The following is a 115,343-nucleotide window of genomic DNA, read 5'->3' as shown; positions in this document are numbered from 1 at the left end:
CTCTCTTCGCCGCGCTACGCCGTACCTGCCCCGAGAGACATCGCTTCGGGCGTGCCGCCGCCGCACCTGTCTCGAAGAGACAGCCTCAGGCCGGCAGCGGCCGGCGCAGCGCCCCCGTGTCGGGGTCGAGGTTGAACAGCTCCGCCAGCGCCTCGTACAGCTGCGGGTCCTGCTTGCGCAGGCGCAGCGGCTGCTCGAAGAACACCTCGACCGCCACCGCGAACAGCTCCGCCGAGTTGGTGCCCGCGTAGGCGCGCAGCGGCCCGCCCTTCCGCCGGCGCACCGCCTTCAGCCGCGTGCGGACCAGCTCCTCCCAGCCGGGCACGGCCGTCCACGCGAAGCGGTCCGGCGATCCGTCGGCCGCCCCGTCGGCCATGTCGAGCACGTGGGCCAGCTCGTGCAGCACCACGTTCTCGCCGTCGGGCTTGCGGAAGCCGAACCGGATCTGCTTGCGCGAGAACAGCACCGGCCCCTGCAGGTGGACCTGCCCTGCGATCCCGTGGTGATCGCCGGGCTCGCCGTCCTCGTTCCACTGCGTCGGGTGGACGACGATGTCGCGCACGTGCGGCCACTCCCAGTCGGGCCGACCGTGGCACAGCATCGCCGCCCCGGCCCCGATCATCACCTTGACCTCCTCCGGCACCTCCGCGCCCTGCGGCCCGTAGATCCGGTGCTCGCCGAGAAACACCGCCACGTCGCCCTCGAAGCGCTTCTGCGCCGGCGGCGTCAGCCGCCCGTAGAACGGCACCCGCTTGGCCAGCAGCTCGCGCCAGCTGTCCGGCACCGGCGCCAGCGCCAGGCGCTCGCGGCGGGCGATCGGTCGCAGCGCCGCGGTGCGATAGCCCAGCCCGACGAGCGGCCCTATCACCACCATCCACCACGGCGCCACTGCCAGCACCACCACCGACGTCACCACCGCGATCGCCACGGCGATCGCCGATTGCAGCCGCATCGCCGCCCGCGCCAGCACGACGACGGATCTACCGCGCCCCGCCGCGCTCGCCTACCCCGCCCGCGTCCCCGCGACCGGCCTCCGCGTCCCTGCCACCTGGCCCCCGCGTCCGAGCCGGGCTCGCTCCATCGTCGCGCCGCGTCCTGCGCCGCTCCGCGCCGGCGAGGCCCCGCCTCCGCTTCCGACCAGCTCCCGCGCCCGCGCGCCTCGCCTCCCCTCGCTCGCTCGATCGCTCGCCCCCGCGATCGAGGCCCGCGCCTACCCGCGCAGCGCCGCCTCGGCTACCCTGCCGTTGCGCGTGCCGATCGACGCCCTCGCCCTCCCGCTGCTGGTCGTCACCGCGATCGGCCTGTTCGGCTACGCCCTCTACTTGCGGCGGCTGGGCCTGCCTGACGCGCGCACCGGCTGGGCGATCGTCGCCTTCATCGTCCTCGCCGCCGCGCTCGCCTGGTGGCTCGCGCCGAGCAGCCCCGGCTTCGTCGCCTTCGGCCTCTACCTCCTCCTCGTCATCGCCCCCGTCTCGCTGCAGACGCGGCTGCACCGGGCGATCGGCGCCGGCGACGAGGAGCGGGCGCGGCGGCTCGCCTGGTTGCTCGCGCGGATCCACCCCACCCGGGCCGTGCGCGACGAGCTCGGCGCCTTGCCGATCATCCTCGCCTTGCGGGCCGGCGACGACGTCCCGCCCGCCGAGCTCGATCGCGTCTCGCACGGCCTGCCGCATGTGCGGCGCGCCTTCGACATCGTCCTCCTCCACAACCGCCGCGACGTCGAAGCAGTGAAGGCTGCCTTCGCCGATCCCGAGGAGCGGGCCGGCCTGTTCGCCCAGGGTCTCGGCGCGATCTACGTCCAGGCCGTCGCCTGCACCGACCCCGACGGCGACGCCCTGGCCGAGGCCCTCGCGCGGGCCCTCGCCGGCGATCCCACCTTCCAGCAGCCCGAGCGGGTCGCGCGTCTCATCATCCAGGCCCACGCGCTCGCCGGCGACGTCGCGCGCACCAGCGCCCTCGCCGACGGCCTCGGCATGTACCTCGCGCGCGGCGATCGCGAGCTGTGCATCGCCCTCGCCGAGTGGTGCGCCGGCCGACCCGACGCTGCGCGTCGCACCCTCGCACGCGCGCTCGAGCAGCACGGCGACCACCGGATCGCCCGCTCCACCCTCCTCTCGCTCGACGCCATGATCGTCCGGCGACCGCCGCGGCCCTCCACCACGCACACCCGCGCCCTCGACCACCGCCTGGCCGCCCTGCGCCGCGGCGCCCCGGCCCTGCGCGCCGTCTCCACCTTCCTCGGCCGCCACGCCGTGCGGCCGCGCCTCACCTGGGCCTGGATGGCCGTCCTCGTCGGCTTCTACGCCATCTTCGCCGCCGCCGGCGACCCCTACGACCCCGAGCACGCCTACGCCTGGGGCGCCCTGTTCACCGGCGACTTCGGCCCGTCCGAGGCGTGGCGGCTGGGCGCGCTCACCCTCCTGCACGTCGGCAGCCTGCACCTCATCCTCAACGTCCTGATGCTGTGGCGCTTCGGCACCTTCGTCGAGGTGCTCTACGGTCGGGCCCGCCTGGCCGCCATCTACGTCCTCAGCGCCGCGCTCAGCGGCCTCGCCGTCGTCTTCCTGCGCGACCCGGCCAGCCCCTTGCTCCTGATCGGCGCCTCCGGGGCGATCATGGCGCTGGGCGGGGCCGTGATCGCCGCCCTGCTGCTGCGGCGCGACCTCCGAGCACCCCGATCGGCCGCGCCGAGTTGGTCGCCCTCGTCATCCTGTTCGGCCTCCAGGTCGTGTTCGACAGCGTCACCCCCGAGGTCAGCGGCACCGCCCACCTCGCCGGGATCGTCGCCGGCACGCTCCTCGGGGCCCTGTTCCTGCCGCGGCGCTCGCGTGGATTCTCGGACATGCTCGAACAGACAGGGTGATTCAGACATGTCCTCGGCGACATGTCCCTGAAGCCACTCGACCGCGCGCGCGCGATCGCGCGTCGTCCGGCTGAGCGCGTGACTTCGACCGCGTGAGCTTGGCCGTACCCGTGCGAGCCCTGGGGGACGCACGAGCGCCGCCCGCCCCGCATCGGGTAAGCTGCCGCCGTTTATGGCCACCGAAGCGGTCACGGACAGCGGACCCGGCTCGAGCGAGCCGGACGCGAACGCCCTCCGCTTCGGCCGCTACGTCGTCCTCAGCCGCCTGGGCGAGGGCGCGATGGGCGTCGTCTACAGCGCCTACGACGAGATCCTCGACCGCCGCGTCGCCGTCAAGCTGGTGCGGCGGCGGCTCAGCGGCGACGTCCCCGGCCGCGCCCGCCTGCTGCGCGAGGCCCAGACGCTGGCCCAGCTGTCGCACCCCAACGTCATCCAGATCTACGACGTCGGCGAGTGGCAGAGCCAGATCTTCATCGCCCTCGAGTTCGTGCACGGCCGCACCCTCACCGCCTGGCTCGAAGAGCAGACGCGCTCGTGGTCCGAGATCGTCGAGATGTTCGTGCAGGCCGGGCGGGGCCTGGCCGCGGCCCACGGGGCTGGCATCATCCACCGCGACGTCAAGCCCGACAACTTCATGATCGGCAACGACGGCCGCGTCCGCGTCATGGACTTCGGCCTCGCCTTGCCGGTCGGCCTCGGCGGCGACGCCGAGACCGGCCCCGCCCTGTCGCAGTCGGGCCGATCGCTGCTGCGCATGACCGCCGCCGGCTCGCTGATCGGCACCCCGGCTTACATGGCGCCCGAGCAGTTCCTGCGCGAGCCGACCGACGCGCGCACCGATCAGTTCGGCTTCTGCACCGCCCTGTTCGAGGCGCTGTACGGCTACCGCCCGTTCCCCGGCAGCACGATCGAGGAGGTCAGCCGCAACGTCCTGCTCGGCGAGCGCGCCCCGGTCCCCGCGCGCACCCCGGTGCCGCCGTCGATCCAGCGCGCCGTGCTGCGCGGCCTCGAGAGCGATCCGAACCTCCGCTTCCCGACCATGCAGGACCTCCTGGTCGAGCTGGCGCCGACGCCCGAGCGCGGCCGCAAGCGCGTCCGCTGGGCCCTCGCCCTCGCCGGCATCGCCACCGCCTCGTTCGCCTTCGTCCAGGCCGGCGCCGGCGGCGCCTGTCGCGACGCCGCCGAGCACCTCGTCGGCGTGTGGGACGAAGCCCGCAGCGCCGCCGTCGAGCGGGCCATGCTCGCCACCGGCCTCGACTTCGCCGCCGACACCGTCGCCCGCACGCGGCAGGCCCTCGACGCCCACGCCGCCGAGTGGACCGACATGCACGTGCGCACCTGCGAGGCCCACCGCGCCGGCGAGCGCTCGAGCGCCGCGCTCGACCTGCAGATGCACTGCCTACAGCGCCGGCGGGCCGAGCTCGACGCCCTCGTCGACGTCCTCGCCGAGGGCGACCGCGGCACCGTGATGAACGCCGCGCAGGCGGTCGCCGGGCTGCACTCCGTCGCCTCGTGCGGCGACCCGGCGGCGTTGATGGACGAGCAGCGCCGCCTCGGTCTGCCGAGCGACCCGGCCGTGGCCGCCCGCGTGCAACTGCTCCAGCGCGACCTGGCCCAGGTCGAGGCGCTGTTCCTCGCCGGTCAGCTCGACCGCGCGGTCGCCCTCGTCCAGCGCACCATCCAGGCCGCCGAAGCGGCCGGCTACGCCCCCACCCTCGCCGAGGCGCTGTTCTGGCACGGCCGGCTGTTCGCCGAGACCGGCGAGCTCGAGCAGGCCGCCAGCTCGCTGTGGGACGCCTACCTCACCAGCATCCGCGCCGGCCACGACGCCGTCGAGCTGCGGGCCCTCGTCACCGACGTCCACGTGCAGGGCTACGGCCTCAACGACTACCCCGCCGCCGAGCGAGCCGCGGCGATCGCCGGGGCCTTGATCGCCCGCCGTCCGCCCGAGGTCGGCGTCGAGGCCGAGCTGCTCAACAACCTCGCCAACTCGCGCTCCGCCGAGGGCCGCCTGGTCGAGGCCGAGCACCTGTATCGCCGCGGCATCGAGCTGCGCCAGCGCACCGAGCCCGACAACCTGCTCGCGCTCGGCGTCACCCAGATCGGCCTCGGCGAGGCCTTGCGCCTCAGCGGCCGCGTCGAGGAGGCCGCCGACGTCCTGCACGAGGCCAGCGTCACGCTCGACCGCCACCTCGGCGCGCGTCACCCCTTCACGTGCATGGCTCGCGCCAACTTCGGGCTCGCGCGCCTCGAGCTCGGCCACCTCGACGCGGCCGCCAAGTTGATCGAGCCCTCGTTGCCGCAGCTCATCGCCGCCTTCGGCACCGACCGCCTCGACTTCGCCGAGTACTTCGCCGCCACCGGCGTGCTGCACCTCGGCCGCGGCGCGATCACCCGCGCCTTCGCCGACCTCGAGCGCGCCCACGAGCTCGCCGATCGCTCGCAGCAGCCCATCATCCGCGCCGTCACCCACTTCGCCCTCGCCCGCGCGCTGTGGGACCACGACCCGAGCCAGCGCGAGCGCGCCCTGGCCCTCGCCCGCCAGGCCGAGCGCGACGCCACCACCATGCGCAACGCCCGACGCCAGCGCGAGATCGCCGCCTGGCTGGCCACCCACGGCACCGAGGCGTAGCCCGGCGCGGCGAAGGACATGTCCTTCACGCCATGCCCTGAAAAACCTGTTCAATAGGACATGCCTCTTCAATCATGTCCTTTCAGTCCATCGCGCCGCGGCTCGACCCCGGCAGCGCGAGCCGCGACGGCCAGGACCTCGGCCCGAGAGCTCGCCCGACGGCACCCTCCCGAGGCGCAGTTTCTCCCTTCCTGCCCGATGGTACATGTCCATATGGACATGTCCATTCCATTCAGCCATCTCGTCCAGCCCGCGTTTCGGCCCGCCGTCTCAGCGCGGCGACAGCCCGGCCCGTTAGCCGCTCAGCGCGGCTGCTGCCCGGAGCTGCGAGCCCCTCAGCGCGGCTGCAGCCCGGCCCCGGTTTGCCGCGCGGCGCGGCGGCAGCCCGGCCCCGTTAGCCGCTCGGCCCGGCTGCAGCGGGGCGAAGGAGCCGCTCAGCACGGTGACGGCTGGCCTCGCGCCGCGCTCAGCGCGGCAGCAGCCCGGCGTCGCGGCTCGCCAGCGCGAACGCGCGTCGCACCTGCGCCTCGCCGGCCTCGCGGGCCGCGGCGCGCGTGCGCAGGCCGGCCAGGCTGTCGTCGTCGAGGCGGTCGAGCACCGCCCTCGCCAGCTGCGCCGCCAGCCCGTTCTGCGCCCGTCGCAGCAGCTCGCGGCACGCATCCGGCCGGTCGCGCAGCGCCAGCACCGCGCGCCACAGCCCGCGCTGGCGGGTCGTGCCCTGGCTGCCGTCGGCCTCCTCGCACAGCGCCTCCGCCGCGGAGGCCACCGAGCCCGCGTCGCTCCAGCTCCACGGCGCGCGCACCGGCCACTCGCGCGTCCCCTGCTCCGGCGGCGGCGGCTCGAGCTTGCGCGCCTCGCCGATCCTGCGCTCGAGCAGCGCCTGGAATTCGCCGAGGTCGCGCTGCGTCAGCATCGCCTGCAGCGACTCGATCACCGGCGCCATCCCGAACGGCGCCGGCTGCTCGCCGGCGAGGAACAGCGCCCGCTGCAGCGCCAGCTCGACGAACCCGTGGTCGATCAGGCGATCGAGCTCGTTCGGCAGCGGCAGCAGGCCCTCGGGCGTCTGCGCCACCCCGCGCGACTTCAGCCGCTCGGCCACCCCGCTGCCCTGCAGGTAGCGGCGGGCCCGCTGGCGCTCGACCGCCAGGAGCCCGTCGTCGCCGGCGTGCGCGGTGCGCTCGACCGCCAGCATCACCCGCATCAGCTCGTCCTCGGTGGCCGCGAACAGCGGCTCCAGCCCGGCCACGCGCCGCTGCCAGTACGTCTGACAGAAGCTGCGGCCGAAGTGCAGGAAGCGGCCGGCCAGCAGGCGCCCGAACGGCGGCAGCGGCTGGTCCGGCGGCAGACCGAGCTGCGCCAGCGCCTCGCGGTGGACCCGGGCCAGCAGCGCCGCCGCGCGGGTCCGCTGCTCGTGCGTCAGCCCGCTCGCCGTCTGGGCCCCGATCGCCCGCAGCACCCCGCCGAGCACCGCCTCGTCGATCGGGCTGACCACCGCCGTCACCGGATCCGGCGCCTCCGCCGGGTTCAGCGAGCCCGTCGCCGGGCGATCGATCGCCGCCAGCCGGGCCAGGCCCGCCAGATCGGGCGCCGCCGCCAGCTTGGGCGCCAGCGCGGCCGCCTCGGCCGGGCTGCCCGCCTGCAGCAGCGCGGCGCGCAGGGCCGCCGGACTCGCCTGCACTTCGGGACATGTCCAGACGAGCAGCACCGCGTCCTCGCCCGAGCCCGCCGCGGCGCCCGCCGCCAGCCCGGCGCAGTCGCCCTCGGCGCGCGCCGGCGTCGGCTCCCCGCCCGCGCTCGGCGCTCCCGAGCCGAGATCGGCCTTCACCCCCGGCAGCACCTCGACCGCCGGCGCCCCGCAGCCGAGCGCCAGCGCGACTGCCCCGAGGGACATGCCCCTTCGCACCTGCCCCAAAGCCAGCGCATGCCCCTGACGCCGGCCGCGCGCGGCGCCGGCGAGGCTGTCCCGAAGAACATGTGCGATCGGACCTGTCGCATCGGCCTCACTGATCGACCAATCGGCGGATGACCTCGCGGATGCGCGTCAGCCCGCCGGAGTTACGGCGCATGAACTCGACGCCGACGCCCCCCTCGGGGTGCCGGGTGTTGCGCACGATCGAGGTCAGCTCGAGCGGTCGGGCCCCGCCGGGGGTCGTGATCTCGATGATGATCTCCTCGCCGAGCGTGAGCCCCGCGTCGGTCAGGAGCAGCGCGCCGGCCTCGGAGATCTCCGAGATCGTCGCCGGCTCGAGGTCACTCGCGTCGCTGCGGCGCCACCGGATCTCGACCAGGACCGGCTGGCGCAGGTGGCGGCGCCGCGGCGCCATCGTCGCTCTCCCGAGGGCCACCTCCCGGAGGTACTGCAGCTTGCGCCACTCGCTCCCCGCGCAGCGGAGCACCCCCCGGCGCGGACGCGCAGGCGCGGGCGGGCCATGTGCCATTTCTTGCCGATCGCGCGGATCAGCATCTTCCCGTTCATTCCGGTGAAGAACACCTCCGCGAGCACCTCTTCGCCGGGCTCGAAGCGCTCGGTCGTGAAGACCTGAAGCGCCTGTTCGTCCCCGGCCGCGCGCAGCGCCGCCGCGAAGGCCTCTCCGGACGCGTAATGGCAGCGGATCCGTCGCACCGTGGCAACCTCGGGCGGGCGACACCATAGCAGTCCGGCGCGCGGCCTCGCAACCCTGCGCCGGCGCGAGGTACTCTGCGCGGGCTGCCCTGCCACCATGAGCGCCGCCGACAGCCGCCCACGCCCGCTCGTCCTGCTCCCGACCTACAACGAGCGGGACAACGTCGAGCCGATCACCGCGGCGATCCTCGCCGCGCTGCCGGACGCGCGCGTGCTCATCATCGACGACGGCAGCCCCGACGGCACCGGTGAGCTCGCCGACGGCCTCGCCGCGGCCGACGCCCGCGTCCACGTCCTCCACCGCGCCGCCAAGGAGGGCCTCGGTCGCGCGTACCTCGCGGGCATCGACTGGGCCCTGAAGCACCCGCACGAGTTCACCCACATCATCACCATGGACGCCGACTTCTCGCACGACCCGGCCTACCTCCCGGGTCTGCTCGCCGCCGTCGGCGAGGGCGGCGCCGACTTTGCGATCGGCTCGCGCTACGTGAGCGGCGGCGGCACCCGCGGATGGAGCCTCGGGCGGCGCCTGCTGTCGCGCGGCGGCGGCCTCTACGCCCGCGCGCTCCTCGGCCTCGGCCTGCGCGACCCGACGGCCGGCTTCGTCTGCTACGGCCGCGCGGCGCTGGTCGCCCTCGATCGCGCCGCCGTGGCCGCCAGCGGCTACGGCTTCCAGATCGAGATGAAGTACCGCCTCGTGCGCGCCGGCAGGCGCGCGCGAGCTGCCGATCGTGTTCCCCGACCGCGAGCGCGGCGCGTCGAAGATGACGCCCGCGATCGCCCTCGAGGCCGTCGGCCTGTGCCTCCGCCTCCGCTTTCTGGGCCGGTCCTGAAGGACATGCCCGTTTCACCCTGTCTCATCCACCCTGTCCCATCCGACATGTTCTGAGCTTTATGTCCGCATCCCGCGTCTACCTGTCCACCATCGGCCGCCCCCTCGACCCCGCCGAGGCGGCCGTGCCCGTGCTCGACCGCGGGTTTCTGTTCGGCGACGCCGTGTTCGAGACCCTGCGGACCGCCGCCGGCCGTCCGGTCGCGTGGGAGGCCCACACGACCCGCCTGCGCCGCAGCGCCGCCGGCATCGGCCTCGACCTCCCGTGGTCCGACGACGAGCTGCGCGCGTTCGTCGACCTCACCCACGGCGACACCGGCAACGCCGACAGCCTGGTGCGGATCGTCGTCACCCGCGGCGTCGCGCCGCTGATGCTCGACCCGCGCAAGGCGCTCACGCCGACCCTGGCGGTGCTGGCGATCCCGCTGGAGCTGCCCGACGAGGCCGGCTACGTCCGCGGCCTGCGGGCCCGGATCGTCGACGTCACGCGCGCCCCCGCCAGCGCGCTCGACCCGGCGTTCAAGACCTCGAACTACTTGCCGAACATCCAGGGGCTGCGCCAGGCGCTGGCCGCCGGCGACGACGAGGCGGTCCTCATCAACCCCGCCGGCCTCGTCGCCGAGGGCGCCACCAGCAACGTGTTCGCGGTCATCGGCGGCGTCCTGTTCACCCCGCCGATCTCCGACGGCATCCTGCCCGGCATCACCCGCGCCGCCGTGCTGAAGCTCGCCGGCGACCTGGCGGTCCCCGCCCACGAGTCGTCGCTCCACCCGTTCGACCTGCGCGCCGCCGAGGAGGTGTTCCTGACCTCCTCCGTGCGCGGCCCCGTCGCCGTCACCACCCTCGACGGTTTCCCGGTCGGCGACGGCGCCGAGGGCCCGCTGACGAACAAGCTGCGCAACGCCTACCAGGCCGCCCTGCCCGGCCTCTGAGCCGCCGCGGCGTAGACCTGTCCCCGGGGACATCCTCGCCCCCGGGGAGCCCCGGCCGCGCAGCCTCGCCCCCGGCGACGGCCGCGTCCCAGCCAGCGCTCGGTCGCGGGCCCGGTCCGCACGAGCATGGCCTTTCGGCCATGTCCCCGCGGCCATTACTCTTCGGGCATGTCCGTTTCGACCTGTCCCGTGCAGCGGTCGCGGGCGAGCACCTTCGGCTTCGCCGCCGGCGTCGCGGTGATCCGGGTCGTCGCGCCGCGGCGCGTCCGCAGCCAGCGGGAGTCGATCGCGCCGGTGCGGCCGTCCTCGGCGGTCACCCGGAGCGGGCCGCCGCGGCGGCGGGGTGACGCCGCGCACTCCCCGGGCACCAGCGCGGTGCCGCCGGCGCGGACCACCAGGGCCCGGTCGGGCTCGGCGCGCACGCAGATCCGCGGCGGATCGGCCGGGCGGCAGGCCCGCGCCTCGGTCCGCTCCCAGCCGGACCGGGCCGCGCACCCCAGCGTGAGGAGCGCCGCCGCCCACGCCAGCGCGCTGTGGCACACTCGACGGCGATGGCCCGCCGTCCTCGCCGCTCGTTCGCCCGCGGTCCCCAGCCGCTCGCCGACGCCGTGTGGAAGTTGGTCAAGACGATCGTCCCCGACCACATGGTCCGGCTCGTCCACGTGCGCGCCGCGTGGGAGCGGCTGAACATGCCCTGGCTGCGCGGGCGCGCCTACCCGCTCGCGGTCATGAAGGACGAGGTCATCGTCGTGGTCGAGGACAGTCAGTACCACCACGAACTGATGTACTCGCGGGACGACCTGCTCCACAAGCTCCAGCAGCTCGCTCCCGAGGCCCGCCTCGCCGGCCTGCGCTTCCGCCTCGGCGCCGTCCCCCCGCCCGCGCCGCGCACCCCCGCGCGGACCGCTGTCGCGCTGGGCCCGCCGACCATGACCGCCGAGCCCAGCGAGGCCACCAGCCGCGCCCTCTCCGACGTCGTCGATCCCGAGCTGCGCCAGGCCATCGCCGGCGCCCGCGTCCGGCTCGGCCGCCCCTGATCTCCGCGGCCTCCTCTGCTCGCTCTCCGCCGCCGCGCCTCCCGACCTGTCCCGAAGTTCATCCGCTCCCGCAGCCCCGACCTGTCCCGATGGTCAGCTCCTCGCGCATCACCGCCCTCGCCGGCCTCCTCGGCCTCGCCGCTTGCGGGGCCGACGAAGCAGCGCCCGCGCCTGCGCCCGTCGTCGCGCCCGCCGCTGCGCCGTCCGGCTCCGGGCTCGCCGGGCTGTTCGGACGCAAAGATCCGGAGTGGCGCTTCGAATTCAAGGATCCCAAGCCCGGCCCGCGCGCGCCCGTCACCGCGGCCATGCACGCCGAGGTCGGCCTCCACCGCGTCGGCGACGCCGAGGCCCTGGTCGCGCGCCTCGGCCTCACCTGCGGCGACACCTCGATCCGCGCCAGCATGGAGGGTCGCCGCAAGGCCGAGCGCAAGCGCATCGAAGAGGCCCGCGCCCGCGGCGAGGACGCCGTCACCGCCGCCTCGTGGCTCGATCGCAAGAGCAAGCGCGAGGCCAACCCGCAGGTCCGCTTCAGCTGCCCCAAGACCCGCAGCGTGCAACTCACCGATCGCCCGCGGCCGCCCTCCGAGGGCCGCCTGCTGTTCGTGTTCGACAGCGCCGAGCACCCGCTGCGCCACGTCTCGTACCAGCGCACCGCCAAGGACGCCGTCCCCGCGCTCGCCGACTACCAGGACGCGGTCGCCCACTACACCCGCGTCTACGGCCCGCCCACCAGAGTCCCCGCGCGCGCGCTGCCGCAGCCCGACGCGAACGGTGCGATCGACATCCCCGCCGCCACCAACTTCGAGACCGAGTGGGCCTTCTCCGACCTGCTGGTGAAGGTCAGCCTGCTGCGCTACGCCAGCCTTATCACCGTCGGCGAGCGCGTCGAGGTGCCGCCGGGGATCCGTCCTGACGCCCCGCGCCTCGGCAAGCCCGCGCCCGCAGACTCCCACCCGCCCACGACGCCCGCCGCGACTCCAGGCCCGCCGCAGCCCCTCGCCGCCGGCCAGTCCGCCGCGGCGGCCGGCCCGCCTGCCGCGAGCCCGCCGCCCGCCGCGCCGCCTCCCGCCAGCGCTGCAGGCCCCTCCGCCGCGCCCGCGCCCGCCGGCTAGAGCCGCCCCGCCTCCACTCCTTACTTTAATAAAGGCCGGCCGGCCGCGCGGGTCATTGCGCCGTGCGGGCCGGGCCGCCATCATGCGGCCCTCGTTCGCTCGTGGAGACCTTGCGGATCGCCATCAACGACTGGCTGACGGCCATCAACGCGGTGTTGTGGCACGACAGCGTGCTCTACATCGTGATGGCCACCGGCCTCCTCTTCACCGTGTGGAGCGGCTTCTGCCAGTACCACGCCCTCACCCACGGCGTGAAGATCATCCGCGGCGACTACGACAAGGCCGACTCGCCCGGGGCCATCAGTCACTTTCAGGCGCTGTCGGCCGCGCTGTCGGCCACCGTCGGGCTCGGCAACATCGGCGGCGTCGCCGTCGCCATCGCGCTCGGGGGCCCGGGCGCGGTGTTCTGGATGTGGATGGTCGGCCTCGCCGGCATGGCGCTCAAGACCACCGAGGTCACCCTGTCGATGCTGTACCGGCGCACCGACAAGCCGGACGAGCCGAGCGGCGGGCCGATGTGGGTCGCCGACGACGGCCTCGCCCGGCGCAGCCCCAGGCTGCAGCGCCTGGGTCGCGTCCTCGGCGTGCTGTTCTGCATCACCCTGCTCATCAGCACGATCACCGGCGGCAACATGTTCCAGGCGTGGAACGTCGGCGTCGTCACCGAGGAGAGCTTCGGCGTGCCGCAGCAGGTCGTCGGCCTCGTCCTCGCCGCGCTGGTCGGCGCCGTCATCCTCGGCGGGATCAAGCGGATCGGCGCCGTCGCCGGCGCGCTGGTCCCGGCGATGTGCTTCCTCTACCTGGCCTCCGCGCTGTACGTGCTCGCCGTCCACGTCGCCGACATCCCGGCGATGCTGCGGCTCATCGTCGCCTCGGCCTTCTCGCCGGCCGAGGCCGCCGGCGCCTTCGTCGGCGGCACCTCGGGCGCGGCCTTCGTGTGGGGCATGAAGCGGGCCCTGTTCTCGAGCGAGGCTGGCCAGGGCACCTCGCCGATCGCCCACAGCGCCGCCAAGACCGACGAGCCGGTGCGCGAGGGCGTGGTCGCCGGCCTCGAGCCGTTCATCGACACCCTCGTCGTCTGCACCCTCACCTCGCTGGTCGTGCTGGCCAGCGGCGCCTGGTGCCGCGACGGCGAGACCGCCCTGCGCGAGCCGCCGGCCGCGGTGCAGATCGAACCTGGCTGTTGGGACCTGTCCGATACGCCATTGCCCGAGAAACATGCGCAGGCGCTGGCGATCACCGGCACCCCGTGGCGGCCCGGGGACGCCGTGTTCATGCTCGCGCGCTACGGTGCGATCGATCCGTCGACCGGCGGCGACCTGCAGCGGCTCAACGGCGAGGTCGTCGACGCGGGAGATCGCCTCTATGTCGACTGGAAGCCGGTGGGGTCGCCGGACGCCCCGCTCGCCAGCGCGCCTGCGCTCGCGAGCCTCGACGTCTACAAGGACTACGTCGGCGCCGCGCTGACCAGCCACGCCTTCGATCGCGTGGCCCCCGGCCTCGGGAAGTGGCTGGTGGCGGTCGCCTCGTGGCTGTTCGCGGTGTCGACGATGATCTCGTACGCCTACTACGGCGAGCAGGGCATGGTCTACATGGCCGGGCGCCGCTCGATCGTCCCGTTCAAGATCGTCTATTGCCTGAGCATCCTGCTCGCCTGCGCAGGCTGGATCAGCACCGAGGCGGAGCTCGACAACTTGTCCTCGGTCGGCACCGGCGTGATGTTGTGGGTCAACATCCCGATCACGCTGCTGTTCGCGGGCGAGACGATGCGGGCCTACCGCGGCTACTTCGCGCGTGTACGCGCGGCACGGCGGCGCTGAGCGTCACAAGTGTCCGCGTCGCGCCGCGGCTCGTGACTCCACGCGCGTCGGCTCGTGAGGTCGACCTCGGATCGCCGCGACGGGGGTGCGAAGCGCCACGAATCGCCGCGCAGCGGGGCTTTGGCCCGCGGGCGCGTCCACGCGCATGCGCGCTGGCGCGGGGCGCAGCGGCCGGCGCGCCCCGCGAGATCGCGGCGTATGGCCGAAAGAACAGCCCGGCAGCGGCCTTGGCGGTCCTCGCCGAAGTGGGGCCTTGGCCGCAGTCCGACGGACGACAAAAGCCTGGACCGAGACCGACCCGCGGGCCTTTGTCGCAGCGTCGCCTCGCGATATAAAGGGCGAGCGAGACTGGAGCGCCGCGAATGACCGAGTCCCTGACGCGTTTTGAACTCCCCCAGAGCGCAATTCCGACACGTTGGTACAACATCCAGGCCGATCTTCCGCGCCCGCTCCCCGTGGTCCTGCATCCAGGCACCAAGAGCCCGGTCACCTCTGACGACCTGCTGCCGCTGTTCCCGCCCGAGATCATCAGCCAGGAGGTCTCGCGCGAGCGCTTCATCGACATCCCGGAGGAGGTCCGCGAGATCTACAAGCTGTGGCGGCCCACCCCGCTGATGCGGGCGCGGCGCCTGGAGAAGGCGCTCGGGACCACCGCGAAGATCTACTACAAGTACGAGGGCGTCTCGCCGAGCGGCAGCCACAAGCTCAACACCGCGATCCCGCAGGCGTTCTACAACAAGCAGGCCGGCGTCGCCGGCCTGACCACGGAGACAGGTGCGGGTCAGTGGGGCACGGCCCTGTCGCAGGCCTGCAACTTCTTCAACCTCGAGTGCCACGTCTTCATGGTGAAGGTCAGCTTCCACCAGAAGCCGTACCGGCGCGCGATCATCCAGAGCTTCGGGGCCAACGTCACCGCCAGCCCGAGCGACAGGACCGAGGCCGGGCGCTCGATCCTCGCCCAGGATCCGGACAGCACCGGCAGCCTCGGCATCGCCATCAGCGAGGCCGTCGAGATGGCGGCCAAGAGCGGCGGCAAGTACAAGTACGCGCTCGGCTCGGTGCTGAACCATGTGCTGATGCATCAGTCGATCATCGGCCAGGAGGCGATGCTGCAGCTCGACCGCGCCGGCGACAGCCCCGACATCATCGTCGGCTGCGTCGGCGGCGGCAGCAACTTCGCCGGCATCGCGGTGCCCTACCTGCGCGACAAGATCGTCCACGGCCGCAACGTGCGGGTCGTCGCGGTCGAGCCCGCGGCCTGCCCGACCCTCACCCGCGGCGTCTACGCCTACGACTACGGCGACACCGCCGGCATGGCGCCGATGGTCAAGATGCACACGCTCGGGGCCAAGTTCATCCCGCCGCCGGTGCACGCGGGCGGCCTGCGGTACCACGGCGTCGGCAGCGTCATCAGCGAGCTGCTCGACCAGAAGTTGATCGAGGCCTACTCGGTGCCGCAGCTCGAGGTGTTCAAGTCGGCGGTCACCTTCCTGCGCGCCGAGGGCATCGTCCCGGCGCCCGAGGCCGGCCACGCCGTGGCCCAGGTGATCCGCGAGGCCATCCGCGCCAAGGAAGAGGGCACCTCGCCGGTGATCCTGTTCAACCTCTGCGGCCACGGCCACTTCGACATGACGGCGTACGACGCCTACTTCCGCGGCGAGCTGACCGACTACGCCTACCCGCAGGCGGCGATCGAGGCGGCTCTGGCCGAGCTGCCCGACGTCAAGATCTGAGCGCGGTATCGTCCGCTGGAGACGTCGAGGCGACGCGGCGAGGGCCGCGCCGCCTCGAGTCGCGAGCGGTGCATGTAGGTCTCCGGCGTCGACGTCATCCGCGTGCAGATGCTGCGGTGACTCTTGTTTTTGCGCCCCGCTTCTCCGACCATGGCGAACACTGTGCAGGCCGACGACGCAGCCAGCACCGCGACCCCGGGTGACGCGGCCGGGCCCTCCGGGACCGGACCCGATCCATCGCCCCGTCCCGAACCGTTGACGCCGCTGCTGCTGTGCTCGGCGGCCTTCGCCGGCTCTGCGACCGCGGCCGCGTGCCGCTCGGCCGGCGAGCTGCGGCCGGTCGCGCCGCGCGAGCTCGGCACCGTGGTCGCCACGCGCCGAGCCAGTCGTCCGTGCGTCGTGCTGCTCGACGAGCACCTCCTCTGCGACGACGGCCGCGTCGAGCTGCAGCCCGTCGGTCCGACCCGCATCATCAGCCTCCTGCCCGGCACCAAGGCCGAGGTCCTGCAGCAGCGCTTCGGCGACGCGCTCTCCTCTATCCTGTCCCCGGAGCCAGGTGCGGCCGCGCTGCTCGTCGCCATCCGCACCGCCCTGCGCGACGCCGCGGCCGACGATCGTCTGCTCGGCCTCGAGGCCGAGCGCCGCCGCCTCGCCGGCGAGATCACCAAGCTCAACCGGATCGGCATCGCCCTGTCGACCGAGCGTGATCAGGAGCGGCTCCTCAACTTCATCCTCACCACCGCCCGCGACTTCACCTGCTCCGACGCCGGCTCGCTCTACATCGTCGAGAAGGACGCCAGCGGCACCAGGCGGCTGCGCTTCAACAACTCGCAGAACGACTCGCTGCCGCACCTCGAGCTGGTCAAGTTCACCATCCCGGTGTCGAAGAGCACCCTCGCCGGCTACGTCGCCGTCACCGGCGAGCCCGTCAACATCCCTGACGCCTACCTGCTCGATCCGAAGGCCGAGTACAGCTTCAACCCCGCCTTCGACCAGCGCACCGGCTACCGCACGCGCAGCATGCTCGTGCTGCCGATGAAGAACCAGGACGACCAGGTCATCGGCGTCCTCCAGCTCATCAACCGCAAGATCTCGCGCACCGCCACGCTGACGGCCGCCGACATCGACAACGTCGTCCTGCCCTACGACGACGCCGCGCTCGAGCTGACGCTCTCGCTGGCCAGCCAGACCGCGATCTCGCTGACGAACAACCAGCTCTACGAGGGCCTGCGCGAGAGCCTCGTCGAGCTCAAGCAGACCCAGGCGCAGCTCGTCCAGGGCGAGAAGCTCGCCAGCCTCGGCCAGTTGACCGCCGGCGTCGCCCACGAGATCAACAACCCGCTGGCGTTCAGCCGCAACAACACGCACCTCGCCCACGAGCGCGTCCTCAAGGTCGCGCGGCGGCTCGCGGTCCAGCGCTGGCTCGACGCCGGCGTCGGCGGCGACCCGCAGCCGCGCGTGGCCGCGGCCCGGGCGATCCTCGACAAGCTCAAGGACGACAAGGACATCGGGCCCGACGCCAAGGACGTGATCGCCGACCTCGGCAGCATGCCGGCGCCGAAGCAGCTCGAGCTGCTGAAGATGTTCTTCAGCTACGTCAGCCAGAGCCGCGAGCAGAAGGAAGGCTCGATCGAGGAGGTCCTCGCGCGCACGCAGAAGGTGCTCGAGGAGTGCTTCATCGGCCTCGATCGCATGGCGGAGATCGTGCTCGGTCTCCGCAACTTCGCCCGCCTCGACGAGGCGCAGTTCCAGAACGCCGACATCGACGAGGGGATCCGCCAGACGCTGATGATCCTCTCGAACAACGCGCGGGACAAGGGCGTGAAGTTGACGTCCGACCTCACGCTGACGCGGCCCTACGCCTGCTTCCCGCCAAGCTCAACCAGGTAGTACTGAACCTCGTGAACAACGCGATCGACGCCACCCCGCGCGGCGGCGAAGTTCACGTGGACACGCGGGTCAACGGACCCTGGGTCGAGATCGCGGTGAAGGACAACGGCGAAGGCATCTCGGACGCCAACATCTCGAAGATTTTCGATCCCTTCTTCACCACCAAGCCGGTCGGCAAGGGGACAGGATTGGGCCTGTCGATCAGCTACCGGATCGTGATGGAACACCAGGGGACGATCGCAGTGACGCGCAACGAAACGGCGGGGGTAACCTTCCTCATTCGGATCCCGACCGAGCCCAAGGACCCGGGCACGAGGACCGAAGGGGCCGCCAAGGCCGCGGAGAGCCCATGAGCAGAGCCAGACAGATCATCCCGTACAAGGCGAAGGTCGTCGAGCCGATCGCGCTGCTCCCTTATGAGGAGCGGGTCCGGCGGATCGAGGCGTGCGGCAACAACTTGTTCCGCCTCGCATCTCAAGACGTGTACATCGACCTCTTGACCGACTCGGGCACCGGAGCCCTGTCGGCCGCGCAGCTCGGCCGAATGATGATCGGCGACGAGGCCTACGCGGGGTCGCGCTCCTTCTTCGAGATGGAGCGGCAGATCCGCGAGACGATGGGGTACCGCTACACGATCCCGGTGCATCAGGGCCGCGCGGCCGAGCGTGTGCTCGACTTCGTGCTGATCAAGAAGCACATGATCGTGCCGGGCAACTCGCACTTCGACACGACCAAGGCGCACATCGAGTTCGCCGGCGGCCGCGCGATCGACTGCACGATCGACGCCGGGCGCAGCTCGACGGGCTACCACCCGTTCAAGGGCGACGTCGACCTGGCGAAGCTCGAGAGCGTCATCCGCGAGTACGGCCCGCGCCACGTCGCCTACATCCTGATGACGGTGACGTGCAACTCGGGCGGCGGTCAGCCGGTGTCGATGGAGAACATCCGCGAGGTGCGGCGGATCGCCGACCAGTACGGCCTCCTCGTCATCCTCGACGCCGCGCGCTTCGCCGAGAACGCGTGGTTCATCAAGCACCGCGAGCCCGGCTACGCGACCAAGACGATCCACGAGATCGTCGCGGAGATGTGCAGCTACACCGACGCGGCGATCATGAGCGCGAAGAAGGACGCGCTGGTGCCGATGGGCGGGTTCATCGCCGTGCGCGACGACCTGCTGTACGAGCGCCTCAAGGCCCCGACGATCCTGTTCGAGGGCTACTACACCTACGGCGGCATGTCCGGCGCCGACATGGAGGCGCTCGCGCAGGGCCTGCGCGACGTCACCGAGGAGCCGTACCTCACCTACCGCATCGGCCAGGTCAAGCGCTTCGGCGAGCTGCTGATCGCCGCCGGCATCCCGCTTGTCGAGCCGCTGGGCGGCCACGCGGTGTTCATCGACGCCCGGCGGTTCTTCGCCCACGTCCCCGAGGACGAGTTCCCGGCGCAGCTGCTCTGCGTCGAGCTCTACAAGGAGGGCGGTGTGCGCGCGGTGGAAGTCGGCAGCGTCCTCATCGGCCGCGACCCCGACACCGGCGAGAACATCCGCCCCAACCTGGACCTGTGCCGAATCACCATTCCGCGCCGCGTCTACACCATGGAGCACCTGGAGTACGTCGCCGACGTCGTGCGCACCGTGTTCGAGGAGAAGGGCCAGCGCATGCGCCACGGCCTTCGCTTCGAGGTCGAAGCCCCCGGAATTCGCCACTTTGCGTCCACTTTCCGCTACGTGCGCGGCGCGGACGGTGGTACAGGAGATTTACCGTGACCACTCACGCGCGAAAAGGCCCTAGCTGGCCTCACGGGCCGCTTCCCAGGCCCTCTGGGCTCCATGGCCCCACCGGCCCTGGCTCGCTCCACCGGCGCTCCAGCGAGCGGCTCCACGGAGCCCTTGCGAACCGGATGCGCCCCTGCCACCATGCGCGAACGGAGCAGACTCTCTCTCGCATCGAGGGTTCCCCGCGCTACGACCGGTTGCCCAGCGAGAAGCGAGGTATTGCATGAGTTGGAAGGAATTCCAGAAGACCGGCACGATCGGCCAAGAGGACAAGCAGGTCCTCTCGTTGCTCATCGTCGATGACGAGCGGGGCATCCTCAACACGCTGGAGGAGAGCTTCCGCGACATGTTCAAGGTCTACACCGCCAACTCGGGCACCGAGGCGCTGCAGATCTTCCGGGCCAACGAGATTCAGTTGGTGCTCAGCGACCAGCGCATGCCGGAGATGACGGGTGTCGAGCTGTTCGGCAAGCTCAAGGAGATCAACCCGACGCCGGTGCGCATCCTGATCACCGGCTACTCCGACATCAACGTGGTAATCCGCGGCCTCAACGAGGGTTTGATGTGGCAGTACGTCACGAAGCCCTGGGACACCGAGGATCTCAAGGCGCTGCTCGTCGGGCTGCGAAGCACTACCTCAAAGAGACGCAGCAGGACGCGCCGCCGCCGATCCGCGGGCTGAGCTTCTGAGGCGCCGAACTGGGCCTTACAGCCCGGTGCGGCGCGCCGTCAGGCGCGCTTGGACGAACGTCCGGATCGTGCAAAAAATGATAGATTGTCGCCCCGCGCCACGGCTACCATGACCTGGCCCCGACTGCACGGATCACGAAGGAACTCGAAATGAATCTCAAAGTCGTAAACCAACTGCTCGCTGAGGTCGAAGACGGTCTGATGGGCGGCCTGGCCGCCTCCGACGTCTTCAGCAAAACGTCCGGCATGTCGGTCGCCGGCGTTCGCAGCAGCCCCAAGGCGTGTGCGCTCTTCAACATCCTTTGTGAGCGCATCATGGAGACGATCAAGAAGTCGGGTCTGCCCGTCCCCGACTATCTGAACGAGACCATGCTCCGCCTCGGCGACGAGGGCATCGTCATGATCGTGGTGGTCGACCTCACCGACAAGTACCGCTGGGGTATGGCAGTGGACTGCAGCAAGGCGCAGCTCGGGATCCTGGTCAGCGTGGTGTTGCCGGACATCAAGCCGCGCCTGCGCGAAGCGCTGCGCTGACACGACGCGCGGGCCCAGGCCCCTCGATCCGCGGAGCGCAGATGCGCCGCGACCGCCCGGCGGTCGCGGCGCTTCGCTGGTCGTCGCCTCCGCACCGGCGCTGTCGCAGGTCCACGCACACATGTCCCATCGGACAGCTGTGCGACGCCCCGGGATGCGCGAACCCGTTGGCTTGACACTAGCGGGATGCGCCTTGAACCTTGAAGTCGATGGACGCTCGTAAACCGCGACTGCTCACTGGTGATAGGCCCACGGGGCCCTCCACCTCGGTCACCTCGTCGGCACCCTGCAGAGCCGGGTCAAGCTTCAGGACAGCCACGAGTGCTTCATCATCGTCGCCGACCTGCACTCGCTCACGACCCGCTCGCACCGCGACGAGATTGCCCGCCTGCCGGAGCACGTGCGCGACGTGGTGCTCGACATGCTGAGCGTGGGGGTCGACCCCTCGCGCTCGACGATCTACCTGCAGTCCGGCGTACCGGCGGTCTACGACATCGCCATCCTGCTGCAGATGCTCACCCCGGTGGCGCGGCTGTCGGGCATGCAGTCGATCCAGGACATGGCGGTCAACGCCGGCCTCGGCGAGGGCGACGTGCCCCTCGGCCTCCTCGGCTACCCCGTGCTCCAGGCCGCCGACATTCTCATGGCCAACGCCGAGCTGGTGCCGGTCGGGGCCGACAACGAGACCCACGTCACCCTCGCCCGCGACATCGCCGAGCACTTCAACGACGCCTACGGCCCCGTGTTCGCCGTGCCCCAGGCCACCGTCTCGGCCACCCCGTCGCTGCCGGGCGTCAACACCGTCGCCGGCGGTGCCGACCGCAAGATGTCGAAGTCGGCCGGCAACGCGATCTGGCTCAAGGACACGCCCGAGGAGGTCGCTCGCAAGGTCCGCACCCTGCCCGGCCCGGCCCCCGGCGAGTCGGCCGGCGCGCCGCTGTTCCTGTTCGCCGACGCGTTCCTGCGCGACGCCGACGAGCTCGCCAACCTCAAGGCCGAGTACGACCGCGGCGCCATCGGCTTCGCCGCCGTCCAGGACCGCGTCATCGAGGCGCTCGAGAAGATCCTCGTGCCGATCCGCGCCCGCCGGGCCGAGTTCGCGGCCGACAAGCACCGCACCGAGGAGATCATCGTCGACGGCACCATCACCGCCCGCAAGGTCGCCTACGAGACCCTCGGCAAGGTCCGCGACGCCATGGGCCTCGAGAACCTGTGGTCCGGCCTCGTGCACGCCACCCAGTCGCGCGCCGAGGAGCGCAAGAAGCCCTTCTACCACCAGAAGGGCTGAGCCCCCTCCCGCGCCCCCCGAAGCGACCGCTCCGCGCCCGCGCCGGAGCGGTCGTCTCGCGACCGGCGCTCGCGGCGGCTCACGTCGCCGCCTCGCCCGCTGCGCCATCGCCTCGCCAGCGCTCGCGTCGCGACCGGCGCTCGTGGCGGCCCGCCTCGCCCCTCGTCCCGCTGCGCCATCGCTCGCATCGCTACCCGCAAGCGCGGCGGCCCGCCTCGCCCGAGCGACTCGCTGCGCCGCCGCCTCGCTCAGGGATCGTCGCCTCGCTCAGGATCGTCGCCTCGCTCAGGGATCGTCGCCTCGCTCAGGATCGTCGCCTCGCCCTCCTGCTCGGCGTTCCGTCGCTACCCGCGATCGCCGCGGCCCACCTCACCCAGGCCTTCGCCCCTCTCTGTCCCGAGGGACAGCTGCACTCCCCGCCTCACCCGAGCCGCCCGGGCGCCGTCGGCCCGACCCACCTGTACCTGACCTTCGCGCCATGTCCTTCGGGCAAGCGAGCCGCCAGCGCCAGGCGGTGGCGCGGCGTCGGGTCGTCGAGGAAGAACTCCCAGCCCGCGCGCGGATCGCCGAGCGACGCGTCGATCGCCAGGTCGATCGCCTGCCGGCCGCGCGACAGGTCGTAGGCGAACGCGTCGAGCGGGATCGCCAGGCCCATCCCGCGGGCCTTGATGTACGCCTCCTTGAGCGTCCACAGGTCGAAGAAGCGGGCCCGTCTCGCGTCCTCCGGCAGCGCCATCAAGGCGGCCACCTCGGCCTTCGCGAAGAAGTGTTCGGCCACCTCCTCCGGCCGCGAGCGCCGATCGGCGTCCTCGACGTCGACCCCGATCTCGCCGGCGCGAGTCACCGCCAGCGCCGCCAGCCCGTCGGTGTGCGACAGGTTGAACTCGAGCCCGGCGGCCTGGACCAGCGCCGGCCGGCCGTACTGGTTGGCGACGAAGCGCAGCTCGGTCGCCGCGATCCCGCTGTAGCTCGCCAGGATCTGGCGGACCAGCACCCGCGCGACCGCGAACTGCCGGCGGTTGCGCTCGAACACGAAGCGATCCTGGCGCGCCTGCTCCTCCGCGTTCAGGAGCTCACGCGCCGCCGCCAGCCAGTCGGCGTCGACCTGCGTCTCGGCCGCGCACAACCACACGTGGACCTCGCCCGCTGCCAGGCTCTGCCGCTCCGTCACCCCTGCAACGTGACGCGCGCCGGGCCCGCGTCAGCCGGCGGCGCAGTTGCGGCCACTGACGAACCGCGCCACGATGCGCCCGCGCATGCGACCCGAACCGAAGCTCGGCGTGCTCCTCATCAACCTCGGCACGCCCGACGCCCCGCGCGCCCCCGCGGTGCGCCGCTACCTGCGCGAGTTCCTGTCCGACCCGCGCGTCCTCGACATCGGCGCCGTCGGTCGCTGGTTGCTGCTCAACCTCGTCATCCTCCCCTTCCGTCCCGCGCGCTCGGCCGCCGCCTACCGCACCGTCTGGGGCCCCGGCGGCTCGCCCCTCCTCCACCACTCCCAGCGGCTCACCGAGGCCCTGCGGCTCGCCATGCCCGACGTCGAGATCGAGCTCGCCATGCGCTACGGCGAGCCCTCGCTGCAGCGCGGCCTCGACGTCCTGCGCGCCCGCGGCTGCGACCGCATCGTCGCCGTCCCGCTCTACCCGCAGTACGCCAGCAGCTCCACCGGCTCGACCGTCGAGGCCCTCTACCGCGCCGCCGGCGAGCCGTGGAACACCCCCTTCCTCACCATCGTCCCGCCGTTCTACGACCATCCGGCCTTCATCGACGCCCTCGCGCGCGTCGGCGCACCTGTCCTCGAGGACTTCCGGCCCGACCACGTCATGTTCAGCTTCCACGGCCTGCCCGAGCGCCAGGTCAAGAAGAGCGACCCGAGCGGCGCGCATTGCCTCGCGCGCCCCGGCTGCTGCGACACCATCGGCGTCAACAACCGCAACTGCTACCGCGCCCACTGCGTCGCCACTGCCGGCGCCCTGCGCGACCGCCTCGGCCTCGCCCGCGACGCCACCACGATCGCCTTCCAGTCGCGCCTCGGCCGGACCCCGTGGATCAAACCCTTCACCGACGTCGAGCTGGTCGAGCTGGCCCGCCGCGGCGTCCGCCGCCTGGCCGTGTTCTGCCCGGCGTTCGTGGCCGACTGCCTCGAGACGCTCGAGGAGATCGGGATCCGCGCCGCCGAGTCGTTCAAGGCCGCGGGCGGCGAGGACCTGCGCCTCGTCCCCTGCCTCAACGACCACCCGGTGTGGGTCACCGCGCTCGCCACCATCATCCGCGAGTCCGCCCCTCACCCGCGCGCCCTGCCGGTCCTCACCGACCGGCCCCCGGCCGCGCCGCTGTCGGCCTGAGCCTGTCCCTTCGAGCATAGCCGAAGGGACATGTCCTCTCAGACATGCCCGACCCAGGTCGGCGCCGAGCGAGGTCGCAGAAGCCGCGGCCGAGTTCGTCGCCCGCCACCGACACACTCACATCCGCGTGCCGCGGCGCGGCAGTTCACCGCAGGTCGGCGCACACGTCCGCGTGCCGCGACGCGGAAGTTCATTAGGTCGGCGCCCGCCACAGTCACGAGCTCGCGGCCGCAACTCGCGGCTCACAGCCCGAGCAGGTCGGCGTACGCCACCGGCACCACGCTCGCGTCCGCCAACCCCAGCGTCGCCTGCAACACCGCCACCCGCGCATGAGCCTCGGCGTCGGTCTCCCCGGGCAGCATCACCGCCTCGAACTCGACGAACGACCCCAGCCCCTCGACCTCGTCGAGGTGGATCCGCACGTTGCGCCACATCCACAGCTCGCGCCGCTTCACCACCGCGCCGCGGATCCCGAGCGCCGCGCCCAGAGCCGCCACCAGCGCCTGCGGCTCGATCACCGGCACCACGTGGTACCGGCTCTCGCGCGCCCCGCCCGTGTCCGAGCGCTCGTACGGGATCAGCTCCGCGCCCGACCTGTCCTCCGTCTCCTGTCCCTCGCGCCATGTCCGTTCGCGCAGCTTCAAGCGGCCGGTGCGGGCGTGGAAGAACGTGTCGCGCTGATGCTCGACGCGGACGAAGCGGGCCCCGTGGCGCTCGGCGGCCGCGCGGGCCGCGGCGAGGTCGGGGCAGCGGGCCTTGAGCTCGATGTTGCGGGCCGCGCTCACGCCGTCACCGCCTCTGCCTGCTTGCTGCCGGCCATCGCCAGGACGCGCTCGAAGTGCCGCGGCTCGACCGCCTGGACGCTGAGCCGCTGGCCCTTCTGCACCAGCAACATCGTCTTGAGCGCCCTCTCGGCCTTGATCGCGTGCAGCGTCACCATCGCCGGCCACTTCTCGACGAACTCGACGTCGACGAGGATCCAGCGCGGCGCCTCGCGCGTCGACTTGGGGTCGTAGTACTCGCTCTTCTCGTCGAACTGGGTCGCGTCGGGGTACGGCGCGCTGCACACTCGCGCCAGCCCGACCGCGCCGGCGGGGTCGACGCTCGAGTGGTAGAAGATCACCAGGTCGCCGATCTTCATGTCGTCGCGCATCGAGTTGCGGGCGGTGTAGTTGCGCACGCCCTCCCACGCGGTCTTGCCGAGGCGCTGCAGGTCGTCGATCGAGAACACGTCCGGCTCGCTCTTCATCAGCCAGTAGCGGATCTTCGCGGACTTCTTGGTCATGCCGTTTGCAGCCTGGACTTCGCAGAGCGCGCCCGAGTTTGCAAGCGGCCCCGACGCAAGCGATTAAACAGCCTCGGCCCGTCACGCGACGCCCGAGCCGCGCACCTCGTCCCGGCTTCCCCCCTTGGCAGCCCCGCAGGCCTGTGCCAGCGTCCGTGGGCCGTGCCTCCCCCCGGCCCTCGTCCGCCTGCTCGGCGCCCCGCTGCTCGACTCGCCGTGGGTGCAGCGCCTCGGTCGGGTCAGCTTCCTCGGCACCCTCGACTGGCACCCGCGCAGCCACGACCCCGCGACGCGCCTCGACCACTCGCTCGGCGTCGCCGCGCTCGGCCACCGCTTCGGCGCCGCCCTCGACCTCGCCGAAGGCGACCTGCGCCACTTCGTCGCCGCCTGCCTCCTGCACGACATCGGCCACTTCCCCCTGTCGCACGCGGCCGAGCCGGGCTTCGAGCGCGCCCTCGGCGTCGCCCACCACGGCGTCAGCGAGTGGATCGTCCTCGGCAACGGCGCGATCCCCGAGCCCCTCTCGCTGCGCCCCGTGCTGCAGCAAGTCGACCTCGATCCGGAGCGCGTGTGGGCGATCATCGGCGGCGCCGGCGACGGCCGCGCCCTCGACCTCTCGGCCCTCCTGCTCGCCCCGATCAACCTCGACACCCTCGACGGCATCGTCCGCACCGCCCGCACCTTCGGCCGCGCCGGCGTGCGCCTGCCGCGGGCCGTGTTCGTCCGCCGCGGCCGCGAGCTGCTCATCGACCCCGACGCCCTGCCCGTCATCGACCGCTTCTGGGCCCTCAAGGACCGGATCTACAGCGAGGTCATCAACCTGCCGTCGAACATCGTGTGCGAGGCCGAGCTGTCGCGCGCCGTCGCCGACGCCTTCGACCAGCGGGTGTTCGCCCGCTTCGCCGAGTTCGACGACGCCGCCCTGCGCGGCCTCGCCGACGCCCACGCGCGCCGCAGTGGCCTGTCCGAAGGGCAAGACGAGCGCTTCCAGAGCACCCGCGTCCCGCCGACCGGCGAGGGCGACGTGGTCCCGCGCGTCCACAAGCGCTACTTCGTCGACCCCTCGGTCGCGCCCGGTCCGCACGGCCTGCCCCGCCCGCAGTGGTCGCGCCGCTACCGCCACAGCCGCCAGCTCGCGTTCGTCAGCCCGCGCCACGCCGCCGCCCAGCTGTCGCTGCCGATCGCCGTCGACGACCATGTCCATGAGGACATGTCCCGCTGGACAGTCATGCCGGGCGCCGAGGGGCCGGAGATCCGACATGCCCCGCGCCGCGCTCCTGTCTGCCAGGACATGTCCACCCGGACAGGCGACAGGTGTCCCCGGAGAGCGGCGCGCGGCCAGCTCCCCCCGGCGGTCCCGCAGCGCGGCGAGGAGCCGGCGCGTCGGAGGTCCCCTCCCTGTCCACATGTCCCTCACGACATGTCCCTCACGACGGTCGCGCCGCGGATCCGACGCCGGTCCCCCCACGCCCGCCCCGCCCGCTCGGCGGCGGCGAGGAGGCCCTGACGTGCGCGGCCCGGTCGACTACGCGCCGCTGTTGGCCGAGCTCGGGCTCACCGCCGCCGACGCGGTCCACGTGCTCGCCGCCGCGGCCGGCTCGCACGCCCGCCTCGCCGAGCTGCGGCGCGCCCTCGCCGGCGCCGTCCCGCCCGGCTGCGCCGCCTTCGCGCTCGGCTCGCTCGGCCGGCACGAGTCGAGCGCGCTCAGCGACCTCGACCTCGCCGTCGTCTACCGCCGCGGCGCCCTCGACCCGGCCGACGCTCACGGCGCGCGCGAGGCCGTCGCGGCGGCCCTGCGCGCGCGCGGCCTCGACGTCGCCGACAAGACCTTCCACAGCGCCGTCGCCCTCGACGATCTGCTCGGCGACATCGGCGGCCGCGACGACACCAACGATCACCTCACCTACCGCGCCCTCCTGCTCACCGAGGGCGCCTGGCTGGCCAACGCCGCCGACGCCGCCGCCATCGTCGAGCAGGTGTTCGGCGCCTACACGGCCGGCGCGATCACCCGCGGCCGCTACCTCACCTCGCTTAGCAACGACCTCCACCGCTACTACCGCACGATCTGCGTCGACTACCGCTTCAAGGTCGAGAACGCCGGCAAGCACTGGGCCGTCCGCTACTTCAAGCTCCGCCACTCGCGCAAGCTGTGGCACCTCGCCAACCTCGCGGTGTTCTGCCGCGCCGCCCTGCTCCCCGACGAGGCCCGCGACGGCTGGCTCGCCGAGCAGCTGCCGCGCCCGCCGCTCCTGCGCGTCGCCGACGCCCTGCGCCCGCTCGGCGGCCTCCACCTGTGCGCCGGCCTCGTCACCGCCTACGACGCCTTCCTCGCCGCCCTCGCCGAGCCCGACACCCGCCGCGCCCTCGACGTCCTCGCCTACGACGTCCGCGAGGCCTCGCCGGTGTTCCGCCGCCTGCGCGCCGGCGCCGAGCGCTTCGACGAGGCCGCCACCGCCGTCGTCGGCCACCTGTGGCAGCGCTCCCCCGACCACCTCGTCCGTTACGGCCTGCTCTGAAGGACAGGTCTCGAAGTCCATGTCCTGCACCTCGCGCCGCGCTCCCCGACCACCTCGTCCGCCACCGCATGCTCTGAAGTACAGGTCTCGAAGCACATGTCCTGAAGGACATGTAAAACCCACCGCTCGCTCATGCCCGCGCCGATGACCTCGCCCGACCTGCCGCTCGTCGCCTTCGACCTGATCGGCGTGCTCGCCGAGCCCTCGTGGCGGGAGATCGACGGCGCCCCCGACCGCGAGCGCTGGCATCGACTGCGGGTCGGCGCCATCGACGAGCACGAGTTCTGGGACGCCGACGCCGCCGCCGCCTATCGCGCCTGCCTGCGCTTGCGGACAGATCGGCTCGCGCTCGTCTCGCGCCTGCGCGCGCGGGGCCACCGGATCGCCCTCGCCACCAACTTCGCCCGCGCCTGGCTGGCCCTCGTCCGCGAGCAGCTCGGCCCGGCGGGCCTCGTCGACCACTGGCTCTGCAGCGGCGAGCTCGGGGTCGCCAAGCCCGACTCCCGGTTCTGGTCGCACCTCCGCGGCCTCGCGCCGGCCGTCGTCGTCGTCGACGATCAGCTCGACAACGTGGTGGCCGCGCGGGCGGCCGGTCTCACCGGCGTGTGGGCCCTCCCGGGCGCCGATCTGGAGGCCCGGCTCGTCGCCGCCCTCGCTGGGGCCCCGGGGCCGCACCCATGACGGTTGACGACACCCCCGCCCCCGTCGATCCTCCCCCCATGCACCGATCGCCCGGCTGGCTGCGCAACCTCCTCGGCCTCTCCATCGGCGCCTTTCTGAGCGTCACCTGCGGTCCCCCGGGCCCGCCCGGAGGCGACTGCCGCTACGACCCCAACTGCCCCGGCGGCGTCGGTGCCTTCTGCGACGACGACGACGAGTGCAGCTCCGGCCACTGCTGCGACAAGAAGGAGTGCGACGGCGGCATGTGCACCTTCGAGTGCGACGCCGACGCCGAGTGCCCCCCCGGCCTGCTGTGCGAGCACAACCGCTGCTTCTACGCCTGCAGCACCGCCGCCGAGTGCGCCCCCGGCCAGAAGTGCAAGCACCGCGTGTGCGAGTGGGACTAGCCGCTCAGGTCATGTCCTGAAGGACATCCCCGCATACCCGTAAGGACATGTCCTTGGCGGATCACGACTCGGCTTCCGACCGCGACCTTTGGCTCCTCAAGCAGAGCTGAGGACCTCGGTCGCTCGTCTCAGCCAATTCCTCAATGACACCGCATCCTGAGGGATGTCGGCTAACTCCGCAGCTTGGATGTTCGACCAGCGCGGGCGTGCTCTTCAGCGGGAGCTTGAGACGGCGAAAGCCGGTCTCGAGCCCGTCCCGGCCCATCTCTTCCGATCGTCGCTCGCCGCCGAGAGCGAGGATCCAGGCCTCGATCATCCGGACAGCTAGACCTCCGACGACCAGCGGTCCCTGCGGAAACTCGTCGTTCGCTCGAGCGATCCCTCGTTCGATCGAGTCCCGGCGCCGGCGGTGTTGCGGCCCGTCGCCGTCGCAATCGCGCGTGAACACCACCACGTCCGCGCCTCGCTCTCGCGCGCGCAACGCCAACCCGAGCACGTTGCGCTCCTCGGCGTCCGCGTGTCCACCCGCGCGAAACTTACGGATCGAGCTCCAAACCACCGCATCGACGACGATCCAGCCGTCGGGTCGAACGCGTCGCAGGAGCGCCTCGAGCACGCCCATGTCTGGCGGCGTTCGGCGATACGGTGGCTGATCGCACCAGCCCCCGAGCTCGTTCGGTCCTTCACCGCCGAGCACGATGCGCATCATGTCGCGACCTGCGCCGCGTTCAGCAGCGGGCCCTCGTCGTCGCCATTGGCGTAGCTCAGCCACAGCTCGCCGAGCGCGTAGATCTTGGAGCGCTCGGCGAAGTTGGGCGTGTCCTCCAGGCGGCGCACCATGGTCCCCTTGACCCCATCGCGCGTAACGACGCTGACTTCGTCGCCCTGCATCTCGTTGATCACCAGCGGGCTGTGCGTCGTGAGCACCACCTGCGTGGTGGCCGAAATCTCCCGCAAGATCCGCATCACATCAGCGATACGCGCCGGATGCAGCCCGTTCTCCGGCTCTTCGACCAGGAGCAGAGCCACCGGATCGAGGTGCTGCAGGGCCGCGAACGCGAGATAGAAGAGGAGGCCCTCGCTGAGGAACGCCGCGGGCACCCGCTCGCCGGAGACGAGCTCCACCTCGATCGCCTTGGTGCTCTTCGAGATAACTTTCAGCCGCACGGCCTTGATCGTCGGGAACAACCGACGCACGCCCTCGACGATCCGCAAGAACGCGTCGTCGCCGCGATTGAGGATCGCATCGTAAATGGCCGGAAGCCCGCGCCCGTATTCGTCGACGAGTTCGCGCCCACCGCCCTCGGGGATGAGCTCGCTCGGCTCGCGCAGCGAACTCGGGTTGAAATGCACGAGTCGCGCGCCCGCGTCGAGCAACGGCAAGGCTTGGGGCGGCCACGACAGTTTCGAGCCCGGATTCGAGGACGACTCGGAGATCCACGGTCGCTTCTCGGGGGGTCCTAACGTCGTCCCGCCCGACTCGGCCAGGTGGATTTCGTCGACGATCGACAGGTTGCAGGAAACCGACGCTTGGCCGTACGCGAACGAGAGGTGCATCGCCGAGCCAGGAGCGAGCGGTCCGGGATCGAACGGTTGAAGGCCAGCGGGCGTGCGTACGAATGGAGACTGAAGCAGCCGCAACCCCGTCCGCAGCGCCCTGAGAAGCGTGCTCTTCCCGCTGTCGTTCGGGCCGATGAACGCGTGCAACGGCGTCAACACCGCCTTCACGTCCTTGAGACACCCGAACTTCTGCACCGAAACGGAGCGGATGAACCACGCGGGTGACTGCATTCTGCCGGGGAATGTACTCCAGGGCCGCAGGTCCGTCACGCGCTCCGGAGCAGCAGAGGCGACCGTCCGGCTGCCCTGCCTCGAAATGCGCGATCAACGCCAGGCATTGGCTGACCGCTTGAACATGTCCTCGCGGCCAGCCCCGCTCACGGCTCGCCGTGGTCGCAGCGCGCGTGCTTCGGCGGCGCCGCCGTGCTCGCCTGGCCCTCCGCCGCCAGCCAGTAGAGCGGCTGCGGCACGTAGCCGAGCCCGCCGAGCTCGCGCATCGTCCCCGTCTCGAACACCCGGCCGCCGACGATCACGTGCGTCACCGAGTCGGTGTTGCGGATCTCCGCCAGCGGGTCCTTGGCCAGCACTGCAAGGTCGGCCAGCTTGCCCGGCTCGATCGAGCCGATGTCGGCGTCGAGGCCGAGGTAGCGCGCGCCGTTCAGGGTGCCCGCGCGCAGAGCCTCGTGCGGCGTCATCCCGCCCTGGGCCAGCATCCACAGCTCCCAGTGGGCCGCCAGGCCCTCGCGCTGGCCGTGCGCGCCGAGGTTCACCCCGACCCCGGCGTCGAGCAGCTTCTTGGCCGTCTGCGCCGCGCGGAAGTGGTTCCAGTCGCCCTCCGACGCCGTCACCCGGCGGTAGGCCGTGCCGGCGAACGCGTGCTGCGGCACGAAGCGGGTCAGCGCCGCGTTCTTCCACACGTCGGTCGTCGCGTACCAGTAGTTCTCGCCGCCGAGCCCGCCGTAGGCCACCCCGAGCGTCGGCGTGTAGCCGACCTTCGTGCCGCCCCACAGCTGCAGCGCGTCGGCGTACAGCGTCGCCACCGGCACCGCGTGTTCGACCCCCGTGTGGCCGTCGGCCACCATCGTCATGTTGTGGTGGTAGAGCGCCCCGCCCTCCGGCACCACCATCATCTCGAGCTCGCGCGCCGCCGCCAGCACTTGCTGCCGCTGCTCGCGACGCGGCTGGTTGTAGCTCTTGACCGAGAACGCCCCGACCGCCTTCATCCGCCGCAGGTGCGAGCGGGCGTCGTCGAGCGAGTCGATCTGCGCCTTGAACGGCGCCAGCGCCCCGTAGAGGATCGTGCCGGTCGAGAACAGCCGCGGCGCCGCCACCAGGCCCGCCTTCTGCAGCTCGCTGGCGGCGAAGATCGTCGCGGTGTCGTTGCTCGGGTCGTGCAGCGTCGTCACCCCGAACGCCAGCGCCGACAGGTGGTGCCAGTTCTGCTCCGGCACGATGCCCTGCTCGCCGGCCGACCCGTGCGCGTGCACGTCGACGAGCCCCGGGATCACCGTCGCCCCCTTGAGGTCGATCGTGCGCGCGCCGGCCGGGATCGCCACCTGTCCTTCGGGACCGATCGCCTGGATCCGGTCGTCCTGGATCACGATCGTCGCCCGCTCGATCACCTCCTCGCCCTTCATCGTGATCGCCTTGGCCCCGACCAGCGCCACCACGCCCTTCGGCCGCGCCGTCGCCTGCGTGAACCCGATCTCGAGCCCCGGCGCGTCGGGCAGCGGCCCCTCGGGCAGCTTGCCCGCTTCAGGCCCGGAGGGCCGTGAAGCATCTTCGCGCACGAACGCGAACACCTCGTCGAGCGCGCGCGTGTAAAGCTGCGGCCCCAGCGACCAGTGCAGGCGCTTGCTGTCGCCCGACCAGTGCAGCTCGTTGCCCGCGTCCTTCGACACCTTGTACGACGGCACCGCGTCCATCTTGGGCGCGAGCTCGATCGCCCGCCCGGTCGCCGGGAACGGCGCCACGTGGGCCTGGAAGCCCTCCTGCCAGGCCACCCACTGGCCGTCGGGCGACACCTTGAACGCGGTCGCCAGCTCGCTGCTGGCGTGGTGATACGGCTCGCTGCCGTCGAGCGCCACGCTCCACAGCTGGACCTTGTCGTCCTTCTCGAGCGCGTAGAACACCCGGTCGCTGGCCGCCCCGAAGTGCGGCTGCTCGCCCTCGCGGACGATCCGCTGCGGCGTCCCCCCGCGCACCGGCACCGCGTACAGCCCCAGCTCGGCCGACCACGCCGGCGAGCGCGTCCACCCGCCCGCGACCTTGCGGTAGACCACCGTCTGCCCGTCGGGCGACACCGCCGGCTCGACGTAGTGCCCCGGCTCGGTCGTCAGCACCCGGCTCTTGCCGCCCTTGGCCGGCATCACGCGGACGCTGCCGAAGCCCTGGTCGTCCCACGTCGCGTAGACGATCGACTTGCCGTCGCGCGTGAAGCTCGGATAGAGCTCGACGTGCTCGTCCTGGGTCGTCAGCCGCTTGGGCTGTCCGTTCGGCAATGTCCTCACGTACAGCTTGCCCAGCGCCTGGTAGACCACCGACTTGCCGTCCGGGCTGACCGTCGGCCAGCGCAGCATCTTCACCGCGAACTCCGGCGGCGCCACCTTGACCGGGTAGCGGATCGCCGGCTGGATCTTGCGCGTCGACTTCACGTGGAAGGCGATGTCGCTGACCTTGCCGCTGGCGACGTCGACGCGGTGCAGCTTGCCCGCGCTCCAGTACACGATCGCGCGGTCGTCGGGCGTGAACGCGATCGCCGGGTAGACCCCGTGGATCGCCCACGTCTCCTGGTTGTCGCGCTCGAGCCCGCGGACCACCAGCCGCTCCTGCCCGCTCTTCACGTCGCGCACGTACAGCGCGGTCGAGCCCGCGTGCTGCGGCGTCGCCCCGACGCGGCGGATGAACGCCAGCGACTTGCCGTCGTGCGACGGCGTCGGGCGGGCCGCGCCACCTGTCCCTCCGACCAGGTCCTCGATGCGCCCGGTGGCCCGCTCGAGCCGGCGGATCGTGTAGATGCCGGCGTACGGGTCCTTGTTGTACTCGAAGTACGAGCCCGGCGTGGTGTCCTGGCTGAAGTACACGTACTTGCCGTCGGGCGAGAACGCCGGCTCGTTCACGTCCTTCTGGTCGTTGGGCTTCTCGGTCATCGCCAGGCCCTTGCCGCCCGACACGTGGTACAGCCAGATCTCGCCGGAGCCGAGGCTGCGGTGCTTGGTGAAGTGCTTGCGCACCGCGATGAAGTTGCCGTCGGGCGACCAGACCGGCGAGTTCACCAGCCGGAAGTCCTCCTTCGTCACCTGCCGCGCCTCGCCGCCGCCGCGCGGGATGACCCACACGTTGTCGCCGCCGCCGCGATCGCTGGTGAACGCGATCCACTTGCCGTCGGGGCTGTAGCGCGGCTGCATGTCCCACGCCAGGCCCGACGTCAGCGCCCGCGCCTCGCCGCCCGCGATCGGCAGCGCGTACAGGTCACCGAGCAGGTCGAACACGATCTCGGTCCCGTCGGGGCTGACGTCGAGGCTCATCCACGTGCCCTCGGTGACGTCGATCGCGACCTCGGCCTCCTCGCCCGGCGGATCGTTCACGTCCCACTTCGGCGCCTCCTCCTTGCCGTCGACGACCTTGCCTGTCGTCGGCGGCGGCGGCGGTGCCCCCGGCTGATGCGCCGGCGGCGGCGTGGGAGCCGCCGTGCGAGGTGCAGCCGGTGGCTGCGACGGAGGCCGCGAGGGCGGGAGAGAGCCGTTGTGAGGAGCCGAACGACGCGCGAGCGGGGCATGCGAGAGGCGCGGATGATACCCCTCGCCCCCCTCGCCCGTCACGCCCGACGCAGCCGGCCGCTGCGTGACCGCACCCGGTGACTCACGCCGCGCGAGCCGCCGCCCGCCTCACTCGCCGCCGCGGCGCTCGCCGGCGGCACCTGTCTCTTGCGACAGCTCCGCCAGCGACTCGCCCCGAGGCCCGGTCTCCCGCGCCGCCTCGCCGTCCCGCCTCACGTTTGAGCCCCGCGACCTCTCACCGGCGTCCGCGACCTCGGCCTGCTCGGCCCCCTGCTCAGCGCTCGAACCGCCACCTGTCTTTCGCACCACCGCGCTCGTCACTCGTGCAGCATCCTGAGCCTCACCAGTCACTCGCGCCATCTCACTCGCGCCCGCCGCCTCACCTCGCCCGGCCTGCTCCGCGTCCTGCGACTCACCTGTCTCTTGCGCCATCGCAACCGCGCCCGCCGACTCGGCTCGCCCGACCTCTTCGACGAGCGCCATCCCGCGCGGACCGGACGGCTCGCTTCGCCCGGCCCCAAGTTCGCCGATCGGGCCACCACCTGTCCCTCGCGCCATCTCGCCAGCCGCAGCCCTCCGCGCCCCCTCACCTGTCTCTCGGGCCATCCCGACCACGGGCTCGCGCGCAGCCGGAGCCTCCCCGCCCCGGCTCGCGTCTCGCCGCCGACGCCGACGCCGCGTCCCTCCTCGACGCGCTTGCCCTTTTCTTCGCCTGTCTCTCGGGCCATCCGCCACATCACCGGCGGCGGCGCCTTGCGCGGCGGAGGCCCGCCGTCGGCGCGACCTGCCAGGTCTTCGTCGAGCGCCCACACCCCGACCCGCCACGGCTGCCCCACCGCGGCCGCCAGCCGGCGCATGAACTCCGCGCGCTCGATCGGCGTCGCCCCGAAGCGGTGCAGGTGGGCCGTCTCGACCTGGCAGTCGATCAGCGAGAACTCCCACCGCTTCAGCTGCTCGGCCAGCGCCACGAACGCGATCTTCGACGCGTCGTCGGCCCGCGCGAACATGCTCTCGCCGCAGAACACCGACCCCAGCGCCAGCCCGTACAGCCCGCCGACCAGGCGGTCGCCGTCCCACGCCTCGACGCTGTGCGCCAGGCCGCGGCGGTGCAGGTCCGTAAACGCCGCGCGGATCCCCGGCGTGATCCACGTGCGGTCCTGGCCCGGGCGCGGCGTCTCGGCGCACGCCGCGATGACTGCCTCGAAGGACAGGTCGAGCGAGATCCGGTACGGCCGGCGGCGGATCGCCTTCGCCAGCGAGCGAGGCACCGCGATCTCGCCCGGCACCAGCACCGCCCGCGGCGCCGGCGACCACCACAGCAGCGGCTCGTCCTCGCTGTTCCACGGGAAGATCCCGTGCGCGTAGGCCAGCAGCAGCCGCTCCGGACGCAGATCGCCGCCGAGCGCGAGCAGCCCGTCCGGCTCCGCCTGGCTCGGATCGGGGAACACCAGCTCGTCCGTCAGCGCGAACACCGGCATGGCCATGGCCTACCACGGCGGCCGGCTCGCCGCGTATCCTGTCGTGCCATGAAGGTCGTCTTCTGCCACGGCCTCGAGGGCAGCCCCCAGGGGCGCAAGGCCCAGGCGCTGCGCGCCGCCGGGCTCGACCTCGTGGCGCCCGACTTCACCGGCATGAACCTCGCAGCGCGGGTCGCCGCCCTCGTGCCCGAGCTCGCCGCCCACGACGGCTGCGTCCTCGTCGGCTCGAGCTACGGCGGAATCACCGCCCTGTGCGGCGCGATCCTCCACCACCGCGCCGGCGGACGCGTCCGCGGCCTCGTCCTCGCCGCCCCGGCCCTCATCCTGAGCGAGCCCCCCGCCGACGTCCTCGAGCTCGCGCCGCCGTGCCCGACGCACGTCATTCACGGCCGCCACGACGAGCTCATCCCCGTCGCCGCGATCGAGGCCTGGGCCGCCGCCTATCCGGCCGTCCGCCTCGAGGTCGTCGACGACGCCCACGTCCTCGCCCGCTCGCTCGACCGGATCGTCGCCGCCGCCGTCGAGTTCGCGCGCGAATGACGTGACCGAAAGGACATGCCACAACAGGCATGTCCTTTCGCACATGTCTTTATAAACATGTCTCATGGCGCGACGCGGCCCTGCGCCTGCCGAGGCGCCCTCGCGGCGTCCAGCTGCGCGCCTTGCCGGCGTGGACAGGTCCTGCAGGTGTCGAGAAGCTCGTCCCGCCTGGCCCGCGCAGTCGCTGCAGCCGCTCGCTCGCCGCGATACGCCCGCCCGGCCTCTACTCCCTCGCTTGCGCCGCCGGCACCCCGGGAGCCGCCTCGTCGCGCTTCGCCTGGGGCGACCACTGCAGCGCCAGCAGCATGGTGAAGAACGCCACCACGTACGCCAGGACCACCGGCCAGCCCTCCTTCAGGTAGCGCAACGTGTGCCGCGCCTCCGGAAAGTCCTTCGAGATGGCGACCCCAGCCGACGAGCCGAACCAGATCATCGACCCGCCGAACCCGACGCTGAACGCCACCAGTCCCCAGTCGTAGCCGCTCTGCTCGAGCGCCAGCTTGGTCAGCGGGATGTTGTCGAACACCGCGGACACGAAGCCGAGCCCGAGCGCCGTCGACCACGACGCCGGGGAGCGCGCGCACCGGCATCAGCGACGCGCACCACACCAGCGACAGCAGGAACAGCGCCCCCTTGGCCGCGCCGGGCAGCTCGTCCCAGGCCGGCCGCCGCAGCAGCGCTCCGATGAGGATCGCCGCCCACACCCCGTACCACGGGCCGCCGGCGAAGAAGCCCGCCCACGGCCCCGTGAACAAAAAGTTCGCCCCGATCGCGCCCGCCAGGATCAGCACCACGATCATCACCTGCACCCGATCGATCGGCTTCGTCTCGCCGGTCGCCGGCGCGATCGCCTGCACGCGCGACTGCTGCACCGCCCCGAACACCCCGCAGATCAGGAGCGCCACCGCGCTGGCGACGATCGCCCGCAGCACCGCCAGCGGCGACACCCCGTCGAGCCACATCATCGTCGTCGTCGTGTCGCCGAGCACGCTCCACGCCCCGCCCGCGTTGCTCGCGGCCACCAGCGCCGCCACGTAGCCGACCGTCACCCGCTCGCGGAACGCCGAGCGAGCCATCACCCCGCCGATCATCGCCGCCGCGATGTTGTCGAGGAACGACGAGATGACCCACACCAGCGCCAGCAGCGTGAAGGCGCCGAGGATCGGGCGCCGCGGCAGGAGCCGCGACAGGTTGTCGGGCACGCCCGAGTGCTCGAAGAACTTGGCCAGCAGCGAGAAGCCGAGGAGCAGCCCGCCGAGGTTCAGCAGCGTGTGCTCGCCCTCGTGGAGCAGGTGGCCCCACAGCCCCGGGTGCGCCTGCTCGGCCGGCCACGCGAACCCAGGGGCGAACACCGCCGTGTAGACCGTGATCACGAGCGCCCCGCCGAGCGCCACCTGCAGCGTGTGGCCGTGGAACAGCGCCACGCCGAGGAGGACCAGCACGAACAGCACGAACGCGAACGGCACCGCCCCGAGCACGACGAGCCCGTCGGCCACCTGGCTGCCGAGCGCGCCGAGCACCACCGCCGCGACCACCGCCGCGGCGAACACGAAGCCCTTCGCGCGCCCTTCGGCTTCCGGGACGTCGGGGTCGCGCGCGTCCTCGCGGGTCTCGATGTGCGGAGGTCGGACCTCGTCCATGTCGGGCTCCTCGTCGCGCCGCGAGCCGGCTCGACCCCGGAGTTAGGGCCCACAACTCCCTCGCCGGCAACGACTCCCGCGGAGCGACGGCCCTGCGACGCTCGAGCGACGAACCTCGCGAGCCCTTCAGGCCGCGGCTCGTGCAGGCGCGCCGTCCGCCGTTGACGCCAGCGAGCCCATGAGGAGAACCCTCGCGGTCACCACCTCGTCGACGCCTCTGGGCCCCGACGCCTCACCACGCACGCGAATCACTGGCACATCGCTGCTCGCCGCGACCTCGTCGCCGCGTCCGCGCCGACGCCTCACCACCGCACGCCGATCACTCGCGCATCTCCGATCGCAACCTCGTCGCCGCTTTCGCGACGACCGCTCTCACTCGCCGAGGACGATCCCCCGCTGCAGCAGCGCGCTGGCGCGTTCGATCGCCTCGTGGCCGCCGGCCAGCGTCAGCGTGTCGCCCGCCTGCAGCCGCTCGTGGGCCTCGGGCAGCACCACGCCCGCCGACGCGCGGTTGATCGACAGCACCGACGCCCCGGTGCGCGCGCGCAGATTGAGCTCCGCGAGCGTCTGCCCGATCGCCGGGCTCGTCGCGCTCAGCGTCACCGGCGTCATGTCCGGGAAGCCCGGCAGCATCGGCGCCACCTCGACCAGCGATTGATGCGCGGCCGGACCGCTGGCGCCGCCCTGACCCTGGCGGGCCAGCACCTCGACGATCAGCTCGGTGCCTGCGCGCACGTGGCCGTCGAGGTTGCCGATGCTGCGCCACACGTTGTAGCCGAGCGCCGCCACCAACAGCGCGAACACGGCGAAGCCCGAGCTCAGCGGCAGGAACGGCTGCAGCACCGCCACCAGCGGCAGGCCGATCACCAGCGACAGCGCCAGCTCGATCGCCACCGTGAACGCGCGCCGCGGCGCCGAGCCGAGGTCGAGCTTGCCGTCTTCGCGGGTCGGCAGCACCACCGCAGCCAGCGCGCGGGCCAGGGCCGCAGCGCGGCGCAGCACGCCGACGAACAGCACGCCCGCGAGCGCCAGCGTCGCGCCGACGTACAGGATCTCGATCACCGTCGGCGACAGGTGCGTCGCCTGGAACATCGCCTCGACCGCCTGCCAGTGGACCAGGCTCGACCCGGCCAGCAGCGCCACCAACAGCGTCGCGTCGACGAGCAGCATCACCAGCGGCCCGCGGACGCGCCGGCCGACCGCCGCGCTGCGGGGCGCCGAGCGCAGCTGCTCGATCCACCCGTCGTAGAACGTCACGAACGTCTGCAGGCGATCGGGCAGCCAGCGATCGACCGCCTCGGCCCCGCGCTCGGAGCGGCGGACCATCACCGGCGTGGTCAGCGAAGTGAGGATCGCGACCGCCACCATGATCGGCAGGATGTACTCCGGGATCGCGCCGGTCTGCAGCCCGAGGCCGGCGATGATGAACGAGAACTCGCCGATCTGGGCCAGGCTCATCCCGGCGCGGACCGAGCGGCGCAGCCCGTTGCCGGCCAGGAACGAGCCGAGCGACACCCCGAACACCTTGCCGGCCAGCACCACCGCCGTCAGCACGAGCACCGGCAGCCAGTGCTGGGCCACCAGCACCGGGTCGACGGTCATCCCGATCGAGATGAAGAACACCGCGGCGAACAGGTCGCGCAGCGGCTGGATCACGTGCTCGACCTTCGGCCCCTCGCCCGACTCCGACACCAGCATGCCGGCGAGGAACGCCCCGAGCGCGACCGAGTAGCCCGAGGCCGACGCGAACGCCGCCATGCCGAAGCACACCGCGATGCCGGCGATCAGCGTCGTCTCGGCGCGACCGATCCGCACCACCCCGCGGATGAAGCGCGGCACCACCAGGAGGCCCGCCGCCAGCATCGCCAGCAGGAACGCCAGCAGCTTGCCGACCGTGAGCGCGAAGTCGACCGGCGACAGACCTGTCCCCGAGGCCAGGCCGGTGAGGATCGCCAGCAGCAGGATGGCGATCATGTCCTCGAACACCAGCACCGCGAACACGACCTCGACGAAGCCGCCGCGCAGGCGCTGCTCCTCGAACGCCTTGGCCACCAGCATCGTCGACGAGATGCCGAGGCACGCGCCGACGAACAGGCTCGCCGTCGAGTCCCAGCCGAACAGGCGCCCGACCATGTAGCCGAGCGAGATCATCAGCCCGACCTCGATCACCGCCGTCAGCGCCGCCGGCAGCCCGATCTTCACGATCTTGCGCAGGCTGAACTCGATGCCGATGGTGAACATCAGCAGGATGACCCCGAACTCGGACAGCGAGTGGGCCAGCTGCACGCTGCTCTCGCCGCCGATGATGATGCCCGGCACGTGCGGGCCGAGGATCATGCCCGCGAGCAGGTAGCCGAGCACCGGCGGCTGGTGCAGCCGCTGCGACAGCAAGCTGGTCACCGCCGCGGTCCCCAGGATCGCGCCGACCTCTTGCACGTAGTGAGCCGCGCTCGCGCTCGCGCTCATGCGAGCGGACAAGGTAACGCAAAACCGCGGGGCGCTGCGTGTCCGATCGCGGCTCGTCCGCGCCCGCTACTCGCCGAGCGTCATCAGGCCCATCCCGGTGAGCCAGCTGCCGCCGTCGATCACCAGCGTCGCGCCGGTCGTGTAGGCGCTCGCGGGCGAGGCCAGGAACACCGCGGCCTCGGCGATCTCGCGCGGCTGGCCGAAGCGCCGCAGCGGGATCGCCCGCTCGGCCTTGGCGCGCAGCTCGGGCGGCAAGAGGCGGGTGATCCCCTCGGTGTTGTCGATCGGCCCGGGCGCGATCACGTTGACGCGGATCCCCGCCGCTCCCCACTCGACCGCCAGCGTGCGCGTGAGCGCGTCGATGCCCGCCTTCGCGCTGGCCGCGTGGACCTGCAGCGGCGTGCCGCCGTAGTGCAGCGTCGCCGAGATGTTGAGGATCGACCCGCCCGCGCGCGACAGCAGCGGCAGCGCCGCCTTGCAGGCGTTGAACGTGCCCTTGAGGTCGATGTCGACCACGGTGCCGAAGCCGTTGGGCGACAGGCTCGCGGCCGGGCACAGGAAGTTGCCGGCCGCCGAGTTGACCAGCACGTCGAGCCGGCCCCAGCGGGCCTCGATCGCCTGCATCACCGCCTCGACCTGCTCCGGCCGGCGCACGTCGGCCGTCACCGCCAGCGCCTCGCCGCCGACCGCCGCGATCGCCTCCGCCGTCGCGTCGAGCTTGGCCTGCGTCCGCCCGCACACCGCCACGCGGGCCCCGTGCTCCGCCAGCGTCACCGCGATCGACGCCCCGATCCCCGAGCCCCCGCCGGTGACGAGGGCGACCAGTCCCTGCAGCGCGTCCGCGCGAAAGATGCTCATGCCGCCACGATGCCCGGTTTCCGCCCGCCGCGGCACCGCCGCCGCCGTGAGCCGGACCACATCGCCGCCTGCGGATGCCCCATCGAACATGCCCACTCGGACATGCCCTCTTCGACATGCCCCGAAGGACATGCCCTCGCGGCCACCCGCTCCGGCCTCAGGCCACCGCCATCTCGACCGCGCGCTTGATGTTGACGCTGACGAGCTTGGACACGCCGCGGGTCTCCATCGTCACCCCGTACAGGCGGTCGGCGATCTCCATCGTCCGCTTGTTGTGGGTGATGATGATGAACTGGGTGTTCTGCGCCATCTCCTGGACCATCGCGCCGAAGCGGCCGACGTTGGCCTCGTCGAGCGGCGCGTCGACCTCGTCGAGGAGGCAGAACGGGCTCGGCTTGATGAGGAAGATGGCGAAGATCAGGCTGACCGCGGTGAGCGCCTTCTCGCCGCCGGACAGCAGCTCGAGGTTGCGGACCTGCTTGCCGGGCGGCTGGGCCTGGATCTCGACGCCGGTGCCGAGCAGGTCGCTGGCGTCGGTCAGCTTGAGCAGGGCCTGGCCGCCGTTGAACAGCCGCGGGAACACCGTCTGGAAGCGCTCGTTGATCTCCTTGAACGTCTCGAGGAAGCGCTCGCGCGTGGTCTTGTTGATCTTGTCGATCGCCTCCTGCAGCTGGGCGATCGCCGACTCGAGGTCGCGCTTCTGCGTCGACAGGTACTCGCAGCGGCTCGAGACCTCCTCGTACTCCTCGATCGCCGTCAGGTTGACCTCGCCCATGCGCGCCAGCACGCGCTTGAGCTCCTGCTGGCGCGCCGAGGAGTCGGGCCCGGCCAGCGGGCGGTCGTGGAAGTCGCACAGCGACAGCTCGAGCTCGGCGTCGAAGCGCTCGCGGATGTCGGCGCTCAGGTGCTGCGCCTCCATGCGCTGCTCCTTGAGCACGCTCTCGACCTCGGCCAGGCGCTCTCGCTGCTCGTCGAGGCCGTTGCGCAGCTTGCGGACCGACAGGTCGAGCTCGTCGGTGGCCATGCGGACCGCGTCGTGGGCCTCGCGCGCCGCCTGCAGCGTCGCGGTCGCGGTGCGGTGAGCCTCGAGCTGCTGCTCGCGCTCGGCCTCGGCCGCCTGCAGCGCCTCCTCGAGCGCCGCGATCTTGGCCTCGCCCTCGACCTGCGCCTGTCCGAGCCGCTGCAGGCGCTCGTCCTCGGCCGCGACCTGACGCGACAGGCGGGCCTCGGCCGCGGTCAGCGCCCCGAGCTGCTGCTGGAAGCGCGCCAGCGCCACCTTCGCCTCGGTCAGCATCTCCGCGACCTGCGCCTGCTGCTCGCGCAGCATCTCGATGCGCGCCTCGGCGTCGACGATCGTCTGCTGCAGCCCCGGCAGCTCCTCGCGCACCTGCCCGAGCTCCTCCGTCAGGCGCGCCCGCTCCTCCTCGCGGCCGCCGAGCGACGCCTGCAGCTTGTTCCGCTCGCGCGTCAGCTGCTCCACGCGCTGGCCGAGCTGCTGGATCTCCCGCTGCAGCCGGCTGACCTCCTGCACGCGCGACAGCCGGACCCTCTCCGACTCGAGCAGCTCCGCCTCGCTCATCTCGCGCTCGGCCTCGATCTGGCTCTGGCGCTCGACCAGCACCTGGACCTGCTCGTACGCCACCGAGACCTCGGCCTCGCGCGTGGTCACCTGCTCGTGCAGCTCGCGGATCTCCCGCTTCTGCTGCAGCAGCGCCGAGTCGAGCCCCTGCGCCGAGCCGCCGATCACCACCCCCGAGGGCTCGACGCGGTCGCCGGCCAGGGTCACGAGCGGCGCGGTCGCCCCGGCCTGCCACAGCTCGAGCGCCTGCGGCAGGTCCTCGACCACCACGGTGTCGCCGAGCAGCGCGCGCGCCAGCGGCCGCAGCTCGGCGGGCACCTCGATCGCGTCCACCAGGCGGCCGACGACGCCTGTCCGCTGGAGCATGTCCTCGAGGCCAGGGCCGTAAACACCTGCATCTTCGGACATGCCCTCAGCGCCATGCTCCGAGCGGCGCGGCCGGCACTCGCGCGGCAGGAACGAGGTGCGGCCCTCCTGCTTGGCCTTGAGCAGCGAGACCGCGGCCGCGCTGGCGCGCACGCCGTCGACCACCACGCCCTGCAGGCGGTCGCCGAGCACCGCCGACAGCGCCGGCTCGAACTTGGCGGGCGCGGCCAGGTGGTCGGCGAGGATGCCGAGGATCGCGCCGCCGGCCTCGGCGCCGATGAGGTCGCGGTTCTGGATCACCGTCTGCACGCCGCTGGCGCAGCCGCGGTAGCGCTTCTGGATCTCCTCGAGCGACTGCACCCGCGACTGCACCCGCTGCATCTGCGCGCGGGCGGCGTCGTGGGACTGCTCGGCCGACTTGATCTGGCCCTTGAGCGCCTGCTTCTCGCGATCACCGAACGCGCGACGCTCCTGCAGCGCCGCGACCCGCTCGACCGCCACCTCGCGGGCGGACTCCGCCACCTCGAGGTCGGCGCGGTCGCGCTCGAGCTGGATCCCCAGCAGCTCCGTCTCCTGGGTCAGGGCCGCGATCCGCTGCTCGAGGTCGGACAGGCCCTCGGCGCGCGCCTGCAACTGGGCCGACGCGGTCGCCTCGCGCTGCTGCAGGCGGTTCAGCTGCGAGCGCGCGCGCTCGAACTCGGACACCTCGCCGCGCAGCCGCGCCGCCAGGCCGTCGTGCTCTTCTTGTAGGCGTGCCGCGACCTCGGCGTGGCCCTCGTCGGCGCCGTCGCGCAGCTCCGCGAGCTGGGTCGTGACCTGCTCGAGCTCGCCGCGCAGCGCCGTCAGCGAGCGCTCGGCCGCGGCGGCCTCGGCGCGCGCCTGCGTGACCGCCGTGCGCGCCCCCTCTTGCTCGCGCCGGCGGAACTGGCCCTCGCTCTCGGCCAGCTTGATGCGGTTGTCGAGGTCGAACACCGTGGTCTGGGCCGCGCGCAGCTCCTGCTCGCGCTGCAGCAGCTCGGTCCGCTGGGCCTCGCCGCGCGCGTCGGCGGCCGCCAGGTTCGCGCGCATGTCGTCGACCTGCACCCCGAGCTCGCCGCGCCGGACCTCGAGCACGCGGCGCGTCGCCTCGAGCTCGAGGAAGCGGTGGCTGGCGATCCACAGGTCGAGGTCGCGCAGCTCGGCGCGGTAGCGCTTGTAGCGCTCGGCCTTCTGCGCCTGCCGACGCAGGTTGCCGACCCGCGCCTCGAGCTCCGACAGCACGTCGGACACGCGCAGCAGGTTCTGCTGCGTCTGCTCGATCTTCTTCTCCGCGGCCTGCTTCTGCGCCTTGAAGCGGGTGATGCCGGCGGCCTCGTCGATGATGTAGCGCCGCTCCTCGGCCTTCGAGCTGACGATCCGGCCGACCTGGCCCTGCTCGATGATCGAGTAGCCGCGCGTGCCCGCGCCGGTGCCGGCCATCAGCTCCTGGATGTCGCGCAGGCGGCACGGCACCTTGTTGATGAGGTACTCGCTGGTGCCGTCGCGGAACAGCCGGCGCGTGACCGCGATCTCGGCGAAGTTGAGGTAGGCGGCCGGGACCTGCCCGTTGTTCTGGAAGGTCAGCGTCACCTCGGCCGCGTTGCCCGGGCCGCGCGTCGAGCAACCGGCGAAGATCACGTCGGCCATGCCCTGACCGCGCAGGTGCTTGGCCCGCTGCTCGCCGAGGCACCAGCGCATCGCGTCGACGACGTTCGACTTGCCGCAGCCGTTGGGCCCGAGGATCGCCGTCACGTGGTCGTCGACGTGGATGACCTCGCGGTCGGCGAAGGACTTGAACCCGTTGACCTCGATCTTCTTGATTCGCATCGAACGGCGCGCGCAAAAAAACGCTGGCGTCCGCGAGATAGCACCACCCGCCGCCCCGGAAAAGCCCGCCGTGACGATCTCCCGGAGAAGCGATCCCGGGCGGTGACGCGGGCCGCCCCCGACCCGCCGGCGCCCGCGGCCCGCGCCCCCGAGATCTCGCAGATCTCGCATCCCTGCGCCCGAACCCTTCAGGATCGGCGCCGGCTGTGCTACCGCTGCAGTGGCCGTCGCCGATGACCTCGACCGAGATCTACCTGCTCCTCGCCATCCTCGGCGCGCTCGTCGTCACCGGCGGCGTCGTCTACGCGCGTCGCCGCGCCCTCCCGCCCGGGAAGACGCCGCCCTCGCTGACCGAAGCGCCGTCCGACCGGGCCCTCGCGTCCGGTGCCGGACGCCGCGCCGAGGTCCCGGTCCGCCCGCTCACGCCGGAGGAGCTCGCCCGCGCCGCCGAACAGGAGCGCTACGTCGCCGGCCTCGCGCGCACCCGCGGCGGCTTCGTCGCCAAGCTCGCGCGCCTGTTCAGCGGCCGTCCCCGCGTCAGCGCCGAGCTCCGCGACGAGGTCGAGACCGTCCTCTTCACCGCCGACATCGGCGCCAAGGCGGCGCAGAAGCTCCTCGACCAGGTCACCGACCTGCTCGACAAGAGCGACGTCGCCGACGCCGACAAGGTGTGGGCGGTCATCCGCACCGCCGCGCGGCAGATCCTGACCGTCCCCGCCGCCCCGCTCGACTACAGCCCGAACCCGCCGCCCTACGTGCTGCTGATGATCGGCGTCAACGGCGTCGGCAAGACCACCACCCTGGGCAAGCTGGCCGCCTTCCACAAGGCGGCCGGGCGCCGCGTGCTGCTGGTCGCGGGCGACACCTTCCGCGCCGCCGCTGGCGAGCAGCTCGAGATCTGGGCCCGCCGCGTCGGCTGCGAGATCCACCTCGGCAAGGAAGGCGCCGATCCCTCGAGCGTGATCCACGACGGCATCTACCGCGGCGCCCGCGAGGGCTTCGACGTCGTCCTCTGCGACACCGCGGGCCGGCTCCACACCAAAAAGGAGCTGATGGACGAGTTGCAGAAGATCCGCCGCTCGTGCGCCAAGGCGCTCGCCCGCGCCCGCGGCGTCGGCGAGGCGGAGGTCCGCGGCCCGCACGACACCTTCCTCGTGCTCGACGCCACCATCGGCCAGAACGCGCTGGCGCAGGCGGTCCTGTTCAAGGAGACGATGGACTTCACCGGCCTCGTCCTGACCAAGCTCGACGGCACGGCCAAGGGCGGCGTGGTCCTCGGCGTGTGCGACGAGCTCGCGTTCCGGTCCGCTTCATCGGCATCGGCGAGAAGGTCGACGACCTGCGCCCGTTCGACCCCGACGCCTTCGTCGAGGCCATGTTCGGCGACCTGAACGACGCCAAGGCGTGAGTGGCACTTTCTACGACCATGCGCCGTGTTTGATTTTGCGCGTCGTAGAAGTCACCTGGTCATGAGGGTGGCCGAACCCACGGCCCGGAGATCGTCTTGCACAACTTCGCGGGGCGGCCGGCGGGCGCGTGTCGGGGCCTCACCTGCGAATTTGCGGCCCTGGGGCCTACGCACCGCCCTGCGTGCCTTTGCTCCAAACAGCGCCCGCACTCAAACAGCGCTTGTCCTGTTGTGACCTAGTGGTTGGCTGTGATACCGTCCGACACCCCTAAACCGGTGTCTATGGCTTCGGTTGTCGGGTGCCCTCTGGGCCTGATGATTTTCTACCCCAGCTCTGCGATTCTGCTTCCCACGGCCTCCGGGCCGACGCGCTTCCCGGCCCTTCCGGCCACTTGAATACCTGCCTCCCCCGGCCCTGCAGGGCCTCTCCACAGGCCCCTGGGCCTGACCTCCGAGATACCCACGTGCCAGTCGACCTTGAGGTGAGCATGCGACGTTCTTTGACCGGCTCGGCTGTTCTCCTGGCAGCCTGGGCCTTCACTGCTCCTGGAACCGCCGCCGCGGCCGTCGCGGCACCCGCCCCCCCTGCTGCGCCCGCACCTGCGGCGCCGGCCGACGACGACACCATCGTCCTCGACGAGGCCGAGGGCGAGGCGCCGGCCAAGCCCGCGGGCGACGCGAAGGCTGGTGGTGAAGCCGGAGTCTCGACCGACCTGTTCGGCGACGAGAAGAAGAAGGCGCCCGTCACGGGCGAGGCCGGCAAGGTCAGCGCGACCTCGGAAGCCGACCAGCTGAAGCAGGACAAGGCGTTCATCACCGTCGTGCAGCGCCAGCGCTTCCTCAAGAAGAAGCGCTTCGAGCTGCAGCCGCAGATCGGCATCACGGTCAACGATCCCTTCGTCCGCCACTACACCGTCGGCGCCGAGCTCAACTACTGGATCACCAACCGCATGGCGGTCGGTATCACGGGCACGGCCTTCTTCGGCAACAAGACCTCGCGGTACACCAACATCCGCTTCCAGGAGAGCGTGCTGTTGACCGCGAACAAGACGCTCTGGCAGGCCAGCGTCAACTTCCTGTACAACCCGTTCTACGGCAAGATCGCGGTGTTCAACCGCGCCCTGATGCACTGGGAGTCGTACGTCCAGGTCGGCGGCGGCGCGATCCAGACCCAGGTGATTCCGCGTTACGAGGCGATCCACGAGCCGTTCCGGCACCTCACCGGCCAGGGCAACTTCGCCATCGGCGCCCGCTTCTACGGCCCGCGCGTCGACTGGATCTCGGTGAACTTCGGCGTCCGCACCTGGATCTACCAGGACAAGCTCGAGCCGCCGGAGCGCGGCCCGGGCCCGAACCAGCTCGACAGCCTCGACTCTGCCGACGCAGCGAAGGACGCCGCGGTCAAGAAGCTCGCCTTCAACGTGGTCTTCTTCCTGGGGCTCAGCTTCTACTTCCCCACCACCTTCCAGTACACCACCCGCCGCTAAGAGCACCTCGACATGCACCGGATTCGATCGCTCACTGTTCTGGCGGCATCCCTGGTCGCCGTCACGTTGCTTCCCGACACCGCGCACGCCAAGCGGAAGAGCCCGCTCGAGGGCAAGCCGGTCGTCGTCCGCAAGCTCGAGCTGCGCAAGCTTCGCTTCGGCATCACGCCGTTCGTCGGCATGAGCCTCTCGCAGACCTTCGTCCACAAGGGCTACGTCGGCGGCAAGCTCCACTTCGACTTCACCGACTGGATCGGCATCCAGGCCAAGTTCGCCTACGGCGTGATCAACCGCGACTCCAAGCTGCTCAAGGCGCTCAACGACGAGGCCGGCGGCCTCCCGCGCGGCGTCGATCCGAACACCGCGGAGAACATGTCGGCCGCGCCGCAGCGCCTGCTCGCCGACTTCAACAGCCCCGCGCCGCTGCTCCACGACTTCCAGTCGGGCCTCACGCGCAACAACTGGCTGGCCAGCTTCGACGTCGTGTTCAAGCCCTTCAGCGGCAAGCTGGGCCTGTTCTCGGGCATCTTCACCGAGTACGACATGTACCTTTTCGCCGGCCTCGGCCTGGCGAACTTCGGGCGCCACTACCCGAACCAGCAGTCGACCACCGAGTTGCTGGGCCTGCCCAACAACCCGGCCGACGCCGCCAACTACTGCCGCCCCACGCCCAACTCCGACCCGAACCGCGAGTGTTACCTGCACCCGGTCAAGGCCGACACGGGCATCAAGGTCGGTCCGAGCTTCGGCGGCGGCGTGAACATCTTCCTCGCCGAGTTCGCCTCGCTCAACCTCGATGTCCACGACATCATGACCTACAACAACGCGGCCGGCCTCAACGCGACCACCACGGACGTGCCGCCGAAGGTCGACAAGCAGGACGCCAACTGGAACCACAACGTGATGTTCTCGCTCGGCGTCACGTTCTACTTCCCGCCCAAGGCCAAGCGCTCGCAGCTCAAGGTCGGCGGCAAGCCGGTCACCGCGAAGTAAGCCGCTCCCGGTCGAGCCGTCGCTCGCAAGGCCCGTCAGCCCCGCTGACGGGCCTTCGTGCTTTTCGGGCCATCCCCCTCGCCCACCTCCAGGGGGCCGTGGGCGCTCAGCACCGCGGACGGGCCTTCGCGCTCTCGCGGCGCCGTCGGCACCGAGCAGGCTTCGTACTCGGCTGGAGCCTCGATGCATCGGACGCGCGCTCACCTGTCCCTCCGACCAGGCGACAGCCTTGTGATTCATGGGCGCCGGGACGGCCCGACCAGTCGCTGTCCCTTGAGTCAGCTCGCCCCGAACGCCAGCCCGTCACCGTGCGGCTCATCGACCTGTCCCTTCGACCAGCCGCCTCCACGACCGCTGGTTCGCCGAGGGGGACGACTCCCGCCTTCTCAGCACTCGTCGGCCTGCTCCATCGTCACCACCGACGTATCGTCCTCGTCGATGTCGGCGACATAGAAGCGGTGCTCGCTCACGGGGCCATCGGGACCGGGCTCTTCGAACCACACTTCGAGGCAGTTGTCGGTGAGATCCAGCTTGACCGCGCTCAGCTCGAAGTCGCCGAACTGGTCGGCGTACACGAAGTAGCCGCGGGCTCCGGAGCGGTCGTACAGGAACACTCGCGTGTCAGCCGTGGGCGCCTCGACCTCGAGGTTGCCCCGCACGTCGACGTACTGCACCGGCGCCGCCTTGAGGCTCGGCGGAGGCACCGGCACCGAGATTCCGAACTGCCCGGTGAACGGCCGGTCGGTGCGCGTCGGCAGGTGCGTGTTGCAGGCGCTCAGGACGACGAGGGCGGCGACGAGGATGGCGCGGAAGATCATGAGTCGTGGGCTCCGAGCGGCTGCGACGCACGGCGAGCGCCGCGGGTCTGCGACCACAGACTCATTGTGCAAAACTTACACCAACCCGCCAAGTTCGAGATCGCTGGACAAAACCAACTGGCTGCGCAACCCCGATGGCTGTGGCGGGGCCAATCGCCAACCCGGTTGGCAGGCCCGGCCGGCCTCCAGCAGCCCGAACCGCGTCAGCCCGAGCAGCCGTCGCGCGAGTCCGACTTCCGCCCGCCATGGCAGCCCCGGGCGATGGGCTCCCGCGCCCGGCGCAGGTCGTTCGGGTCCACTGCCACGCTCGCCGGCGGAGTCGAGCGCCTCCTCGGCTCAGTCCTCGTCCTCGCCGCCGCTCTCGAGCCGCCGCAGCTTCTTCTGCAGCCCGAACCGCGACAGCCCGAGCAGCGTCGCGGCGCGGGTCTGATTGCCGCCGGCCTGCTGCAACGCCCGGTCGATGAGCTCGCGCTCGAGCCGCTCCACTCGCGGTCGCAGGCGCAGGTCGTCCGGATCCGGCACCCCGCTCGCCGGGGCCTCGCGGATCGCCGGCGACAGGTCGTCGGGCTCGACGCGGGCCTCGCACAGCGCGACCCACCGCTGCACCTCGTTCTCGAGCTCGCGGATGTTGCCCGGCCACGCGTAGCGGGCGAGCAGCCGGATCGCCGCGGCGCTGACGGTGAGCCGGCGGCCGCGGTCGTACTTGCCCAGGAAGTGCTCGATGAGCAGCGGCAGGTCCTCGGTGCGCGCGCGCAGCGGCGGCAGCTCGACCTTCACCACCCGAACCCGGTACAGCAGGTCCTTGCGGAACTGCCCGGCCGCGACCATCGCGTCGAGATCGCGGTTGCTGGCCGCGATCACCCGCACGTCGATCTTGCGCACCGTGGTGTCGCCGACCCGCCGGACCTCGCCCTCCTGCAGCACGCGCAGCAGCTTGGTCTGCATCGCCGGGCTCATCTCGCCGATCTCGTCGAGGAACAGCGAGCCGCCGTCGGCCGCCTCGAACAGCCCCGGCGTGGCCCGCTGCGCCCCCGTGAACGCGCCCTTGGCGTGGCCGAACAGCACGCTCTCGAGCAGCGTCTCCGGGATCGCCCCGCAGTTCTCGGCCACGAAGGGCCGGGCCCGCCGCGCTCCGCCGTCGTGGATCGCCCGCGCCACCAGCTCCTTGCCGGTGCCGCTCTCGCCGTAGATGACGACCGGCACGTCGCTGTCGGCCAGGCGGTCGACCAGGCGGAACACGGCCTGGATCGAACCTGTCCCTCCGACCATGTTGCGGTAGCCGCGTCGCTCCGGCGTGCGAGCGGCCTCGCGCAGGCCGCGGACCTCGAGCTCACGCTCCTCGAGCAGCGCCGCCAGCTCGCGCCCGCGCTCCGCCAGCGCCGCCACCGCCCCGCGATGCGCGATCGCCAGCGCCGCCAGCTCGGCGTACTCCTCGAGCCGCGCCAGGTCGGCCTCGCCCCAGGCCCCGCGGCGCAGCCGGTGGTCGACGTAGAGCGCCCCGAGCAGCGCCCCGCGATGGACCAAGGGCACCGCCAGCACGCTGCGCAGGTTGAGGTGGCTGATCGAGCGCGACTGCCCGAAGCGGTCGTCGGTGATCGCGTCGACGCTGAGGATCGGCGTGCCCTCGGCGAGCACGCGATCGAGGACCGAGCGCGAGAACGTGCCGCCCGCCCCGCCCGCGAGCTCCCGCGCGACCAGGGTCGGCGCCGCTGCCTCGCCGCTGCGACTCGGCGGCGACGGCAGCACCGCGATCGCCCCGCGCTCCGCGTCGCACAGCTCCATCGCCGCGTCGACCACCTGCGCCAGCAGGCGCTCGAGGTCGTCCTCGCGGACCAGCCGCCGGTACATCCGCAGCAGCTGGCCGGCCTCGCCGCTGCGCCGGGCCTCCGGAGGCGGAGGCTCGTCGGGCGGCGGCTCACCTGTACTTTCGGGCAGGTCACTGACCAGCGCGGCGACTGCCGCGCGATCGCCGGACTCCGCGAGCAGGGCCGCGCGGGCGCTGGGCTTGTCGAGGTCGGGGATCTTGCTCATCAGAACCTCCCATGTGCGCGCGGCACGTCTGGCGAGCGCCGGCCGGCGCGGGTCGCTCGGGCCCAGGATAGCGTGAAGGACATGGTCGTAGTGCCAGGCCAGCTCGAGGCGCCCGCGCGCCGCGAGCTCTTCGGGTCGCGGCAGCTCGGCCAGGGCACGGCACGCGCGGGCGAGCTCGCCGGGCACGCCGCCGGCCCCCGCCAGCACGCGCTCGAGCGCGGCCGCGACCTGCAGCTCCTCGTCGCCGTCGGCGAGGCCGCGCTCGGCCGCCGCCAGCAGCTCGGCCGCTCGCGCCGGTTGTCCGCTGCGCCGCGCCGCCGCGGCCGCGCGCAGCATCGCCTCGCCGGCGTCGCGCGTCGCCCCGGCGCGCTGCAGGGCCTCGGCCGCCGCCGCGAACGCGTGCGCCACCGCGGCGTCGCTGCCCTGCCCGCGCAGCCGCTCGCCCCACACCAGCTCCGCCTGCACCCGCTCGAGCCGCGCCTGCGCCAGCGACCCCGCCGTCCCGCTCAACGTCTGCGCCAGCAGCACGTGCAGCCGCACCGCCTCGGCCTGCGCGCCGGCTCGCACCAGCAGCTGCACGAGGTTCTCGGCCAGCTCCGGCAGCGCCTGCACGCGTCCGAGCGCGAGGTAGCCGCGCAGCGCCTGGCGCCCGTGCTCGAGCCCGCGACCGAGCTCGCCGCTGAGGATCGCCAGCGCCGCCAGGTTGGCCGCCAGCAGCGTGCGCCCGATCGCCTCGCCCGCCCGCTCGAAACCCGCGGCCGCCCGCTCGTAGGCCGCCTCCGCGTGTCCGAGCTGTCCGCGCAGGTGCGCCAGGTTGCCGCGCACCTGATCGATCCGCGCCTGCAGTCCCGGGTGGCCAGCGGCGGCCTCGAGCCGCGCCTCCGCGCGCGCCAGCCAGTCTTCCGCGCGGTCCTCGGCGCCGCCGTAGATCGCCGCCAGCGCCGCCCACAGCCACGCCTCCGCGGCCCCCGGTCCGCTCGCCGCCAGCGCGACGCACCGCCTGTCCTCACGGGCATGCTCGAAGAGACCTGCTCCTTGGGTCAGGCTATCTGACTGACTCGCAGCTCCCGCCGCCGACGCATCTCTCGCGCTCGCACCGCGGCGCGCGGGCCGGCTCTTCTTCGGACGCGCAGAGCGCACGCTCTCACCGGCACCTGTCCCGTCGACCCTTTCGCCGACCGTCTCCTTCTCGTCCGCCGACGCAACGGTCCTCTGCGTCGCAGCCACGCCCGTCCCCTTCTCATCCGCCGACGCGCCCGTCCTCTCCGTCCCAGCCGCGCCCGTCCTCTCCGTCGCCGACGCGCCTGTCCCCTTCTCGTCCGCCGACACGCCCGTCCTCTCCGTCCCAGCCGCGCCCGTCCTCTCCGTCCCAGCCGCGCCCGTCCTCTCCGTCCCAGCCGCGCCCGCCGCTTCAGCCCTGGCCGTGACGCCCTCCGCCTCGACATGCCCCTCGAGACATGTCCCCTTCGCCATCTCCGTCGACGCCAGCGCCTCCGCCTCGAGCACTGCCTCGCTCGCGCGTCCGAGGTCGGTCAGAGCGCGCCAGCGCAGCCCGAGCCCGGTCGCGCGCAGGTCGTCGGACAGCTCCGGCTCGGCGAGCAGCGCATCGAGGCGGACCAGCGCCTCTCCGGCCCGCCCCGTCTGCTCGAGCGCCCGCGCGGCCACCAGAGCGCAGCGGGGCCCGCCGCCGGTGGCCAGCGTCAGCGCCCGACCGGCCTGCCCGGCCCGCAGCAGCGCCGCCGCCAGCTTGGCCCGGGACGCGTCCGGCAGCCCTGCGTCGATCCGCTCGAGCAGGCGCGGCAACGCCGGATCGCGCTCCCACGCTCCCCCGGTCTCCGGGCACGCCGCCAGCCAGCGCGACACCGCCGCCGGCGACTCCGCGTCGACCGCCAGCGCCAGCGTCACGCTCCTCGCTGTCCCTCCGGACATGTTCTCTTCGCCATGTCCTTCGCGCCCTGTCGGATCTTCCAGCTCGGCGAGCCGCTCGCGCGCCAGCTCGCGCAGTCGCGGCCCGAACGCCCGCCGCGCCGCCGCCAGGGCCCAGCCGAGCGGCACCCCGCCGGGCGCGAACAGGTGCGCCGCCTGCAGGCCCGCGCCCGTGGCGACCGCCGCCTCGCGGCCCTCCGCGGTCCAGGCCGCCTCGAGCACCAGGCGGGCCCGACCGGCGTCGAGCGCTCCCCGGGCCGTCGCCGCGGCCCCGGCGATCCCCTCCGGCGTCGGCCTGACCAGCATCGCCCGCGCGCTGGCCTCGATCGCCTCCACCGTCGCCCCAGGCCAGCCGCCCGTGGCCGCCCGCAGCGCCTCGGCCCAGCCCGCGCGCTCCTCCGGCGGGTCGAGCACCGGCTGCAGCGCCTGCAGCAGCTCGGCCTCGGTCCACGGCCGCAGCTCCAGCACCGCGATCGGCGGCTCGCCGCGCCCGGCCGCCTCCGCCCCCGCGCGGGCCAGCGCCGCCCCGAGCGCCGGCGACACCGGCACGATCAGCGTCGTCCGGGCCATCGCCGCCGCCGCCGCCAGGACCGCCGCCCTGCGCCTTGCGACATGTCCTTCGTCACCGGTCTCTTCGGCCAGGTCACCCGGCCACTGCGGCGCCTCGGGCAGCCCGAACACGACCTCCTCGGCCCCGGCGATCCACGCCTCGATCCACCCCGCGGCCGGGACCTGCAGCGCCGCCCCGAGCCGCTCCGCCGGGCACAGCCGCGCCGGCGGTCCCTCGGCCTGGGCCTGCAGCGTGGCCACCAGCTCCTCGACCACGCGCCGCCGGCCCGCCCCCGGCGGCCCCGCCACCGCGACCAGCCGGGCCCGCGGCGCCGGCAGCAGCATCGCCAGCGCCGGCGCCAGCGACGTGCCCGCGTACGGCCAGCGCGCCGGCAGCCACCACGTCGGGCCTGCCCCCGAGGACATGCCCTCTTGACCATGTCCCTCGCGACATGTCTCGAGAAGCTCCTGCAACCGCGCCAGCACCAGCCGCAGGTCGACCAGGCGGCGCGCCCCGTCGAGCGCCAGCAGGCGGCGCAGCAGCGCCAGCAATTCCTCCGGCACCGCCGCGCCCGCGGCCAGCTCGGCCAGCCGGGCGTCGACCGCCCGCTCCCCGCGGCGCAGCGCGTCGACCAGCCCCTCCGGACGGGCCCACGGCGCCGCCCCGAACAGGCGGAAGCACAACAGGCACCCGAGCGCGAACACGTCCGCGGCCGGGCCTCCGCCGCCCGCCAGCGCCTCGGGGGCGAGGAAGCCCGGCGTCCCGCAGCCGAGGCAGCCGACCTGGCCGAAATCGGTGAGCACCACCCCGCCCTCGCCCGCGAGCACGTTGCCGGGGCTCACGTCGCCGTGGTGCGTGCCGGCCTCGTGGATCGCCCGCAACGCGTGGGCCACCGCGATCGCCTCGGCCAGCGCCTCGCTCGCCGCCACTGGCCCGGGCTGCAGCGGCGCGCCGTCGATCCACCCGGTCACCAGCCAGGCGCCGCCACCTGTCTCTTGGAGCAGCTCGAGCGCCGCCGGCAGGTGCGGCGAGCTGACCCGCCGCAGCACGCGGAAGGCCTGGCGCACCTGCCCGACGCGCTCCGGGGGCACTCGCTTGAGGGCGACGCGGCGGCCGCCGGCGTCGGCGTCGAGCGCCGTCCACGTCCCGCCCTCGGCGCCCTCGCCGAGCCGCGCGACCGCGACGAACCGAGGCGGGAGGCCGAAGGCGAGGTCGCGCTCCGCACCGCCCACGGCGCCCTCCGTCACGGCCCCGTGAAGCGGTCCGAGGCGTCGCTGTCGGCCGCGACGAAGCTGCCCGAGTCGGCCGACACGCGCGACGCCTCGACCGACGTCGTCACCGACTGCGTCGCCGGGACCACGTCGCCCGACGTGCTCGGCCCGTGGTGGAAGCGCGACCGGCGGAACGCGAACAGGAACAGCGTCTGCAGCATGCTCGCCACCGGCGCGGCCAGCAGCGCGCCGGTCAGCCCGTACACGTGTTCACCGGCCAGCAGCGCGAAGATCACCACGACCGGGTGCATGTGCGCCGCGTCGCCGATGATCTTCGGGTTGAAGACGTTGGCCTCGAGCAGGTGGATGCCGGCGATCCACGCCAGCATCAGCAGCGGCGGCCCGAACGCCAGCCCGTTCTCGTTCGACACCAGCGCGACCAGCAGGATCGGGATCGACGAGATGATGGTGCCGAAGATCGGCACCAGGCTGAACGCCGCCGCCACCACCGCCAGCAGGAAGCTGTACTTGATGTCGAAGATGACGAGGCCGATGTAGGTCAGCACGCCGTTGACCAGGCAGATCAGCAGCTGGCCGCGGATGACCCCGGCGAGGCCGACGTCGAGCAGCCCCATGATCTCGTCGTACGTGCGGCGGTGCTGGATCGGCACCATCGCCCGCACGAAGCCCGTCACCCGCTGCGGGTTGACGAGGATGAACGCCGCGAGCATCAGCGTGATCGTGAAGTTGGTCAGGAAGGTCGTGACGCCGCTGACCAGGCTGCGGAGAAAGCCGGCGATCTGGCCGGTGTACTCGGTGCCCTTCGACATCACCAGCTTGCGCAGGGTGTCGGTCAGCTTCTTCTCTTCGGTCGAGCTCGGGGCCGCGATCGTGTAGCGGCCGTCGCCGGCGTCGGAGACGTGGAGGCGCGCGCCTTCGAGGCTGATCGACCACGAGCCGTCGCGGTTCGGCTTGGCCAGCAGCTCCGAGGGCTTCGGCGGCTCGACCGGCACCGTCGCCAGCGCCGCCTCGTCGAGCTGGTGGAGCGTGCCGAGCGAGCCGTCGACCCACCGCGACGCCTGCGGCAGCACGTTCTGGTCGAGGTACTCGATCGCCGCCGGCGCCGTGTCGCGCAGGCGCGAGAAGTCCGCCACCAGCGCCGGCAAGAACAGCGTCAGGAAGGCCGTCATCAGCCCGAACAGCGACAGATAGACGAGGATGACCGAAAGGACACGTCCGAGCCGGACCTGCATCCGGTTGATCACCGGCGCCATCAGGTACGCCAGGGCGAACGCGAACACGAACGGGACCATCACCTCGCGGAAGACGATGGCCAGCAGCACCGGGAACAGCAGGAAGCCCCACAGCCGCAGGAACTGACCGATCGACGCGAGGAACTCGCGCCGGCGCGACGGCACGGGTTCGGTCATGGACGGCTCCTGCCGGGCTCGCCGCGGCGCGGGCCCAGGTCTTCGACTGCGACGGCGCAGTCCCAGGCCCCGCAGCTGCAGCGGAAGCCGAACCTGGCCATCGGCGCGGCACATTGCCGGCACACGAGCATGGGGGGCGTGATGTCTTTCATCGCGGCGTCGCGGACCGAGGCGTCGAGGGTCGCGTCGCGCGGCCCCTGAGCGAGGCGCAAGCGTATCAGTCCGAGCGCCGCCGCGGGGGAGCGGGACGCGACCCGGGCGAGCGCCTGGGCCGCCTGGTCCGGGTCGCGCCTGGCTACGCGCTCGGCCAGCGCCGCCACGAGGCTGCTGGCGTTCGCCGTGCGCAAGCTCGCCTGCATGCGCTCGAGCAGGTCGTCCTGGGCGCCCTCCTCCATCGCCCACGACCAGGCCTCGGCCGTCAGCGCGTGCGCACCTGCGGGCGCCAGCTCCCAAGCCCGCTGCCAGGCCTCGAGCGCCTCCTCGCGGGCCCCCGCGGCCGCGGCGACGCGGGCTCGCGCGGTCCACACGTGGCCGCTGTCGGGCGCCAGCTCGAGCGCGCGCTCGACCAGCTTGCGCGCCTTGAAGGGATCGCCCTCGTGCAGGGCCGCGAGCGCCTGCCCGGCGACCGCGTGGCCGCGACCGATCCGCGATTGCCTGCGCCGACGCGCCGGGGCCAGCTTCTCGTGGCGCTCCCACGCCGCCGCCGCGCGCTCCCACGCGCCCGCTTGCTCGAGCGCCTGCGCCAGCGACTCGAGCGTCGCCACCGAGCGCGGCGCCAGGCTGATCGCCCGCGTCAGCGCCCCGACGGCCGCCTGCTCGTTGCCCTGAGCCAGCAGATCGCGCCCGAGGCCGACCAGGCCGGCGACCCGCAGCTCGGGCGCCAGCTCGGCCGACGCCAGGACCGTGCGGTGCAGCGCCTTGGCCCGCTCGACGCGGCCGCGGCGGCGGTCGAGCGCGGCCAGGGCGAGGAACACGGTCGCGTCGTTCGGCTCGACCTCGGCGATCCGCTCGAGCTCTTCGGCCACGTTCTCGACGTCGCCTTCGGCGAGCTCGTGGACCACGTGGCCGCGGCGGGCCAGCCGCTCGATCGCCTCGCGTCGCGGCGCCAGCCGCCACCAGGCCAGGGCTGCCCCGATTCCGCCGCCGGCCAGCGCGGCGGCCACGAGCGCCAGCAGTTCGCTCACCCGACGTCTCCTTCGCGCCTCGTCGGCGAGCCCGGCCAGACCCGCGTCGCCGCCATGCTCTGGGCCGACGCGCCGAGCATCACCGGCCGGCGCGTGTCGCTGAGATGGGCCTCGCGGGCCAGCAATTCGTCCTCGTCCTCCTGTCGCAGGGGCAAGGTGCGGAGCTCGAGCACCTCGCGCTCGAGCTCGCGGGTACGCCGTTGCGCGATCGCCGCGGCACGGATTCGGAACGGCGCCCGGATGGCCGCCACGGCCAGGAGCGCCGCGGTGACGACCCAACCGGCCATCAGCGCCGCCGAGTGGACCTCGAAGCGGCGGCGGACGAGCGACGGGGAAAGATCGGCGGCCGGCAGGTAGAGCACCACCTCGACCCATCCGGTGTTCGCTCCCAGCGTGACGATCGTCCACACGAGGCCCAGCGCGAGCAGGATGAGGCTGACCAGGAGGTAGACTTTGCCCAGCAGGGACACTTTGATGCGGCGGATGATAACAGGCGGTGTATAGTCCCGGCCATGGGAAACCCCGCCGCGTCCTTTTTCGCCTTCGGCACAGGGATCCTCCGCCGCGGATGCCTCGCCGGGCTCGCGATCGGCGCCTTCGTGGGCGCCTGCGCCAATACCGACCAGAACCTCGAGCGGCAGCGGCTCCTCGAGGAGCTCAACTCGGCCGGTAGCAAGCCTGCGCAGTGCAAGCCGAAGATCCTCGAGTCCTGCTACGACGGCCCGCAGGGCACCTCGGGCCGCGGCCTCTGCAAGGACGGCACGCGCACCTGCAGCGACGACGCGGTCTGGGGCGCGTGCTCCGGGCAGGTGACCCCGGTCAAGGAGCTCTGCAACCGCAAGGACGACGATTGCGACGGCATCGTCGACAACGACTTCGAGCGCGAGGGTGCCACCTGCACGATCGGCAAGGGCGAGTGCAAGTCCTCCGGCGTCTGGAAGTGCAACGCCGACGGCAAGGGCGCCACGTGTGACGCCCCGCAGCCCTCGATCAAGGCCGAGGTGTGCGACGGCCTCGACAACGACTGCGACGACAAGATCGACGAGGACGTCCCGGGCACCGGCGTCGCCTGCCAGACCGGCAAGGTCGGCGTGTGCGCCCCGGGCGTGATGCAGTGCCTCGGCGGCCGCGTCCAGTGCGTGGCCAATGTCCAGCCGAGCCAGGAGATCTGCAACAACCTCGACGACGACTGCAACAACGTCGTCGACGACCGCTGCCTCACCGCCGAAGAGGCCGCGAAGCTCAAGAACAAGTAACCGCCCCCCGCGGCCTCTGACGGCGCGGCGCCCTCCGGGCCCGCGCCGTTCTCGTATGCGCTTTCGGGCATGTCCTCGCGGACAGAAATCTCAGGACATGTCCCGACGTTTCGTCCGCCGCGCGAGCACCGGCCCGTGCACGAGACGCCTCGTCTCTCCTCCGGCCGAGCGCCTCTGCTCGCCAGATGCGGGCCGCCCCGCTCACCTGCCGCGAACTTCCAAGACCTGCCCGCAAGAACAGCCGAAGGCCTGCACGCAGCGCTCGTGCAGGCCCTCGCCCTCTACCCTCGTGCTCGCCGGCCGCGAGCGCGCGCCGCTACTTCGCGTACTTGACCGAGCAGCCCCACGCGCGCGTGTCGGCCTGCGCGATCGGCTTGCCGGCCAGCACGGCCGCCAGCGCGTCCTCGAACAGGGCCACGCGGGTGCCGCCCTCCGGCTCGTTCATCGGCGCGTTGTCGAGGCCGCCGCGGTAGACCAGCGCCCCCTCGGCGTCGACGATGTACATGTGCGGCGTGTTGGTGGCCCCGTACGCGTGGCCGACCGCGCCTGTCTCGTCGAGCAGGATCGGGTGGGCCAGCGACCAGTTCTTCGCCGCCGCCTGGTTGGCCTCCGCGCCGTGGCCCTGCTTGCCGGGCGCGCCGGAGTTGATCGCCAGCCACGTGACCGTCGGCGTCGCCGCCGTCGTCTTGGCCGCGAGGTCCTTGAGCGGGCCGGCGTCGTGCGCCGCCTTGACGAACGGGCACTCGGGGTTGAACCACTCGAGCACCACGGTCTTGCCGCGCAGGTCGGACAGCTTGATCGTCTTGCCGTCGGCGGTGGGCAGCGTGAAGTCGGGTGCGGGCTTGCCGATCGCCGCCACCGCGGCCGGGTCGACGAGAGGATTCGCCGGCGGCGCCGGCGTCGGTGTCGCCGCCTTCGCCTCGCCGTCGGCGGGAGGCGTCTTGGTCGGCGTTCCGGCGGCAGCGGGCGGCTTGGCGCCGTCACAGGCGGTCAGAGCGAGGGCGAGGGCGAGCAAGGTTCGCGGGGTCACGGCAGGCTCCTGGGTGCGCTTTTGCGTATCCTGGCCGGGTGTACCACCGATCGCTCGACCTGTCACACCCGCCGGTCTGGACCGTCGACGACGTGCTCACGACCCACGAGTGCGCCGCGCTGATCGATCGCATCGAGGCGCTCGGTCCGGTGCGCGCCCCGGTCACCATGCTGCGCGCCCCGGTGCTGCGTCCCGAGCTCCGCACCAACAAGCGCGTCATCCTCGACGACCCCGAGCTCGCCGCCCTGCTGTTCGAACGGGCCCGGTCCGCGGTGCCGCCGCAGATCGGCGCCATGACCGTCCTCGGCGTCCACGAGCGCCTCCGCTGCTACCGCTACGACCCCGGCGAGCGGTTCGCCCCGCACTTCGACGGCGCCTGCGTCCGCGCCGAGGACGAGCGCAGCCTGCTGACCTTCATGGTCTACCTCAACGAGGACTTCACCGGCGGCGAGACTCACTTCCTCCACCTCGAGCAGACCGTGGTCCCGCACACCGGCCTCGGCGTGTTGTTTCAGCACCGGCACCTGCACGAGGTCCGCGCCGTCGCCACCGGCCGCAAGTACGCAGTCCGCTGCGACATCCTCTACAAGGGACCTCGCGCCCCCGCGAGCGATCGTCCGTGTAGCCTCTCGCGGCGTCCGCCTCGACGTCACGCTGCGCCCGTTCGCTGCGCGCGCGGGTGCGGCGGCGCACTCCGCCCGGGCGTGCTAGCTTCCCGCCATGAGCAGCGCCGACGAGGATCTCCCGATCGTCAGCCGGATCGTCATCGAGGTCCGCTCCGACGGCACGCGCACGGTCGCGCGCGGCGCCGCCGAGGACCCCTCCGGCAAGGTCGGCCTCGAGGTCCGCGCCGACAGCCCCGTCGAGCTGGTCACCGCCCTCGTCAAGCTGCTCATGCAAGCACCTGCCCTTGCGACCACGTCCTTTCGGACAGGTCGCAAGCGCCAGGTCCAACCGGACAGCCTCCCCGGCGCCCCCCGCCGCGCGCCCTCGGCCCTGCCGGCCGCGCCCGCGACCTCGCCGCCCGCGTCCGCCGTCGCCTCGGCCTCGGCGAGTGAGCCGCGCGGCTCCGTTCCGAGGGTCGAGCGAGCGCCAGAAGTCTCTGGCAGCGCCGCACGAGTGAGCGACGGCCTCCCCGGCGCAGCTCTCGTCTGCGGGCCGAGCGAGCACCGGAAGTCACAAGCGGCGCCGCACGAGTGAGCGACGGCCTCCCCGGCGCACCTCACGTCTGCGGGCCGAGCGAGCGCCGGAAGTCACAAGCGCCGCATAAGTGAGCGACGGCCGCCCGGCGTCCGCGAGCCGAGCGAGCGCCAGAAGTACCACGCCGCCGCGCTGCGCGAGTCCGCGGCCGTCTCGCGTTCACGTCTGAGTGTCGAGCGAGCGCCAGAAGTACCAGGCGGCCGCGCTGCGATACGGCGAGAACGGCTCCCCGAGCGCGTCGAGCTCGCGCTGGCTCGGCGACTCCGGCAGCCCGAACGTCTGCGCGTAGCCCTTGCGGACCGCGAAGTCGCCGACCGGCCACACGTCGGGGCGGCCGAGGCGGAAGATCAGCATCATCTCCACCGTCCAGCGGCCGATCCCGCGGACCTGCGTCAGGCGCTCGATGATCGTCTCGTCGTCCATCCGCGCCAGCGCACGCAGCGTCGGGACCACACCGTCGAGTGTCTTTTGGGCCAGGTCCTTCAGGGCAGCCTGCTTGCCCGCCGACAACCCGGCCGCGCGCAGCCGCTCCGCCGGCAACGCCAGCAACGCCGCCGGCTCGGGGAACTGGCCGCCCTCGCCGAGCAGACAGGCGCGCCCGTAGATCGTCGAAGCCGCCGCGCCGGCCAGCTGCTGGAACACGATCGAGCGCGCCAGCGCCCCGTACGGGGTCGCGCCCGCGTCGCGCCGCAACGTGATCGGCCCGAGCCGATCGATCAGCCGCTTCATCGCCTTGTGACTGCGGCGCAGGTGAACCGCCGCAGCGTCGGTGTCGTAAGGGAGCGGTCGCGTCTGCGCCATCGTTCGCCTCGGCTTCACGATCTTGTACGCGCAATCGCCCGCGCGATCCATGCCCCTGCAGCGCCTCGCGCCCCGTCCGCAGGTGCGAGTCGCGGACCGACTCGCTCACGGGTCGACGGCGGCTCGCCGACGTCCCGCAGGACCGGGCCGCGCGCTGCCCGTGCATCGACCCGACGTTTGCCGGCCTTCGCTCACGGGCCCGCGCCTGTCCACAAGGACAGCTGCGCCTCGCCTCAGCGCCGGAGCGGGTCCGTGAGCGGCAGCTCGTCCGCGACCTCGCCCAGCACTTCCTCGCGCAGCTGGCCCACGAGCATGTGCGAACCGCACACCACCAGCTTCCCGCCGGCCGCCAGATGCTCCTGCCACGCCGCGTGAAACGCCCGCCCGATCCCTTCGGAGAACAGCCGCGTCTCGCCGGTCTGCAAGGGCGCCAGGTCGTAGCCGCCCGGCCCCGCCGGCACCAGCCAGATCGGCGCGCCGAGCCGCCGCAGCTGGGCCAGCATCCCCGGCGCGTCCTTGTCGGCCAGGCAGCCGAACACGATCGTCCGCCGCGGATGCGGCTGTCCTTCGAGCCAGGTCACGAGCGCCGCGATCCCGTGCGGGTTGTGCCCGGCGTCGAACACCACGGTCCCGCCGCCGCTGGGCACCCGCTCGCACCGGCCCGGCCAGCGCACCCCGTCGAGGTCGCTCGCGGTCACTCCGGCGTCGATGAACCGCGCCCCGGCCAGCGCCAGCGCCCCGTTGACCCGCTGATGCGCCCCCGGCAGCCCCTCGGGCGCGCGCATCAGCGGCTCGACGAACTCGAGCCGCACCCGGTGCTCCGTCGCCGCCGCGCGCAGCACCGCCGCCGCCGCCGGCTGTTGCGGCGCCGACCACACCGGCGCCCCGTCGCGCATCACCGCCGCCTTCTCGCCCGCGATCGCCTCGATCGTGTCGCCGAGGTACGCCTGATGGTCGAGGTCGATCGGCGTCATCAGCGTCACCGTCGCCGGCACCACGCCGGTCGCGTCGAGGCGGCCGCCGAGACCTGTCTCCAAGACCATGACCTCGACGCCAGCCTCGGCGAACGCCAGCAGCGCCGCCGCCGTCAGCACCTCGAAGAACGTCAGCGGACGCGGCAGCGCCGGGCCCTCGAGCCGCAGCACGCGCTCGACCAGCTGCTCCATCGCCGAATCAGTGAGCGGCACCCCGTCGAGCCGGATCCGCTCGCCCACTCGATGCAGGTGCGGGCTCGTGTAGAGGCCAACCCGCCGACCGCGTTGCCGCAGCGCGTGGGCCACCATCGCCGACGTCGAGCCCTTGCCGTTGGTGCCGACCACGTGGACCACCGGCACCCCGGCGCCCGGCAGGCCGAGCGCCACGTGGGCCGCCCGCACCGCCTCGAGCCCGCGGATCACCCCCAGCGAGCGCCTGGCGAACAGCGCCAGCTGCCAGGCCGGAGGTGTCTTCATGGACATGTCCGATCAGCCAGCCGGCGCGGGTGGCAGCGCTGCGGCCGCCTTGGCCGGCGCGCCGGCCAGCAGGCGCAGCATCAGGCCCAGTTGCTCGCGCAGCTCGAGGCGGCCGACGATGCGGTCGAGCATGCCGTGCTCGAGCAGGAACTCGGCGCGCTGGAAGCCCGGGGGCAGCTCCTGGCCGATCGTCTGCTGGACCACGCGCGGCCCGGCGAACCCGACCAGCGCCCGCGGCTCGGCGAGGATGACGTCGCCGAGCATGGCGAAGCTGGCCGCCACGCCGCCGGTGGTCGGGTGCAGGCAGACCGAGATGTACGGGACGCCGGCGGCGCGCAGGCGACCGCGGGCGGCCGAGGTCTTGGCCATCTGCATGAGCGACAGGATGCCCTCCTGCATGCGGGCCCCGCCGGACGCGCTGAAGATGACCGCGGGGATCTTGCGCTCGAGCGCCCGCTCGAACACGCGGGTGACCTTCTCGCCGACCACCGAGCCCATCGAGCCGCCCATGTACTCGAACACGAAGAAGCCGGCGCTGACGTCGAGGCCGTCGATGGTGCCGAAGCCGGCGGTGAACGCGTCGGTCGGGCCGACGCTGCGGTCGGCCTTGGCGACGCGGTCGCCGTAGGCCGCCTGGTCGCGGAAACCGAGCGGATCTCCCGAGCGCAGCTCGAGGTCCAGCGGCTGCCACGAGTCCCGGTCGAGCATCGCCGCGATCCGCTCCTTCGTCGGCATCACGTGGTGGTGCCCGCACACCGGGCAGACGCGGAGGTTCTGCACGAACTCCGCGGTGTACGTGATCTCACCGCACGCGTCGCACTTGGTCCACAAGCCGCGCGGGACGGACACCTTGTTGCTCTCGCTCGTCTGCTCGAGCGCCTGCTTTTTGCGTCGCCACCACGCCATGCGATTTTTGGCTCCCTTGCCGGGGCGAATCATCGCCGCGACCCGGCGCCTTTTCAAGGCCGTTGCCGCGAGGCCCGCGCCTTGGTACGCGTCATGCCCGTGCAGGATCGCAAGGACCCTCTCACTTACAAGGGCGCGGGCGTCGACATCAGCGCCGGCAACGAAGCCGTGCGGCGGATCAAGCGCCTCGTGGCCGGCACCCGCCGGCCCGAGCAGATCGGCGACATCGGCGGCTTCGCCGGGCTCATGGGCTTGCCCGCGGGCGTCGGCGATCCCGTGCTCGTCGCCTGCACCGACGGCGTGGGCACGAAGTTGCTCGTGGCGATCGCGCTCGACCGCCACGACACCGTGGGCGTCGACCTCGTGGCGATGAACGTCAACGACCTGCTCGTCACCGGCGCGAGCACGCTCTTCGTGCTCGACTACATCGCCTGCGACCGGGTCGTGCCCGAGCGCATCGAAGCCCTCGTGAGCGGCATCGTCGACGGCTGCAAGCAGGCCCGCTGCGCCCTGCTCGGCGGCGAGACGGCCGAGCTGCCCGGCCTGTACGCCCGCGATCATTACGACCTCGCCGCCTTCGCCGTCGGCGTCGTCGACCGCACCAAGATGCTCGGCCCCACCCGCGTGAAGAGCGGCGACGTCGTCCTCGGCCTGCGCTCGAGCGGGCTCCACAGCAACGGCTACAGCCTCGCGCGCAAGGCCCTGCTGGACCCCGCCCACGCCGGCCTGTCGTTCGCCGATCGCCTGCCGGGCGATCCCGCCGGCCGCAGCGTCGGCGAGGCCCTGCTCGCGCCGACGCGGATCTACGAGCCTGCGTTCGCGGCCCTGCGAGGGCTCGAGCACGCCCCGCTGCACGGCGCCGCGCACATCACCGGCGGCGGCCTGCTCGAGACCCGGCGCGCGCGCTCGCCGACGACCTCGCGCTCGAGCTCGACCTCTCGTCGCTCGAGCTCCCGCCCGTGATCGCCGCGGTCGCCGCCCAGGGCGTCGGCGTGCGCGAGCTGCTGCGCACCTTCAACTGCGGCGTCGGCATGCTGCTGTACGTCGACCCCGCCCACGTCGACGTCGTCCGCGGCGCGCTGGCTGCCATCGGCGAGGAGCCGTACGCGCTGGGTCGCGTGGTCCCCCGCCCCGCCGCCGACGCGCCGCAGGTGCGCCTGTCCGGCGCGAGCTGGATGGGCGGCGCCGTCGAGGTCGAGTAACCGGGGCTGTCCTGAGGGACATCCGATCCTGTCCTTCGGGACAGAATAAAAAGCTGTCTCTCGAGACATGCCCGCCGGCAGGCCGGGCGTCTCGCCGATGCTCGAGCCCGCAACAGCAACGGCTGGATGCTCGTTCCTGTCCTTCGGGACAGGAGAATGATCGATCTAGCGAGACATGTCCGTCAGCGGCCGGGTGTCTCGCCGATGCCCGTGCCCGCGACGGCGCGCGAGCGAGCACCGTCGAGGAGCCCAGGCCCTCCGGGCTCATCGGCGTCACGACCCGCTCGGAGGCAGAGCTCGCCGTCGGCGCCAGCGGCGATCGCAGCGAGACGCTCTCTCAAGCGAGGCAGGACCTGCCCCTGAAGACAGATCGCCGCGAACTCCGGCTCAGCCGGCCTTGCTGCCGCCGAGGCAGGGCGGGCTCTTGGCCGCCTGCTCGCCGCGCGCCTGCCACTGCTCGGGCGTCAGCGCCTCGATCGCCAGCGCGTGCAGCCCGGAGCGCAGCTCCTCGGCCGCGGCCGCGTTGACCTCGCGGTGGCGCGCCACCAGCGACTTGCCGGCGAAGCCGGCGCTGACGACCACCACGCGGTAGTGGCTCTCTGCGCCTTTCGGCACCGCGTGCATGTGGCTCTCGTCGCGCACCTCGAGGTGCTCGGGCGCGAACGCGGCCGTCAGCGCCTCGGTCAGCGCCCGCGCTCGCCTGCCCGAAGGGACAGCCTCGCTCACGCGCTCGCCTCCGGGCGCGGCGCCTCGGGGGGCAACTGCTGGGCGACCACCACCGCGAGGTCCATGACCTCGACGGCCTCGTCCTTGCCGAGCGCCTTGAGGCCGTCGGACAGCATCGTGTGGCAGAACGGGCAGCCGACCGCGACCGCGTTGGCGCCGCCCTCGGCGACCTCCTTGGCGCGGTTGATGTTGACGCGCTTGGCCGGCTCCTCCTCCATCCACATGCGGCCGCCGCCGGCGCCGCAGCAGAACCCGTGCTCGCGGTTGCGCTGCAGCTCCTGGACCTTGCCCTTGCCGCGGGTCGCGTGCTCGAGGATCTCGCGCGGCGCGTCGTAGACCCCGTTCCAGCGGCCCAGGTAGCACGAGTCGTGGTACGTGAACGTGCGCTCGCTGGTGTGGTCGAGCTTGAGCTTGCCGGCCTGCAGCAGGTGCGTGATGAGCTGGCTGTGGTGGATGACCTCGTAGTTGCCGCCGAACTGCGGGTACTCGTTCTTGATCGTGTGGAAGCAGTGCGGGCACGAGGCGATCACCTTGGTGACCTTGGCCTCGTTGAAGGTGTCGACGTTCTCCTGCGCCAGCGTCTGGAACGCCATCTCGGCGCCGAGGCGGCGCAGCGTGTCGCCGGTGCACTTCTCGCGCTTGCCGAGCACCGCGAACTTCACGTTCGCGGCCTGCAGCACCCTGGCCAGCGCGCGCGTGGTCTTCTTCGCATTGTCGTCGTAGGCGCCGGCGCAGCCGACGAACAGCAGGTACTCGGCGTCCGGCACGTCGTCGATGAGCGGCACCTCGAGCCCCTCGGCCCACTTCATGCGGTCGTCCTGCGGCAGGCTCCACGGGTTGCCGGCGCCCTCGATGTTGCCGAGCACGCGCGTGACCTCGCCGGGCGTGCGGCCCGACTCGTCGTTGAGCACGATGTGCTGGCGCATCTGCAGGATCTTCAGCGGGTGCTCGATGAACACCGGGCACACCTCCTGGCACGCCCCGCAGGTCGTGCAGGCCCACAGCGTCGCGTCCTTGACGCGGCCGCCCACCAGCGGCGGCAGGGCCCCGAGGTCGGCCTTGATCTTGTCGATGATCGACTTGTTCGGCCCCTCCGGCGCGTCGTCCTTGAGCGTGCCACCGGCCTTCTGCAGCTTGACCAGCAGCTTGCCGCGCTCCTTCATCTCGTCCTTGAGGTCGTGGATGAGGTGCATCGGCGACAGCGGCTTCTCGGTCGCGAACGCCGGGCAGTACATCGTGCAGCGGGCGCACTCGGTGCACGAGTAGTTGTCGAGGAGGCTCTTCCAGGTGAAGTCCTCGACCTTGCCCACGCCCCAGTTGTCGAACAGCGGCTCGGCGTTGGGGTCGGTCGGCTCGCCGTCGAACAGCTTGGCCTTCGGCATCGCCCCGCGCTGGCCCTGGCGGCGCAGCAGGATGTTCGGCGCCGAGGTCAGCACGTGGATGTGCTTCGAGAACGGCAGGTAGTTGAGGAAGGCCAGGACGATGCCCATGTGGACCCACCAGCACACCTCCGAAGCGATGTGGGCGAAGTGCGGGTCCATCCCCGAGAACAGGCCGCTGATCGCCGCGGACACCGGCGCTCCGCCGGCGTAGTGACCCGCTCCCGCGATCTCGAACGCGTGGTGGCCGAAGTGGCTGATGCACAGCAGGCTGATCGCCGACAGGATCAGCATCGCGTCGAGGCTCAGCGGCACGAACGGCGGGCGGATGAAGCGGCGCGTCATCGCGTAGGCGATCGCGGCGATGACGATCACGTTGGCGACGTCGACCACCGCCATCACGCCGCGGTAGACCGCGTCGGGCATGATCAGCGAGAGGTTCATGCCCGCGCCGAACAGGCCGGACAGGCCCATGTCGACCGTGGCGATCGTCAGGATGAGGAAGCCCCAGTAGATGGGCAGGTGGTGCCAGCTCCGCTTCTCCTCGACGACCTTGCCCTGACCGAAGAAGAAGGCCATCAGGCTGGCGATCCGCTGGGCCCAGGTCTCCTTGAGGTCCGACGGGCGGCCGAGCGCGACGGTGCGAATCAGCCCCGAGACGGAGTAGGTGAAGAGGCCGAGCGAGAACGCGACGGCGGCGGCGAAGGCGATCTGCTTGAGCATGGCAGGGCGGGCTTTGGGCAAGCACGCTATACCACAGGGCAGAGGCCAGCGTTCGCCTCTGCGCGCGAGACCGCGCCCCGGCGAAATCTCCCGCATTTTCCGTGATGGTCCCGTCCGATCAGCGCCCCGACCGCGAGCCGACTCCCGGCCCCCGTGCCCGCGCGCCCGACCTGCTCCTCATCAGCGACCTCCACCTCGGCTCCCACCTCAAACCGCGGATGCGCGGCGAGTACGTCCACCTCGCCGTCGACATCGACCGCGGCCTGCCCCGCTTCCTCGACCACTACGCCCGCGGCCCCGGGCGCTGGCAGCTCGTCATCAACGGCGACTTCATCGACTTCTGGAACATCGAGGTCGGCCAGGAGAAGCGCCTCGTCGGCGAGGCCCTCGCGGTCCATCGCCTCCACGCCGTGCTCGACGCCTACCCGGGCGTCGAGGACGCGCTGGTCCGCTTCCTCGCCGCCGGCAACAACATCGTATTCGTCGTCGGCAACCACGACGCCGAGTTCCTCTACCCCGGCGTCCGCCGCGCCCTCACCGAACGCCTCTACGCCGGCCTGGGCGAGGCCTCCCTCACGATCACGCACACCGGCAGCCCGCGCCTCGACCAGGTCGCGCGGGTGCGGTTCGTGCCGTGGTTCCTGTGTGAGGCCGGCGGCGTGTGGATCGAGCACGGACACGTGTTCGACGCCGCCTGTCACACGGGACAGATGTTGGCCCCGACGCGCGGCGGCCGCCTGGTCCAATCGCTGGCGGAGGTGGCCACGCGCAGCTTCACCAACGCGATGCCGGAGATCGACTACGACGCGGCCGACAAGTTCATCACCCCGTGGGACTACATCCGCTGGGCCTGGGCTCGCGGCCTGCGCTTCATCCTCTACGCGATCATGCTGTACTTCCGGATGGCCTTCCGCCTGCTGGCGCTGTGGGCCCGCACCGGCCGGGTCGACCGCGCCGGCCAGGCGATGCACGTCGCCCGCCTCGAGCGGATCGCCGCCACCGCCGGCCTGCAGATGAGCACCCTGACCGCGCTGCAGTCGATGGCCCCGCCCCCCGCGTCGGCCACCGTCGCCGGCGTCCTCCGGATCACCGCCCTCGACGCGATCCTCAGCGTCCTCGCCTGCCTCGGGATCGGCGTCGGTCTCGCCGCCGCGCTCGGTGCCCCGCGCCTCGCCGGCCTGGTCGCCGGCGCCCTGCTCGGCTGGCTGTCGATCCGCCGCCTCCGCAAGCGCCGCCGCCCGCGGGCCATCGCCGACGACATGGCCCGCGTCGCCTGCGACGTCGGCCGCGCCACCGGCGTGCCCCTGGTCCTCATGGGCCACAGCCACAACGGCGTGATCGCCCGCAACGACGAGGTCGTCTACGCCAACAGCGGCTGCTTCCTCGACGGCTCCCACCTGGTCGTCCGCCGCGACCACGCCACCGGCCGCCTCGAGAAGGTCGAGCTCCGCGCCTGGCGCAACGACGCGGTGGTCGTCCTCGACGCCGCGCCCCTGCCCCCGGCCCCGTCCGCGCGCCCCAGCGACGAGGTCGTCGCCGATCGCTCGCTCTCGGACATGCCCGTAGCGACAGGTGCTTGAGAGCATGTCCTTTTAGACATGCTCGGAGCGCCAGATGAGTTTCGCCGCGGAGCCACGGACCTCGGACGTCCGCCGGCGACGGCCCCGACGCGGACGCACGCGAGAGGACCGCGAAACCGCCTGCAGTCGCGCTCAGTACGCGACCGCCGCGCCGCCGTCGCGGGCGATGTCGGCGACCGCGCGGTAGCCCTGGGTCTTCGGATCGACCTCGATCGAGTTGGCGTGGCCGATCGACGGCCACTCGGCGATCGTGTGCCCCTTGGCCTTGAGCCCCTCGACCGTCGCCGGATCGAGGGTCGGCTCGGTGACGATCCGGTCCGGCATCCATTGATGATGGACCCGCGGCGCCTTCACCGCCTGGTCGATGGTCGCCCCGTAGTCGATGAGCGCCCGCACGATCTGGGTCACCGTCGTCGAGATCGTCGAGCCCCCGGGCGTGCCGACCACCGCGCGCAGCTTGCCGTCCTTGACCAGGATCGTCGGGCTCATGCTCGACAGCATGCGCTTGCCCGGCTCGATCTTGTTCTGCTCGCCCTGCACCAGCCCGAACGTGTTGGGCGAGCCCGGCTTGACCGAGAAGTCGTCCATCTCGTTGTTGAGCAGCACCCCCGTGCCCGGCACGACCACCTTGGCGCCGAAACCCGTGTTGAGCGTGTAGGTGTTGGCGACCGCGTTGCCGAGCACGTCGACCACCGAGTAGTGCGTGGTCTGCATCGACGTCTTGGTGCCGATCCCCGCCGCGATCTTCGACGACGGCGTCGCCTTGTTCGGGTCGATGTCCGCCAGCCGCGACTGCAGGTAGGACGGATCGGTCAGCTGCGTCAGCGGGATCTTCACGAACGCCGGATCGCCGAGCAGGAAGTTGCGGTCGGCGTAGGTGCGCCGCGCGGACTCGACGTAGAGGTGCAGCTCGTCGACGCTGAGCCACGGCTTCTCGTAGATCTTCAAGATCTCGCGGGCCGCCAACAGCTGCCGCAGGACCACCCCGCCCCCGGACGGCGGCGGCATCGTGATCACGTCGTGGTCGCGGTACTTGAAGGTGATCGGCTCGCGGGCGATCGCGCGGTACGCCTTGAGATCGTCGGCGCTCCAGATCCCGCCGAGCGCCTTGACCTCGCGCGCCAGCTTGTCGGCCAGCGGCCCCTCGTAGAACGCCCGCGGTCCCTGGTCGGCGATGGTCTCGAGCGTGCGCGCCAGGTCCGGCTGCTTCCACACGTCCCCCGTCACGAACGTCTCGCCCGTCGGCCGGCGGTAGATCGCCGCGGCGTCCTTGTAGCCGAGCTTCAGCATTCGCTCGCTGCCGGTGGTGAGATCCTCCGCGTGGAAGCTGTCGAGCTCGTGGCCGTCGCGCGCCAGTGCCACCGCCGGCAGCACGAGATCTCGCCACGGCAAGCTGCCGAATTGTTCGTGGGCCAGCGCCAGCCCCGCGACGGTCCCAGGATCCCCGCCGCCTTCGGCCCCTCGACGCTCTCGCGCGTCGGGTTGCCCTTGGCGTCGAGGAACATGGTCGGCGTCGCCGCCGCGGGCGCGACCTCGCGATAGTCGATCGCCGCGGTGCGCCCGTCGGCCATGCGGATGACCATGAACCCGCCGCCGCCGAGATTGCCGGCGCTCGGGTGGGTCACCGCCAGGGCCAGGCCCACGGCCACCGCCGCGTCGACCGCGTTGCCGCCCTTCTTCAGGATCGCCACCCCGACCTCGCTGGCGTGGCGCTCGGCCGAGGTCACCGCTCCGTGGATGCCCACCGCCGTGGCAGGATCGCTCGCGTCCTTCTCGGGGAGCGATCTCCCGCTGGCGGCGCCGTGCTCGGCCGATTCTTGCGCGGTCGGCGCGTTCGACGGACCGGGAGACGGGGTCGCCGCAGGGGCGGCGGGCCTGCACGCCAGCGCCCCTGCGACGAGCCAGAGCGTCAGAGCCAGGGATACGGACGATTTTGAAGGGGCAGGCATGGCCGGAACCTTACATGGCCTCCCTCGGACTGTCGCGCCATTCGCACCTTCGTGTCGGTCCGAATCGTGCTTGACACTCCGAGAGGCTTGGAGCATCCTCCCCCCACCTCGGACGCGCCCAGGGGGCGGCCCAAACCGACCCGGTTCGAGCCACCAACACCCCCCTCGGCGCCTCGCCCTTCTTCGGGGATCGTCTAATGGTAGGACTGCGGTTTCTGGTACCGCCTATCGGGGTTCGAATCCCTGTCCCCGAACTACCACGTCCGAGAGTTTCTGGCCCTGTAGTCTAGCGGTTAGGACGTTGGCCTCTCACGCCGAAAGCTCGGGTTCAAGTCCCGACAGGGTCACTCACTCGAAAGCCCTCAGCACCCGCTGAGGGCTTTCCTCTTTTGGTCTCACGAACCCCGGTGGCCCAAAAAACGACGCCGCAGCGACTGCTCGCTGCGGCGTGATGGGTCACACGTTGAGGTCGGAGGACCAGCGGGCCGGCGGGTGACCCACCCGGGCACCGGCGAAGGTGCTCGGGGGCGCGCGGGTCGAAGCGTCGGCCGTGTTCCTTGGAACCCGCTTCGCGGCGATTTTCCGGGCGCCCCGAACGGCGATGCGGGCGCGAAAATTCGTCGGCCCGGACCACCTTGCTATCCTGCGAGCGTGGATCTCGTCGCCTACCGCATCACCTTCCCGCAGCCGGGGGCGCACCTCGTCCACGTCCGCCTGGAGCTGACCGCGACCGGGGAGATCTGCCAGCTCTGGATGCCGGCCTGGAGCCCGGGCTCGTACGTGCTCCGCGAGTACGCGCGCAACATCCGCACGATCGCCGCGAGCGTCGGCGACGCCCCGCGAGATCCGCAAGCTCGCCAAGGATCGCTTCGAGCTCGCCACCCGCCCCGGGGAGCGGCTGGTCGTCGACTACACCGTCTACTCCCACGACCTCAGCGTCCGCACCGCCCACCACGACGCCAGCCACGCCTACCTCCACCCGCCGCAGCTGTTCCTCGTCCCCGAGGGCTACACGGGCCCGTTCCGCGTCGCCGTCGAGCTGTTGCCCGGCTGGACCGCGGTCAGCCTGGCCGCCGACCCAGAACGCCAGGAGCGTCGGAGCCCCGGCCACTTCGAGGTCGATCTCCCCGACCTCGACGCCCTCTTCGACACCCCGATCGAGGCCGGCCTCCTCTCGATCACCCACCTCCCCGCGCCGTGCGAGCACGTGCGCCTGGCCGTGTGGGGCGAGCCCTTCCCCGACTTCGTCCTCCCGCGTCTCGCCCGCGTCGTCGACCAGGTCGAGCGCTTCTGGCCCGCCCGCCCCTACGACCGCTACACCTTCCTCGTCCACGCCGCCGTGGGCGCGCGCGGCGGCCTCGAACACCTGGCCGGCAGCGTCCTCGGCGTCGAGCCGGAGTCCTGGGCGCCGGCTGCGCGGCGCGTCCACGCAGGCAACCTCGACCGCGACGACGACAGCGAGGGCGGCGTCTACGACCTGCTCGAGCTCGCCAGCCACGAGCTGTTCCACGCCTGGAACGTCAAACGCCTGCGCCCCCGCGCTCTCGGTCCGTTCGACTACGGCCGCGAGAACTACACCCGAGAGCTGTGGATCGCCGAAGGCTTCACCAGCTACTACGACGGCCTCCTCGTCCTGCGCAGCGGCGAGATCAGCGTCAAGCGCATCTGCAGCGCCTCGCCGAGTCGATCGGCCGCCTGCGCGACACCCCCGGCCGCCTCGTGCAGTCGCTCGAAGAATCGAGCTTCGACGCGTGGATCAAGCTGTACCGTCCGCAGGACGACAGCCCCAACGCGTCGGTCAGCTACTACCTCAAGGGCAGCCTCGTCGCGCTGCTCCTCGACCTCTGGCTCCGCGAGCTGCGCCCGAGCGGCAGCGGCCTCGACGGCGTCCTCGCCGAGCTCTGGCGGCGCGGCCCCGGCGGACTCGAGACGCGCGGCCCGGCCACCACAAATACCTATTCTTATCCAGGGTTTAGGGTCGAGGACCTCGAGCAGATCTTGGGCGAGCAGAGCGGCCTCGGCGAGGTCCCAAGCGCCATCCGCGCGCTCTGGTCGAAGCCCATCGAGCTGGACTTCGCCTCGCTCGCGCAGCTCGGTTTGCGCCTGTCCGAAAAGCCAGTTCAGCCCGGCCTCATCGATCTCGGCTTCACCCTCCAGGATCGAGCCGGCAGCCCCTGGGTCGAATTCGTGCGCACCGACTCCCCCGCCGAGCGCGCCGGCCTCGCCTCCGGCGACAAGCGCTGGCCGCGCGCCGCCCGGGCGGCAGCTGGCTGCGCCTGCGTTCCGCCCGGGCCGCCCGCGTGTGGGACCACCTGCAACCGGGAGCCTCCGCCGAGCTCCTAGTCAGCCGGCGCGAGCGGGTGCTGACGCTCCCGATCGCCTTCGCCGCCGCGCGCGGCGCCCCGCAGATCGAGCGCATCGACGACGCCGATCCCGCCGCCCGCGCGCGCTTCGAAGCCTGGTCCGGCCGGCGCTGGAGCGATCCGTGATCGAACCCGCGCTCGAGCAGCTCACCGCCGAAGACGTCGGCCACACGACGGGCACGCCGTTGCCGTTCCGGTTCATCCCGGCCCAGCACATCACCCCGCTCGTCATCAGCCTGCCGCACGTCGGCCTCGCCTGGCCCAACGACGCCACGCGGGCCAGGCCCGCGGTGGAGTTCGCCCGCAACGCCGATTACGAGGTCCACCTGCTCTACAGCCGCGCCACGGCGCTCGGCGCCGCCGTCGTGCGCGCCGAGTACAGCCGGCTCCTCGTCGATCTCAACCGCGCGCCCGACGACGTGAGCCCCGAGATCGTCCCGGATCACCCCGCCCCGCGCCCCGATCGCCGCGGCTGGTGCGGCCCGCAGGCCAAGAACCGCGGCGTCGTGTGGGGCAACGCCGTCGGCAACATCCCCATCCTCGATCGCCCGCTGTCGTACGCCGAGTTCGCGCAGCGTCTCGGCCGCTACTACCTCCCCTACCACCGCGCCCTCGCGGTGTTGCTCGCGCGTCGGCGGGCCCGCTTCGGCCACGCCATCCTGCTCGACGCCCACAGCATGCCGAGCAGCGTCCCGGGCGACCTGATCCTCGGCACCTACGAGGGCGGAGCCTGCAGTCCCGCGCTGCAGCAGCGGGCGCTCGCGGCGCTACGCGCGTCTGCGGACGGTCGGACGACGCTCTCCGTGCGCCTCAACGACCCCTACCGCGGCGGCGAACTCGTGCGCTCGTTCGGCAGACCGGAGGCCGGGCAGCACGCGTTGCAGCTCGAGGTGAATCGCGCGCTCTACATGGACGAGGCGAGATCCGCGGTGTGGCCGGAGCTCGCCGCGTTCGCGTCGACCGCCGGAGCCGCGCCCATCCGGCCCAGCCGCCCGCGTTTGGCAGCGCTGATCGACCGTGTGGAATCCCTCGTGCGCGCATTGGCGAGCGCGCAGACCGGCCTTGGCCTCACCAGCGAAAGCGCCGCGCGGTGAACATCTTCGCCGATGCACTTCTGCAAACCCTTGTATCGCTCCTGCCCGAGAGGCTAACATCGACCAACCGCTCTCGGCTCCGTTGAAGGAGAGGCACCGTGGCTGCACCCAAGAAGACCACATCCGGCAACGCCGATGCGTTTGACGACCTGCTCGGTCAGCTCGTCGACGAGCTTGCAATGACTCCGACCATGGTGCCGGAGCCCGAGCCTCCGCCACCGCCCCCGCCCCCGAGCCGCCCCCGCAGCCCGAGACCTACGCTGCGCCCGTGCAGGAGGCTCCGCCGCCGCAGAAGCCGATCCTGGCGATCGCGCTGGGTGGCGGTCTCGCCGTCGCCGGCATCGCGGTCGCGCTGGCGATGATTTTGAAGCCCGATCCGCCGCCCCCGCCGGCGCCGGCGCCCGCGAAGGTCGAGACCAAGGGCCCACGCCTCCGGTCCAACCGCCGCCGGTGGCCGCGCCCAATCAGCCGGGGCAGCCCGGCGTCGCGGGTCAGCCGAACGTCCCGGGTCAGCCGTTGCCGGGCCAGCCGAACGTCCCGGGTCAGCCCGGCGTCGTCGCGCCCGGCCAAGTCGATCCCAACGCGCCCGCGCAGCCCGGCGTCGCCACGCCTGGCCAGCCCGATCCCAACGCTGCAGCCACGCCCGACGCGAAGAAGACGGTCAAGAAGACCAAGAGCCGAGCGGCGGCGGTGGAGGCGGCGGCGCCAAGAAGGCCGAGCCCAAGAAGAAGAGCGAAGTCGCCGATCCGTTCGGCTGAGCAACCAGAGAGAAACGACCTGCCCATGTCGATCCTGCGCGTCTCGCTGTCTGCCCTCCTCTGCACCACTCTCGCGCTGCCCACCTCCGTCGCCTGGGCCGGTCCGCCGCCTCCGCCCCCGCCGGGCGGCAACGGCGTCCAGCCCGAGGCGCCGCCCGACCCGAGCACCCTGTCTCAGGAAGAGCGCCTCACCTGGGCCAAGAGCTGTTCGGCGAGGCCAAGGCCGCGCACGACCGCGAGGACTACTACAACTCGGTCATCCGGTTCGAGCAGGCCTACAACTTCGCGCCCGACAAGCACATCTTCGCCTTCAACATCGGCCAGGACGCGTGAAGCTGAAGGACTGCGCCCGCGTCAAGCAGTACCTCGAGCTGTTCCTCGTCAAAGAGCAGAACAACGCCGACCTGCGCAAGAAGGCGCAGGAGCTGCTGCAGAAGTCCGACAACAACCCCGAGTGTGTCACCGGCGGTCCGGCAGCCGCGCCCACGCCCACGACCAATAACAACACCTCGTCGCGTCCCGCGACCGACGAGGAGGACCCGCTGCTGCAGAAGCGCAAGAGCGGCGGTAGCAGCAACAGCGCTGAAGAGGACGACGCGCCGAAGAAGCGCGGCGTGTCCGGCCTGTTCATCGGCGGCGTCGTGCTCGCCGTGCTCGGCGTCGGCGCTGTCGGCGGCGGCATCGGCACCCTCGTGGGGGCCAAGAACCGGGCCAGCGGTATCGAAGAGGCCGCTGCACCGGGCGGCGTCATCACGACCTTCCCGCAGGGTCAGTACACCGGCGACGTCGACGACGACTTCAACTCGCTCAAGACCCTCAACCTCGTCACGCCGATCCTCATCGCGGCGGGCGGCGCGCTGCTGGTCGGTGGCATCGCCATGATCGCCGTCGATCGCACCAACAAGAAGAAGGGCAAGGGCTTCTACGCCGGCAAGAAGCGGCTCGAGGTCACCGGCCTCGGCGCGGCGCCCCTGCCGGGTGGCGGCGCGGCCGGCTCCTTCGCGCTGCGCTTCTAGTCGGCGCGGCTAGACTTCACGCATGGCCGTGAGCGACGAGCGGGCCCTACTGCGGGCCCGTCTGGACCGTGAGATCGGGACTCTGGGCGTGGGGCGACCTTCCGAGGTCGCCTTCGCCTATCCGAGCCCCTATCGCGCCGGCATGTCCAGCCTCGGCTTCCAGACGCTCTACCGTCTGTTGCACGAGCTGCAGATCGGCGCGCACCGGGCCTTCTTGCCTGATGTCTGGGAGCCGATGGCGCTGCCGTGGCCGCAGCCGAAGCGGCCGATCCTCACCTACGAGGGCGAACGCCCGCTGTCCTCGTACCGCGTCGTCGCCATCTCCGTCGCCTATGAGCTCGAGCTCGCCGGCCTCGTCCGCCTGCTCGAAGGGTCAGGTATTCCGGTGCTGGCCGCCGAGCGCCGCGAGCACGATCCGATCCTCGTCGTCGGCGGTCCCCTCACCTTCTCCAACCCCAGCAGTCTGCTGCCCTTCGCCGACCTTCTCATCGCCGGCGAGGCCGAGGACGTCCTGCCCGAGGCGATCGAGCGGCTGCTCTCGCATCGCCGCCGCGAGCCCGCCATCGCCGCCGCCGCCGAGCTCCCGCACACCATCGTCGGCGAGGTCGCCCCCGGCTTGTGGCACGACATCCCCGAGCCGGCGCGCGCGAGCAGGGCGGGTCCCGGCCTACTCGGCGATCCTCACCCCGGATACCGAGCTCGCCGACATGTTCCTCGTCGAGCCCGAGCGCGGCTGCTCGCGCCAGTGTGCCTTCTGCGTCATGCGGATCCAGCCTGGCGGCGGCATGCGCCTGGTCGAGATCGATCGCGTCCTCGACCTCGTGCCCGAGCAGGCGCGCAAGGTCGGCCTGGTCGGCGCCGCCGTCACCGATCACCCCGACCTCGAGCCGCTGGTCGCCAGCCTCGTCGAGTCCGGCCGCTCCGTCAGCATCTCCAGCCTGCGCGCCGATCGCCTCACCCCGGCCTTCCTGCGCGACATGCAGCGCAGCGGTCACCGCACGATCACCGTCGCCTCCGACGGCATCAGCGAGCGCATGCGCCTCCTGCTCGATCGCAAGATCAAGGAGGAGCATCTTCTGCGCGCCGCCAAGCTCGTCCACGAACACGGCTTCCACCGCCTCAAGGTCTACGAGATGATCGGCGCCCCCGGCGAGACCGACGCCGACGTCGACGAGCTCATCCGCTTCGCGCGCGAGCTCGCGGGCATCGGTCGCCTCGCGCTGACCTTCTCCACCTTCGTCGCCAAGCGCAACACCCCGCTCGACGGCCAGGCCTTCATGGGCGTCAAGGCGGCCGAGGAGCGGCTGCGACGGATCCGCAGCGGCCTCGGCGGCAAGGTCGAGATCCGGCCGCAGTCGCCGCGCTGGGCGCACATCGAATACTTCCTGGCCCAGCGCGGCCCTGACGCCGGTCACGCTGCGATCCAGGCGGTGCGAGCCGGCGCCCGCTACGCCGACTGGATCCGTGCCTTCGAGGCCACGCCGCCCGTGGCGCGTCCGCTCAAGTTCGGCGACGAGGCCGCGTGGGCGCGGCGGCGGGGCAAGGCGGCCGAGCGGCGCAACAAGTTCCCGCTGCCTGTCCTTGGCGCCAGCTCCGGCTCCTGAGCCGGCGCGCCGGAATATCCGCACCCCGCTCGCGCGTGGACGACTTTGCGGTCCGCGCGCGCGGCCGTGGTAGCGTCTCGCCGTGCAGCTCCTCGTCGCCTGGACCGTCCTCCGCACCTTCGCCGCGCTCGGCCGTCTCGAGCCCGTGGACGAGGCGCGCGAGGGCATCAAGGTCGACGCTGCGCCCGCCGCGATCGTCGAGACCCACTGGCCCGAGACCGGCATTCGCACGCGACCGTGGTCGCCGAGCAAGCGGATCGCCACCATGTCCAAAGGGACACGTTTGCTCGTGCGCGGCGTGGTCGCCAGCCGCGACAGCAGCGGCTGCAAGGGCAAGCCGTGGTACGCCGTCTACCCGTTCGGCTACGTCTGCTCCGAGCACGTCAAGCCCGGGCGCGAGCAGCCGACCGTCGGCCACGCGCTCGGCGAGCGCATGCGCGGCGATCGGCGCCTGCCCTACGACTACGCCAAGGTCCGCGAAGAGGGCGCCCTCATGTACCGCGGCGTCGACGGCGTGCGCACCGGCGTCGCCGCGCGCAGCCTCAGCGAGGGCATGAACCTCGCCGTCGCGCGCACCCTCGAGGTCGACGGCGCCGCCTACGTCGAGACCGTCGACGGCCAGCTCGTCAGCAAGTCGTCGGTCGGCTGGCTCGGCCAGGGCTCCGCCTGGCACGGCGTCTACATCGACGCTTCTACCGCCATCGGCCCCGCCTTCGCCTGGTCCTCGCGCGACAAGGTCCCCGTGCTCGCCGAGCCCGCCGTCAAGGCTGCGCAGGTCGGCACCCTCGGCCTGCGCGAGCGCGTCGACCTGCTCGAAGAGACAGGCGAAGCCGACCCCGACCGCTGGTGGAAGATCGGCGACGGACGCTACGTGCAGGCCAAGAACCTCAACGAGGTCGTCTTCACCGCGATCCCCGAGGGCGCCTTGCGCGACAACCGGCTCGCCAGCGGCGACGACCAGTGGATCGACGTCGATCTCGGCGAGCAGGTCCTCGTCGCCTACCGCGGCGAGCGGCCCGTTTACGCCACCCTCGTCAGCTCGGGCAAGGGCTCGCCGACGCCGAAGGGCAACTACCCGATCTGGGCCAAGGTCGCGAGCATGACCATGGCCAACCAGGACTACGAGGACAACCCGTACATGGTCGAACATGTCCCTGGGTCATGCTCTTCCAGGGCCACAACGCGCTCCACGGCGCCTACTGGCACGACCAGTTCGGCAAGCGGCGCAGCCACGGCTGCGTCAACCTCGCCCCGCTCGACGCGCGGTGGTTGTTCGAGTGGGTCTCCCCGGCGCTGCCGGCCGGGTGGACCGGCTACTTGCCCGCCGACCTCGAGCGCAGCGTCGTCGTCCACGTCCGCGACTCCAGCCTCCCGCCCGACCAGGCCTTCTTTCAGGAGCGGCCGATCGGCCCGCCCGACCCCGAGGAGGAAAAGCGCCGGCAGGAGGAGGCCGACGAGCGCCGGGCCGAGGCTGCCGCTGCCGCGGCGGAGGCCGTCCCGGCCGCCGCTGCGGCCGGATAGCGCGTCGGATCGGCGCCGGTTGACCGTGCGACGCGCGCCCGCGTATGTTCCGGGCCATGGTTCGCGCCCCTCGCTGGCTCCTCGCGCTCCTCCTCTGTGCCGCTCCGTCGCTGTCCGGCTGCAACACCGGACCCGGCCTCACCAAGGTCGAGGCGCCGGCCGAGGGCATCACGCTGCGCTACGACCTCACCCCGGGCCAGGTCTACCAGGGCAGCGTGCGTCGCAGCGCCACCATCCGCGCCGCCAGCAGCGCCACCAGTTCTTCGCAGAGCTTCAGCTTCGATCTCACCCTGACCGTCCGCGGTCCTGACGAGACCCACGGCGGCACCGCCGTCACCGCGCGCTTCAGCGCCGTCTCGGTCAAGTGGAGCCTCCCGCCGAGCTTCCCGGTCAGCGTCGCCGAGTTCAACCGCACCGCCGGCCAGCAGCTGCAGGGCCTCGAGGTCGACTTCAACGTCGACGACAGCGGCAAGATCCTCCACATGCCCGAGCTCCCCGAGGACCTCTCGGCCGAGCTCCGCGTCGTCCTGCAGCAGGCTCTGGACGCGCTCGAGACCGCCTTCCTCACCGTCCCCGCGCGCCCGCTCAAGGCCGGCGACACCTGGAAGGACGACAAGAAGCGCGGCCGCAAGGGCAAGCTGGGCCGCTACAGCGAGGGCACCGTCACCAGCAAGGTCGACGGCTTCTACAAGACCGGCGAGCCGCCGATCACCGTCGCGCGCCTCGTCACCGACACCGACGAGACCGAGATCACCACCACCTCGAGCGGCAGCCACGAGGTCAAGAAGCAGTCGACGATCACCGCCCTGTTCGCCACCGAGCAGCACTACCTCTACAGCTACGTCAACGAGGAGCAGATCTTCGACGCCGGCAACACCAACACCTTCGCCAAGACCGAGGTGAATTGGGCCAAGCCGGCCAGCCAGACCGGCGGCGCGCCGCCGACCAAGGTGCAGGACATCAGCGACCCCTGCCACCCCGACTACGTCGGCTCCGAGGACTGCAACGAGGCCGCCCCGCCCCTGCCCGCCGGCGGCGAGCCCCCCGCCAGCAGCCAGCCGCCGACCACCTCGGCCCCGCCGCCCTCCGGCAACTGAGCGCTCCGATCGCCTGTCACGAGGGACATGCCCACACGGGCATGTCCCTTCGTCGTTGTCTCTTTGGACATGCCCCCGAGGACATGTCCGACTACCCGCGCCGCGGCACGCGCTTCGAGATCCCGCACAGGATCTCGTAAGGGATCACGTCGGCCCAGCGCGCCAGCTCGTACGCGTCGATGCGGTCGCGGCCCTGCGGCCCGAGCAGCGTCACGCGTTCGCCCTCGCGGGCGTCGGGCAGGTCGGTCACGTCGATCATCGACACGTCCATCGTGATGTTGCCGACCACCCGGCAGCGGTGCCCGCGGACCAGCACCTGGGCCTGGCCGCTCATGCGCCGCGGGTAGCCGTCGGCGTAGCCGACCGGCACGATGCCGAGGCGCGACGGCCGGTTCAGCTCCATGCGATGCCCGTACGACACCCGCGCGCCGGCCGGCAGCTCGCGGATGCCGAGGATCCGCGAGTGCACGCTCATCGCCATCTTGAGGCCCGGCAGCTCGACTTCGCGGCTCGACGCGGCCCCGTAGATCGCCACGCCCGGGCGCACCATGTCGAAGTGCGCGTGCGGCAGGCGGACCAGCCCGGCGCTGTTGCACACGTGGCGGATCGGCGGATGGAACCCGCGGCTGGCCAGCACCGCCAGGCTGTCGCGGAACGACTCGAGCTGGCGCGGGCTCGTCACGTCGTCGGGCTCGTCGGCGCAGGCGAAGTGGGTCATCACCCCTTCGAGGCGGACGTGCTGCCCGTCGTCGCCCTCGAGCCAGTCGAGGAACTCCGGCAGCTGCCCCGGCAGCGCGCCGAGGCGCGACATCCCGGTGTCGATCTTCAGGTGGATCGGCAGCGGCGGCGCCCCGCTGCGGCGGACCGCGGCGGAGAGCAGCTGCAGGTGCTCGCGGGCCCACACCACCGGCGTCAACGAGCGGTGGACGATCACGTCTTCGGAGCCCGGATGGACCCCGCCGAGCACCAGCACGGGCGCGCGGATCTCGGCCTGGCGCAGCTCGACGCCCTCTTCGACCAGGCTGACCGCGCAGCCCCACGCGCCGGCGTCGACGAACGTGCGGGCCGCCTCGATCGCACCGTGGCCGTAGCCGTCGGCCTTGACCACCGCGAGCACGCGGCAGCGCGGACCGACGGCGGCCTGCACGGTGCGCAGGTTGTGGACCATCGCGCCGGCGTCGACATACGCATAAGTCGGCCGGACTTCGATGATCGGAGCTTGCCTGCGGTCGGCGACCCGACGTTCAGGCCCGGAATAAGGCACGGGCCTGAAGTTAGCACGAGGAGTCGGGGAACGTGGCATCGGACGCGTCCCCCAACGCGTCCGGCCCCGCCGACATTCCGCGGCTTCAGGTCGTCTCGTTGACGAGGCTGTCGTTGAGGATCATGCGCCGGCCGCTGCCGCTGACCAGGCCGTTGCGGGCCATCGCGCTGAGCGTGCGGGACACGGTCTCACGACAGGAGCCGACCATGCGCGCGAGCTCCGACTGCGTCGGCACGGGCGCGAGGATCCAGCCGGCGCTGGCCGGGTTGCGACGGCCCTGGCGGCGGGCGAGGCGGGCGAGCGTGCGGCGCAGCCGCTGCTCCACGTCACACAGCGCCAGGCCGCTGGCCACGGCCTCGACCTCGCGGAGCTTCTCGTACTGCAGCCGCATCAAGCGGACCACGGTCTCGGGCTCGCGCCGGAGGTGCTCGCTGAGCGCCTCGCCGGGGATCCGGAGCATCTCGCTCTGGACCGCGGCGACGGCGGTCGTCGACATCACCATCCCGGGCATCGCGCAGTTCTCGCCGAACACTTCGCCGGGCCCGAGGCTCGACAGGATGAGGTCACGGTTGCCGTCGACGGCCCGGACCAGGTTGATGCGCCCGCGGAGCACGATATAGAGGCCGTCAGCGGGCTGCCCGTCGTGGCAGAGGATGCTGGCGGGCGTCTTCCGGACGCGCACCGCAGTGCGGCCCAACACTTCCAGTTCGGCGGGGCGGGCAGCGGTGAAGGGCTCGACGCAGGACAAGATATCCTGGGCTTCCATGCGCTCCAGGGGGATGCTAGGGCGGCGGGATTCCGACTCAACGTGCATGCTTGTGAAGGTCAGCACAAAGCGGGCCAAACGCCGGCACGGCGCGTCGAACGCCTAACTCTTTGATTTTCCAATCGTCTTCCAAAAATACGGCGATCATCGCGCCCCTGGAGACCTGTTGCACGATCGCCACAGGTGAGTGAATTGGGCAACGCTGTGATCCATGTCGTGCCGGCGCACATGGCGCCAGCTCGTCCCACCACCAGTTCGTTGTACCTTTCCGCCCGTGCCGACGCTCGTGCTCAACGGTGAGCCGCACCCGTTCACGCCCGGGACCACGGTCGGGGCGCTGGTCGCCTCGCTGGGCCTGGACCCGCGACAGGTAGCGGTGGAGCGCAACCGAGAGATCGTGCCGCGGGCCACCTACGACCAAACCGAGCTGGTCGACGGTGACAGGCTCGAGGTGGTCACCTTCGTCGGCGGAGGCTGAAGTGAGCGACACACACGACACCTGGACCCTCGCCGGTCGAACTCTGACCTCGCGCCTCATCATCGGCACCGGCAAGTACAAGGACGCCGACGAGACGCGCGCCTGCCTGGCCGCCAGCGGCGCCGAGATCGTGACCGTCGCGCTGCGGCGCGTCGACCTCAAGGTCAAGGACAACCTGCTGTCGTGGATCGACCGCGGCCGCTACACGCTGCTGCCGAACACCGCCGGCTGTTACACCGCCGACGAGGCCGTCCGCACCCTCCGCCTCGCGCGCGAGCTCGGCATCGCCGAGCTCGTCAAGCTCGAGGTCATCGGCGACCCACGCACGCTCCTGCCCGACAACGAGGAGACCCTCAAGGCCGCCAAGATCCTCCTCGACGAGGGCTTCGTGGTCCTTCCGTACTGCACCGACGACCCGATCGTCTGCCGCAAGCTCGAGGCGATGGGCTGCGCCGCGGTCATGCCGCTCGCGGCGCCGATCGGCAGCGGCCTCGGGATCCGCAACCCGCACAACATCCGCCTCATCATCGAGCAGGCCAAGATCCCCGTCATCGTCGACGCCGGCGTCGGCACCGCCAGCGACGCCGCGATCGCCATGGAGCTCGGCTGCACCGCCGTGCTCATGAACACCGCCGTCGCTCACGCCCAGGTTCCCGTGCTCATGGCCGAGGCCATGCGCGACGGCATCGTCGCCGGTCGCAAGGCCTTCCGCGCCGGCCGCATGCCCGCCCGCGTGGTCGGCAGCGCCTCGAGCCCGACCACCGGCATGATCGAGTGACGGGCGCTCTGCCGCGTCGTCGCTCGCGCACCCGCTCGCGCTCTCGTGGCATCGCCCTTCCACCTGCTCGCCATCACCCCGCCGACCGGCCCCGTCGATCCCGAGCTGGTCGCGTGCTGGCGCGCCGGCGCGGGTGAGCTCGCCCTCGCCGTCCTGTTGCGGGAGCCCGGCGCCGCGCCCGAGGCCCTCCTCGACCCCGCCGGTCGCCTGGCTCCGCTGATCCGCCGCTGCCGCGAGCGCGCCGTCCCGCTGCTCCTCGCCGTCGATCCCGAGCACGCCCTGCGCGCGACCGCGCTCGATGTCGACGGCCTCCACCTGCGCGGCGACCCCTCGCTCGCCCGCCTCGCAGACCTGCGCCCGCGCCTGCCCGGCCTGCTCGGACGGGCCGTCCACGGCGTGCCGCAGCCCGGCCACCACCTCGTCGACTACACCCTCGTCGCCCCGGTCTTCGCCCCCACCACCGCCCAGCCCGGCGCCCCGCTCGGCAGCAAGCGCCCGATCGGCCTCGCCGGCCTGCGCGCCTGGGCCGCAGATCCCGCAGCCTGCGTGGTCGCGCTCGGCGGCGTCGGCCCAGCCACCGCCGCCGACTGCCTGGCTGCCGGGGCCCGGGCCCTCGCCGGGATCGGCGTCTTCTTTGGTCCGCCCGCGCGGGTCGAGCAAGATGTCGCCGCGCTGAGCGAACTGCTCCGCGTCGCGCATGTTCTTTCGCCGCGAACCAGAGCCTGACGACTACCCCGCGCCGCCGGATCGCACCTGGCCGACGCGGCTCGCCTGGTGCGTCCTCGTCGGCGGCGCCGCCCTGCTGGTCCTGCGCTGCAGCTTCGCCACGGTCGTCGAGATCCACGGCGACGGCATGGCGCCCAACCTCCACAGCGGCGACCACGTCCTGTTCGTGCGCGGCACCTGGGGCCTCGATCGCGGCGACCTCGTCGTCTACGACCCCACGCCGCCGCCCCCGCCGCCCGAGCCCGCGCCCGTGCAGGAGCAGCCCGGCGAAAAGCCGGTGCCCGAGGCGCGCCCGCGCGTGCCCGGCACCCGCGATCGCCTGCGCAACACCGCCGTCGTCGATCCCAAGGAGCTCGGCCTCGACGACGAGTGGGAGAAAGTGCAGCGGCGCAGCGGCGTCGCCGGGAAGCCCCCGCCGCGCAGCTTGCGGGTCGCGCGGATCCTCGCCGTCCCCGGCGACAGCGTCACCTTCGGCGACGCGCGCGGCGCTCTCGGCCTGGCCATCAACGGCGAGCCGCTCGCGCACAAGCCCGGCGACGGCCCCGGCGAGCCCGGCGGGCGCCCCACCTCCTTCGAGATCATCGGCGATCGCCGCTATCAGGTCCTCGCCAGCACCGCCGGCCCCGACGCCTGGCACGGCATGGGCGTCCCGGCCGACGGCGGCCCGTACGAGATGCCGGCCGACGGCTACCTGCTCGTCGCCGACAACCGCGACGAGGGCGCCTGCTGCGACTCGCGGGCGATCGGCTGGGTCGAGTCCGACCAGATCCGCGGCGAGATCGTCCTCCGCCTCGGCGGCGCCCCCGAAGATCCGGCAAAAGACAAGCGCTGAAGGACATGCCCATCAAGACATGTGCAATGGCACATGTCCTTATCGACAAGCCCATCACGACATGTCTTTCCGAGCATACGCAGCAGCGGCGCGCGTATAGGGGGACGAAGCCCGTCGCCGCAGCCTGGGCGCCGGCGTCCTCGCTCACGAAGTGCGCACCAGCGGCCACAGGCCGCCCGAGCCTCCGACGACGACTTGCTCTCCCACGGCCTCCGCTGCCGCGCCCTCACTCGGGTCGCCGGCCGACGGCACCATGACGAGGTCAATCTCGTCCGCCGCCACCGCGTCCGCTCCGCGCTCGCCGGCCCACGGCAACAGGCGCCCCGAGCGTCCGCGGACGAGCTCTGAGACCGCCTCAGTCCCCGTCCGCCTGCTCCCCTTCGCCGCGCAGCGTCAGGTCGGACACCTCCTCAAAAAACGCGGGCGGGCGCGACCGTTCGGACGTCGCCCGCATCACCTGCGTGTGCGCCAGCAGCTCCGCAGCGTGCGGGTCGCTCGCCTGGTACGCCTCCCACGCCGCCCGGCTGGTCCAGCGCGCGACTCCGACGAACTCGTGCGGGTCGTCGGCGCTACGGACCAGCAGGCTGCCGCAAGCGCCGGGCGCGTGCGCCCGCATCCACCGCGTAATCTCGCCCCAGGCCGCTGCGAACGCTTCCTCTCGGCCTGGCTTCACCTGCCACCAGTACATCACGCGGATCAAAGTCGCCCTCCCTGAAACCTGTCCCGCGAGCGGCTCGCTCGCGCCCGATCGGCGGATCGCACGGGCAACAGCATGCAGGCGCCCGCGAGAAGCGTCGAGGTCGGCCACGGCGCCGACCGCGTCCGCCGCAGTGGCGCGTCAACGAGCGCAGGCGCTATCATTCGCGGCCGGCATGACCGCCTCGACCAAGCCCGACCTCGACCGTCCGCTGCGGATCGGAACCCGCGCCTCCGAGCTGGCGCTGTGGCAAGCGCATCACATCCGCGACCGGCTGCGCGCCGCCTGGGGCGACGACCTCGTCGTCGAGCTCGTCCACATCACCACCGAGGGCGACCGGATCCAGGACCGGCCGCTCAACCAGATCGGCGGCAAGGGCCTGTTCGTCAACGCCATCGAGGAGCAGCTCGCCGCCGGCGCCGTCGACCTCGCCGTCCACAGCATGAAGGACCTGCCCGGGCATCTGCACCCCGGCCTCGCCATCGTCTGCACCCCGCCGCGGGAGGACGCCCGCGACGCCCTCGTCCTCGGCCCCGCGCTGCGGGCCAAGCTCTGTCCCGAAGGACATGTCCCGAGTGACCTGTCCATTCATTCCTTGCCGGCCGGCGCCACCCTCGGCACCACCAGCCTGCGCCGCGGCGCGCTCGCCCTGCGCCTGAACCCCGCCCTGCAGATCCGCCCGCTGCGCGGCAACGTGCCCACCCGCCTGCGCAAGCTCGACGCCGGCGACTACGACGCCATCCTGCTGGCCACCGCCGGCCTCGTCCGCCTCGGCCTCGCCGACCGGATCGACGCGCGCCTCGATCCCGAGCAGTTCTGCCCCGCCGCGTGTCGGGATCCTCGCGCTCGAGAGCCGCGCCGACGACGACCGCGTGCGCGCCCTCGTCGCCCCCTTGGGCGACGCCCACGCCGCCACCGTCGCCGCGGCCGAGCGCGCCTTCCTCGCCCGCCTCGACGGCGGCTGCCAGGTCCCCATGGGCTGCCACGCCGAGCTGCGCGACGACCTCCTGCACGTCCGCGGCGTCATCACCGATCCCGGCGGCCGCCCCTGCTTCACCGCCGCCCGCGTCGGCCCCCCGGAAACGGCCCCCGAGCTCGGCAAAGCCGTCGCCGAGCTCCTGCTCCGCCTCGGCGCCGACGCCGTGCTCGCCGCCCTCGCGCACAAGACCTGAGAGACATGCTCCCACGGGCATGTCCCTCACAACATGCCCGATCGGACATGCTCTCGACGACATGTCCCTTGCGGCCCTCGCGTGCTCACCAGTGACGGAGCTCGCCTCGCGCGAGCGCGCGCCGGGCCTCGCCCTATCGGACATGCTCTCGACGACATGTCCCTTGCGGCCCTCGCGTGCTCACCAGTGACGGAGCCCGCCCTGCGAGAGCGCCCGCCGCACCATGCGCTTGCGAACGCAGCCCCATCCCGCGCCGGCGTTTCGCCTCCGCTCGCGGCTCGGCCCCGCCTGAGGGTCCGCAGCGACCCGTCACTCGCGCACGAGCTCGGGCTTCACAAGCCCCGCCGCCGCCTCGGCGGTCGCCGTCGCTGACGGCACCTCGAGACCGAACAGCTGCTGCACCGCCCCGGCCAGGTCGGCCTCGGCGCCCTCGCCCACGGCGGCCTGGCGCAGCGCCGTCATCGGCTTGTGCAGCAGCTTCTGCACGATCCCGTTGGCCAGCGCCTCCACGGCTTTCTGCTGGTCGGGCGCCAGGCCCTGCAGCTTGCCGCGGACGCGCCCCAGCTCCGCCTCCGCGATCGCGCGCGTGCTGCTGCAGCGCCTGCACGATGGGACCGATCGAGCGGGCCCGCTGCCACGCCACGAACTCGCCGACCTCTTCCTCCACCAGCGACCCGGCGCGCTCCGCCTCGGCCGCCCGCGCGCGCATGTTGTCGTGGACGATCCCCTGCAGGTCGTCGATGTTGTAGAGGAACACCTGCTCGAGGCGCGCCACCTCCGGCTCGACGTCGCGGGGCACCGCGATGTCGACGAAGAAGATCGGCTTGCCGCGGCGGACCTTCATCACCGGCCGCAGCAGCGCGCGGTCGATCACCGGCCGCTGCGCCCCGGTGCTGGTCACGACGATGTCGGCGCGGCGGAGCTCGGCGTCGAGGCTGTCCCACGGCGCGAAGCGGGCCGCCAGCTCGTCCGCCAGCGCTCGCCCGCGGGCCTCGCTGCGGTTGACCACCGCGATCTCGGCCACGCCCGCCGCCTTGAGATGGACCCCTGCCTGCGACGCCATCTCGCCGGCGCCGACGAGCAGCGCGCCGCTGCCGGTGAGCTCGCCGAAGATCGATCGCGCCAGGTCGACCGCGACCGACGGCACGCTGGCCGCGCCGCGTGCCACCTCGGTCTCGCTGCGGACCCGCTTGGCCGCGCGGAAGGCCGTGCCGAGGCAGCGGTCGAGCACCCCGCCGACGGTACCCTCGCGCTGCGCCAGTTCGAACGCGTCCTTGACCTGGCCGAGGATCTGCGGCTCGCCGACGACCATGCTCTCGAGGCTCGCCGCGACGCGACAGATGTGGCTCGCCGCGGCCCGCTCGCCGCGCACGAACGTGTGCGCCACCAGCTCGGTCAGCGGCACCGCGCGCGTGTCGGCCAGCGCCTGCAGCACGCGCTCGCCGGCGCGGGCCCAGTGCGGCGCCACCCCGTAGACCTCGACGCGGTTGCAGGTCGACACGATCATCACCTCGCCGAGGCCCGCGCGCTCGCGCAGGGCCGACAGCGCGGCCGCGAGGTCACCTGCCCCGAAGGCCAGGCGCTCACGGAGCTCGACCGGCGCCGTCTTGTGGTTGAGGCCGACCGCGACGAGCTCCGTCATGCCCGCACCCCGTACCATACGAGCACCAGCAGCGTGCACGCGAACGCGGCGAGGGTCAGCAGCGCCGACTTGCGGCCGCGCACCCCGAGCGCCGCGCGCATCACCAGGATCGCCGCGCTGCACAGCCACGCCGCCGCCGCCATCACCACCTCGATCCAGCGCCCGCCGATCGCCGCCACTCCGCCCGACTTCACCGTCCACAGCACCCCGGTGACGATGGTCAGGGTCAGCACCGGCACCACCAGCATCACTGCATGGTAGTGCAGGCGCTCGAGTCCGGTCAGCGACAGCCCGCCAGGCTGTGGCTTCCAGCGTTTCAGCCGCAGTCGCCGGTCCATCGTCAGGTAGAGCGCGGCGATGCCCGCCGCGATCGTGAACCCGCCGAGGCCCGCCGTCGCCAGGCCGATGTGCGCCTTCGCCAGCGCGCTCGTGGGCGCCGGCAGTGGGTCGTGCACGCTCGCGGCTCGAACATCACCCCGATCGACAGCCCGAGCAGGCCGACCGGCGCCACGATCGCGCCGAGCGTCGCCGCGCGACGGATGCGCCCGACCACCAGGCCGCCGACCACCGCGATGAGCGCTCCGAAGCTCGTGGCGAGGAACACCGAGCTGAAGGGGTGCTCGCCGCCGACGCACTGGGCGCCGATGCACGCCACGTGCAGCGCCGCCGCGAGGGCCAGCAAGATCCCCGCGCGTCTCGCGGGACTGGGCGTCCGCGCGCGCCTCGCTCGCGGGCGGGTCGAGCGCGTACGCGAAGATCGCGGCGCCGTAGGCGAGCGAGGCGAGGATGAACAGGATCAGCATGCGACGCTAGTTATCGGACGACGTGCCGAGGGTCTCGATCTGTTGCATGAGACGGCCCCACGTCGGCCCGTCGAGGCGGACCTCGGCGCCGCGCGCGTCGACCACCGTGGCGATGAAGCCTGGCTTCACGGTGTACGCGTAGTCGCCCATCACGACCGAGCTCTCGTAATGGTCGGCGCCCATCTGCGCCAGCTCCTGCGACGTCTTCACCCGGCCGACGACGTCGTGAGGATCGGCCTCGCCGCCGTCGATGCGCTCGAACCACACCGCGGGGTTGATGAAGAGATCGACCGACGGCGGACCCGACACGCGGAGGAGGTCCTGCTCGAGAGACACGCCCCCTGTCGAGAGCCAGGTGTCGACGAGGGTCTGAGCGACGAAGATCCGCGGCATACCCGGCCAGGGTAGCCGCGCGCGCGGCCTCACAACCCTTGCGCCGCCGCGAGCCCGGCACCATGCTCTGGCCGGCGCGACGCCGGGAGCGCCGCGCGCCACCGCCGCGAGCGGCCCCCACTTCCACTGCAAGCCCGTCCAAGCCTGACTGCTTCACGGCCCTCTGGCCTGCACTTCACCCGCCCCAACCACCATGGCATCCGACAAGATCACCAACACCTCGGACCAAACCTTCAAGAACGACGTCATCGACTCGCAGACCCCGGTTCTGGTCGATTTCTGGGCCACTTGGTGCGGTCCGTGTCGCGCGATCGCGCCCCACCTCGACGCCCTCGCCGAGGAGCTCGGCGGCCAGATCAAGATCGTCAAGCTCGACGTCGATCGCAATCAGAACACCGCCGTCGAGTACGGCGTCACCAACATCCCCACCCTGCTGCTGTTCAAGGACGGCAAGCTGGCCAACCGCATGGTCGGCGGCGGCTCGCGCGGCAAGATCGCCGAGTTCATCAAGACGGTCGTCTGACCCGTCTTGCTCGCAGCAGTCTTCAAGGACAGGTCCTTCGGGACCTGTCCTTTTGTTCATTCGCGCGCGCCGCTCACGGCTTGACGAACTTGAGCGTCATGCGGTCGCTCTCGCCGATGGCCGCGTACTTGTCGCGGTCCTTGTCGCCGAGCTCGAACGACGGCGGCAAGGTCCACACGCCCTTCTCGTAGTCCTTGGTGTCCTTCGGGTTGGCGTTGATCTCCGAGCGCGCCTGCAGCTTGAAGCCGAACGACTCGATGCGGGACACCACCCAGTCCTCGGGCAGGTAGCCGGTCTCGGCGACCTTCTTCGGGTCGTCGACCTGCTGCGGCTTGGCGCGGTGGGCCTCGACGCCGAGCACGCCGCCGGGCTTGAGCGCCTTGAAGGCCGCGCCGTAGATGGCCCCGTCGATGCCGTCCTCGACCCACCCGTGGGTGTTGCGGAACGTGACGACCAGGTCGACCGAGTTCTCGGGCGCGAGCACCAGCGCCGACGGGTCGGTCACGGTCACGACCTCGACCTTGTCGTAGACCTCGGGCGCGCCGGCCAGCTTGTCGAGGAACTTCTTGCCGTTGCGGGTCTGGTAGGCGTCGGCCGGCCCGCTCGTGTCGAAGTTGGTGACGATGAGCTTGCCGCTGTCGCGCAGCGTGGGCGCGAGGATCTCGGTGAACCACCCGCCGCCGCCGGGCCACAGCTCGACCACCGTCTGGTCCTTCTTGAGGCCGAAGAACAGCAGGGTCTCGAGCGGGTGGCGATACTGGTCGCGGGCGCGGTTCTCCGCCGAGCGCTGCGGGCCGGCGATGGCCGCCTTGAGCGCCTCCGCCGTCGCGGGATCGGCGTCGCGGACCGCCGCGGCTGCGGGATCCTCGCCGCCAGGAGCCGGCGTCTCCGCCGGGGCTGCCGGCTTGGAGGCGCAACCAGGGAGGACTGTCGTCGTGACCAGCGCGGTCAGCGAGAGGGAGCGAAGGGCCGTGCGCAAGAACATGCGCCGCGAACATACTCCACCGCACCGGGCCGGCCATCCGGCGGAGCACCGGTGAGCTGAGCCACGTCAAGCGGACCCGCCGGTCCCCGTCTTTACCTTCCGAAGCCTGCGCACGGGTGTTAAACCGAACATCGCATGAAGCTTCGCGGCAGGATCCTCTGGCTCACCGACGACCCGCACGGCATCGCCAAGCAGTTGACGGGCACGGATCTCGACGCCCGCGCGGACGCCGCCCCGTCGCTCCACTACGGCGTCAACACCGATCTCATGATCAGCGGCGCCGCCTGCACTCTCGGCTACACCGGCGACATCCTCGGGCCCTACTTCCTCGAGAACTTCAAGGAACAGGTCCAAAAGGACAGCATCAAGGACGGCGGCTTCCAGGTCGTCGTCGGCGGCGACGCCTACGGCTCCGGCTCGAGCCGCGAGGTCGCCGTGGTCGCCCACCAGGGCGCCGGCATCGAGCTCGTGGTGGCCCGCAGCTTCCAGCGGATCTTCCAGGAGAACATGGTCTACAGCGGCCTGCCGTTCACCACCGACTTCGGGGTGATCGGTCGCCTGCAGGCCGGCGAGGACGTCGACCTCGGCGGGCTCGCGGCCGAGCTGCCGCCGTTCTTCCGCGCCGTCGTGCAGAACGGCGGCCTCCTGCGCTACGGCACCCGCCTGCTCGCCGGCGAGATCGAGCCCGAGTACCGCACCGACGCTCCGGCGCGCCCGCTCAACTGCGTCGAGAAGATCATCGCCGCGCGCACCTGGACCGGCGGCGAGCGCTTCGGCATCGCCGCGGTGGGGCCCGGCGATCAGGTCCTGTGCGAGGTCGGCTTCCGCGGCGTCCACGAGTACACCGGCGGCATGGTGATGGCCCTCTACGAGCAGGAGTGGGGCACCACCCCAATCAAGAACCCCGAGCTCGCCGCCGCCTTCGAGGACCACTTCGTCCTCATCGACCAGCCGACCGTCCCGCTGCGCGTCAAGAAGCAGCGGCTCGACTCGGCCCGCCAGCTGCGCGACGAGATGGTCAGCGCCAGCCTCAAGAACGGCATCCGGATCCACGGGCCCGGCCAGAAGTACGACGCCGGCGTGTGCCACCGCATCGTCGTCGAGCAGTACGGCAACCCGGGCACCATCATCATCCTCACCGACTCGCACACCCCGACCGCCGGCGTCCTCAACGCCTTCGCGTTCGGCGTCGGCTCCACGGCCATGGCCTTCGCGCTGCGCACCGGCCTGGTCCCGGTCACCGTGCCGAAGACCGTGCGGATCTGGGTCACCGGCGACGCGCGCGGCGTCGTCTCGCCGAAGGACCTCATCCTCCACATCATCGGCGACCCGTACTTCCGCGAGGAGCAGTGGCGCACCTCGGCCACCGACACCTGCGTGATCCAGATCGGCGGCCCCGGCCTCGATCAGTGGAACGTCGACGAGCTCAGCGTGCTCACCAACATGACGGTCGAGGGCGGCCTCATGACCGGCGTCGTCGAGCCGTGCGCGCCGGTGCGGGAGTTCCTGCGCACCCGCCGACCCGGCGTCGACACCGACGCCCTGTTCGTTGAGCCCGACGAGGGCGCCGAGTACGTGCGCACCATCAGCATCGACCTCGCCGACGTCCCGCTGACCGTCGCCACCCCCGGCGACTCGCGCAACCGCGCCGCGCTGGCCGACGTCCTCGACGTCCCGATCCACAACGTCGTCATCGCCTCGTGCACCGGCGGCTCGCTCGCCGACCTGCGCGCCGCCGCCGACGTCCTCCGCGGCCGCAAGCTCGCGCCCAAGGTCCGCGTCACCGTCACGCCCTCGAGCGCCGAGGTCAGCGCCTCGGCCGAGCGCGAGGGTCTGCTCGGCCTGTTCCGCGAGCTCGGGGCCGTGGTCACCGCGCCAGGCTGCGGCTCGTGCATCGGCAACGGCCCGGGCATCCCGCTCGAGGGCGAGACCACCGCGAGCACGACCAACCGCAACTTCGACCGCCGCATGGGCGCGCCCGGCCCGGTCTACCTGGTGTCGCCCGCGGTCGCGGCGGCCTCGGCCGTCACCGGTCACCTCACCGATCCTCGCGACCTCGGCGGCGCGCAGACGTGACCGGGCGCGACGGCCCCGACCCTCGGCTCCCCGCACGCGCCGGGTGACACCGGCGCGTCACGATCGCGTCGGTGAGTTCGAGCGCGCCGGCCTCGCCGGATTCCCGGTACCCGGCGAGCGCGCGCCCGTGCAGCGGTGATTTCGGGGCTTCGCCGGCGCTCGTGCGGCATGGCTCGCCTCACTCGCGCGCAGGCGTGATCGAACGCGCCGCCCGCCGGCTTGTCGGTCGGGCGCGGCTCGGCGTACCGTCTGCGCCTCTATGCGCGTGATCGAGAGCTTCCTGAACGGCGCCTGGCAGTCCGCGGACGGTCCCAGGACCTCGCTCGTCAACCCTGCGACCGAAGAGGTCCTGGCCGAAGCGGCCTCGGCGCGCGGCCTCGGCGACGCCGTCCGCCACGCCCGCGAGGTCGGCGGACCTGCCCTTCGGGCCATGTCCTTCCGGCAACGCGGCGCCCTGCTGCAGGCCATCGCCAAGCTCCTGCACGCGCACCGCGAGGAGCTGCTCGACCTCGCGGTCGTCAGCGGCGGCAACACCCGCGGCGACGCCAAGTTCGACGTCGACGGCGGTCTCGGCGTCCTCGCCGCCTACGCCGAGCTGGCCGAGAGCCTGCCCGACGCGCCGTGGCTGGTCGAGGGCGAGCCCGCGGTCGTCGTGCGCACCAGCAAAGTCCGCGTGCAGCACCTGCTGCAGCCGCGCCACGGCGTCGCCGTCCACATCAACGCCTTCAACTTCCCGGCCTGGGGCATGCTCGGCAAGGCCGCCGTCGCCTGGCTCGCCGGCATGCCCGTGCTGTCGAAGCCGGCCACCAGCACCAGCCTGTTGGCCCACCGGATCGCCGAGCTCGTCGTCGGCGCGAACATCCTCCCGCCGGGCGCCTTCCAGATCCTCATCGGCTCGGTCGGCGACCTGCTCGACCACCTCGGTCCGCAGGACGTCGTCGCCTTCACCGGCTCGGCCGACACCGGCGCCAAGATCCGCGGCCACCGCAACGTCCTCGCCCACGGCGTGCGCGTCAACGTCGAGGCCGACAGCCTCAACTCGGTCGTCCTCGGCCCCGACGTGCAGGAGGGCAGCGAGCTGTGGGACCTGGTCGTCCGCGACGCGGTCACCGAGCTGACCCAAAAGACAGGTCAGAAGTGCACCGCCACGCGGCGGATCCTCGTCCTCGAGGCCGCCCTGCCCGCGCTGCGCGACGCCCTCGAGGGGCGCCTCGGCGAGCGCGCCGCGCAGACCGGCAACCCGCTGAGCAAGAGCGTCAAGATGGGCCCGCTGTCGACCGCGCAGCAGCTCGCCGACGCCCGCGCAGGCGTCGCGGCCCTGCGCGAGCGCGCCCGCGTCGTCCGCGGCGATCCGCAGCGGGGCGAGTTCGTCGACGTGCCCGCCGGCAAGGGCTTCTTCCTCGAGCCGATCCTGCTCGAGGCCGACGCGGCCGCGGTGCTCGATCGCAGCGCGGTGTTCCACCGCGTCGAGGTGTTCGCGCCCGTCGCCACCCTCCTGCCCTACGACGGCAGCGTCGCCCAGGCCGCGGCGATCGTCGGCTTCGGCGGCGGCAGCCTGGTGAGCACCGTCTACAGCGACGACCGCGAGTACGTCGCCCGCGCCGTCGCCGAGCTCGGGCCGCAGCTGGGCGCCTCGTCCTGTCCGACGAGAAGGGCGCCGGCGGCTCGTTCAGCCCCGGCGGCGTGTTCCCGCAGGCGCAGCACGGCGGTCCTGGTCGCGCCGGCGGCGGCGCCGAGCTCGGCGGTCGCCTCGGCCTCGAGCTCTACATGCAGCGCACCGCCGTGCAGGGCGGCGCGAGCCAGCTCGCGCGCCTGTTCGGCGGCTGACGCCCGCCCGCCGCCGCGCTATCCTGGGCCGACATGCCGATCCTGGTCGCGCTGGTCGTGCTCGTCGCGGTGCTCGGGGGCGTCGCCTACGCCGGCTTCGCCCGCTTCCTCGAGCACCGCGAGCGCATGGCCGCGCTCGAGGCCCAGCGCCCGCGCGTCATCCTCGCCCTCCCGCCCGGGGACAACCGCGACACCGATCAGCTGACCGAGGAGATCCTCGCCGCCTGCCGCCAGAAGGGCGTCGACGTCGACCTCGACCTGCGCTGACCCGCCGCCCTCCCCGGCCTGACGAGCATGTCGATTCGGACATGTCCGATTCGACATGCTCGCTTGTCCATGTCCATCGTGACATGTCCGGAGGACAACGCCTGCGGGGAGCGTCAGGCGTCCGGCAAGGAGCAGATCCCGACGTTCTCGAGCCCCGGCGGGGCCGGGATGTCCTCGTACCAGGAGATGCACTCCTGGCCCTGGCCCGGGCAGGTGTTCGGGGCCGAGATGTCGCAGAACGGGACGCAACAGCCGGTGGACATCGGGTCACACTCGACGGCGAGCCCCGGGTCGAGGCAGGAGAGGCCGGGGTCGCAGACGTTGGCGAACTCGCAGCCGTCGAACGCCTGCCCCTCGTCACCGCTGGCGTCGAGGACACACAGGAAGGAGCCGAGGACCATCGGGTTGGGGATACAGAGGTCGCCGCCGGGGCAGTCCTGCGCCAGCGGATCGCACGGGGGGAAGCAGAGGGTCAGCACCCCGTCGGCGGCGAAGTTGCAGGTAAAGGTGGGATCGGGGCACGAGGGCGACTCGGGGTTGCCGGTGCACTGGAACACGCACACGCCCTCGCCCGTGTCGACGTCGACGTCCCAGCACATCAGCCCCTTGTCGCAGGTGTCTTCGCCGCTGACAGGGCCGCCGATGGCCTTGCAGGGCTCGCCGAAGCCGTCAGGGTTCGGCACGACGTCGACGCACTTGAGGCTCTCCCACGCATTGTCGCCGTCGCCGGAGTACGGCATGCACTTCTGGCCTTCGGGACAGTCTTGCGCCCAGACGTCGCAGGCCTTGGAAGTCCCGTCGTCGGGCACCATGACGAACCCCTGGCTGGTGTCGCCGGTGGTCAGGTCGCCGGCGCTAGAGCCCCCTCCGAGGACGAGGAGGTCGCGAGCGAGCCGGCGGTCGGGTCGTCGGGCGCCCCGGTCGTCGAGGGGACGCTCTCCGTGGTGGTGCCGGATCCGGTGGTGCTGGCCTCACCGGCGCTGCTGCCCGGATCGATCGGCCGCACGCTGCAGGCGGACGCGGAGAGGAGGAGCAGGACAGATGTTCGAAGGACATGTTTGTTGGAACCTGTATGAACGGCCAGATAGAAAGAGCGCCGGAGCGTCGCGGTGGACCCCGACCGTCGCGGGTGGGGTGGCGATGCGCCCGAGTGGTGTCGCGCCGGGGCCGGCGCCGAGTCCGCGGAGCCCGGCAAGGCCTGAAGCCGGGGCTCGACGGCGCTCGCGGAAAAACTACCATCTGAGCCGAGACTACCTTCTTTCCCATCACAAAACAGAAGAAACGACCATTCTTCCCGGCATGGACGCGTGGACCGCGGCACTTCGCCCCGCCGAAATCCATCACCAGAAACCCAAAAACGCTCCGGCGGCGCCGCGCCTTCAGCGCGGGACGGCGATTTCAAGCCCCGCGAAGATCTGCATCGGCACCCCGACGCGCGCTGCCCACTCGGCCTCGTTGTGCATCGCCCCCGGCGCGTGCACGTAAAACAGGTCGACCTCCGGCGTGTAGCCGATCGACTGCAGGATCGCGTCAAACTGCGCGTTCTCGCAGTAGTTGTCGAACGAGTCCGGCGCGTCGTCCTCGATGCCGTCCTGATCGGTGTCGACGCACGAGCCCTCGCCGCCGCTGTCGATGTAGATCGTGAAGTCGCGCTTGCCCGCCGCTTCGTACGTCTCGAGGATCGTCTCGTTGTGCAGCTCGAGCGAGCCCCAGCCGACCGTGCCCGACATGCTGATCGCCATGTCGTAGCGGTCGGGGTAAAAGTCGGCGATCGCCAGGCTGATGAGCCCCCCGAGCGACGAGCCCATCGTCCCCACCACCTCCGCGGGCCCGTACGCCGCCTCCATGCGCGGGCGAATCACCGTCTCCACGAGCTCCGCGTAGAGCTCCCCGTCGCCGCCGACCGGCTGGCCGTCGAGCTCGTCGGGCACCTGCGTGTACTCGTCCATGCGCGCCGGCGTGTTCGTGATCCCGACGACAAGCATGTTGGGCGGCGCGCTGGTCGTCAGCTGCCAGCCGCCGAAGAAAGCCGTCGGGTCGAACAGGTTCTGCCCGTCGTGGACGTACAGCGCGTGGGTGAACTCGCCGTCCTGCGGCACCAGCACCTCCAGGTCGCGCGGCACGAGCCCGAGGTCCGCGTCCTCGATCGCGTACCAGCGCTCGAGGTGGGCCGCGCTCGCGCGCACCAGCGAGTACGCCCCGAAGTCGTCGTAGCCGTGGCGGCGCCCGTACGGATCCGCGATCCACTGCATCGAGTCCGGCTCGTGAGATTTATAGAGGCTCCCGTCGGGCGCCGCGATCTCTTCTTCGATCCACCACAACGAACCGGCCTGGCTCATCGGCGTCGGCGCCCACTCGTTGTGGTCGCCGGCCAGCGTCCAACCCCCCTGTCCGCAGAGACAGGCGAACAGATAGCCGCCCGACGCCGCCTCCACCGGAAAACCCCGCGTTCGGCGATCGTGCGCATCGCCTCCTCCGCGTCGACCTCGCCGGCGATCGCCTTGCGCAGCAGCGCCTCGTCCTCCGACAGCTCGGGCTCGCCGGTGGTCGCGTCGGTCGCGGCCGTCTCCGCCTCCGTCGTCGCCGCGGTCGTCGCCTCGCCCGTCGACGTCGTCTCCGGCTCCGTCCCGCTCGTCGGCGTCGGTTCGGTCCCAGTAAAACTCTCGCCGAACGACGTCGACGGGCTCGCCGTCGTCATCGCCTCGCTGTCGGTCTCGGCGCCTCCGTCGGGCTGACAGGCCAGGACCAGGGCGACGAGCGGGAGGCAACGGGGGCGGCGCGCATGGCGGCGAAACATACGACAAGGGCGTCCGGCGTGCGACTCCCCGCTCGCAACGGCCTCGGAACAACGTTGCTCCGCGGTTCCTGCATGGCGCCCCGATGCCCTGTGTGCCGTCGAGGGGTCCGATACTGCCCCCACGGGCGCACCGTTCTCGCGTCTGTCCTCAGGGACAGTTTTACAAGGCCCTTCAGACATGTCTCGATGGACATGTCTCATCACGCTCCGTCGCCGAGCGCGCTCGCGGTGCGAGCCCTCTTCAGCCCGTGACGGCCCCCTCGCGGGCCGCCTCGGCCTCGGCCGCCAGCGACTCGCGCAGCTCGAGCGCCGCCGCGTCGTACGCCTTCACCTCCGGCCCGCGGTACACCAGGGCCGTCAGCGGCGGCAGGTCCAGCGTCGCCGCGCACGGCAGCGCTCCGCCGGCCGAGTGGTCCGCGATCAGCCGCTCCGGCCCGTCGTGGCCCGCCCCGCCGAACTGCGCCTCGTCCGACGACAGCATCCGCACCCACTCGCCCGGAGCCTCGAAGGGCACCGTGTAGTTCGTCCACGTCATCGGGGTGAAGTTGAGGATCACCAGGATCACCGCCCCCTGACGCGGGCGGCGGAGGAACGCCAGGGTGCTGCGCTTGTAGTCGTCGACGACGGCCCAGCGGAAGCCGAGCGGGTCGTGGTCGAGCTCGTACAGGGCCGGCTCGGCGCGCAGCAGGTGGCCGAGGCGGCCGACCCACTTCATCAGCCCCGCGTGCTCGGCCTCGGCGAGCAGGCCCCAGTCGAGCTGCCCGTCGTGGTTCCACTCGCGCACCTGGGCGAACTCGTCGCCCATGAACAGCAGCTTCTTGCCCGGCAGCCCGAACATGTAGGCGTACAGCAGGCGCAGGTTGGCCAGCCGGGCCGACCCGCCGCCTGTCCCCGGGGACATCTTGCGGACCAGCGAGCCCTTGCCGTGGACGACCTCGTCGTGCGACAGCGGCAGCATGAACCGCTCGGAGTAGGCGTACATCATGCGGAACGTGACGTCGCGGTGGTGCTGCGCGCGCGTCACCGGGTCGCGCCCGAAGTAGCGCAGCGTGTCGTGCATCCAGCCCATGTCCCACTTGAAGTCGAACCCGAGCCCGCCGTCCTCGACCCTGTGCGACACCCCCGGCCAGGCCGTCGACTCCTCCGCGATCACGATCGCCCCCGGCACCTCGGCGTGGATCGCCTGGTTGAGCGCGCGCAGGAACTCGATCGCCTCGAGGTTCTCGCGCCCGCCGAGGTGGTTCGGCAGCCACTGGCCCTCCTTGCGCGAGTAGTCGAGGTACAGCATCGACGCCACCGCGTCGACCCGCAGGCCGTCGACGTGGAACACCTGCAGCCACATCAGCGCCGAGCTGAGCAGGAAGCTGCGGACCTCGTGGCGCGCGAGGTTGAAGATCAGCGTGTTCCAGTCGGGGTGGACCCCGCGCCGCGGGTCGGCGTGCTCGTACAGGTGCGTGCCGTCGAAGTGGACCAGCCCGTGCCCGTCGTTGGGGAAGTGGGCCGGCACCCAGTCGAGGATCACGCCGATGCCCGCCTGGTGCAGCGCGTCGATCAGCGCCATCAGCTCCTGCGGCTCGCCGTAGCGGCGCGTCGGCGCGAAGTACCCCGTCGCCTGATAGCCCCACGAGCCGTAGAACGGGTGCTCCGTCAGCGGCATCAGCTCGACGTGGGTGAACCCGAGCGCGCGCACGTGGGCGATCAGCTTCGGCGCGACTGCCCGATAGGACAGGTGCTCGCCGCCCGGCCCGCGCATCCACGAGCCGAGGTGGACCTCGTAGATCGACATCGGCGCCGTCGGTGCCTGCCGCTCGGCCCGGCGCGCCAGCCAGGTCGCGTCGCCCCAGTCGTACGCGTGGTCCCACACCACAGAGGCGGTCGCCGGCGGCGCCTCGCTCATCAGCGCGTACGGGTCGGCCTTGTCGTGCGCGACCCCGTCGGCGCCGACGATGCGGAACTTGTAGAGCATGCCGCGCCGCGCCGCCGGCACGAAGCCGGTCCACACGCCGCCGCGGGCCGCGTGCAGCGGGTCGCGCGCGGCGTCCCACGCGTTCCACTCGCCGATCACGCTGATCGAGCGCGCGTTCGGGGCCCACACCGAGAAGTGGGCCCCCTCGCCGCCCGCGACCAGCCGCGCGCCCATGCGCTCCCACAGCCGCAGGTGCGTGCCCTCGCCCAGCAGGTGGTAGTCGAGGTCGCCCAGCGGGCTCGCCGGCTCCACCGTAACGGCTGTCTCTTGCGACATGTCCTGAAGCACCTGACCTTCCGTACCGGGTCTTTCGAGCATGTCCCGAGGTTCTCCCGCCGCCCCCCGGGCACGAGCCTCGCGCTCGCCAGCGCGTCGCGCTCGAGCAGCGCGGCCTCCACCGACACGTCCTCCGCGGCCTCGGTCGCCTCGACCTCCGGCGCGTTCGACTCCGCCAGCCCGCCGGCCTCGACCTTCGCCCGGGGTCGGCTCGCCTCGCCGTCCACCGACGCCGCGCCCGCGTCCGCCTCGATCGCCTGCACGCTCGCCTCGCCGGCCTCGACCGCCGCCGGAGCTTCGTGAGCCTCGCCGCTCGCGTTCGCCTCGTGCTCGCGGATGGCCGCCTCCATCGCCACCGCCTCCGCGACCGCCTCGGCCGCCTCGAGCTCCGTCACGTTCGCCTCGCCTGCCGTCGAGGCTCCGGCCATCTCGCCGGTCGCACTCGCCTCGTGCTCGCGGATGGCCGCCTGCGTCGACTCGGCGTCCGCGACCGCCTCGGCCGCTTCGAGCTCGGGCACGCTCGTCTCGCCGGCCTCGACCGCCGCCCTCGCCGCGTCGACGGTCCGCGCCTCACCCGGCGTCGGCGTCTCGCTCACGACCTCCGGCGCCTTCGCGGGCGTGCCGGCCTCGTCCGCCGCGCGGGCTCGCGTCGCGCTGCCGCGCTCGGGTGCGCGAGTCTCCTCGCGGCGGCTCGGGGTGGGTTTGCGCGGCGCGGAGCGTTCGGGTTTGCGAGGGCGAGGCATCCTGGCCGGCGGCTTTTACCGAGGAACGCGCGCCGTGCAAACCGCCCGCGGCCGCGGGACCGGAGGCTCGCGCGTGACCTTGCCGGGACGCGGATACGTGGGTCTTCGCGCCCCCGTGCGTGCGTCCACTCGCATCCTCGCGTCGGCTTGCGACGACGTCCGACGCGTGCGGCGCAGCTTGCACCTCGCCCTGTAGCGACGTCCGCCCCACGCTTCACCGCGGCCGTGCGGTCGAGGTCGGCACCTGCCGGATCGCCGTTTCGCGTCGCGGTCGTCACCCGTCGGTCACGACCGCGACACGCCGTTCTCAGCTCGCGCTGCGGGGCTCGCCGTCCTCGACCAGCATCAGCACCGTCATCGCTGCCGGCAGCAGCTCCAGGCTGTCCGTCGAGGCCGGCAGGATCTCCTCCTCGGCCGTCGGCGACGCCGTGTCGAGCACGCGCTGCCAGCGGCCCAGCTCCCGGCCCGGCAGCGCGAACTGAATTGGCACCTCGTCGGCGTTGAGCAGCACCAGCAGCGTCGCGTCGGTCACCGGCTCGCCGTGGGCGTCGCGGATCCCCGTCCCGTCGCCGCCGAGCAGCAGCGCCAGCGCGCGGGTCGACGGCGACACCCAGTCGCCGTGGCCCATCGCCCGCCCGTCGGGGCGCAGCCACGAGATGTCGCGCAGGCGGCTGTGCGGCCCGCTCGTGCCGGAGAAGAACCGCGTGCGGCGCAGCACCGCGAAGCGCGAGCGCAGGGCCAGCGCGCGGCGGGCGAACGCCAGCATCGCCTGTCCTTCGGGACCTGTCTCCCAGGACAGCCACGACGTCGGGTTGTCCTGGCAGTAGGCGTTGTTGTTGCCGCGCTGGGTGCGGCCGAACTCGTCGCCCGCGCCCAGCATCGGCACGCCCTGCGACACCGCCAGCGTCGTCAGGAAGTTGCGGACCGTGCGGCCGCGGATCGCCACCAGGCGCGGGTCCTCGCTCGGCCCCTCGACGCCCCAGTTGCTGCTGTGCTCGTGGTTGTTGCCGTCGCGGTTGTCTTCGCCGTTGGCGTGGTTGTGCTTCACGCTGTAGGCCGTCAGGTCGGCCAGCGTGAACCCGTCGTGGCAGGCCACGTAGTTGACGCTCGCCGTCGGCCCGCGGTCGGTCGCCGAGAACAGGTCCGACGAGCCGGTCAGGCGGTAGCCCAGCTCGCCGGCCAGGCCGAGGTCGCCGCGCCAGTAGCGGCGCACCGCGTCGCGGTAGCGGCCGTTCCACTCGGCCCACGGGTGCGGCGACCCGCCGAGCTGATAGCCGTGCGGGCCCACGTCCCACGGCTCCGCGATCAGCTTCAACTTCGACAGCAGCGGGTCCTGCCCGATCGCCGCCAGGAACGGGCTGTGGCGATCGACATCGGCCCCGCGCCGCGACAGCGCCGGCGCCAGGTCGAAGCGGAACCCGTCGACGTGCATGTGCTCGGCCCAGTAGCGCAGGCTGTCGAGCACCAGCTTCAGCGTCTGCGCGTGGCGCAGGTTGAGCGTGTTGCCGCAGCCGGTGAAGTCGGCGTTGTAGCGCGGCGCCGCCGGGTCGAGCAGGTAGTACGCGCGGTTGTCGATGCCGCGCAGCGACAGCGTCGGCCCGAGGTGCCCGCCCTCGCAGGTGTGGTTGTACACCACGTCGAGGATCACCTCGATCCCGGCGGCGTGCAGCGCCTTGACCATCGCCTTGAACTCGGCGATCTGCCCGCCCGGCCGCGGATCGGCGGCGTAGCGGGCCGCCGGCGCGAAGAACCCGAGAGTGCTGTAGCCCCAGTAATCCACCAGGCCGCGGCGGCGCACCTCCGGCTCGTCGTAGATCTCGTGGACCGGCAGCAGCTCGACCGCGGTCACGCCCAGCGACTTGAGGTGCTCGACGATCGGCGGCGAAGCCAGCCCCGCGTACGTCCCGCGCAGGTTGGGCGGCACCTGCGGGTGCAGCCGCGACATCCCCTTCACGTGCAGCTCGTAGATCAGCGTGTCGGTCCACGGCGTCGCCGGTCGGCGGTCGTCGCCCCAGTCGAACGCGTCGTCCGCCACCACTCCCTTGGGCGCGTCGGCGGCGTTGTCTTCGCGGTCGAACGCCAGGTCGCCGGCCGGGTCACCGAGGCGGTACGCGAACAGCTCGGCCGCGTTGCCGCTCGACGCCACCGCGCGCGCGTACGGGTCGAGCACCAGCTTGTGCGGGTTGTGGCGCAGCCCCGCGTGCGGCTCGTACGGCCCGTCCACGCGGTAGCCGTACAGCTGCCCCGGGCGCAGCCCCGGCACGTAGCCGTGGAAGATCCGACCTGTCCGTTCGGGCAGCTCGAGCGTCTCGCGCGGAGGTCGATGCGGCGCGTCGAACAGGCACAGGAACACCCGCGTCGCGGTCTCGGAGAACAGGGCGAAGTTCACGCCGTCGGCGTCGGCGTTCGCCCCGAGCGGGTCCGGTCGGCCGGGCCAGATCACGGAGGACACAGGCCAAACGCTACAACACCCGCCGCAGCGCGCGGCGACGGACCTGCCTGCGCGCGGACGGCGAGATCGGCGCCGATTCAGCGTTCGCCCCGGTCCATTTGCGCAGGTTCCGCTGTTGGGGCTTCGCAGCGCGGGCGCGGCCTGCTACTTGGATCGTGGCGCTCGGCCTCGCCCGGGCGCGCCGCAGCCATGCCACAAACCACCTCCTCGTCCGTCGGGCGCGTCGCCGGCGTCACCGTCCCGCTGTTCTCGCTGCGCTCCGAGCAGTCGTGGGGCATCGGCGAGATCGGCGACTTGCCCGCGTTCGCGGCCTTCATCGCCAAGGCCGGGATCTCCCTGATTCAGGTCCTCCCGCTCAACGAGATCTCCATCGGCAACACCTCGCCGTACGCCGCGCTGTCGGCGTTCGGCATCGATCCGATGTTCATCTCGCTGGGCCCGGTGGTCGACCTGCAGCACCTGAGCACCCGCGACGTCCTCGGTGCGTCGGGCGTCGCCGCGCTCGCGGCCGCCAAGAAGCGCGCCACCATCGACTACGACGCCGTCCGCCAGCTCAAGCGCAAGGCGCTCGTCGCCGGCCTGAAGCGCTTCGTCGAGCACGAGCTCGCCGCCGGCGCCGGCAAGTCGCCGCGGGCCCGCGCCTTCCTCGAATTCTGCGACGCCCAGCGCCACTGGTTGCCCGACTACGCCCTCTACCGCGCCATCAAGGACGCCCACCAGGGCGCCGCCTGGTGGCAGTGGGAGGATCCGCTGCGCGAGCGCGACCGCGCGGCCCTGCGCGCCGTCCAGGCTCGCCACGCCGAGACCATCCTCTACTACGAGTACGTCCAGTGGCTCGCCCACGCGCAGTGGGCCGCCGCGCGCGGCGAGCTGAAGAAGCTCGGCGTCGAGCTCATGGGCGACCTCCCCTTCATGGTCGATCGCGACAGCGCCGACGTATGGGTCCACCGCGGCGAGTTCCGCATGGACATGTCGGTCGGCGTCCCGGCCGATCAGTTCGACGAGGACGGCCAGGACTGGGGCCTCCCGCCCTATCACTGGCGGATCATGGCCGCGGGCGACCCCGACTTCGCGTGGTTGCGGCGGCGGGCCGCCTACAGCGCCACGCTCTACGACCGCTTCCGCATCGATCACCTGGTCGGCTTCTACCGCACGTACATGCGGCCCTACGAGAAGCGACGCGACGCCAGGGGCAAGCTCGTGCCCGGCACCTTCGATCCGCCGACCGAGCCCGAGCAGCTCGCCCACGGCGAGAAGGTCATCGGCGCCATCATGGCCAGCGCCGGCGAGCGCGGGCCAAGCTCATCGCCGAGGACCTCGGCTCGATCCCCGCCTACGTCGGCCCCTCGCTGCACAAGCTCGGCGCCCCCGGCTACAAGGTCCTGATCTGGGAGAAGGACGGCGACGCCTTCCGCGATCCTGCGGCCTACCCTGCCCTCTCGGTCGCCACCTTCGGCACCCACGACACCGCCCCCGTCGCCGTGTGGTGGGACGAGCTGTCCGACGCCGAGCGGGCCGAGGTCGTCAAGCTACCTGGCCTGAAGGACATGCCCGACATCGGCAAGGCCTTCACCCCGGCCGTCCACGCCGCCCTCCTCCATCTCGTCCTCGAGGCCGGCAGCGACCTCGTCCTCCTCCTCTTGCAGGACCTGCTCGGCGTGCGCGACCGGATCAACAAGCCCGCCACCCTGGGCGATCACAACTGGACCTGGCGGCTGCCGAGCCCGCTCGAGAAGCTGCGCGACGACCCCCAGGTCACCGCCGCGCTGACCCGGGTCAAGGCCGCCGTGGTCGCCAGCGGTCGGCGCATGCCCTGATCGACGACCTTGCGCGTCGCGGGGCGGCACCGACGACTGCCGCGCTGTGGTAGCCTCGCCGCGCATGTCGCTCCGCCCCCGTCTCCGCGCCCTCTGTGTCCCGCTCGCAGCCGTCGCGCTGCACCTCTTCGGCTGCCAGCCGACCGACGGCAAGTCCGACGCCAAGCCGGCCGCCAAGACCGAGGCCGCGGCGCCCAAGACCGACGCTCCGCCGGCGCCCGTCGCCGCCGCCCCCGACGTCAAGCCGGCGACCCCGGCCGCTGCGCCGAACGCTGCGGCCACCGTCGGCCAGGGTTCGGTCGTCACCCTCATCGAGGCCGGCGCCGAGCCGCGCGAGCCGCTGCGGCTCAAGCTCACCGCCGGGCAGGAGCAGGCGATGGTCATGACCATGCGCATGGGCATGGGCATGCAGATCGGCCCCAACGCCATGCCGAAGACCGACATCCCGCCGATGCAGATGACCATGAACCTCAAGGTCAGCGAGATCACCGGCGAGGGCGACATCCGCAGCGAGTTCAGCCTCGACAAGATCGAGGTCCTGCCCGACCCCAAGGTCCCCGCGGCCATGGTCGATCAGCTCAAGAGCGTCCTCGGCACCATGAACAAGATGTCGGGCACCTCGCTCATCACCCCGCGCGGCATCGTCAAGTCGGCCGACTTCAACATGCCGCCCGACGTGAACCCGCAGATCAAGCAGACCATCGACAGCATGCGGCAGCAGATCAACCAAATGTCGGTGCCCTTCCCCGAGGAGGCGCTCGGCATCGGCGCCAAGTGGACCGTCACCCAGCAGCTCGACCAGCAGGGCATGAAGCTCGACCAGGTCGCCACCTGGGAGCTCAAGGGCCGCGACGGCAGCGTCGTCCAGCTCGCCAGCACCATCGTCCAGACCGCCGCGCCGCAGAAGATCAGCGCCCCCGGCATGCCCGAGGGAGCCTCGGTCAGCCTCGATCGCCTCGACTCCACCGGCGCCGGCACCAACGAGGTCGACCTGACCCGCGTCGCCCCGATCAAGGGCGACATGAACATGAAGTCCTCGATCGCCATGACCACCGACGCCAACGGCGTGAAGATGCCGATGACCATGGACATGGACCTCAACCTGCAGATCAGCGGCAAGTAAGCCGCGCCTTCTCTGCCCTCTCGACGAGCGGCGCCCCCTCGCGGGCGCCGTTTTTCGTTGGGTCCGTCCGGGCTGACGCAGGGCAATTTCGCCCCGCGCAAAGGACGCTGGTCCGGTCCGCCCGCTGGTGCCTCCCGGCTCGGCGGGTAAAACTTACAATCGAACCAATCAAACTTAACTCCTTGCGTTGGTTTCGGAGGTTGTATAAGACTTGTTGCAAGGATTAACTGTTTTGCAGCTTTATCACTTGCCTACCTCTCTTGCGGACGCCTGCACTTGCGCAGGCGCGCGCCGGCGAGCAGGCGGCTGCCGGCGGGGGATCCAGAGAACATGTCGCAACGTGCATGTCCATAAGGCCATGTCGTTGCTCAACCGGCTCTACCGACGCGAGGAAGGTGTGAAATGAAGCGAATTTGGACGACCCTTACGGCCGCTCTGGTGCTGATGGCGTGTGAGAACAAGGATCCGCAGGATCCGACCGCCGGCGTCAACACCACCTCGTCGGGCGAGGACAGCGAGAGCGACAGCGAGAGCACCACCGCCGGGCCCTCCGATCCGCCGGCCACCAGCGACCCGCCGGCCACCAGCGCCGCGGAGACGGAGACCGAGACCTCCGGCGACACCGGCGACACCACCTGCAACTTCCTCGGCTGCGAGACCACCGGCGGCACGGGGATCGCCCCGGAGTGCGACAACTGGACCCAGGACTGCCCGGAGGGCCAGAAATGTTCCGCCTACGCCGACGACGGCGGCACCTCGTGGAACAACCTCAAGTGCGTGCCCGTGGAGGAGAACAGCGGCGCCCCGGGCGACCCGTGCACCGTCGAGGGCAACGGCGTCAGCGGCGTCGACTCGTGCGGCAAGGGCTCGATGTGCTGGAACGTCGACGGCGACACCGGCCAGGGCACCTGCGTCGGCCTGTGCACCGGCTCGCCCGACGCCACCGACTGCGCCGACCCGCAGACCACCTGCGTGATCGCCAACGAGGGCGTGCTCAACCTGTGCCTGCCCTCGTGCGACCCGCTGCTGCAGAACTGCATGGGCAACGACCTGTGCCTGCCGAACCCCGACGACGAGGGCTTCGTGTGCGTCCTCGACGCCTCCGGCGAGACCGGCGTCGCCTTCGACCCGTGCGAGTACGCCAACGCCTGCGACAAGGGCCTCGTCTGCCAGGACCCCGGCTTCGCCACCGAGTGCGACCCCGCGGCGCTCGGCTGCTGCCTGCCCTACTGCGACGTCACCGAGCCCGACTGCCCCGGCGCCGGCCAGGACTGCATCCAGTGGTACGACCCCGGCACCGCCCCTCCGGGCCTGGAGAACCTCGGCCTGTGCGGCATCCCGATGGGCTGACGCCTCTCGCTTGAACCTTACCGCGGGGACATGTCCGAAAGGCCATGTCCCCGCGGTCTACTGTCACACCGCCGCCGCCGCGCCCAGGGCCCGCGCCACCAGCACGCCCATCCACACCAGGCAGACCGCCTGCACCGCGAACGCGGTGAAGCGCAGCTTGACCGCCGCGGCGGAGCCCGACGCGATGTGGATCACCGTCTGCGCCACGCGGGCCGCCAGGTAGGCGATCGCCAGCGTGTCCATGCGCGGCGAGCCGGCGTGGACCACCGCGCCGGTCAGCACCACCGCCGCGAACAGCGGCAGGTTCTCGACGCAGTTGAGGTGCGCCCGCATGGTCCGGCGGTAGCGGTCGGAGCCGTGGGGCACGTCGGCCGGAAACCCGCCCTCGGGGGCCGTCCCCATGGCCACGGCCAGCACGCGGGGTGTCACGATCCCGAGGACGGCGACGAGGAGGGTCCACGCCCCGAACCCGAGCAAGCAGAGCAGCGGTGTATGCATCGTCGCGATGATACCGACTCCCGGCCGTGACCTGGAGCGACACACGCGCGGCCACCGCCTGGAGCGTGGGGAACAGCGAAGTGAGCAGCGTTCGGCCCGCGGCGGCCTCACGGCGGGCGGCGGCCGCGGGCATGACCTGGGCCACGGCGGCCGCAACCGGGCCCGGATTGCGCGAACGCGCGGGGCCTGTTACCTCTCGCCGGGACCCGTGCGGAACTCGCGTCTATCGATCGTCTCCGGCCTGCTCGCGAGCCTGTCGCTGGGCTCGTGCCTCTACGACTCCAACCCGCCCGACCTCACCGGTCAGGACGTTCGGCTCACGATCCTGCACACCTCGGACGTGCACTCGCGGATCTTGCCGTACGACCACGATCCTCTTTACACCGAGCAGCAGCTCGGGCTCGCCGAGGGTCGCGGGCCGTACGGCGGCGTCGCCAAGATGGCCCACATCGTCAAGCGCGAGCGGGAGCACGCCGGGCGGTCGCTGTGGCTCGACTCGGGCGACCTGTTCCAGGGCGCCCCGATCTTCAACATCTTCGGCGGCGAGGCCGAGGTGCGGGCGATGTCGATGGCCGGCCTCGACGCCATGGCGCTCGGCAACCACGAGTTCGACCACGGCCCGGAGAACGTGCTCGAGCAGTTCTCGAGCTTCGGCGACTTCGACCTGCTCGCGGCCAACTACGAGTTCGAGGACGACGCCAAGCCGTTCGCCACCAAGTTCGACATCATCGTCAAGCCGTTCGTCGTCTACAACGTCGACGGCCTCAAGCTCGGCATCATCGGCATGGGCAACCTGAGCTCGATGAACAGCCTCGAGGACGGCACCAACAGCCTGGGGATCCTGCCGAAGGAGACCCTGCAGACCGTCCAGTTCTACACCAACTTCCTGCGCGAGTCGGTCGACCTGGTGGTCCTGCTCGACCACCTCGGCCTCACCGAGGACGAGGTGCTGGCGCGCAACATCTGTGGCCTCGACCTGATCCTCGGCGGCCACCACCACATCGCCCTCAGCCCGCCCAAGCTCATCGACTACAACCCCGACGCCCAGTACATCTCGGCCCGGCCCGACATGGACGCCGAGGTCGTGACGGTCGACAGCGAGGGCGAGGAGGACGATCCGGAGGCCGGCGCCGATCCCGACGGCACCGACCCGCCGCGCGGGATCGGCGAGTGCAAGCCGGAGCACCGGCGCCAGACCCTGCTGGCCCACCCGAACGCCTTCTCCAAGTTCGTCGCCCGGCTCGACATCGTGGTCCGCGACAAGCGCATCACCTCGCACAAGTTCAAGCTGTTCCCGATCGACACGACCGTCCCCGAGGACGCCGACACCCGGACGTCCTGCAGGAGTACCTCAACGAGATGCAGCAGACGCTGCTGCTCGACCGCGTGATCACCACCGCGACCGAGCCGCTGCGGCGCTTCGGCAACACCGGCGGCGACAGCATGCTCGGCAACCTGGTCGCCGAGGCGATGCAGTACCGCCGCTACATCGAGACCGAGTTCTGCGTCACCAACTCGCTCGGCATCCGCACCGACATCCTCGCCGGCCCGATCACGTACGAGCAGATGTACAACGTGATGCCGTTCGAGAACACGATCACGACGATGATCCTGAGCGGCCTCGAGGTCCAGGAGCTGCTCGACTTCGCCACGCGGTCGAGCGCCGAGCGCGGCTGCAACTCGCAGATCCAGGTCTCCGGCATCAGCTTCACGATGAACTGCCGCACCGGCAAGGCCGAGGACATCCACGTCAACGGCGAGCCGCTCGAGGCCGCCCGCGCCTACGACATGTGCACCAACGACTACATGGCGTGGGGCGGCAGCGGCTTCCGCATGCTCAAGCGCAACACCACCAAGGTCAACACCGGCATCCCGATCCGCGAGGCGATGATCCAGTACATGCGCGACATCCCGCATGCCCGCCTGCTACGACGCGAACACGCCGCTCGACCTGTGCAAGTCCGGGTACGCGGTGCCCGACGGCCGGATCGTCACCAAGTACTAGGAACGAGGACGCCGCCATGAACTCGAAGCACCCCGTCCTCGCGCTCGCCCTCGTCCTCGCCGGCGGCTCCGCCTGCGTGCAGGAGATCGACAAGAGCACCGGCAAGGTCGCGCCGCTCACCTTCAAGGTCGAGCTCGAGGGCGCGGCCGGCACCGAGAAGAACCCGCTGCCCTACAGCAGCACCGGCCGGCAGTTCGTCCTCGACGTCCGCGCCGTCGACGACGCCGGCGAGCCGGCCACCTGGTTCTCGGGACAGGTCTACCTCGACGTCGCCCCGCGCGGGCGGCTCGCGCAGGGCCAGGCCAACACCATCACGATCAAGGACGGTCAGGCGCTGGGCGTCCCCGTCGAGGTCGTGCGGGCCCACGGCGCCACCAACATCTGGGTCGAGGACCGCGGCAGCGAGGAGGCCCCCGGCAGCTACGCCACCGGCCTGTCGCCGACGATCCACATCGCCCACCCGACGCTGCGGGAGATCAACGAGACCGACATCCCGGCCAGCTCGCCGCTCGACGGCGACTTCGTCAAGGTCAACGCCGACGGCCGCACGCTGGTGGTCACCGGCATCGCCGTCGACGGCTTCTACCTGACCGACCTGTCCGACATGACGGCCGGCTACAACGCCATCTTCGCCCACACCCACTCGCGGCCGAAGGGCATCGAGCAGGGCTCGGTGATCGAGGAGATCATCGGCACCGTGGTCGAGTTCTACGGCTTTACCGAGCTCGGCTTCCCGACCTATCGGGTCGGCGGCAAGCTGTCCAACCTGGTGCCGTTCGAGGTCACCGGCGATCTCGTCGACGACGATCAGGCGATGGAGAAGCTGGAGAGCCGTCTGGTCGAGGTGCGAGACGTCACGGTGTGTCCGCTCGGTGACGGCTACGCGACGTTCGGCCAGTGGGTGGTGCTCGTCGACCCTGCCGGCAACTGCAACAGCGGCAAGGGCGGCGTCAACGTCGTCAGCGCCCTCAGCGCGACGGGCTTCGACCCGGCCGACCACGTCGGCGGCAAGCTGCACATCGTCGGCGACCTGCGTTACCACGCCGCCGCGCGACCGTCCTGGCTGCTCTACACCCGCAACGACGACGACATCGAGGTCGTCGGCCAATAGCGACGGGCCGCGTCTGGGCGACCGTGGCTGGTGGACCGCGGCGGCGCCCGCGTGCTGCGCCGGCGACGGTCCGACGACGCTGGTTGTCGACCGCGTCACAGCGTTCGCTGGGGGATCGCCTCACAAGGGGACCTCGGGACCGGACCTCGCTTGCTGCGATCACGGGGGCCCGGCTTGACATCGCGCATGGCCGCAAAGTAAGTGTCCGGGCGCACGGAACGCCACTCTGGCGGCACGCGCCGCGAATCACTGCACGGCCTCTCGAGGCCACGAGATACGAAGGAGCTGGATCATGCGTCGACTCGTCCCCTGCACCGCGCTGTGTCTGCTCGCCTGCAACGCGTTCAACAACAACACCACCGCCGGCGACGACGCGACCGCCACCGACACCGCGGGCACCACCGACAACCCGCCGACCACGACCAACCAGCCGACCGAAGGCGGCGGCCTGCAGGACACGAACATCTACGACCTGCAGCAGGACAAGGTCACCCCGAACACGCTCGTGCGCGTCAAGGACGTGGTCGTCGTCTCGCCGACGAAGTTCAGCGGCAGCGGGGCCGGCAGCGTGTTCATTCAGGAGCAGGACGGCGGCGAGTACTCCGGCATCCAGCTCTACATCTACCCGGACACCGCGACCGAGCTGATGGCTCAGGGCAAGGTGCCGAAGCCGGGCGACAAGCTCACCGTGGTCGGCGAGTACGTCGAGTACAAGGCGATGGACGACACCGGCTCGGAGACGTTCAGCGAGATCAACATCTCGCTCGCCGACGACATCATGATCACCGGCACCGCCACCGCTCCGACCCCGCCGGTCGTCTCGCCGCCCGACATCGCCAACGGCGGCGCGCTGACCGAGGTGTGGGAGAGCGTCCCGGTCACCGTCGAGAACGTCAGCGTGACCAACGCCGACCTCGGCTTCGGCGAGTTCGAGGTCACCGGCGGCCTGCGCATCGACGACATGTTCTTCCTGCCCGAGGGCGGGCCCAAGCCGCCCGTCGACACCATGCTGACCCTCACCGGGCCGCTGGTGTACAACTTCGGCAACTTCAAGCTGGTCCCGCGCAGCTGCGACGACTACGTCGGCTTCGAGTGCGAGGGCGGCAACACGACCGACACCGACACCACCACCGGCCCGATGGGCGCGGTCACGATCTTCGACATCCAGCAGGGCAAGGTCGGCGAGGGTGACTTCGTCACCATCGAGAACGTGGTCGTCACGAGCCCGCTGACCTTCAAGGGCGACGGCTTCTTCGTCCAGGACCCGGCCGGCGGCGAGTACTCCGGCATCTACGTCTACATCAACCAGAACCCCGACATGCTCGCGGTCCAGCCCGGCGACGTCGTCACCATCAACGGGCTCTACGGCGAGTTCTACGACATGTCCCAGATCACCGCGGGCCAGGCCGGCGACGTGGTGGTCACCGGCACCGACGCGGTGCCCTCCCCGATCGTCGTCGACGCCGCCGACGTCGCCACCGGCGGCGCGATGGCCGAGAACTACGAGTCGGTCCTCGTGACCGTCGAGAACGTCACCGTCGCCACCGAGGCCAACAACTTCGGCGAGTGGACCGTCGACGGCGGCCTCATCCTCGACGACCAGTTCTTCGCCACCGCCGACTGGCCCAAGCCGATGGTCGGCGACGCCTTCACCTCGATCACGGGCGCGCTGGTGTACAGCTTCGAGAACTTCAAGCTGGCGCCGCGCACCGCCGACGACATCGCCCAGTAAGTCTCCCCTCGCCCGCCTGCCCGCCGTAGCCCGCAGCCCTGGCCCCGTTGCCGAGAGCGACCACGTACCCCATGCAGTGGCCCCTTCCCGCCGCCGTCCTCGCCGTCGCCTGGCTCGCGCCCGGCCTCGCCCTCGCGCTCCAGCCCAGCACCGGCACCGAAAGTCCGCCGCCGGGCTCGAGCCAACCGCCGCCCACCGCGACGCAGTCGCCCACGCTGCAGCCGCCGGCCCCCTCGGCCGCGCCGCCGCCGGTGGAGCCGGACGTCACCGGTCTCGAAGGCCCCGCCGCGCCGACCAGCACGCCGGCCGTCGACGTCGAGGCGCTGCAGAAGGAGCTCCGGGCCCTGCGCACGCGGGTCGACCGCGCCGAGAAGCGCCTGTCGATCCAGGAGCAGCGGCGCACGATCGACGACCAGCGGGCCATGCCGTCGACCGGCTACAACCAGTGGACCGCCGGCAACGCGAT

At 71.9% G+C, this 115,343-nt stretch carries 86 protein-coding genes, 2 tRNA genes and 12 pseudogenes (1 of these 100 only partly in view); 59 read left to right on the top strand and 41 right to left on the bottom strand.

Annotated elements, in window-relative coordinates; translation table 11 throughout:
- Window positions 1-85 precede the first annotated feature (85 nt).
- On the bottom strand, window positions 86-970 hold the full coding sequence (locus OV079_RS08305; protein WP_267767275.1) for a M90 family metallopeptidase: 885 nt from the start codon (window positions 968-970) through the stop codon (window positions 86-88).
- Between the two features lie 280 nt (window positions 971-1,250).
- On the opposite strand from OV079_RS08305, the gene OV079_RS55660 reads away from it, so the two are divergent.
- Both OV079_RS55660 and OV079_RS08295 read left to right on the top strand, forming a co-directional pair.
- Window positions 1,251-2,894 (top strand): rhomboid family intramembrane serine protease, encoded by a 1,644-nt coding sequence (locus OV079_RS55660; protein ID WP_267767273.1) that lies wholly within the window; start codon window positions 1,251-1,253, stop codon window positions 2,892-2,894.
- A gap of 141 nt (window positions 2,895-3,035) precedes the next feature.
- On the top strand, window positions 3,036-5,495 hold the full coding sequence (locus tag OV079_RS08295; RefSeq protein ID WP_267767271.1) for a serine/threonine-protein kinase: 2,460 nt from the start codon (window positions 3,036-3,038) through the stop codon (window positions 5,493-5,495).
- A 466-nt stretch (window positions 5,496-5,961) separates the two neighbouring features.
- Here the strand turns inward: OV079_RS08295 and OV079_RS08290 are convergent, their stop codons facing one another.
- Together OV079_RS08290 and OV079_RS08285 are read right to left on the bottom strand one after the other, a co-directional pair.
- A complete protein-coding gene (locus OV079_RS08290) occupies window positions 5,962-7,386 on the bottom strand; it encodes a hypothetical protein (protein ID WP_267767270.1) in 1,425 nt (474 codons plus the stop codon).
- A gap of 109 nt (window positions 7,387-7,495) precedes the next feature.
- Window positions 7,496-7,840, bottom strand: coding sequence for a PilZ domain-containing protein (locus OV079_RS08285; RefSeq protein ID WP_267767268.1), 345 nt, complete (start codon window positions 7,838-7,840; stop codon window positions 7,496-7,498).
- 375 nt (window positions 7,841-8,215) lie between these two features.
- Between OV079_RS08285 and OV079_RS08280 the strand changes: the two are divergent.
- Window positions 8,216-8,951: pseudogene (locus OV079_RS08280) on the top strand (polyprenol monophosphomannose synthase).
- 61 nt (window positions 8,952-9,012) lie between these two features.
- Window positions 9,013-9,882 carry an aminotransferase class IV gene (locus OV079_RS08275; RefSeq protein ID WP_267767267.1) on the top strand — a complete coding sequence of 290 codons (870 nt, stop codon included), beginning with the start codon at window positions 9,013-9,015 and terminating at the stop codon, window positions 9,880-9,882.
- A 155-nt stretch (window positions 9,883-10,037) separates the two neighbouring features.
- Here OV079_RS08275 and OV079_RS08270 read toward each other — a convergent pair whose 3' ends face one another.
- Window positions 10,038-10,424 carry a hypothetical protein gene (locus OV079_RS08270; RefSeq protein ID WP_267767266.1) on the bottom strand — a complete coding sequence of 129 codons (387 nt, stop codon included), beginning with the start codon at window positions 10,422-10,424 and terminating at the stop codon, window positions 10,038-10,040.
- A 9-nt stretch (window positions 10,425-10,433) separates the two neighbouring features.
- On the opposite strand from OV079_RS08270, the gene OV079_RS08265 reads away from it, so the two are divergent.
- The 10 genes and pseudogenes from OV079_RS08265 to trpS form a co-directional block, all read left to right on the top strand.
- Window positions 10,434-10,919, top strand: a complete 486-nt coding sequence (locus OV079_RS08265; protein WP_267767264.1) for a DciA family protein — start codon at window positions 10,434-10,436, stop codon at window positions 10,917-10,919.
- 89 nt (window positions 10,920-11,008) lie between these two features.
- On the top strand, window positions 11,009-12,031 hold the full coding sequence (locus OV079_RS08260) for a hypothetical protein (protein ID WP_267767262.1): 1,023 nt from the start codon (window positions 11,009-11,011) through the stop codon (window positions 12,029-12,031).
- A gap of 101 nt (window positions 12,032-12,132) precedes the next feature.
- Window positions 12,133-13,851 carry an alanine/glycine:cation symporter family protein gene (locus tag OV079_RS08255; protein ID WP_267767260.1) on the top strand — a complete coding sequence of 573 codons (1,719 nt, stop codon included), beginning with the start codon at window positions 12,133-12,135 and terminating at the stop codon, window positions 13,849-13,851.
- 362 nt (window positions 13,852-14,213) lie between these two features.
- On the top strand, window positions 14,214-15,584 hold the full coding sequence (locus tag OV079_RS08250) for a TrpB-like pyridoxal phosphate-dependent enzyme (protein ID WP_267767257.1): 1,371 nt from the start codon (window positions 14,214-14,216) through the stop codon (window positions 15,582-15,584).
- A 255-nt stretch (window positions 15,585-15,839) separates the two neighbouring features.
- The gene (locus OV079_RS53690) at window positions 15,840-17,474 is read left to right on the top strand and encodes a GAF domain-containing sensor histidine kinase (protein WP_276602636.1); all 1,635 of its coding nucleotides are present in this window, start codon (window positions 15,840-15,842) and stop codon (window positions 17,472-17,474) included.
- Between the two features lie 11 nt (window positions 17,475-17,485).
- On the top strand, window positions 17,486-17,827 hold the full coding sequence (locus OV079_RS08235) for a sensor histidine kinase (protein ID WP_267767255.1): 342 nt from the start codon (window positions 17,486-17,488) through the stop codon (window positions 17,825-17,827).
- Complete coding sequence (locus tag OV079_RS08230; protein ID WP_267767253.1) at window positions 17,824-19,239, top strand: tryptophanase; 1,416 nt, start codon at window positions 17,824-17,826, stop codon at window positions 19,237-19,239. The genes OV079_RS08235 and OV079_RS08230 overlap by 4 nt, the downstream gene beginning before the upstream one ends.
- A gap of 232 nt (window positions 19,240-19,471) precedes the next feature.
- Entirely contained in the window at window positions 19,472-19,930 is a 459-nt protein-coding gene (locus OV079_RS08225) for a response regulator (protein WP_267767252.1), read from the top strand.
- A gap of 158 nt (window positions 19,931-20,088) precedes the next feature.
- Window positions 20,089-20,472 (top strand): hypothetical protein, encoded by a 384-nt coding sequence (locus tag OV079_RS08220; RefSeq protein WP_267701612.1) that lies wholly within the window; start codon window positions 20,089-20,091, stop codon window positions 20,470-20,472.
- Window positions 20,473-20,737: 265 nt separating this feature from the next.
- A pseudogene (trpS, locus tag OV079_RS08215) lies at window positions 20,738-21,760 on the top strand (tryptophan--tRNA ligase); the annotation flags it as partial.
- A 421-nt stretch (window positions 21,761-22,181) separates the two neighbouring features.
- Here trpS and OV079_RS53685 read toward each other — a convergent pair.
- Entirely contained in the window at window positions 22,182-22,931 is a 750-nt protein-coding gene (locus OV079_RS53685; protein ID WP_338088879.1) for a 4'-phosphopantetheinyl transferase family protein, read from the bottom strand.
- Window positions 22,932-23,016: 85 nt separating this feature from the next.
- Between OV079_RS53685 and hemH the strand changes: the two genes are divergently transcribed.
- The gene (hemH, locus tag OV079_RS08205) at window positions 23,017-24,105 is read left to right on the top strand and encodes a ferrochelatase (RefSeq protein ID WP_267767251.1); all 1,089 of its coding nucleotides are present in this window, start codon (window positions 23,017-23,019) and stop codon (window positions 24,103-24,105) included.
- Between the two features lie 242 nt (window positions 24,106-24,347).
- Here hemH and OV079_RS08200 read toward each other — a convergent pair whose 3' ends face one another.
- Entirely contained in the window at window positions 24,348-24,890 is a 543-nt protein-coding gene (locus OV079_RS08200) for a class IV adenylate cyclase (RefSeq protein ID WP_267767249.1), read from the bottom strand.
- Window positions 24,887-25,390, bottom strand: coding sequence for an EVE domain-containing protein (locus OV079_RS08195; protein WP_267767246.1), 504 nt, complete (start codon window positions 25,388-25,390; stop codon window positions 24,887-24,889). Before OV079_RS08195 ends, OV079_RS08200 begins: the two co-directional genes overlap by 4 nt.
- A gap of 124 nt (window positions 25,391-25,514) precedes the next feature.
- Here OV079_RS08195 and OV079_RS08190 point away from each other — a divergent pair, with 124 nt between their 5' ends.
- The 4 genes from OV079_RS08190 (at window position 25,515) to OV079_RS08175 (ending at window position 28,973) form a co-directional block, all read left to right on the top strand.
- Window positions 25,515-26,897, top strand: coding sequence for an HD domain-containing protein (locus OV079_RS08190; protein ID WP_267767244.1), 1,383 nt, complete (start codon window positions 25,515-25,517; stop codon window positions 26,895-26,897).
- Between the two features lies 1 nt (window position 26,898).
- Window positions 26,899-27,906 carry a DUF294 nucleotidyltransferase-like domain-containing protein gene (locus OV079_RS08185; RefSeq protein ID WP_267767243.1) on the top strand — a complete coding sequence of 336 codons (1,008 nt, stop codon included), beginning with the start codon at window positions 26,899-26,901 and terminating at the stop codon, window positions 27,904-27,906.
- Window positions 27,907-28,050: 144 nt separating this feature from the next.
- Window positions 28,051-28,587 (top strand): HAD family hydrolase, encoded by a 537-nt coding sequence (locus tag OV079_RS08180; RefSeq protein WP_267767241.1) that lies wholly within the window; start codon window positions 28,051-28,053, stop codon window positions 28,585-28,587.
- A gap of 38 nt (window positions 28,588-28,625) precedes the next feature.
- Window positions 28,626-28,973, top strand: coding sequence for a hypothetical protein (locus tag OV079_RS08175; protein ID WP_267767239.1), 348 nt, complete (start codon window positions 28,626-28,628; stop codon window positions 28,971-28,973).
- A gap of 61 nt (window positions 28,974-29,034) precedes the next feature.
- Here OV079_RS08175 and OV079_RS08170 read toward each other — a convergent pair whose 3' ends face one another.
- The 4 genes and pseudogenes from OV079_RS08170 to aat form a co-directional block, all read right to left on the bottom strand.
- Window positions 29,035-29,682 carry a hypothetical protein gene (locus tag OV079_RS08170; RefSeq protein WP_267767232.1) on the bottom strand — a complete coding sequence of 216 codons (648 nt, stop codon included), beginning with the start codon at window positions 29,680-29,682 and terminating at the stop codon, window positions 29,035-29,037.
- A complete protein-coding gene (locus OV079_RS08165; protein WP_267767230.1) occupies window positions 29,679-30,764 on the bottom strand; it encodes an AAA family ATPase in 1,086 nt (361 codons plus the stop codon). Before OV079_RS08165 ends, OV079_RS08170 begins: the two co-directional genes overlap by 4 nt.
- A 146-nt stretch (window positions 30,765-30,910) precedes the next feature.
- A complete protein-coding gene (locus tag OV079_RS55655) occupies window positions 30,911-34,120 on the bottom strand; it encodes an amidohydrolase family protein (RefSeq protein ID WP_338088878.1) in 3,210 nt (1,069 codons plus the stop codon).
- A gap of 989 nt (window positions 34,121-35,109) precedes the next feature.
- Window positions 35,110-35,790, bottom strand: a pseudogene (aat, locus tag OV079_RS57450) (leucyl/phenylalanyl-tRNA--protein transferase); the annotation flags it as partial.
- Between the two features lie 48 nt (window positions 35,791-35,838).
- On the opposite strand from aat, the gene OV079_RS08150 reads away from it, so the two are divergent.
- Window positions 35,839-36,330, top strand: a complete 492-nt coding sequence (locus tag OV079_RS08150; protein ID WP_267767228.1) for an alpha/beta fold hydrolase — start codon at window positions 35,839-35,841, stop codon at window positions 36,328-36,330.
- 62 nt (window positions 36,331-36,392) lie between these two features.
- Here the strand turns inward: OV079_RS08150 and OV079_RS08145 are convergent, their stop codons facing one another.
- From OV079_RS08145 to smc, 4 genes are all read right to left on the bottom strand, one after another.
- Complete coding sequence (locus OV079_RS08145) at window positions 36,393-37,970, bottom strand: hypothetical protein (RefSeq protein ID WP_267767227.1); 1,578 nt, start codon at window positions 37,968-37,970, stop codon at window positions 36,393-36,395.
- Window positions 37,971-38,342: 372 nt separating this feature from the next.
- Entirely contained in the window at window positions 38,343-40,436 is a 2,094-nt protein-coding gene (locus OV079_RS08140) for a monovalent cation:proton antiporter family protein (protein WP_267767226.1), read from the bottom strand.
- 66 nt (window positions 40,437-40,502) lie between these two features.
- Window positions 40,503-41,294: an SDR family oxidoreductase gene (locus OV079_RS08135; RefSeq protein ID WP_267767224.1), complete on the bottom strand. Its 792-nt coding sequence runs from the start codon at window positions 41,292-41,294 to the stop codon at window positions 40,503-40,505.
- 157 nt (window positions 41,295-41,451) lie between these two features.
- Window positions 41,452-45,084 (bottom strand): chromosome segregation protein SMC, encoded by a 3,633-nt coding sequence (gene smc, locus OV079_RS08130; protein WP_267767222.1) that lies wholly within the window; start codon window positions 45,082-45,084, stop codon window positions 41,452-41,454.
- A 233-nt stretch (window positions 45,085-45,317) separates the two neighbouring features.
- Between smc and ftsY the strand changes: the two are divergent.
- The 3 genes and pseudogenes from ftsY to OV079_RS08115 all read left to right on the top strand — a co-directional run bounded on the left by ftsY (window position 45,318) and on the right by OV079_RS08115 (window position 48,972).
- Window positions 45,318-46,492 (top strand): annotated as a pseudogene (gene ftsY, locus OV079_RS08125) (signal recognition particle-docking protein FtsY).
- Window positions 46,493-46,980: 488 nt separating this feature from the next.
- Window positions 46,981-47,979 carry an outer membrane beta-barrel domain-containing protein gene (locus OV079_RS08120; RefSeq protein ID WP_267767220.1) on the top strand — a complete coding sequence of 333 codons (999 nt, stop codon included), beginning with the start codon at window positions 46,981-46,983 and terminating at the stop codon, window positions 47,977-47,979.
- A gap of 12 nt (window positions 47,980-47,991) precedes the next feature.
- A complete protein-coding gene (locus tag OV079_RS08115; RefSeq protein ID WP_267767219.1) occupies window positions 47,992-48,972 on the top strand; it encodes an outer membrane beta-barrel domain-containing protein in 981 nt (326 codons plus the stop codon).
- Between the two features lie 386 nt (window positions 48,973-49,358).
- On the opposite strand, the gene OV079_RS08110 is transcribed toward OV079_RS08115, so the two are convergent.
- The 5 genes from OV079_RS08110 to OV079_RS08090 all read right to left on the bottom strand — a co-directional run bounded on the left by OV079_RS08110 (window position 49,359) and on the right by OV079_RS08090 (window position 58,592).
- Window positions 49,359-49,790, bottom strand: coding sequence for a hypothetical protein (locus OV079_RS08110; RefSeq protein WP_267767218.1), 432 nt, complete (start codon window positions 49,788-49,790; stop codon window positions 49,359-49,361).
- Between the two features lie 336 nt (window positions 49,791-50,126).
- On the bottom strand, window positions 50,127-55,544 hold the full coding sequence (locus OV079_RS08105) for a sigma 54-interacting transcriptional regulator (RefSeq protein WP_267767216.1): 5,418 nt from the start codon (window positions 55,542-55,544) through the stop codon (window positions 50,127-50,129).
- Window positions 55,541-56,938, bottom strand: a complete 1,398-nt coding sequence (locus tag OV079_RS08100) for an AI-2E family transporter (protein WP_267767215.1) — start codon at window positions 56,936-56,938, stop codon at window positions 55,541-55,543. Before OV079_RS08100 ends, OV079_RS08105 begins: the two co-directional genes overlap by 4 nt.
- Entirely contained in the window at window positions 56,935-58,122 is a 1,188-nt protein-coding gene (locus OV079_RS08095) for a tetratricopeptide repeat protein (protein ID WP_267767214.1), read from the bottom strand. Before OV079_RS08095 ends, OV079_RS08100 begins: the two co-directional genes overlap by 4 nt.
- Window positions 58,119-58,592, bottom strand: coding sequence for a hypothetical protein (locus OV079_RS08090; protein WP_267767213.1), 474 nt, complete (start codon window positions 58,590-58,592; stop codon window positions 58,119-58,121). Before OV079_RS08090 ends, OV079_RS08095 begins: the two co-directional genes overlap by 4 nt.
- Window positions 58,593-58,634: 42 nt before the next feature.
- On the opposite strand from OV079_RS08090, the gene OV079_RS08085 reads away from it, so the two are divergent.
- The gene (locus OV079_RS08085; protein ID WP_267701637.1) at window positions 58,635-59,378 is read left to right on the top strand and encodes a MopE-related protein; all 744 of its coding nucleotides are present in this window, start codon (window positions 58,635-58,637) and stop codon (window positions 59,376-59,378) included.
- Window positions 59,379-59,694: 316 nt separating this feature from the next.
- Here the strand turns inward: OV079_RS08085 and OV079_RS08080 are convergent, their stop codons facing one another.
- Window positions 59,695-60,408, bottom strand: coding sequence for a redoxin family protein (locus tag OV079_RS08080; protein WP_267767212.1), 714 nt, complete (start codon window positions 60,406-60,408; stop codon window positions 59,695-59,697).
- Window positions 60,409-60,575: 167 nt separating this feature from the next.
- Here OV079_RS08080 and OV079_RS57445 point away from each other — a divergent pair.
- Window positions 60,576-60,917, top strand: a pseudogene (locus OV079_RS57445) (2OG-Fe(II) oxygenase); the annotation flags it as partial.
- Between the two features lie 211 nt (window positions 60,918-61,128).
- Complete coding sequence (locus OV079_RS08070) at window positions 61,129-61,608, top strand: hypothetical protein (protein ID WP_267767210.1); 480 nt, start codon at window positions 61,129-61,131, stop codon at window positions 61,606-61,608.
- A 159-nt stretch (window positions 61,609-61,767) separates the two neighbouring features.
- Here OV079_RS08070 and OV079_RS08065 read toward each other — a convergent pair whose 3' ends face one another.
- From OV079_RS08065 to accD, 3 genes are all read right to left on the bottom strand, one after another.
- Entirely contained in the window at window positions 61,768-62,409 is a 642-nt protein-coding gene (locus tag OV079_RS08065) for a DNA-3-methyladenine glycosylase family protein (protein WP_267767209.1), read from the bottom strand.
- A 233-nt stretch (window positions 62,410-62,642) separates the two neighbouring features.
- Window positions 62,643-63,860: a bifunctional folylpolyglutamate synthase/dihydrofolate synthase gene (locus OV079_RS08060; protein WP_267767208.1), complete on the bottom strand. Its 1,218-nt coding sequence runs from the start codon at window positions 63,858-63,860 to the stop codon at window positions 62,643-62,645.
- A gap of 12 nt (window positions 63,861-63,872) precedes the next feature.
- Complete coding sequence (gene accD / locus OV079_RS08055) at window positions 63,873-64,766, bottom strand: acetyl-CoA carboxylase, carboxyltransferase subunit beta (protein WP_267767207.1); 894 nt, start codon at window positions 64,764-64,766, stop codon at window positions 63,873-63,875.
- A gap of 93 nt (window positions 64,767-64,859) precedes the next feature.
- Between accD and purM the strand changes: the two are divergent.
- Window positions 64,860-65,968, top strand: a pseudogene (gene purM, locus OV079_RS08050) (phosphoribosylformylglycinamidine cyclo-ligase).
- A 387-nt stretch (window positions 65,969-66,355) separates the two neighbouring features.
- Here the strand turns inward: purM and OV079_RS08040 are convergent.
- The gene (locus OV079_RS08040) at window positions 66,356-66,694 is read right to left on the bottom strand and encodes a BolA family protein (protein ID WP_267767204.1); all 339 of its coding nucleotides are present in this window, start codon (window positions 66,692-66,694) and stop codon (window positions 66,356-66,358) included.
- Window positions 66,691-68,796 (bottom strand): (Fe-S)-binding protein, encoded by a 2,106-nt coding sequence (locus tag OV079_RS08035; protein WP_267767203.1) that lies wholly within the window; start codon window positions 68,794-68,796, stop codon window positions 66,691-66,693. Before OV079_RS08035 ends, OV079_RS08040 begins: the two co-directional genes overlap by 4 nt.
- A gap of 104 nt (window positions 68,797-68,900) precedes the next feature.
- On the opposite strand from OV079_RS08035, the gene OV079_RS08030 reads away from it, so the two are divergent.
- On the top strand, window positions 68,901-70,376 hold the full coding sequence (locus tag OV079_RS08030) for a metallophosphoesterase (protein WP_267767202.1): 1,476 nt from the start codon (window positions 68,901-68,903) through the stop codon (window positions 70,374-70,376).
- Between the two features lie 132 nt (window positions 70,377-70,508).
- On the opposite strand, the pseudogene ggt reads toward OV079_RS08030, so the two are convergent.
- Window positions 70,509-72,325: pseudogene (gene ggt, locus OV079_RS08025) on the bottom strand (gamma-glutamyltransferase).
- A gap of 183 nt (window positions 72,326-72,508) precedes the next feature.
- Here ggt and OV079_RS08020 point away from each other — a divergent pair.
- From OV079_RS08020 to OV079_RS07970, 11 genes and pseudogenes are all read left to right on the top strand, one after another.
- Window positions 72,509-72,579, top strand: a tRNA-Gln gene (locus OV079_RS08020).
- Between the two features lie 21 nt (window positions 72,580-72,600).
- Window positions 72,601-72,672 (top strand) — tRNA-Glu (locus tag OV079_RS08015).
- 145 nt (window positions 72,673-72,817) lie between these two features.
- Window positions 72,818-74,668 (top strand): annotated as a pseudogene (locus OV079_RS57440) (M61 family metallopeptidase).
- Window positions 74,626-74,814: a hypothetical protein gene (locus OV079_RS08000; RefSeq protein ID WP_267767199.1), complete on the top strand. Its 189-nt coding sequence runs from the start codon at window positions 74,626-74,628 to the stop codon at window positions 74,812-74,814. The pseudogene OV079_RS57440 and the gene OV079_RS08000 overlap by 43 nt, the downstream one beginning before the upstream one ends.
- Complete coding sequence (locus OV079_RS07995) at window positions 74,811-75,782, top strand: N-formylglutamate amidohydrolase (RefSeq protein WP_267767198.1); 972 nt, start codon at window positions 74,811-74,813, stop codon at window positions 75,780-75,782. The genes OV079_RS08000 and OV079_RS07995 overlap by 4 nt, the downstream gene beginning before the upstream one ends.
- Window positions 75,783-76,869: 1,087 nt before the next feature.
- Complete coding sequence (locus tag OV079_RS07990) at window positions 76,870-77,556, top strand: hypothetical protein (protein ID WP_267767197.1); 687 nt, start codon at window positions 76,870-76,872, stop codon at window positions 77,554-77,556.
- 22 nt (window positions 77,557-77,578) lie between these two features.
- Window positions 77,579-78,049, top strand: a pseudogene (locus OV079_RS57435) (radical SAM protein); the annotation flags it as partial.
- A gap of 214 nt (window positions 78,050-78,263) precedes the next feature.
- Complete coding sequence (locus OV079_RS07980) at window positions 78,264-79,160, top strand: B12-binding domain-containing radical SAM protein (protein WP_267767195.1); 897 nt, start codon at window positions 78,264-78,266, stop codon at window positions 79,158-79,160.
- Between the two features lie 265 nt (window positions 79,161-79,425).
- Window positions 79,426-80,256 (top strand): annotated as a pseudogene (locus OV079_RS57430) (L,D-transpeptidase); the annotation flags it as partial.
- A 65-nt stretch (window positions 80,257-80,321) separates the two neighbouring features.
- Window positions 80,322-80,681 carry a L,D-transpeptidase gene (locus OV079_RS57425; RefSeq protein WP_420829511.1) on the top strand — a complete coding sequence of 120 codons (360 nt, stop codon included), beginning with the start codon at window positions 80,322-80,324 and terminating at the stop codon, window positions 80,679-80,681.
- A gap of 215 nt (window positions 80,682-80,896) precedes the next feature.
- Window positions 80,897-81,778, top strand: coding sequence for a hypothetical protein (locus tag OV079_RS07970; RefSeq protein WP_267767193.1), 882 nt, complete (start codon window positions 80,897-80,899; stop codon window positions 81,776-81,778).
- Between the two features lie 91 nt (window positions 81,779-81,869).
- Here the strand turns inward: OV079_RS07970 and alr are convergent, their stop codons facing one another.
- Window positions 81,870-83,081, bottom strand: a complete 1,212-nt coding sequence (gene alr, locus OV079_RS07965) for an alanine racemase (protein WP_267767192.1) — start codon at window positions 83,079-83,081, stop codon at window positions 81,870-81,872.
- Between the two features lie 46 nt (window positions 83,082-83,127).
- Window positions 83,128-83,808, bottom strand: a complete 681-nt coding sequence (locus OV079_RS07960) for a Crp/Fnr family transcriptional regulator (protein WP_263429637.1) — start codon at window positions 83,806-83,808, stop codon at window positions 83,128-83,130.
- A gap of 274 nt (window positions 83,809-84,082) precedes the next feature.
- Here OV079_RS07960 and thiS point away from each other — a divergent pair, with 274 nt between their 5' ends.
- Genes thiS through OV079_RS07940 form a run of 4 tightly spaced genes read left to right on the top strand, consistent with a single transcriptional unit; the run spans window position 84,083 to window position 86,622 of the window.
- On the top strand, window positions 84,083-84,286 hold the full coding sequence (gene thiS / locus OV079_RS07955; RefSeq protein WP_267767191.1) for a sulfur carrier protein ThiS: 204 nt from the start codon (window positions 84,083-84,085) through the stop codon (window positions 84,284-84,286).
- Between the two features lies 1 nt (window position 84,287).
- Window positions 84,288-85,064: a thiazole synthase gene (locus OV079_RS07950; protein ID WP_267767190.1), complete on the top strand. Its 777-nt coding sequence runs from the start codon at window positions 84,288-84,290 to the stop codon at window positions 85,062-85,064.
- Window positions 85,065-85,109: 45 nt separating this feature from the next.
- A complete protein-coding gene (locus OV079_RS07945; protein ID WP_267767188.1) occupies window positions 85,110-85,790 on the top strand; it encodes a thiamine phosphate synthase in 681 nt (226 codons plus the stop codon).
- On the top strand, window positions 85,762-86,622 hold the full coding sequence (locus OV079_RS07940; protein ID WP_267767187.1) for a S26 family signal peptidase: 861 nt from the start codon (window positions 85,762-85,764) through the stop codon (window positions 86,620-86,622). Before OV079_RS07945 ends, OV079_RS07940 begins: the two co-directional genes overlap by 29 nt.
- 355 nt (window positions 86,623-86,977) lie before the next feature.
- On the opposite strand, the gene OV079_RS07935 is transcribed toward OV079_RS07940, so the two are convergent.
- Window positions 86,978-87,430, bottom strand: a complete 453-nt coding sequence (locus OV079_RS07935; protein WP_267767186.1) for a putative quinol monooxygenase — start codon at window positions 87,428-87,430, stop codon at window positions 86,978-86,980.
- Window positions 87,431-87,494: 64 nt separating this feature from the next.
- Between OV079_RS07935 and hemC the strand changes: the two are divergent.
- Both hemC and OV079_RS07925 read left to right on the top strand, forming a co-directional pair.
- Window positions 87,495-88,091 (top strand): annotated as a pseudogene (gene hemC, locus OV079_RS57420) (hydroxymethylbilane synthase); the annotation flags it as partial.
- A gap of 121 nt (window positions 88,092-88,212) precedes the next feature.
- Window positions 88,213-88,491 (top strand): hypothetical protein, encoded by a 279-nt coding sequence (locus OV079_RS07925; RefSeq protein ID WP_267767183.1) that lies wholly within the window; start codon window positions 88,213-88,215, stop codon window positions 88,489-88,491.
- A gap of 309 nt (window positions 88,492-88,800) precedes the next feature.
- Here the strand turns inward: OV079_RS07925 and OV079_RS57415 are convergent, their stop codons facing one another.
- From OV079_RS57415 to OV079_RS07910, 4 genes and pseudogenes are all read right to left on the bottom strand, one after another.
- Entirely contained in the window at window positions 88,801-89,025 is a 225-nt protein-coding gene (locus tag OV079_RS57415) for a hypothetical protein (protein ID WP_420829510.1), read from the bottom strand.
- 55 nt (window positions 89,026-89,080) lie between these two features.
- Window positions 89,081-90,133: pseudogene (gene hemA / locus OV079_RS07920) on the bottom strand (glutamyl-tRNA reductase); the annotation flags it as partial.
- Complete coding sequence (ccsA, locus tag OV079_RS55640; protein WP_267767181.1) at window positions 90,130-90,588, bottom strand: cytochrome c biogenesis protein CcsA; 459 nt, start codon at window positions 90,586-90,588, stop codon at window positions 90,130-90,132. The gene ccsA and the pseudogene hemA, both read right to left, overlap by 4 nt.
- 354 nt (window positions 90,589-90,942) lie before the next feature.
- Window positions 90,943-91,329: a hypothetical protein gene (locus OV079_RS07910; RefSeq protein ID WP_267767180.1), complete on the bottom strand. Its 387-nt coding sequence runs from the start codon at window positions 91,327-91,329 to the stop codon at window positions 90,943-90,945.
- A gap of 193 nt (window positions 91,330-91,522) precedes the next feature.
- Between OV079_RS07910 and trxA the strand changes: the two genes are divergently transcribed.
- Complete coding sequence (trxA, locus tag OV079_RS07905) at window positions 91,523-91,852, top strand: thioredoxin (RefSeq protein WP_267767178.1); 330 nt, start codon at window positions 91,523-91,525, stop codon at window positions 91,850-91,852.
- A 73-nt stretch (window positions 91,853-91,925) separates the two neighbouring features.
- On the opposite strand, the gene OV079_RS07900 is transcribed toward trxA, so the two are convergent.
- Window positions 91,926-92,837, bottom strand: a complete 912-nt coding sequence (locus OV079_RS07900) for a class I SAM-dependent methyltransferase (protein WP_267767177.1) — start codon at window positions 92,835-92,837, stop codon at window positions 91,926-91,928.
- 135 nt (window positions 92,838-92,972) lie between these two features.
- Between OV079_RS07900 and OV079_RS07895 the strand changes: the two genes are divergently transcribed.
- The gene (locus tag OV079_RS07895) at window positions 92,973-94,913 is read left to right on the top strand and encodes an aconitase family protein (RefSeq protein ID WP_267767175.1); all 1,941 of its coding nucleotides are present in this window, start codon (window positions 92,973-92,975) and stop codon (window positions 94,911-94,913) included.
- 259 nt (window positions 94,914-95,172) lie between these two features.
- Complete coding sequence (locus OV079_RS07890) at window positions 95,173-96,945, top strand: 3,4-dehydroadipyl-CoA semialdehyde dehydrogenase (protein WP_267767174.1); 1,773 nt, start codon at window positions 95,173-95,175, stop codon at window positions 96,943-96,945.
- A 175-nt stretch (window positions 96,946-97,120) separates the two neighbouring features.
- Here the strand turns inward: OV079_RS07890 and OV079_RS07885 are convergent, their stop codons facing one another.
- On the bottom strand, window positions 97,121-97,819 hold the full coding sequence (locus tag OV079_RS07885) for a ribulose phosphate epimerase (protein ID WP_267767173.1): 699 nt from the start codon (window positions 97,817-97,819) through the stop codon (window positions 97,121-97,123).
- Window positions 97,820-97,951: 132 nt separating this feature from the next.
- Here OV079_RS07885 and OV079_RS07880 point away from each other — a divergent pair, with 132 nt between their 5' ends.
- Window positions 97,952-98,083 carry a hypothetical protein gene (locus OV079_RS07880; RefSeq protein ID WP_267767172.1) on the top strand — a complete coding sequence of 44 codons (132 nt, stop codon included), beginning with the start codon at window positions 97,952-97,954 and terminating at the stop codon, window positions 98,081-98,083.
- Window positions 98,084-98,386: 303 nt separating this feature from the next.
- Here the strand turns inward: OV079_RS07880 and OV079_RS07875 are convergent, their stop codons facing one another.
- Complete coding sequence (locus OV079_RS07875; protein WP_267767171.1) at window positions 98,387-99,442, bottom strand: alpha/beta hydrolase; 1,056 nt, start codon at window positions 99,440-99,442, stop codon at window positions 98,387-98,389.
- 24 nt (window positions 99,443-99,466) lie between these two features.
- Between OV079_RS07875 and OV079_RS07870 the strand changes: the two genes are divergently transcribed.
- A complete protein-coding gene (locus tag OV079_RS07870; protein WP_267767170.1) occupies window positions 99,467-99,742 on the top strand; it encodes a hypothetical protein in 276 nt (91 codons plus the stop codon).
- A gap of 303 nt (window positions 99,743-100,045) precedes the next feature.
- On the opposite strand, the gene glgB is transcribed toward OV079_RS07870, so the two are convergent.
- The 3 genes from glgB to glgX form a co-directional block, all read right to left on the bottom strand.
- Window positions 100,046-101,962: a 1,4-alpha-glucan branching protein GlgB gene (gene glgB, locus OV079_RS07865; RefSeq protein WP_420829509.1), complete on the bottom strand. Its 1,917-nt coding sequence runs from the start codon at window positions 101,960-101,962 to the stop codon at window positions 100,046-100,048.
- On the bottom strand, window positions 101,866-102,642 hold the full coding sequence (locus OV079_RS07860; RefSeq protein WP_267767169.1) for a hypothetical protein: 777 nt from the start codon (window positions 102,640-102,642) through the stop codon (window positions 101,866-101,868). Before OV079_RS07860 ends, glgB begins: the two co-directional genes overlap by 97 nt.
- Before the next feature lie 454 nt (window positions 102,643-103,096).
- Window positions 103,097-105,241: a glycogen debranching protein GlgX gene (gene glgX, locus OV079_RS07855; protein ID WP_267767168.1), complete on the bottom strand. Its 2,145-nt coding sequence runs from the start codon at window positions 105,239-105,241 to the stop codon at window positions 103,097-103,099.
- A 189-nt stretch (window positions 105,242-105,430) separates the two neighbouring features.
- On the opposite strand from glgX, the gene OV079_RS07850 reads away from it, so the two are divergent.
- The 4 genes from OV079_RS07850 to OV079_RS07835 all read left to right on the top strand — a co-directional run bounded on the left by OV079_RS07850 (window position 105,431) and on the right by OV079_RS07835 (window position 109,531).
- On the top strand, window positions 105,431-106,627 hold the full coding sequence (locus OV079_RS07850; protein WP_267767167.1) for a 4-alpha-glucanotransferase: 1,197 nt from the start codon (window positions 105,431-105,433) through the stop codon (window positions 106,625-106,627).
- Complete coding sequence (locus OV079_RS07845) at window positions 106,546-107,058, top strand: 4-alpha-glucanotransferase (protein WP_267778477.1); 513 nt, start codon at window positions 106,546-106,548, stop codon at window positions 107,056-107,058. The genes OV079_RS07850 and OV079_RS07845 overlap by 82 nt, the downstream gene beginning before the upstream one ends.
- 64 nt (window positions 107,059-107,122) lie before the next feature.
- On the top strand, window positions 107,123-108,181 hold the full coding sequence (locus OV079_RS07840; protein WP_267767165.1) for a DUF6263 family protein: 1,059 nt from the start codon (window positions 107,123-107,125) through the stop codon (window positions 108,179-108,181).
- 402 nt (window positions 108,182-108,583) lie between these two features.
- Complete coding sequence (locus tag OV079_RS07835; RefSeq protein WP_267767164.1) at window positions 108,584-109,531, top strand: ribulose phosphate epimerase; 948 nt, start codon at window positions 108,584-108,586, stop codon at window positions 109,529-109,531.
- A 63-nt stretch (window positions 109,532-109,594) separates the two neighbouring features.
- Here OV079_RS07835 and OV079_RS07830 read toward each other — a convergent pair whose 3' ends face one another.
- Entirely contained in the window at window positions 109,595-110,029 is a 435-nt protein-coding gene (locus OV079_RS07830) for an MAPEG family protein (RefSeq protein ID WP_267767163.1), read from the bottom strand.
- Between the two features lie 208 nt (window positions 110,030-110,237).
- Here OV079_RS07830 and OV079_RS07825 point away from each other — a divergent pair, with 208 nt between their 5' ends.
- From OV079_RS07825 to OV079_RS07805, 5 genes are all read left to right on the top strand, one after another.
- A complete protein-coding gene (locus OV079_RS07825) occupies window positions 110,238-111,419 on the top strand; it encodes a bifunctional metallophosphatase/5'-nucleotidase (protein ID WP_267767162.1) in 1,182 nt (393 codons plus the stop codon).
- Window positions 111,389-112,054, top strand: a complete 666-nt coding sequence (locus OV079_RS07820; RefSeq protein ID WP_267767161.1) for a 5'-nucleotidase C-terminal domain-containing protein — start codon at window positions 111,389-111,391, stop codon at window positions 112,052-112,054. Before OV079_RS07825 ends, OV079_RS07820 begins: the two co-directional genes overlap by 31 nt.
- Window positions 112,051-113,145, top strand: coding sequence for a hypothetical protein (locus OV079_RS07815; protein WP_267767160.1), 1,095 nt, complete (start codon window positions 112,051-112,053; stop codon window positions 113,143-113,145). The genes OV079_RS07820 and OV079_RS07815 overlap by 4 nt, the downstream gene beginning before the upstream one ends.
- Before the next feature lie 292 nt (window positions 113,146-113,437).
- Window positions 113,438-114,877 (top strand): hypothetical protein, encoded by a 1,440-nt coding sequence (locus OV079_RS07810; RefSeq protein WP_267767158.1) that lies wholly within the window; start codon window positions 113,438-113,440, stop codon window positions 114,875-114,877.
- A 71-nt stretch (window positions 114,878-114,948) separates the two neighbouring features.
- Window positions 114,949-115,343, top strand: partial view of a hypothetical protein gene (locus tag OV079_RS07805; RefSeq protein WP_267767157.1) — the 5' end (the start) only. The gene runs 796 nt beyond the window's last position; only the first 395 of its 1,191 coding nucleotides appear in the window; the start codon lies at window positions 114,949-114,951; the stop codon falls past the right edge of the window.

This window comes from Nannocystis pusilla, assembly GCF_026626665.1.
Classification (GTDB): Bacteria; Myxococcota_A; Polyangia; order Nannocystales; family Nannocystaceae; genus Nannocystis; species Nannocystis pusilla.
Note: the sequence above shows the minus strand (reverse complement) of the source record. Positions and strands in the feature narration are given on the sequence as shown.

Bases quoted from the DNA above. Each gene is read 5' to 3' on its own strand.
- OV079_RS08295 (WP_267767271.1), top strand. From the start codon at position 3,036: ATGGCCACCGAAGCGGTCACGGACAGCGGACCCGGCTCGAGCGAGCCG.
- OV079_RS08290 (WP_267767270.1), bottom strand. From the start codon at position 7,386: ATGTCCCTCGGGGCAGTCGCGCTGGCGCTCGGCTGCGGGGCGCCGGCG.
- OV079_RS08275 (WP_267767267.1), top strand. From the start codon at position 9,013: ATGTCCGCATCCCGCGTCTACCTGTCCACCATCGGCCGCCCCCTCGAC.
- OV079_RS08265 (WP_267767264.1), top strand. From the start codon at position 10,434: ATGGCCCGCCGTCCTCGCCGCTCGTTCGCCCGCGGTCCCCAGCCGCTC.
- OV079_RS08260 (WP_267767262.1), top strand. From the start codon at position 11,009: ATGGTCAGCTCCTCGCGCATCACCGCCCTCGCCGGCCTCCTCGGCCTC.
- OV079_RS08250 (WP_267767257.1), top strand. From the start codon at position 14,214: ATGACCGAGTCCCTGACGCGTTTTGAACTCCCCCAGAGCGCAATTCCG.
- OV079_RS08230 (WP_267767253.1), top strand. From the start codon at position 17,824: ATGAGCAGAGCCAGACAGATCATCCCGTACAAGGCGAAGGTCGTCGAG.
- OV079_RS08225 (WP_267767252.1), top strand. From the start codon at position 19,472: ATGAGTTGGAAGGAATTCCAGAAGACCGGCACGATCGGCCAAGAGGAC.
- OV079_RS08220 (WP_267701612.1), top strand. From the start codon at position 20,089: ATGAATCTCAAAGTCGTAAACCAACTGCTCGCTGAGGTCGAAGACGGT.
- hemH (WP_267767251.1), top strand. From the start codon at position 23,017: ATGCGACCCGAACCGAAGCTCGGCGTGCTCCTCATCAACCTCGGCACG.
- OV079_RS08195 (WP_267767246.1), bottom strand. From the start codon at position 25,390: ATGACCAAGAAGTCCGCGAAGATCCGCTACTGGCTGATGAAGAGCGAG.
- OV079_RS08180 (WP_267767241.1), top strand. From the start codon at position 28,051: ATGACCTCGCCCGACCTGCCGCTCGTCGCCTTCGACCTGATCGGCGTG.
- OV079_RS08175 (WP_267767239.1), top strand. From the start codon at position 28,626: ATGCACCGATCGCCCGGCTGGCTGCGCAACCTCCTCGGCCTCTCCATC.
- OV079_RS08170 (WP_267767232.1), bottom strand. From the start codon at position 29,682: ATGATGCGCATCGTGCTCGGCGGTGAAGGACCGAACGAGCTCGGGGGC.
- OV079_RS08165 (WP_267767230.1), bottom strand. From the start codon at position 30,764: ATGCAGTCACCCGCGTGGTTCATCCGCTCCGTTTCGGTGCAGAAGTTC.
- OV079_RS08150 (WP_267767228.1), top strand. From the start codon at position 35,839: ATGAAGGTCGTCTTCTGCCACGGCCTCGAGGGCAGCCCCCAGGGGCGC.
- OV079_RS08145 (WP_267767227.1), bottom strand. From the start codon at position 37,970: ATGGACGAGGTCCGACCTCCGCACATCGAGACCCGCGAGGACGCGCGC.
- OV079_RS08140 (WP_267767226.1), bottom strand. From the start codon at position 40,436: ATGAGCGCGAGCGCGAGCGCGGCTCACTACGTGCAAGAGGTCGGCGCG.
- OV079_RS08135 (WP_267767224.1), bottom strand. From the start codon at position 41,294: ATGAGCATCTTTCGCGCGGACGCGCTGCAGGGACTGGTCGCCCTCGTC.
- smc (WP_267767222.1), bottom strand. From the start codon at position 45,084: ATGCGAATCAAGAAGATCGAGGTCAACGGGTTCAAGTCCTTCGCCGAC.
- OV079_RS08120 (WP_267767220.1), top strand. From the start codon at position 46,981: ATGCGACGTTCTTTGACCGGCTCGGCTGTTCTCCTGGCAGCCTGGGCC.
- OV079_RS08115 (WP_267767219.1), top strand. From the start codon at position 47,992: ATGCACCGGATTCGATCGCTCACTGTTCTGGCGGCATCCCTGGTCGCC.
- OV079_RS08110 (WP_267767218.1), bottom strand. From the start codon at position 49,790: ATGATCTTCCGCGCCATCCTCGTCGCCGCCCTCGTCGTCCTGAGCGCC.
- OV079_RS08100 (WP_267767215.1), bottom strand. From the start codon at position 56,938: ATGACCGAACCCGTGCCGTCGCGCCGGCGCGAGTTCCTCGCGTCGATC.
- OV079_RS08085 (WP_267701637.1), top strand. From the start codon at position 58,635: ATGGGAAACCCCGCCGCGTCCTTTTTCGCCTTCGGCACAGGGATCCTC.
- OV079_RS08070 (WP_267767210.1), top strand. From the start codon at position 61,129: ATGAGCAGCGCCGACGAGGATCTCCCGATCGTCAGCCGGATCGTCATC.
- OV079_RS08065 (WP_267767209.1), bottom strand. From the start codon at position 62,409: ATGGCGCAGACGCGACCGCTCCCTTACGACACCGACGCTGCGGCGGTT.
- OV079_RS08060 (WP_267767208.1), bottom strand. From the start codon at position 63,860: ATGAAGACACCTCCGGCCTGGCAGCTGGCGCTGTTCGCCAGGCGCTCG.
- accD (WP_267767207.1), bottom strand. From the start codon at position 64,766: ATGGCGTGGTGGCGACGCAAAAAGCAGGCGCTCGAGCAGACGAGCGAG.
- OV079_RS08035 (WP_267767203.1), bottom strand. From the start codon at position 68,796: ATGCTCAAGCAGATCGCCTTCGCCGCCGCCGTCGCGTTCTCGCTCGGC.
- OV079_RS08030 (WP_267767202.1), top strand. From the start codon at position 68,901: ATGGTCCCGTCCGATCAGCGCCCCGACCGCGAGCCGACTCCCGGCCCC.
- OV079_RS07980 (WP_267767195.1), top strand. From the start codon at position 78,264: ATGTTCCTCGTCGAGCCCGAGCGCGGCTGCTCGCGCCAGTGTGCCTTC.
- OV079_RS57425 (WP_420829511.1), top strand. From the start codon at position 80,322: ATGCTCTTCCAGGGCCACAACGCGCTCCACGGCGCCTACTGGCACGAC.
- alr (WP_267767192.1), bottom strand. From the start codon at position 83,081: ATGCCACGTTCCCCGACTCCTCGTGCTAACTTCAGGCCCGTGCCTTAT.
- OV079_RS07960 (WP_263429637.1), bottom strand. From the start codon at position 83,808: ATGGAAGCCCAGGATATCTTGTCCTGCGTCGAGCCCTTCACCGCTGCC.
- OV079_RS07940 (WP_267767187.1), top strand. From the start codon at position 85,762: ATGTTCTTTCGCCGCGAACCAGAGCCTGACGACTACCCCGCGCCGCCG.
- OV079_RS07910 (WP_267767180.1), bottom strand. From the start codon at position 91,329: ATGCCGCGGATCTTCGTCGCTCAGACCCTCGTCGACACCTGGCTCTCG.
- trxA (WP_267767178.1), top strand. From the start codon at position 91,523: ATGGCATCCGACAAGATCACCAACACCTCGGACCAAACCTTCAAGAAC.
- OV079_RS07900 (WP_267767177.1), bottom strand. From the start codon at position 92,837: ATGTTCTTGCGCACGGCCCTTCGCTCCCTCTCGCTGACCGCGCTGGTC.
- OV079_RS07895 (WP_267767175.1), top strand. From the start codon at position 92,973: ATGAAGCTTCGCGGCAGGATCCTCTGGCTCACCGACGACCCGCACGGC.
- OV079_RS07890 (WP_267767174.1), top strand. From the start codon at position 95,173: ATGCGCGTGATCGAGAGCTTCCTGAACGGCGCCTGGCAGTCCGCGGAC.
- OV079_RS07885 (WP_267767173.1), bottom strand. From the start codon at position 97,819: ATGGTGCCCGACGACGGGACTTCCAAGGCCTGCGACGTCTGGGCGCAA.
- OV079_RS07850 (WP_267767167.1), top strand. From the start codon at position 105,431: ATGCCACAAACCACCTCCTCGTCCGTCGGGCGCGTCGCCGGCGTCACC.
- OV079_RS07840 (WP_267767165.1), top strand. From the start codon at position 107,123: ATGTCGCTCCGCCCCCGTCTCCGCGCCCTCTGTGTCCCGCTCGCAGCC.
- OV079_RS07835 (WP_267767164.1), top strand. From the start codon at position 108,584: ATGAAGCGAATTTGGACGACCCTTACGGCCGCTCTGGTGCTGATGGCG.
- OV079_RS07830 (WP_267767163.1), bottom strand. From the start codon at position 110,029: ATGCATACACCGCTGCTCTGCTTGCTCGGGTTCGGGGCGTGGACCCTC.
- OV079_RS07820 (WP_267767161.1), top strand. From the start codon at position 111,389: ATGCAGCAGACGCTGCTGCTCGACCGCGTGATCACCACCGCGACCGAG.
- OV079_RS07815 (WP_267767160.1), top strand. From the start codon at position 112,051: ATGAACTCGAAGCACCCCGTCCTCGCGCTCGCCCTCGTCCTCGCCGGC.
- OV079_RS07810 (WP_267767158.1), top strand. From the start codon at position 113,438: ATGCGTCGACTCGTCCCCTGCACCGCGCTGTGTCTGCTCGCCTGCAAC.